At 70.3% G+C, this 110595-nt stretch carries 118 protein-coding genes and 3 tRNA genes (1 of these 121 only partly in view); 27 read left to right on the top strand and 94 right to left on the bottom strand.

The genetic code is table 11. The annotated features are described in order from the left end of the window. From AC4OXY_RS29715 to AC4OXY_RS29705, 3 genes are all read right to left on the bottom strand, one after another. Positions 1–727: the start of a serine/threonine kinase C-terminal domain-containing protein gene (locus AC4OXY_RS29715; RefSeq protein WP_491991359.1), read on the bottom strand. 2276 nt of this gene lie to the left of the window's left edge; the window shows 727 of its 3003 coding nt (coding positions 1–727); its start codon is at positions 725–727; its stop codon lies beyond the left edge, outside the window. A gap of 163 nt (positions 728–890) precedes the next feature. Further along, positions 891–2996, bottom strand: a complete 2106-nt coding sequence (locus AC4OXY_RS29710; RefSeq protein ID WP_491994660.1) for a serine/threonine-protein kinase — start codon at positions 2994–2996, stop codon at positions 891–893. Positions 2997–3161: 165 nt separating this feature from the next. Then, positions 3162–4868 (bottom strand): glycerol-3-phosphate dehydrogenase/oxidase, encoded by a 1707-nt coding sequence (locus AC4OXY_RS29705; protein WP_356033461.1) that lies wholly within the window; start codon positions 4866–4868, stop codon positions 3162–3164. Between the two features lie 280 nt (positions 4869–5148). Between AC4OXY_RS29705 and AC4OXY_RS29700 the strand changes: the two genes are divergently transcribed. The 3 genes from AC4OXY_RS29700 to AC4OXY_RS29690 all read left to right on the top strand — a co-directional run bounded on the left by AC4OXY_RS29700 (position 5149) and on the right by AC4OXY_RS29690 (position 8035). Beyond that, the gene (locus AC4OXY_RS29700; protein WP_376291044.1) at positions 5149–6357 is read left to right on the top strand and encodes a nucleotide sugar dehydrogenase; all 1209 of its coding nucleotides are present in this window, start codon (positions 5149–5151) and stop codon (positions 6355–6357) included. 116 nt (positions 6358–6473) lie between these two features. Next, positions 6474–6893, top strand: a complete 420-nt coding sequence (locus tag AC4OXY_RS29695) for a YciI family protein (RefSeq protein WP_356033465.1) — start codon at positions 6474–6476, stop codon at positions 6891–6893. Continuing rightward, complete coding sequence (locus tag AC4OXY_RS29690; protein ID WP_491994659.1) at positions 6890–8035, top strand: RNA polymerase sigma factor; 1146 nt, start codon at positions 6890–6892, stop codon at positions 8033–8035. Before AC4OXY_RS29695 ends, AC4OXY_RS29690 begins: the two co-directional genes overlap by 4 nt. Before the next feature lie 57 nt (positions 8036–8092). Here the strand turns inward: AC4OXY_RS29690 and AC4OXY_RS29685 are convergent, their stop codons facing one another. From AC4OXY_RS29685 to AC4OXY_RS29670, 4 genes are all read right to left on the bottom strand, one after another. Next, positions 8093–9217 (bottom strand): GuaB3 family IMP dehydrogenase-related protein, encoded by a 1125-nt coding sequence (locus tag AC4OXY_RS29685; RefSeq protein WP_356033467.1) that lies wholly within the window; start codon positions 9215–9217, stop codon positions 8093–8095. A 116-nt stretch (positions 9218–9333) separates the two neighbouring features. Then, the gene (guaB, locus tag AC4OXY_RS29680; RefSeq protein ID WP_362818167.1) at positions 9334–10839 is read right to left on the bottom strand and encodes an IMP dehydrogenase; all 1506 of its coding nucleotides are present in this window, start codon (positions 10837–10839) and stop codon (positions 9334–9336) included. 163 nt (positions 10840–11002) lie between these two features. Continuing rightward, the gene (locus AC4OXY_RS29675) at positions 11003–11590 is read right to left on the bottom strand and encodes a sigma-70 family RNA polymerase sigma factor (protein ID WP_356033471.1); all 588 of its coding nucleotides are present in this window, start codon (positions 11588–11590) and stop codon (positions 11003–11005) included. Positions 11591–12255: 665 nt separating this feature from the next. Then, positions 12256–12867, bottom strand: a complete 612-nt coding sequence (locus AC4OXY_RS29670) for a response regulator transcription factor (RefSeq protein WP_003948568.1) — start codon at positions 12865–12867, stop codon at positions 12256–12258. A gap of 381 nt (positions 12868–13248) precedes the next feature. Here AC4OXY_RS29670 and AC4OXY_RS29665 point away from each other — a divergent pair, with 381 nt between their 5' ends. After that, a complete protein-coding gene (locus tag AC4OXY_RS29665; RefSeq protein WP_071370108.1) occupies positions 13249–13578 on the top strand; it encodes a WhiB family transcriptional regulator in 330 nt (109 codons plus the stop codon). 65 nt (positions 13579–13643) lie between these two features. Here the strand turns inward: AC4OXY_RS29665 and AC4OXY_RS29660 are convergent, their stop codons facing one another. Beyond that, positions 13644–14585: a LysR family transcriptional regulator gene (locus tag AC4OXY_RS29660; protein WP_356033473.1), complete on the bottom strand. Its 942-nt coding sequence runs from the start codon at positions 14583–14585 to the stop codon at positions 13644–13646. Positions 14586–14665: 80 nt separating this feature from the next. On the opposite strand from AC4OXY_RS29660, the gene AC4OXY_RS29655 reads away from it, so the two are divergent. From AC4OXY_RS29655 to AC4OXY_RS29645, 3 genes are all read left to right on the top strand, one after another. Then, a complete protein-coding gene (locus AC4OXY_RS29655) occupies positions 14666–15334 on the top strand; it encodes an MOSC domain-containing protein (protein ID WP_356033475.1) in 669 nt (222 codons plus the stop codon). A gap of 74 nt (positions 15335–15408) precedes the next feature. Then, complete coding sequence (locus tag AC4OXY_RS29650; protein WP_491991358.1) at positions 15409–16182, top strand: SDR family NAD(P)-dependent oxidoreductase; 774 nt, start codon at positions 15409–15411, stop codon at positions 16180–16182. 98 nt (positions 16183–16280) lie between these two features. Further along, positions 16281–16988 carry an ester cyclase gene (locus AC4OXY_RS29645; protein ID WP_356033479.1) on the top strand — a complete coding sequence of 236 codons (708 nt, stop codon included), beginning with the start codon at positions 16281–16283 and terminating at the stop codon, positions 16986–16988. Positions 16989–17064: 76 nt separating this feature from the next. Here AC4OXY_RS29645 and groL read toward each other — a convergent pair whose 3' ends face one another. From groL to AC4OXY_RS29625, 4 genes are all read right to left on the bottom strand, one after another. Beyond that, the gene (gene groL, locus AC4OXY_RS29640; RefSeq protein ID WP_356033481.1) at positions 17065–18693 is read right to left on the bottom strand and encodes a chaperonin GroEL; all 1629 of its coding nucleotides are present in this window, start codon (positions 18691–18693) and stop codon (positions 17065–17067) included. 119 nt (positions 18694–18812) lie between these two features. Beyond that, positions 18813–19121: a co-chaperone GroES gene (gene groES, locus AC4OXY_RS29635; RefSeq protein ID WP_057584642.1), complete on the bottom strand. Its 309-nt coding sequence runs from the start codon at positions 19119–19121 to the stop codon at positions 18813–18815. 236 nt (positions 19122–19357) lie between these two features. Further along, positions 19358–20170: a polysaccharide deacetylase family protein gene (locus tag AC4OXY_RS29630; RefSeq protein WP_491994658.1), complete on the bottom strand. Its 813-nt coding sequence runs from the start codon at positions 20168–20170 to the stop codon at positions 19358–19360. A gap of 107 nt (positions 20171–20277) precedes the next feature. Then, positions 20278–21222, bottom strand: a complete 945-nt coding sequence (locus AC4OXY_RS29625) for a polysaccharide deacetylase family protein (protein WP_356033485.1) — start codon at positions 21220–21222, stop codon at positions 20278–20280. A gap of 90 nt (positions 21223–21312) precedes the next feature. On the opposite strand from AC4OXY_RS29625, the gene AC4OXY_RS29620 reads away from it, so the two are divergent. Continuing rightward, complete coding sequence (locus AC4OXY_RS29620; protein ID WP_491991357.1) at positions 21313–22476, top strand: THUMP-like domain-containing protein; 1164 nt, start codon at positions 21313–21315, stop codon at positions 22474–22476. A 54-nt stretch (positions 22477–22530) separates the two neighbouring features. Here the strand turns inward: AC4OXY_RS29620 and AC4OXY_RS29615 are convergent, their stop codons facing one another. From AC4OXY_RS29615 to AC4OXY_RS29600, 4 genes are all read right to left on the bottom strand, one after another. Further along, positions 22531–23808: an RNA polymerase sigma factor gene (locus AC4OXY_RS29615; protein ID WP_356033489.1), complete on the bottom strand. Its 1278-nt coding sequence runs from the start codon at positions 23806–23808 to the stop codon at positions 22531–22533. Between the two features lie 45 nt (positions 23809–23853). After that, positions 23854–24207, bottom strand: a complete 354-nt coding sequence (locus AC4OXY_RS29610; protein ID WP_362818154.1) for a YciI family protein — start codon at positions 24205–24207, stop codon at positions 23854–23856. Positions 24208–24307: 100 nt separating this feature from the next. After that, a complete protein-coding gene (locus tag AC4OXY_RS29605) occupies positions 24308–25366 on the bottom strand; it encodes an LCP family protein (RefSeq protein WP_491991356.1) in 1059 nt (352 codons plus the stop codon). A gap of 126 nt (positions 25367–25492) precedes the next feature. Further along, positions 25493–26524: a LacI family DNA-binding transcriptional regulator gene (locus AC4OXY_RS29600; RefSeq protein ID WP_356033495.1), complete on the bottom strand. Its 1032-nt coding sequence runs from the start codon at positions 26522–26524 to the stop codon at positions 25493–25495. 196 nt (positions 26525–26720) lie between these two features. On the opposite strand from AC4OXY_RS29600, the gene AC4OXY_RS29595 reads away from it, so the two are divergent. Beyond that, entirely contained in the window at positions 26721–27599 is an 879-nt protein-coding gene (locus AC4OXY_RS29595; protein WP_356033497.1) for a COG4705 family protein, read from the top strand. 198 nt (positions 27600–27797) lie between these two features. Here AC4OXY_RS29595 and AC4OXY_RS29590 read toward each other — a convergent pair whose 3' ends face one another. Genes AC4OXY_RS29590 through tsaB form a run of 4 tightly spaced genes read right to left on the bottom strand, consistent with a single transcriptional unit; the run spans position 27798 to position 30319 of the window. Then, positions 27798–28055, bottom strand: a complete 258-nt coding sequence (locus AC4OXY_RS29590; protein ID WP_356033499.1) for a hypothetical protein — start codon at positions 28053–28055, stop codon at positions 27798–27800. Further along, positions 28052–29176 carry a tRNA (adenosine(37)-N6)-threonylcarbamoyltransferase complex transferase subunit TsaD gene (gene tsaD / locus AC4OXY_RS29585; protein WP_402064044.1) on the bottom strand — a complete coding sequence of 375 codons (1125 nt, stop codon included), beginning with the start codon at positions 29174–29176 and terminating at the stop codon, positions 28052–28054. Before tsaD ends, AC4OXY_RS29590 begins: the two co-directional genes overlap by 4 nt. Beyond that, a complete protein-coding gene (gene rimI / locus AC4OXY_RS29580) occupies positions 29169–29636 on the bottom strand; it encodes a ribosomal protein S18-alanine N-acetyltransferase (RefSeq protein WP_491994657.1) in 468 nt (155 codons plus the stop codon). Before rimI ends, tsaD begins: the two co-directional genes overlap by 8 nt. A 26-nt stretch (positions 29637–29662) precedes the next feature. Then, a complete protein-coding gene (tsaB, locus tag AC4OXY_RS29575) occupies positions 29663–30319 on the bottom strand; it encodes a tRNA (adenosine(37)-N6)-threonylcarbamoyltransferase complex dimerization subunit type 1 TsaB (protein WP_356033503.1) in 657 nt (218 codons plus the stop codon). A 123-nt stretch (positions 30320–30442) separates the two neighbouring features. Between tsaB and AC4OXY_RS29570 the strand changes: the two genes are divergently transcribed. Beyond that, positions 30443–30997 (top strand): hypothetical protein, encoded by a 555-nt coding sequence (locus AC4OXY_RS29570; RefSeq protein WP_362818143.1) that lies wholly within the window; start codon positions 30443–30445, stop codon positions 30995–30997. On the opposite strand, the gene AC4OXY_RS29565 is transcribed toward AC4OXY_RS29570, so the two are convergent. From AC4OXY_RS29565 to AC4OXY_RS29535, 7 genes are all read right to left on the bottom strand, one after another. Next, complete coding sequence (locus AC4OXY_RS29565) at positions 30994–31191, bottom strand: hypothetical protein (RefSeq protein WP_376291023.1); 198 nt, start codon at positions 31189–31191, stop codon at positions 30994–30996. The genes AC4OXY_RS29570 and AC4OXY_RS29565 overlap by 4 nt on opposite strands. A gap of 140 nt (positions 31192–31331) precedes the next feature. Continuing rightward, positions 31332–31853: a tRNA (adenosine(37)-N6)-threonylcarbamoyltransferase complex ATPase subunit type 1 TsaE gene (tsaE, locus tag AC4OXY_RS29560; RefSeq protein ID WP_356033509.1), complete on the bottom strand. Its 522-nt coding sequence runs from the start codon at positions 31851–31853 to the stop codon at positions 31332–31334. Beyond that, positions 31810–33075 carry an alpha/beta fold hydrolase gene (locus AC4OXY_RS29555; protein WP_356033511.1) on the bottom strand — a complete coding sequence of 422 codons (1266 nt, stop codon included), beginning with the start codon at positions 33073–33075 and terminating at the stop codon, positions 31810–31812. The genes tsaE and AC4OXY_RS29555 overlap by 44 nt, the downstream gene beginning before the upstream one ends. 150 nt (positions 33076–33225) lie before the next feature. Further along, entirely contained in the window at positions 33226–34389 is a 1164-nt protein-coding gene (alr, locus tag AC4OXY_RS29550; protein WP_376291020.1) for an alanine racemase, read from the bottom strand. 54 nt (positions 34390–34443) lie between these two features. Beyond that, positions 34444–35358: a L,D-transpeptidase family protein gene (locus AC4OXY_RS29545; RefSeq protein ID WP_356033516.1), complete on the bottom strand. Its 915-nt coding sequence runs from the start codon at positions 35356–35358 to the stop codon at positions 34444–34446. 117 nt (positions 35359–35475) lie between these two features. Continuing rightward, positions 35476–36912 (bottom strand): NAD(P)H-hydrate dehydratase, encoded by a 1437-nt coding sequence (locus tag AC4OXY_RS29540; RefSeq protein ID WP_491991355.1) that lies wholly within the window; start codon positions 36910–36912, stop codon positions 35476–35478. A 247-nt stretch (positions 36913–37159) separates the two neighbouring features. Then, the gene (locus tag AC4OXY_RS29535; protein ID WP_071381104.1) at positions 37160–37531 is read right to left on the bottom strand and encodes a holo-ACP synthase; all 372 of its coding nucleotides are present in this window, start codon (positions 37529–37531) and stop codon (positions 37160–37162) included. A gap of 44 nt (positions 37532–37575) precedes the next feature. On the opposite strand from AC4OXY_RS29535, the gene AC4OXY_RS29530 reads away from it, so the two are divergent. Continuing rightward, positions 37576–38355, top strand: a complete 780-nt coding sequence (locus AC4OXY_RS29530; protein ID WP_491991354.1) for an SDR family NAD(P)-dependent oxidoreductase — start codon at positions 37576–37578, stop codon at positions 38353–38355. A gap of 6 nt (positions 38356–38361) precedes the next feature. Here AC4OXY_RS29530 and glmS read toward each other — a convergent pair whose 3' ends face one another. Continuing rightward, positions 38362–40209 (bottom strand): glutamine--fructose-6-phosphate transaminase (isomerizing), encoded by a 1848-nt coding sequence (glmS, locus tag AC4OXY_RS29525; RefSeq protein ID WP_356033523.1) that lies wholly within the window; start codon positions 40207–40209, stop codon positions 38362–38364. A 167-nt stretch (positions 40210–40376) separates the two neighbouring features. Here glmS and coaA point away from each other — a divergent pair, with 167 nt between their 5' ends. After that, complete coding sequence (gene coaA / locus AC4OXY_RS29520; RefSeq protein ID WP_356033526.1) at positions 40377–41363, top strand: type I pantothenate kinase; 987 nt, start codon at positions 40377–40379, stop codon at positions 41361–41363. Positions 41364–41428: 65 nt separating this feature from the next. On the opposite strand, the gene glmM is transcribed toward coaA, so the two are convergent. From glmM to rplM, 3 genes are all read right to left on the bottom strand, one after another. Next, entirely contained in the window at positions 41429–42787 is a 1359-nt protein-coding gene (gene glmM, locus AC4OXY_RS29515; RefSeq protein ID WP_356033528.1) for a phosphoglucosamine mutase, read from the bottom strand. A gap of 173 nt (positions 42788–42960) precedes the next feature. Beyond that, on the bottom strand, positions 42961–43482 hold the full coding sequence (rpsI, locus tag AC4OXY_RS29510) for a 30S ribosomal protein S9 (RefSeq protein ID WP_356033531.1): 522 nt from the start codon (positions 43480–43482) through the stop codon (positions 42961–42963). A gap of 42 nt (positions 43483–43524) precedes the next feature. Next, positions 43525–43968 carry a 50S ribosomal protein L13 gene (rplM, locus tag AC4OXY_RS29505; protein WP_356033533.1) on the bottom strand — a complete coding sequence of 148 codons (444 nt, stop codon included), beginning with the start codon at positions 43966–43968 and terminating at the stop codon, positions 43525–43527. A gap of 298 nt (positions 43969–44266) precedes the next feature. On the opposite strand from rplM, the gene AC4OXY_RS29500 reads away from it, so the two are divergent. Then, on the top strand, positions 44267–45139 hold the full coding sequence (locus AC4OXY_RS29500; protein WP_356033536.1) for a hypothetical protein: 873 nt from the start codon (positions 44267–44269) through the stop codon (positions 45137–45139). 1 nt (position 45140) lies between these two features. On the opposite strand, the gene truA is transcribed toward AC4OXY_RS29500, so the two are convergent. The 37 genes from truA to AC4OXY_RS29315 form a co-directional block, all read right to left on the bottom strand. Then, positions 45141–45995: a tRNA pseudouridine(38-40) synthase TruA gene (gene truA / locus AC4OXY_RS29495; protein ID WP_356033539.1), complete on the bottom strand. Its 855-nt coding sequence runs from the start codon at positions 45993–45995 to the stop codon at positions 45141–45143. Between the two features lie 91 nt (positions 45996–46086). Continuing rightward, complete coding sequence (gene rplQ / locus AC4OXY_RS29490; RefSeq protein ID WP_356033541.1) at positions 46087–46581, bottom strand: 50S ribosomal protein L17; 495 nt, start codon at positions 46579–46581, stop codon at positions 46087–46089. 85 nt (positions 46582–46666) lie between these two features. Beyond that, a complete protein-coding gene (locus AC4OXY_RS29485; RefSeq protein ID WP_024755423.1) occupies positions 46667–47689 on the bottom strand; it encodes a DNA-directed RNA polymerase subunit alpha in 1023 nt (340 codons plus the stop codon). Positions 47690–47817: 128 nt separating this feature from the next. Continuing rightward, positions 47818–48222 carry a 30S ribosomal protein S11 gene (gene rpsK / locus AC4OXY_RS29480; protein WP_003956432.1) on the bottom strand — a complete coding sequence of 135 codons (405 nt, stop codon included), beginning with the start codon at positions 48220–48222 and terminating at the stop codon, positions 47818–47820. Positions 48223–48288: 66 nt separating this feature from the next. Continuing rightward, the gene (rpsM, locus tag AC4OXY_RS29475; RefSeq protein ID WP_491991353.1) at positions 48289–48669 is read right to left on the bottom strand and encodes a 30S ribosomal protein S13; all 381 of its coding nucleotides are present in this window, start codon (positions 48667–48669) and stop codon (positions 48289–48291) included. 191 nt (positions 48670–48860) lie between these two features. Next, positions 48861–48974 carry a 50S ribosomal protein L36 gene (gene rpmJ, locus AC4OXY_RS29470; protein ID WP_003998809.1) on the bottom strand — a complete coding sequence of 38 codons (114 nt, stop codon included), beginning with the start codon at positions 48972–48974 and terminating at the stop codon, positions 48861–48863. Positions 48975–49032: 58 nt separating this feature from the next. Then, positions 49033–49254 (bottom strand): translation initiation factor IF-1, encoded by a 222-nt coding sequence (gene infA, locus AC4OXY_RS29465; protein ID WP_003948620.1) that lies wholly within the window; start codon positions 49252–49254, stop codon positions 49033–49035. Between the two features lie 304 nt (positions 49255–49558). Beyond that, positions 49559–50395 (bottom strand): type I methionyl aminopeptidase, encoded by an 837-nt coding sequence (gene map / locus AC4OXY_RS29460; RefSeq protein WP_362823165.1) that lies wholly within the window; start codon positions 50393–50395, stop codon positions 49559–49561. A 106-nt stretch (positions 50396–50501) separates the two neighbouring features. Then, positions 50502–51164 carry an adenylate kinase gene (locus AC4OXY_RS29455; RefSeq protein ID WP_356027337.1) on the bottom strand — a complete coding sequence of 221 codons (663 nt, stop codon included), beginning with the start codon at positions 51162–51164 and terminating at the stop codon, positions 50502–50504. After that, complete coding sequence (secY, locus tag AC4OXY_RS29450) at positions 51164–52477, bottom strand: preprotein translocase subunit SecY (protein ID WP_356027340.1); 1314 nt, start codon at positions 52475–52477, stop codon at positions 51164–51166. The genes AC4OXY_RS29455 and secY overlap by 1 nt, the downstream gene beginning before the upstream one ends. Positions 52478–52721: 244 nt before the next feature. Continuing rightward, positions 52722–53177, bottom strand: a complete 456-nt coding sequence (gene rplO / locus AC4OXY_RS29445; RefSeq protein WP_023547373.1) for a 50S ribosomal protein L15 — start codon at positions 53175–53177, stop codon at positions 52722–52724. A 2-nt stretch (positions 53178–53179) separates the two neighbouring features. Next, a complete protein-coding gene (rpmD, locus tag AC4OXY_RS29440; protein WP_003974250.1) occupies positions 53180–53362 on the bottom strand; it encodes a 50S ribosomal protein L30 in 183 nt (60 codons plus the stop codon). Then, a complete protein-coding gene (gene rpsE / locus AC4OXY_RS29435) occupies positions 53362–53967 on the bottom strand; it encodes a 30S ribosomal protein S5 (protein WP_015658456.1) in 606 nt (201 codons plus the stop codon). The genes rpmD and rpsE overlap by 1 nt, the downstream gene beginning before the upstream one ends. A gap of 36 nt (positions 53968–54003) precedes the next feature. Next, positions 54004–54387 (bottom strand): 50S ribosomal protein L18, encoded by a 384-nt coding sequence (gene rplR / locus AC4OXY_RS29430; RefSeq protein ID WP_053661883.1) that lies wholly within the window; start codon positions 54385–54387, stop codon positions 54004–54006. Positions 54388–54390: 3 nt separating this feature from the next. Then, entirely contained in the window at positions 54391–54930 is a 540-nt protein-coding gene (gene rplF, locus AC4OXY_RS29425; RefSeq protein ID WP_067299853.1) for a 50S ribosomal protein L6, read from the bottom strand. 24 nt (positions 54931–54954) lie between these two features. After that, positions 54955–55353 carry a 30S ribosomal protein S8 gene (rpsH, locus tag AC4OXY_RS29420; RefSeq protein WP_007384075.1) on the bottom strand — a complete coding sequence of 133 codons (399 nt, stop codon included), beginning with the start codon at positions 55351–55353 and terminating at the stop codon, positions 54955–54957. A 212-nt stretch (positions 55354–55565) separates the two neighbouring features. Then, positions 55566–55751, bottom strand: a complete 186-nt coding sequence (locus AC4OXY_RS29415; RefSeq protein ID WP_003948630.1) for a type Z 30S ribosomal protein S14 — start codon at positions 55749–55751, stop codon at positions 55566–55568. A 5-nt stretch (positions 55752–55756) separates the two neighbouring features. Continuing rightward, positions 55757–56314, bottom strand: coding sequence for a 50S ribosomal protein L5 (rplE, locus tag AC4OXY_RS29410; protein WP_015658460.1), 558 nt, complete (start codon positions 56312–56314; stop codon positions 55757–55759). Next, on the bottom strand, positions 56314–56637 hold the full coding sequence (rplX, locus tag AC4OXY_RS29405; RefSeq protein WP_030930498.1) for a 50S ribosomal protein L24: 324 nt from the start codon (positions 56635–56637) through the stop codon (positions 56314–56316). Before rplX ends, rplE begins: the two co-directional genes overlap by 1 nt. Positions 56638–56639: 2 nt before the next feature. After that, positions 56640–57008, bottom strand: coding sequence for a 50S ribosomal protein L14 (rplN, locus tag AC4OXY_RS29400; RefSeq protein ID WP_003998823.1), 369 nt, complete (start codon positions 57006–57008; stop codon positions 56640–56642). Between the two features lie 100 nt (positions 57009–57108). Then, positions 57109–57393, bottom strand: a complete 285-nt coding sequence (gene rpsQ, locus AC4OXY_RS29395) for a 30S ribosomal protein S17 (protein WP_018543912.1) — start codon at positions 57391–57393, stop codon at positions 57109–57111. After that, positions 57393–57617 (bottom strand): 50S ribosomal protein L29, encoded by a 225-nt coding sequence (gene rpmC / locus AC4OXY_RS29390; protein ID WP_055632347.1) that lies wholly within the window; start codon positions 57615–57617, stop codon positions 57393–57395. Before rpmC ends, rpsQ begins: the two co-directional genes overlap by 1 nt. Beyond that, positions 57617–58036, bottom strand: a complete 420-nt coding sequence (gene rplP, locus AC4OXY_RS29385) for a 50S ribosomal protein L16 (protein WP_030788270.1) — start codon at positions 58034–58036, stop codon at positions 57617–57619. Before rplP ends, rpmC begins: the two co-directional genes overlap by 1 nt. 5 nt (positions 58037–58041) lie before the next feature. Next, complete coding sequence (gene rpsC / locus AC4OXY_RS29380) at positions 58042–58860, bottom strand: 30S ribosomal protein S3 (RefSeq protein WP_055706471.1); 819 nt, start codon at positions 58858–58860, stop codon at positions 58042–58044. Next, positions 58860–59207: a 50S ribosomal protein L22 gene (rplV, locus tag AC4OXY_RS29375; protein ID WP_019329637.1), complete on the bottom strand. Its 348-nt coding sequence runs from the start codon at positions 59205–59207 to the stop codon at positions 58860–58862. The genes rpsC and rplV overlap by 1 nt, the downstream gene beginning before the upstream one ends. 43 nt (positions 59208–59250) lie before the next feature. Further along, positions 59251–59532 (bottom strand): 30S ribosomal protein S19, encoded by a 282-nt coding sequence (rpsS, locus tag AC4OXY_RS29370; protein WP_023547380.1) that lies wholly within the window; start codon positions 59530–59532, stop codon positions 59251–59253. A 12-nt stretch (positions 59533–59544) separates the two neighbouring features. Then, on the bottom strand, positions 59545–60381 hold the full coding sequence (rplB, locus tag AC4OXY_RS29365; RefSeq protein WP_020941674.1) for a 50S ribosomal protein L2: 837 nt from the start codon (positions 60379–60381) through the stop codon (positions 59545–59547). Between the two features lie 40 nt (positions 60382–60421). After that, positions 60422–60841 carry a 50S ribosomal protein L23 gene (gene rplW, locus AC4OXY_RS29360; RefSeq protein WP_356027348.1) on the bottom strand — a complete coding sequence of 140 codons (420 nt, stop codon included), beginning with the start codon at positions 60839–60841 and terminating at the stop codon, positions 60422–60424. Further along, positions 60841–61497 (bottom strand): 50S ribosomal protein L4, encoded by a 657-nt coding sequence (gene rplD, locus AC4OXY_RS29355; RefSeq protein ID WP_071385019.1) that lies wholly within the window; start codon positions 61495–61497, stop codon positions 60841–60843. Before rplD ends, rplW begins: the two co-directional genes overlap by 1 nt. Positions 61498–61505: 8 nt before the next feature. Continuing rightward, positions 61506–62150 (bottom strand): 50S ribosomal protein L3, encoded by a 645-nt coding sequence (gene rplC, locus AC4OXY_RS29350; RefSeq protein WP_062706771.1) that lies wholly within the window; start codon positions 62148–62150, stop codon positions 61506–61508. 16 nt (positions 62151–62166) lie between these two features. After that, positions 62167–62475, bottom strand: coding sequence for a 30S ribosomal protein S10 (gene rpsJ, locus AC4OXY_RS29345; protein WP_003948644.1), 309 nt, complete (start codon positions 62473–62475; stop codon positions 62167–62169). Positions 62476–62924: 449 nt separating this feature from the next. Further along, on the bottom strand, positions 62925–63929 hold the full coding sequence (locus AC4OXY_RS29340) for a hypothetical protein (protein ID WP_491991352.1): 1005 nt from the start codon (positions 63927–63929) through the stop codon (positions 62925–62927). 32 nt (positions 63930–63961) lie between these two features. Further along, positions 63962–66256, bottom strand: a complete 2295-nt coding sequence (locus AC4OXY_RS29335; RefSeq protein WP_491991351.1) for a hypothetical protein — start codon at positions 66254–66256, stop codon at positions 63962–63964. A gap of 46 nt (positions 66257–66302) precedes the next feature. Next, positions 66303–66707: a hypothetical protein gene (locus AC4OXY_RS29330; RefSeq protein ID WP_491991350.1), complete on the bottom strand. Its 405-nt coding sequence runs from the start codon at positions 66705–66707 to the stop codon at positions 66303–66305. A 174-nt stretch (positions 66708–66881) separates the two neighbouring features. Beyond that, positions 66882–68123, bottom strand: a complete 1242-nt coding sequence (locus AC4OXY_RS29325) for a hypothetical protein (protein WP_491991349.1) — start codon at positions 68121–68123, stop codon at positions 66882–66884. A gap of 119 nt (positions 68124–68242) precedes the next feature. After that, positions 68243–68422, bottom strand: coding sequence for a DUF397 domain-containing protein (locus tag AC4OXY_RS29320; protein WP_376293339.1), 180 nt, complete (start codon positions 68420–68422; stop codon positions 68243–68245). Further along, the gene (locus AC4OXY_RS29315) at positions 68419–69267 is read right to left on the bottom strand and encodes a helix-turn-helix domain-containing protein (RefSeq protein ID WP_491991348.1); all 849 of its coding nucleotides are present in this window, start codon (positions 69265–69267) and stop codon (positions 68419–68421) included. The genes AC4OXY_RS29320 and AC4OXY_RS29315 overlap by 4 nt, the downstream gene beginning before the upstream one ends. 138 nt (positions 69268–69405) lie before the next feature. On the opposite strand from AC4OXY_RS29315, the gene AC4OXY_RS29310 reads away from it, so the two are divergent. From AC4OXY_RS29310 to AC4OXY_RS29300, 3 genes are all read left to right on the top strand, one after another. Beyond that, positions 69406–69927, top strand: a complete 522-nt coding sequence (locus tag AC4OXY_RS29310) for an ATP-binding protein (RefSeq protein WP_491991347.1) — start codon at positions 69406–69408, stop codon at positions 69925–69927. Positions 69928–70067: 140 nt separating this feature from the next. Beyond that, complete coding sequence (locus tag AC4OXY_RS29305) at positions 70068–70982, top strand: helix-turn-helix domain-containing protein (RefSeq protein WP_491991346.1); 915 nt, start codon at positions 70068–70070, stop codon at positions 70980–70982. Continuing rightward, positions 70936–71511: a Uma2 family endonuclease gene (locus tag AC4OXY_RS29300; RefSeq protein ID WP_356027372.1), complete on the top strand. Its 576-nt coding sequence runs from the start codon at positions 70936–70938 to the stop codon at positions 71509–71511. The genes AC4OXY_RS29305 and AC4OXY_RS29300 overlap by 47 nt, the downstream gene beginning before the upstream one ends. 142 nt (positions 71512–71653) lie before the next feature. On the opposite strand, the gene tuf is transcribed toward AC4OXY_RS29300, so the two are convergent. The 4 genes from tuf to rpsL form a co-directional block, all read right to left on the bottom strand. Further along, on the bottom strand, positions 71654–72847 hold the full coding sequence (gene tuf / locus AC4OXY_RS29295; protein ID WP_356027374.1) for an elongation factor Tu: 1194 nt from the start codon (positions 72845–72847) through the stop codon (positions 71654–71656). A gap of 154 nt (positions 72848–73001) precedes the next feature. After that, a complete protein-coding gene (fusA, locus tag AC4OXY_RS29290) occupies positions 73002–75128 on the bottom strand; it encodes an elongation factor G (protein ID WP_356027376.1) in 2127 nt (708 codons plus the stop codon). A 39-nt stretch (positions 75129–75167) separates the two neighbouring features. Then, positions 75168–75638 (bottom strand): 30S ribosomal protein S7, encoded by a 471-nt coding sequence (gene rpsG / locus AC4OXY_RS29285; protein WP_003992340.1) that lies wholly within the window; start codon positions 75636–75638, stop codon positions 75168–75170. A 2-nt stretch (positions 75639–75640) separates the two neighbouring features. After that, positions 75641–76012: a 30S ribosomal protein S12 gene (gene rpsL, locus AC4OXY_RS29280; protein WP_003948652.1), complete on the bottom strand. Its 372-nt coding sequence runs from the start codon at positions 76010–76012 to the stop codon at positions 75641–75643. A gap of 454 nt (positions 76013–76466) precedes the next feature. Between rpsL and AC4OXY_RS29275 the strand changes: the two genes are divergently transcribed. The 6 genes from AC4OXY_RS29275 to AC4OXY_RS29250 all read left to right on the top strand — a co-directional run bounded on the left by AC4OXY_RS29275 (position 76467) and on the right by AC4OXY_RS29250 (position 83883). Beyond that, positions 76467–77234 carry a Crp/Fnr family transcriptional regulator gene (locus tag AC4OXY_RS29275; RefSeq protein ID WP_356027379.1) on the top strand — a complete coding sequence of 256 codons (768 nt, stop codon included), beginning with the start codon at positions 76467–76469 and terminating at the stop codon, positions 77232–77234. A gap of 123 nt (positions 77235–77357) precedes the next feature. Then, the gene (locus AC4OXY_RS29270) at positions 77358–78260 is read left to right on the top strand and encodes a hypothetical protein (protein WP_491991345.1); all 903 of its coding nucleotides are present in this window, start codon (positions 77358–77360) and stop codon (positions 78258–78260) included. Further along, the gene (locus AC4OXY_RS29265; RefSeq protein ID WP_356027382.1) at positions 78257–80509 is read left to right on the top strand and encodes a hypothetical protein; all 2253 of its coding nucleotides are present in this window, start codon (positions 78257–78259) and stop codon (positions 80507–80509) included. Before AC4OXY_RS29270 ends, AC4OXY_RS29265 begins: the two co-directional genes overlap by 4 nt. Before the next feature lie 52 nt (positions 80510–80561). Continuing rightward, positions 80562–82052, top strand: coding sequence for a hypothetical protein (locus AC4OXY_RS29260; protein ID WP_376293355.1), 1491 nt, complete (start codon positions 80562–80564; stop codon positions 82050–82052). Continuing rightward, complete coding sequence (locus AC4OXY_RS29255; protein WP_356027387.1) at positions 82049–82582, top strand: Pycsar system effector family protein; 534 nt, start codon at positions 82049–82051, stop codon at positions 82580–82582. The genes AC4OXY_RS29260 and AC4OXY_RS29255 overlap by 4 nt, the downstream gene beginning before the upstream one ends. A gap of 50 nt (positions 82583–82632) precedes the next feature. Then, positions 82633–83883: a M48 family metalloprotease gene (locus AC4OXY_RS29250; RefSeq protein WP_402064083.1), complete on the top strand. Its 1251-nt coding sequence runs from the start codon at positions 82633–82635 to the stop codon at positions 83881–83883. Between the two features lie 56 nt (positions 83884–83939). On the opposite strand, the gene AC4OXY_RS29245 is transcribed toward AC4OXY_RS29250, so the two are convergent. The 10 genes from AC4OXY_RS29245 to AC4OXY_RS29200 all read right to left on the bottom strand — a co-directional run bounded on the left by AC4OXY_RS29245 (position 83940) and on the right by AC4OXY_RS29200 (position 97315). Then, on the bottom strand, positions 83940–87839 hold the full coding sequence (locus AC4OXY_RS29245) for a DNA-directed RNA polymerase subunit beta' (RefSeq protein WP_356027392.1): 3900 nt from the start codon (positions 87837–87839) through the stop codon (positions 83940–83942). A gap of 102 nt (positions 87840–87941) precedes the next feature. Continuing rightward, positions 87942–91430, bottom strand: a complete 3489-nt coding sequence (rpoB, locus tag AC4OXY_RS29240; RefSeq protein ID WP_356027394.1) for a DNA-directed RNA polymerase subunit beta — start codon at positions 91428–91430, stop codon at positions 87942–87944. 612 nt (positions 91431–92042) lie between these two features. After that, a complete protein-coding gene (rplL, locus tag AC4OXY_RS29235) occupies positions 92043–92426 on the bottom strand; it encodes a 50S ribosomal protein L7/L12 (RefSeq protein ID WP_107471362.1) in 384 nt (127 codons plus the stop codon). 107 nt (positions 92427–92533) lie between these two features. Beyond that, the gene (gene rplJ, locus AC4OXY_RS29230) at positions 92534–93064 is read right to left on the bottom strand and encodes a 50S ribosomal protein L10 (RefSeq protein ID WP_071385035.1); all 531 of its coding nucleotides are present in this window, start codon (positions 93062–93064) and stop codon (positions 92534–92536) included. A 302-nt stretch (positions 93065–93366) separates the two neighbouring features. Then, a complete protein-coding gene (locus AC4OXY_RS29225) occupies positions 93367–94302 on the bottom strand; it encodes an SCO4651 family lipoprotein (protein ID WP_362823181.1) in 936 nt (311 codons plus the stop codon). Positions 94303–94466: 164 nt separating this feature from the next. Further along, positions 94467–95192: a 50S ribosomal protein L1 gene (rplA, locus tag AC4OXY_RS29220; protein ID WP_071385037.1), complete on the bottom strand. Its 726-nt coding sequence runs from the start codon at positions 95190–95192 to the stop codon at positions 94467–94469. Positions 95193–95292: 100 nt separating this feature from the next. Continuing rightward, positions 95293–95727, bottom strand: a complete 435-nt coding sequence (gene rplK, locus AC4OXY_RS29215) for a 50S ribosomal protein L11 (RefSeq protein ID WP_018543896.1) — start codon at positions 95725–95727, stop codon at positions 95293–95295. 169 nt (positions 95728–95896) lie between these two features. Then, positions 95897–96766 (bottom strand): transcription termination/antitermination protein NusG, encoded by an 870-nt coding sequence (gene nusG / locus AC4OXY_RS29210; RefSeq protein WP_356027400.1) that lies wholly within the window; start codon positions 96764–96766, stop codon positions 95897–95899. An 80-nt stretch (positions 96767–96846) separates the two neighbouring features. Then, a complete protein-coding gene (gene secE, locus AC4OXY_RS29205; protein ID WP_356027402.1) occupies positions 96847–97134 on the bottom strand; it encodes a preprotein translocase subunit SecE in 288 nt (95 codons plus the stop codon). A gap of 108 nt (positions 97135–97242) precedes the next feature. Beyond that, positions 97243–97315: transfer RNA gene (locus AC4OXY_RS29200), tRNA-Trp, on the bottom strand. Between the two features lie 274 nt (positions 97316–97589). Here AC4OXY_RS29200 and AC4OXY_RS29195 point away from each other — a divergent pair. After that, positions 97590–98816 (top strand): pyridoxal phosphate-dependent aminotransferase, encoded by a 1227-nt coding sequence (locus AC4OXY_RS29195; protein ID WP_356027405.1) that lies wholly within the window; start codon positions 97590–97592, stop codon positions 98814–98816. Positions 98817–98943: 127 nt separating this feature from the next. Continuing rightward, positions 98944–99984, top strand: coding sequence for an adenosine deaminase (locus AC4OXY_RS29190; protein ID WP_362823183.1), 1041 nt, complete (start codon positions 98944–98946; stop codon positions 99982–99984). Here the strand turns inward: AC4OXY_RS29190 and AC4OXY_RS29185 are convergent. Both AC4OXY_RS29185 and AC4OXY_RS29180 read right to left on the bottom strand, forming a co-directional pair. After that, positions 99929–100405 carry a hypothetical protein gene (locus AC4OXY_RS29185; protein WP_491991344.1) on the bottom strand — a complete coding sequence of 159 codons (477 nt, stop codon included), beginning with the start codon at positions 100403–100405 and terminating at the stop codon, positions 99929–99931. The genes AC4OXY_RS29190 and AC4OXY_RS29185 overlap by 56 nt on opposite strands. 98 nt (positions 100406–100503) lie before the next feature. Further along, positions 100504–101121, bottom strand: a complete 618-nt coding sequence (locus AC4OXY_RS29180) for a TetR/AcrR family transcriptional regulator (RefSeq protein ID WP_356027409.1) — start codon at positions 101119–101121, stop codon at positions 100504–100506. A 106-nt stretch (positions 101122–101227) separates the two neighbouring features. Between AC4OXY_RS29180 and AC4OXY_RS29175 the strand changes: the two genes are divergently transcribed. Then, positions 101228–101869, top strand: coding sequence for an NAD(P)-dependent oxidoreductase (locus tag AC4OXY_RS29175; protein WP_491991343.1), 642 nt, complete (start codon positions 101228–101230; stop codon positions 101867–101869). A 9-nt stretch (positions 101870–101878) separates the two neighbouring features. Here the strand turns inward: AC4OXY_RS29175 and AC4OXY_RS29170 are convergent, their stop codons facing one another. The 8 genes from AC4OXY_RS29170 to AC4OXY_RS29135 form a co-directional block, all read right to left on the bottom strand. Continuing rightward, positions 101879–102934 (bottom strand): UDP-N-acetylmuramate dehydrogenase, encoded by a 1056-nt coding sequence (locus AC4OXY_RS29170; RefSeq protein ID WP_491991342.1) that lies wholly within the window; start codon positions 102932–102934, stop codon positions 101879–101881. A 290-nt stretch (positions 102935–103224) separates the two neighbouring features. Then, positions 103225–104706, bottom strand: coding sequence for a DHA2 family efflux MFS transporter permease subunit (locus tag AC4OXY_RS29165; RefSeq protein WP_491991341.1), 1482 nt, complete (start codon positions 104704–104706; stop codon positions 103225–103227). 88 nt (positions 104707–104794) lie between these two features. Then, positions 104795–105364 carry a TetR/AcrR family transcriptional regulator gene (locus AC4OXY_RS29160; protein ID WP_362823185.1) on the bottom strand — a complete coding sequence of 190 codons (570 nt, stop codon included), beginning with the start codon at positions 105362–105364 and terminating at the stop codon, positions 104795–104797. A 148-nt stretch (positions 105365–105512) separates the two neighbouring features. Continuing rightward, positions 105513–105941 carry a MaoC family dehydratase gene (locus tag AC4OXY_RS29155; protein ID WP_356027418.1) on the bottom strand — a complete coding sequence of 143 codons (429 nt, stop codon included), beginning with the start codon at positions 105939–105941 and terminating at the stop codon, positions 105513–105515. A 7-nt stretch (positions 105942–105948) separates the two neighbouring features. Further along, positions 105949–106401, bottom strand: coding sequence for a MaoC family dehydratase N-terminal domain-containing protein (locus AC4OXY_RS29150; protein ID WP_071373380.1), 453 nt, complete (start codon positions 106399–106401; stop codon positions 105949–105951). Between the two features lie 192 nt (positions 106402–106593). Beyond that, positions 106594–106758, bottom strand: coding sequence for a 50S ribosomal protein L33 (gene rpmG / locus AC4OXY_RS29145; RefSeq protein WP_003948671.1), 165 nt, complete (start codon positions 106756–106758; stop codon positions 106594–106596). 90 nt (positions 106759–106848) lie between these two features. Further along, positions 106849–106921, bottom strand: a tRNA-Met gene (locus AC4OXY_RS29140). Between the two features lie 46 nt (positions 106922–106967). Beyond that, positions 106968–107040: transfer RNA gene (locus AC4OXY_RS29135), tRNA-Thr, on the bottom strand. Between the two features lie 688 nt (positions 107041–107728). Between AC4OXY_RS29135 and AC4OXY_RS29130 the strand changes: the two genes are divergently transcribed. Then, on the top strand, positions 107729–108994 hold the full coding sequence (locus tag AC4OXY_RS29130; RefSeq protein ID WP_356027420.1) for an amidohydrolase family protein: 1266 nt from the start codon (positions 107729–107731) through the stop codon (positions 108992–108994). Between the two features lie 213 nt (positions 108995–109207). After that, complete coding sequence (locus AC4OXY_RS29125; protein WP_491991340.1) at positions 109208–109864, top strand: SDR family oxidoreductase; 657 nt, start codon at positions 109208–109210, stop codon at positions 109862–109864. 99 nt (positions 109865–109963) lie between these two features. Here AC4OXY_RS29125 and AC4OXY_RS29120 read toward each other — a convergent pair whose 3' ends face one another. Together AC4OXY_RS29120 and AC4OXY_RS29115 are read right to left on the bottom strand one after the other, a co-directional pair. Continuing rightward, entirely contained in the window at positions 109964–110176 is a 213-nt protein-coding gene (locus AC4OXY_RS29120) for a hypothetical protein (protein ID WP_356027425.1), read from the bottom strand. Positions 110177–110218: 42 nt separating this feature from the next. After that, the gene (locus AC4OXY_RS29115; RefSeq protein WP_356027610.1) at positions 110219–110443 is read right to left on the bottom strand and encodes a hypothetical protein; all 225 of its coding nucleotides are present in this window, start codon (positions 110441–110443) and stop codon (positions 110219–110221) included. Between the last annotated feature and the right edge of the window lie 152 nt (positions 110444–110595).

Here is a 110595-nt window from a genome sequence, read left to right as displayed (position 1 = left end):
CCGGCTCGACCCGCTCCAGGCCCGCCGGACCCACCAGACCCACAGGTCCCGCCGTTCCCGTCCCGCCCGGCGTCCCGGGAATTCCCTCGTTCGGTGCGTCGTCAAGGCTCGGTACCGGGTCGTACCCGCTCAGCGCCTCCTCCGCCGCGCCGACCGCGAGGCCGGTCAGCATCACGCGGCCGTCGTCGCAGACGAGCACCGTACGGGCCGTGATGTTGCGATGCACCCAGCCGTGGGCGTGCAGCACCCGCAGCGCCATGAGCACGTCGGAGGCGACCTCGGCCGCCCGGTACGGCGACAGCGGCTGCTCGGCGAGGAACGCGGACAGCGGGCGCGCCGCGACCCACTCGCTGACGATCCACAGGGACCCGCCCTCGGCGAACACGTCGAAGACCTGGTCCAGCCGGGGATGGTCGGGGATGCGGGCGGCCGCCTGCGCGGCCTCGACGGCGCGCCGTACGGCCGGGTCGGCGGGCCGGCGGGTGGCCGTACGGGCGTCCGGCGCCGCCCGCCGGGACCCGCGCTCGCGCGCCGTGAACCCCTCGGGCAGTCCCTCCGCGTCGAGCACCTCGGCCTCGACGACCTCCGGCAACGGCACCTGCCGGACGAGGACTTCCTGCCCGCTGTAGGTGTCGAAGGCGCGGGTCTCGGTGAGTTCGTACTCGTCGGAGGGCGGCAGCGGCAGGCGGTAGCGGTCGGCGAGCACCCGACCCGCGTAGTCGTCCACGTTGCCTCCCCCGGCCGCCCGGTTGGTCACATCCGTTCGCCTCGCGCCCCGTTTCGCACACTCATACGGCTGCGTACGGTCCGCAACCATTCACGATACGTGCCGGAGGCAACCCGCATTGAGCGGATGCCGGATTGTGACGCCCCAAACCGCCGTACGGTGATTACGACTTGGGTGTGAAGGACGCCGTCAGCGTCTTCCAGGTGTCCTTGCGCAGCGCGCTGTCCCAGTCCGCGTCCTTCGCGGTGTACATCAGCCCGTAGCCGAGACTGCCGTTGACGACGAATCCCCGGTCGATGGTGTGGTACTTGGCGCCGTCGACGTACGTGAACTCCCAGTCGGCCGTGTTCCAGTCGCGGTAGTCCACCTTCTCTATACGGACCTTGTGGTACTGGGAACGCACCATGTAGCGCTCCTGGTTCTTCCAGTCCGCCACCGGGTCGCCCTTGGGCGTGGTCGTCCACGCGACGAGCAGCTTCTGCCCGTCGGGGCCGGTGTAGCGGTCGCCGGCGCTGTCGCTGGACCCGTACGACCAGCCCTTGGGCAGCCCGATCGAGTAGCCCTGGCCGCCCTTGCGGGTCGACACCGCCGGCGCGCTGCCGCCGCCCTTCGCGGCGGACGAGCCGGAGCCGGCGGCGGACGCGCTCGCGCCGCCGTCGGTCCGGTCGCCCGACGGCGTGCCGCCGGCGGACGACGGGCTCGACCCCTCCGCCCGCGCGGCGCCGCCCGTGCCGCGGTCCTCCTTGGTGGACGCGCTCGCGCTCGCCGCCGCCCTGGCCCCGCCGCCGTTGTCGTTCTTGTCGCCGCCGCTGAGGGCGAAGGCGAGCACGGTGCCGAGCACGGCGAGGGCGACCACCACGGCGATGATCACCAGCGTGCGCCGGGGCACCACGTCGGTCAGCGGCGCCCTCGGCACCGGCCGCGGCGGCAGGTCCAGGTCCGGCGGCGGCATCACCGGCCAGCCCGAACTCGGCTTGCTCGCACCGGAGTTCGGCCCGCCCGCGGCGGACGGGGCCGTACCGGTCTGCCGTGCGCCGCCCTCCGCAGGCCCACCGAGCCGTCCGGCGCCGGAGGCACCGGGTCGGTCGGCGCCGGTGACAGGACCGGCCGCGCCCGCGGAACCGGTCGTACGCGCGCCACCCCCCGACCCGCTCGCACCACGTGCACCGCTCGCACCACGCGTACCGCTCGAAGCGGCCGTGCCGCCCGCGGGGGGCGTGCTCGGGTTGCCGCCGCTCTTCGCCCGCGTCGCGGCCGCGGCCGAGGCGGCGCCCGCCGCCTTGCGGACCGAACGCAGCGCGCCGCGCAGCTTGTCCGCGGCCTCCTCGCTCCGTCTGCCCTCGGCGGGTGCGGGCTGCGGCGGCAGCGGAACCACCCGGGTGGCGTCCATCGGCTCCGGCTCGGGCGCGCGGATCACCTTGTTGAACTCGGAGCGGGCGCCCGCGTCGTCGAGCCGCTTGGCCGGGTCCTTGGTGAGCAGGCCGTAGATGACGTCCCGCAGCGGGCCCGCGTTCTTGGGCTCCTCCAGCGGCTCGGTCATCACCGCGGTGAGCGTGGCGATCGCCGAACCCTTGTCGTACGGCGGAGTGCCCTCCACCGCCGCGTACAGCAGGCCGCCGAGGGACCACAGGTCGGCCGCCGGGCCGGGCTTGTGGCCGCGGGCGCGCTCCGGGGAGATGTAGGAGGGGGCGCCGACGAGCATGCCGGTGGAGGTGATGGACGGGTCGCCCTCGACCTGGGCGATGCCGAAGTCGGTGAGCACGACCCGGCCGTCCTCGGCGATGAGCACGTTGGACGGCTTCACGTCCCGGTGCAGGATGCCCTCGCGGTGCGCCGAGCGCAGCACGTCGAGGACGGCGAGCCCGACCTCGGCGGCGCGCCTCGGCTCCAGCAGACCGTCCTCGCGGATGACCTCGGCGAGGGACTTGCCCTCCACCAACTCCATGACGATCCAGGGCCGGTCGTCCTCGTCGACGACGTCGAAGACCGTCACCGCGCTGTTGTTGCGGATCCGGGCGATCGCCTTGGCCTCGCGCAGCGTGCGCGTGATCAGGCGCCGCTTCTCCTCCTCGTCGATGTTCGACGGGAACCGCAGCTCCTTGACGGCCACCGTCCGGCCCAGGGTCTCGTCATCGGCCCGCCACACGGTGCCCATGCCGCCGCGGCCCAGCACGTCTCCCAGCCGGTACCGCCCGGCGAGGAGACGACGCTCGCTCTTGTCCTGACGAGTTTCCTGACGAGAAGTGCCCGCCCGCTCCGCCTCCGACATGCGTCCCCTCATGCAACCCGCCCTGACAGAGCCTCCATTCTCTCTCACCCGACAAGTGCCCGACGCCCAGGGGGCCTACCTGAAGCAGCCGTTCCGCTTATCGGGATGAGGGGTTGCAAGAGGGGAGGAACCGGGACCCTGACACCGCTTCAGGGTCTGACGCGGCTACAGCGGCACGATGTCCGGCGCCCCCAGCCGGGCCGCGTCCGCCGTCAGGTCGTCGGGCTGGAGCTGGGACTCGCGCTCGGCCTCCACCCGCTTCTCGTAGTGCTCGACCTCTCTCTCGACCTGGCCCTTGTCCCAGCCGAGGACCGGCGCCATCAGCTCGGCCGCCTCGCGGGCGCAGCGTGTGCCCCGGTCGAAGGTCTCGATGGAGATGCGGGTGCGGCGGGTGAGGACGTCGTCCAGGTGCCGGGCGCCCTCGTGGGAGGCGGCGTAGACCACCTCGGCGCGCAGATGGTCGTCGGCACCGGTCAGCGGCGCGCCCAGCGCGGGGTCGGCGGCGACGAGGTCCAGGACCTCCTCGGCCAGCGAGCCGTACCGGTTCAGCAGATGCTCGACGCGGGCCACGTGCACTCCGGTGCGGGCGGCGATGCGCGCGCGTGCGTTCCACAGCGCCTGGTACCCCTCGGCGCCCAGCAGCGGGGTCTCCTCGGTCACGCAGTCGGCGACGCGCATGTCCAGGCCGTGCACCGCCTCGTCGACGGCGTCCTTGGCCATCACGCGGTAGGTGGTGTACTTGCCGCCCGCGACGACCACGAGCCCCGGCGCCGGATGGGCGACCGTGTGCTCGCGGGACAGCTTGCTCGTGGCGTCCGACTCCCCGGCGAGCAGCGGGCGCAGGCCCGCGTACACACCCTGGACGTCGTCGCGGCCGAGCGGGACCGCCAGCACGGAGTTGACGTGCTCCAGCAGGTAGTCGATGTCGGCGCTGGACGCGGCCGGATGGGCCTTGTCGAGGTCCCAGTCGGTGTCGGTGGTGCCGATGATCCAGTGCCGGCCCCAGGGGATGACGAAGAGGACGGACTTCTCGGTGCGCAGGATCAGGCCGCTGGCGGAGTGGATGCGGTCCTTGGGCACGACGAGGTGGATGCCCTTGGAGGCGCGGACGTGGAACTGGCCGCGCTCGCCCACCATGGCCTGGGTGTCGTCGGTCCACACGCCCGTCGCGTTGACGATCTGTTTGGCGCGGATCTCGTACTCCCCGCCACCCTCGACGTCCCGCAGCCGCGCGCCGACGACCCGGTCGCCCTCGCGCAGGAACCCGGTCACGCGCGCGCGGTTGGCCACCTTCGCGCCGAAGGACGCGGCGGTGCGCACCAGGGTGGCCACGAAGCGGGCGTCGTCCACCTGGGCGTCGTAGTACTGCAGGGCGCCGACCAGCGCGTCCTTCTTCAGGCAGGGGGCGACGCGCAGGGCGTGACGGCGGGTCAGATGCCGGTGCAGCGGCAGGCCCCGGCCGTGTCCGCGCGCCATGGACATCGCGTCGTACAGGGCCACGCCCGAGCCGGCGTAGAGCCGCTCCCAGCCCTTGTGCTGCAACGGGTAGAGGAAGGGCACCGGCTTGACCAGGTGCGGGGCGAGCCGCTCCAGCAGCAGCCCGCGCTCCTTCAACGCCTCCCGTACGAGGGCGAAGTCGAGCATCTCCAGGTAGCGCAGGCCGCCGTGGATGAGCTTGCTGGACCGGCTGGAGGTGCCGGACGCCCAGTCGCGGGCCTCGACGAGACCGGTGGACAGACCGCGCGTGACCGCGTCCAGCGCCGTACCGGCACCGACGACTCCGGCGCCGACCACCAGCACGTCCAGCTCGCGCTCCGCCATCGCCGCCAGTGCCTCGGCGCGCTGCTCAGGGCCCAGAGTCGCTGTCCTCACCGCTGCCTCCCGCTGTCGCACTCGCTCGCGTCGGCCGCACCCGGTGGGCGAAGCCCGGTTCATCCCCTCCTCATGCCCAAATTCTGACCGGCTTGCCCGGCTTCAGCCACCACGGGCTTCCACGCTGTGGACAACTCACGCACAACCCTCGGAAGACACACGAACACAATCACACATAACGGTCATATCTCTACCTAGGCTGACATCGTGCCCGCTCAGGCTGTCCACAGCGGTTGCGCACCTGTCCCGCTTCGGCTACTGGGAAGGACGGCTCACGCCAATGCCCGCAGACCTCGCCGTCATCGGACTCGGTCCCTACGGCTTGCCGCTCGCCCAGGCCGCCGTCGCCGCCGGCATCTCCACCATCGGCTACGCCACGGGCCCCGAGGCGGGCTCGCTCAGCCCGGCCGAGCTGCGCCGGATGCACGCCGCGGGCTTCCGGCCCGGCACCGACGCCGCCCAGCTCGGCCGGGTGCGCACCGCCGTGATCTGCGCGCCGACCCCGCGCGACGCCGACGGCGGGCTCGACCTCGGCCAGGTGGAGGCGGCCGCCCGCACCCTGGCCGAACGGCTGCGCCCGCACACCACCGTCATCCTGGAGTCCCCCGTCCTGCCCGGCACGACGGAGAACTTCCTGCGGCCGCTGCTGGAGAAGGGCTCGGGGCTGCGCGCCGGACGCGACTTCCACCTCGCCTACGCGCCCAGCCGCGTCGACCCCGGCAACCGCGACCACACCCCCGCCGGCACCCCCAAGGTCATCGGCGGCCTCACCCCCGCCTGCACCGAGTCGGCCGCCGCCTTCTACGGCCGGCTCACCGACAAGGTCGTCCGCGCGCGCGGGCTGCGCGAGGCGGAGACCGTGCAACTGCTGGAGACCAACTTCCGGCACGTCAACATCGCGCTCGTCAACGAGATGGCCGTCCTCTGCTACGAGCTCGGCGTCGACCTGTGGGACGTCATCCGCTGCGCGGAGACCAAGCCCTTCGGCTTCCAGGCCTTCCGCCCCGGCCCCGGCGTCGGCGGGCACGGTGTCCCGCAGGACCTCACCGGCCACGCCACCCGCACGCTGCGCATCGTGGAACTGGCCCAGCAGGTCAACCACCGCATGCCGCGCTACGTCGTCCAGCGCGCCGCCACCCTCCTCAACGAGTACGGCAAGTCCGCCCGGGGCGCGCGCGTGCTGCTGCTCGGCGTCACCTACAAGGCCGACCTCGCCGACCTCCAGGGCACACCGGCCCAGGAGGTCGCGATCCGGCTGATGGAGATGGGCGCCTCGGTGAGCTACCACGACCCGTACGTGGCCGCGTGGAACGTCCTGGACCGCCCGGTCCCGCGCGCGGACTCGCTCTACGAGGCGGCCGCCGAAGCCGACCTGACGATCCTGCTCCAGCAGCACCGCACGTACGACCTGCAAGGCCTGTCGGTGAAGGCCCAGCTCCTCCTGGACACCCGCGGCGCCACGCCGACGGGGGCGGCGCACCGGCTCTGAGCGGGCGGAATCGCTCTCCGGAAAAATATCGGCCGCCGATGTCGAGAACCCGCGTCCGGCTCCGTCCCCGGGGTGAACGCGACCACAATGGGTCGCACCAGGCGAGGAGAGACACGATGGCCAAGTACCTGCTGCTGAAGCACTACCGCGGCGCCCCGGCCGCGGTCAACGACGTGCCGATGGACCGGTGGACGCCGGAGGAGATCTCGGCGCACGTGCAGTACATGAACGACTTCGCGGCCCGGCTGGAGAAGACCGGCGAGTTCGTCGACGGCCAGGCGCTCGCCCCCGAAGGGGCCTGGGTCCGGTACGACGGCGAGGGGCGCCCGCCGGTCACCGACGGCCCGTTCGCCGAGACCAAGGACCTGATCGCCGGCTGGATGGTGATCGACGTCGACAGCTACGAGCGCGCCGTCGAGCTGGCCGGGGAGCTGTCGGCCGCCCCGGGTGCGGGCGGGAAGCCGATCCACGAGTGGCTGGAGGTGCGCCCGTTCCTGACCGCGTCGCCCACCATCACGGAGTGCTTTCACTCGTGAACGAGGCCCTGCTGAGGAGCCTCACGCCGAGCGTGCTCGCCGTCCTCGTCCGCCGCGGAGCCGACTTCGCGGCGGCCGAGGACGCCGTACAGGACGCGCTGGTCGAGGCGGTCCGCGTCTGGCCGGCCGAGCCGCCGCGCGATCCGAAGGGCTGGCTGGTCACCGTGGCCTGGCGCCGGTTCCTCGACGCGACCCGCGCGGACACCGCGCGCCGCCGGCGTGAGGACCTCGTCGACGCGGAACCGGCCGCCGGTCCCGCGTCCGGGGCCGACGACACGCTCCAGCTCTACTTCCTCTGCGCCCACCCCTCGCTGACACCGTCGTCCGCGGTCGCGCTCACGCTGCGTGCCGTCGGCGGGCTGACCACCCGCCAGATCGCCCAGGCCTATCTGGTGCCCGAGGCGACCATGGCGCAGCGGATCAGCCGGGCCAAGCGCACCGTCTCCGGCGTACGCCTCGACGAGCCCGGTGACGTGGCCACCGTGCTGCGCGTCCTCTACCTGGTCTTCAACGAGGGCTACTCCGGCGACGTCGACCTCGCCGCCGAGGCCATCCGGCTCACCCGGCAGCTCGCGGCCCAGGTCGACCACCCCGAGGCGGCGGGGCTGCTGGCCCTGATGCTGCTCCACCACGCGCGGCGCGCCGCGCGGACCGCGCCCGACGGCAGCCTCGTACCGCTCGCGGAGCAGGACCGCGGCCGGTGGGACACCGCGCTGATCGCCGAGGGGGTCGAGATCCTGCAGACGGCCCTCGCCCGCGACCGGCTGGGCGAGTTCCAGGCCCAGGCCGCCGTCGCCGCACTCCACGCGGACGCGCCCACCGCGCAGGAGACCGACTGGGTGCAGATCGTCGAGTGGTACGACGAGCTCGCGCGCCTCACCGACAGCCCGGTCGTCCGGCTCAACCGCGCGGTCGCCGTCGGCGAGGCCGACGGACCGCGCGCCGGCCTCGCGGCGCTCGCGGAACTGGACGACTCACTGCCGCGCCACACCGCGGTGGCGGCGTACCTCCACGAGCGCGACGGCGACCTGGCGACGGCGGCACGGCTGTACGCCGAGGCGGCCCACAAGGCACCCCACCTCGCCGAGCGCGACCACCTGACACGCCGGGCCGCCCGGCTCAACGCCCGCCGGAGTCGCTGACGGGCCGTGCGGGACCCCCACCGCACCGGTGGACGGGGCCCCGCGGCGTCGTACGGGTCAGCGGCGGTGCTGGCTGTCCGCGACGGTGACCTCGACCCGCTGGAACTCCTTCAGCTCGCTGTAGCCGGTCGTGGCCATGGCGCGGCGCAGGGCGCCGAAGAAGTTCATCGAGCCGTCGGGGGTGTGGGACGGGCCGGTGAGGATCTCCTCGATCGTGCCGACCGTGCCGAGGTCGACCTTCTGGCCGCGGGGCAGCTCCTCGTTGACCGCCTCCATGCCCCAGTGGTGGCCCTTGCCCGGCGCGTCCGTGCCGCGCGCCAGCGGGGAGCCCATCATCACCGCGTCGGCGCCGCAGGCGATCGCCTTGGGCAGGTCGCCGGACCAGCCGACGCCGCCGTCCGCGATCACGTGCACGTACCGGCCGCCGGACTCGTCCATGTAGTCCCGGCGGGCCGCGGCCACGTCGGCGACGGCCGTGGCCATCGGGACCTGGATGCCCAGCACGTTGCGCGTGGTGTGCGCGGCGCCGCCGCCGAAGCCGACCAGCACACCGGCCGCGCCCGTGCGCATCAGGTGCAGGGCCGCGGTGTACGTGGCGCAGCCGCCGACGATCACCGGGACGTCCAGCTCGTAGATGAACTGCTTCAGGTTCAGCGGCTCGTGCGAGGACGAGACGTGCTCCGCCGAGACCGTCGTACCGCGGATCACGAAGATGTCCACGCCCGCGTCCACGACCGCCTTGGAGAACTGGGCCGTGCGCTGCGGGGAGAGCGCGGCCGCCGTGACCACGCCGGAGTCGCGCACCTCCTTGATGCGCGCGCCGATCAGCTCCTCCTTGATCGGCGCGGCGTAGATCTCCTGGAGGCGGCGGGTCGCCTGCTCGGCGGGCAGCTGGGCGATCTCGTCCAGCAGCGGCTGGGGGTCCTCGTGCCGCGTCCACAGACCTTCGAGGTTGAGGACACCCAGGCCGCCCAGCTCACCGATGCGGATCGCGGTGGCCGGGGAGACGACCGAGTCCATGGGGGCGGCCAGGAAGGGCAGCTCGAAGCGGTAGGCGTCGATCTGCCAGGCGATCGAGACCTCCTTCGGGTCCCGCGTACGGCGGCTGGGGACGACGGCGATGTCGTCGAAGGCGTACGCCCTGCGGCCCCGCTTGCCGCGCCCGATCTCGATCTCAGTCACGTCTTGGCCTTTCCCTGATGCGTTTCAGCGTCTCCCAGTATCGCCGACGGGTACGACAAGGGCGGCCCCGGATGCTCCGGGGCCGCCCTTTTCCTGCCGTCACGCGTACGCGTGCGTCACTTCCTGCTGTAGTTCGGCGCCTCGACCGTCATCTGGATGTCGTGCGGGTGGCTCTCCTTCAGGCCCGCCGAGGTGATCCGCACGAACCGGCCGCCCTCCTGGAGCTCGGGCACGGTCCTGCCGCCGACGTAGAACATCGACTGGCGCAGACCGCCGACCAGCTGGTGGACGACGGAGGCCAGCGGGCCGCGGTAGGGCACCTGGCCCTCGATGCCCTCGGGGATCAGCTGCTCGTCGGAGGCGACGCCCTCCTGGAAGTAGCGGTCCTTGGAGAACGACTTGCGGTCGCCGCGGGTCTGCATGGCACCGAGGGAGCCCATGCCGCGGTACGACTTGAACTGCTTGCCGTTGATGAACAGCAGCTCGCCCGGGGACTCCTCGCAGCCCGCGAGCAGCGAGCCGAGCATCACCGTGTCGGCGCCCGCGACCAGGGCCTTGGCGATGTCGCCGGAGTACTGCAGACCGCCGTCGCCGATGACCGGGACACCGGCCTCCTTGGCGGCGAGGGCGGCCTCGTAGATCGCGGTGACCTGCGGGACGCCGACACCGGCGACCACGCGCGTGGTGCAGATGGAGCCCGGTCCGACACCGACCTTGATGCCGTCGGCGCCCGCGTCGACCAGCGCCTGGGCACCGTCGCGGGTGGCGACGTTGCCGCCGATGACGTCGACGCCGGCGGCGTTCGACTTGATCTTGGCGATCATGTCGCCGACCAGCCGGGAGTGGCCGTGCGCGGTGTCCACGACGATGAAGTCGGCACCGGCCTCGACCAGGGCCTGGGCGCGCTCGTAGGAGTCACCGGCCACGCCGACCGCCGCGCCGACCAGCAGCCGGCCCTCGGAGTCCTTCGCGGCGTTCGGGTACTGCTCGGCCTTGACGAAGTCCTTGACGGTGATCAGGCCCTTGAGGACGCCCTCGTCGTCGACCAGCGGCAGCTTCTCGATCTTGTGCTTGCGCAGCAGCTCCATCGCCTCGGCGCCGGAGATGCCGACCTTGCCGGTGACCAGCGGCATCGGGGTCATGACCTCGTGCACGCGGCGGCTGCGGTCGCTCTCGAAGGCCATGTCACGGTTGGTGACGATGCCGAGGAGCTTCTTGTCGCCGTGCGTCACCGGGACGCCGCTGATGCGGAACCTGGCGCACAGCGCGTCGGCCTCGGCGAGCGTGGCCTCCGGGTGGATGGTGATGGGGTCGGTGACCATGCCGGACTCGGAGCGCTTCACCAGGTCGACCTGGTTGGCCTGGTCCTCGATGGAGAGGTTGCGGTGCAGCACGCCCACGCCGCCCTGGCGGGCCATCGCGATCGCCATGCGGGACTCGGTCACCTTGTCCATGGCGGCGGACAGCAGCGGGATGTTGACCCGGACGTTCTTGGAGACGTACGAGGCGGTGTCGATGTCGTCGGGCGCCATGTCCGACGCGCCCGGCAGCAGCAGCACGTCGTCGTAGGTCAGCCCGAGTGTCGCGAATTTTCCGGGCACTCCGTCGACGTTGGCAGTCATGACACCTTCCCCAAATGGCCTTGATCGGTGCGGATGTCCATGCTAACGGGAAGCGCCGCTAGCAAATTCCACGGTACGGGGTGGCTTCAGGCTTCGTATGTTCGTACGGAAGCGGAAGCGTGACTGTTCAACAACGGGCGCCGCAGGGGCTCCGCTCACGGTGTCACTGCTCGGCGAGCGCCCTCAGGCGGCTCAGCGCGCGGTGCTGGGCGACCCGGACCGCGCCGGGTGACATTCCCAACATCTGTCCCGTCTCCTCCGCGGTCAAGCCCACGGCGATGCGCAGCAGGAGCAGTTCGCGCTGGTTCTCGGGGAGGTTGGCCAGCAGTTTCTTGGCCCACGCGGCGTCGCTGTTGAGCAGGGCGCGCTCCTCGGGACCGAGGGAGTCGTCGGGGCGCTCCGGCATCTCGTCCGAGGGGACGACCGTGGAGCCCGGGTGGCGCATCGCCGCACGCTGGAGGTCGGCCACCTTGTGCGAGGCGATGGCGAAGACGAACGCCTCGAAGGGGCGGCCGGTGTCGCGGTAGCGCGGCAGGGCCAACAGGACCGCGACGCAGACCTCCTGGGCGAGGTCCTCGACGAAGTGACGCGCGTCGCCCGGCAGCCGGGACAGCCGGGTGCGGCAATAGCGCAGCGCGAGGGGGTGGACATGGGCGAGCAGATCGTGCGTGGCCTGCTCGTCCCCGTCGACGGCACGATGCACGAGCGCACCGATCGCCCCCTGGGCCGTGCCCGCATCGTCGTCGCGCATCGGTCCATGGTGCCTTGCGGCCGTCCGGTCCGTCGCATTGTGCTCGTGGTTGTGCACCGAAGCGTTATGAGCAGGTGCGCCGGCACTCATCTCCTGCGCCCTCCCCTTCCGCTCGACCGACTCGTCCCCGAGAGACTCCACATCTCAAGGATGCGGCATCCGCGCCGAAACGAGCGTCGCGCGTACGGCGTGCTGCCTTGCGCGCCACTCGCAGAGATGTCCGGTGGGGTCGTACGCCCGGCGCACGCCACCCACGCGCCCGCACCCCGAACCACCCCGCACGGCACCGTCCGTGGCCGCTCCGCTCCGGGCCGACGAACGCCGCCGACCTGGGCCTTGCCGGACGACACCGCTCCTGCGGACCGGCGTGTGACGGCACCCGGCGCACGGCGCGCGATCACGGTCCCGCACACGGGGGAACACTGTGCCGACGAGTCGACGCAGATGCCCCCGAATGTGACCGGGTCCACCCCGTGACGGCACCTCACAGCAACTCCCCCGGGCGGCCGGGACGCGCGTCCGGGGCGTTCACGAGCGCTCCCGGGGCGCGAGCCAAGTCCCGGGGCGCGCGCGGCGACTGCCCGGGGCGGCGGGGCCGTCGCCGGCCTCGGGCGAACCGCCCGGGGCCGACCGGTCCCGCCCGGCCCCGTGGGGCCGGACACCGGCTACCGGACCAGTCCCCAGCGGAAGCCGAGCGCCACGGCGTGGGCCCGGTCCGAGGCGCCGAGCTTCTTGAACAGGCGGCGCGCGTGCGTCTTGACCGTGTCCTCGGAGAGGAACAGCTCGCGCCCGATCTCCGCGTTGGAGCGGCCGTGGCTCATGCCCTCCAGGACCTGGATCTCGCGCGCGGTGAGCGTGGGCGCGGCGCCCATCTCGGCGGAGCGGAGCCGGCGCGGGGCCAGCCGCCAGGTCGGGTCGGCCAGCGCCTGCGTCACCGTGGCGCGCAGCTCCGCGCGCGAGGCGTCCTTGTGCAGATACCCGCGGGCGCCGGCGGCGACCGCGAGGGCCACGCCGTCGAGATCCTCGGCGACGGTGAGCATGATGATGCGCGCGCCCGGGTCCGCCGACAGCAGCCGGCGCACGGTTTCCACACCGCCCAGGCCGGGCATGCGGACATCCATCAGGATGAGATCGGAGCGGTCGGCGCCCCAGCGGCGGAGGACTTCCTCGCCGTTGGCCGCCGTCGTCACGCGCTCGACACCGGGCACGGTCGCGACCGCGCGGCGCAGTGCTTCTCGGGCAAGCGGGGAGTCGTCGCAGACGAGGACGGAAGTCATGACCGCCCTCCGCAGCTGATGCGCGTCACCTTGAGCCTCCAGGCTGGTACGGAATCGTCACCTGTGCGGTCGACCGCCCCGGACGCCTGCCCGAGTGCCGGTGTTCTCAACCGCCTCCGCACTCTCAACGACGGTCACTCGAAAGAGTTACGGGGCTGCATACCGTCATCGGCACTCTACGTGAGGGTCTCAACACGGTGCAGACACGACCAACAGACCCTCAACTTTTCATCACAACCCATGCCCCATTCGGCCGCTTTTCTTCCCGTTTCGGGATGTCCGAGGCTAGATTCGCAATGAGTCATATTTTCATCTCCTTAGACCGGAGATGTACGGTCGTTGGCACCGTATCCGCCCAGAACGGCTACAAGGGGTCACGTAATGGCAGATTTCTCCCGCCTTCCCGGACCGAACGCTGACCTGTGGGACTGGCAGCTGCTGGCTGCCTGCCGCGGGGTGGACAGCTCGCTCTTCTTCCACCCGGAGGGTGAGCGCGGGGCGGCTCGGAGCGCTCGCGAGAACTCGGCCAAGGAGGTCTGCATGAGGTGCCCTGTCCGTGCGGAGTGCGCGGCGCATGCGCTTGCGGTGCGTGAGCCGTACGGCGTGTGGGGCGGCCTGACCGAGGACGAGCGTGAAGAGTTGATGGGGCGGGCTCGCAACCGCCTGGTGTCGGCGTCGACCACCAGCGGGAACACCGCCCCGAGTCATTGAAGGAACGTTTCTTCAACTATTCCGGGCACCCACGCGTGTGCCCGTGACCGGTGCCGTCGCGCCGCTTACGCGCGCGCGGGCGTGCCCTCGTGCCCCTGCGTGTGTCCCTGTGCGCGCAGGGACACACGGGCCAGTTGCTCCAGGGTCGCCGCCACGGCCGGCACCTGGGCCAGGTCGGGCAGTGTGAGGGCGACGATCTCGCGCCGTACCGCCGGCTCCAGCCGGACCGTGCGCACGCCCCTCGGCCGGACCGACTCCACCGCGAGCTGCGGCAGTACGGCCACGCCGAGGCCCGCGCCGACCAGACCGACCACCGCCGGGTAGTCGTCGGTGGCGAAGTCGATGCGCGGGGTGAAGCCGGCCCCCTCGCACACCTCGACCAGCTGGCCCCGGCAGCGCGGGCAGCCCGCGATCCAGGGTTCCTGGGCCAGCTCGCCGATGGCGACGCTCTCCGCGCGCGCGAGGCGGTGCCGCTCGGGCACGAGCGCGACCAGCCGGTCCGTCAGCAGGGGCCGTACGACGAGGTCGTCCCAGTCCTCGGCGGCGGCCGCGCCGGCGTAGCGGAAGGCCAGGGCCAGGTCGCAGTCGCCCTCGCGGAGCAGCTCGACCGACTTCGGGGGCTCGGCCTCCTCCAGGGAGACGCGGGTGCCGGGGTGGGCGGCGCGCAGGGCGGCCAGGGCGGTGGGGACCAGGGTGGAGCTGCCGCTCGGGAAGGAGACCAGCCGGACCCGGCCGGCGCGCAGGCCGGCGATGGCGGCGACCTCCTCCTCGGCGGCGGTGAGCCCGGCGAGGATGCCGGAGGCGTGCCGGACGAGGGCCTCGCCGGCCTGGGTCAGGCGCATCTCGCGGCCGGTGCGGACCAGGAGCGGGGTGCCGACCGAGGTCTCCAGGGCCTTCATCTGCTGGCTGACGGCGGGCTGGGTGCAGCCCAGTTCGCGCCCCGCCGCCGAGAAGGAACCGGTGGCGGCGACGGCGCGCAGGACACGGAGATGGCGGGCCTCTATCACCCTTCGAGTATAAGCCCCGCTTGGAGATCGCGCCCGATATTCGCTCGACGCTTTGAGATGACCTCCCGTACCGTATGTGCATGAAAGTCCTCACGGTCAATCTGGGCCGCCCGCAGCCGGTGCCGTACACGGACCAGGCGCAGGGCGTGACGGGCATCGACAAGAAGCCGGCCGACGGTCCGGTTCGGGTGGCGGCGCCGGGCCCCAAGGGGACCGGCGCGAGCGGGCTCGCCGGGGACGCGGTGTGCGACCTGCGCCATCACGGCGGGGATGAGCAGGCGGTGTACGCGTTCGCCCGCGAGGACCTCGACGACTGGGAGCGCGAACTCGGCAGATCTTTGGCCAACGGTTGCTTCGGGGAGAACCTGACGACGCGCGGGCTGGACGTCTCCGGGGCGCTGATCGGCGAGCGCTGGCGGGTCGGCGCCGAGCTGGTCCTGGAGGTGACCTCGGGCCGGATTCCGTGCCGTACGTTCCAGGGCCATCTGGGCGAGCGCAGCTGGGTCAGGAGATTCACCCGGAAGGCCGTGACGGGGGCCTACCTCCGGGTGATCGAACCGGGTGAGATCCGCTCGGGCGATCCGGTCGAGATCGTGCACCGCCCGGACCACGGGGTGACGGCGGCGATGGAGTTCCGCGCGACCACCACCGAGCGGGAGCTGCTGCCGCGGCTGCTCGCGGCGGGCGGCGCGCTGCACTCGGAGGCCCTGGCGCAGGCGCGCAAGTACGTGGCGCAGCAGCGGGGCTGAGCGGCGGTCACCCCGGTTCCCGCACGGGGCCCGCGGCAGCGGAGGCTGTCGGTCCGGGTCACTACCCTTGGGCCATGACAACGGCTCTGATTACGGGATCGACCGCGGGGATCGGCGCCGCGTTCGCGCGGCGGCTGGCGGCGGAAGGGCATGACCTCGTCCTGGTGGCGCGGGACGCCAAGCGGCTGCGCGAGCAGGCCACCGAGTTGCACGACCGGCACGGCATCGAGGTCGAGGTGCTGAGCGCCGACCTGTCCGAGGACAAGGGCATCGAGTCGGTGGCGGACCGGCTGGGCGACCGGAAGCACCCGGTCGACCTGCTGGTCAACAACGCCGGCTTCGGCAACAAGGGACGCTACCTCGACGTGTCCATGGCCGACGAGCTGAAGATGCTCAAGGTGCACTGCGAGGCGGTGCTCCGGCTGACGTCGGCGGCGGCCGAGGCGATGCGCGAGCGGCACCGGGGCGGCATCGTCAACGTCGCCTCCGTGGCCGCCTTCGTGCCGCGCGGCACCTACGGCGCCTCCAAGGCCTGGGTCGTGCAGTTCACCCAGGGGGCGGCCAGGGACCTGGCCGGCAGCGGGGTGCGGCTGATGGCCCTGTGCCCCGGCTTCGTGCGCACCGAGTTCCACGAGCGGGCCGGGATGGGCACGGACAGCATCCCGGGCTGGATGTGGCTGGACGCCGACAAGCTGGTCGCGGCGGCCCTGGCCGATCTGGCGCGCGGCAGGTCGCTGTCGATCCCCGACCCGAGGTACAAGGCGCTGATGGGCCTGGTGAAGGTCACGCCCCGGGCGCTGCTGGGCGGGATCACCTCGAAGACGGGGCGCAAGTACGGACCGCAGTAGCCCCCGGGCGAGCACGGACGACGCCGTCGCCCCGGTGTGAGAACGGGGCGAAAATGGGCGTGACGGAAACCGGGCCAGGGGGGCCGGGAGGCGGCGTCATGACCTTCGTACAACTCATCGAGTGCAGGACGAGCCGGCTGGACGAGATGAACCGGCTCATGGACGACTGGGTCGCGCAGACCAAGGGACGGCGGACGGCGACGCACGCGCTGGTCGGCAAGGACCGCTCGGACGCGTCGCACGTCGTGGAGTTCGTGGAGTTCCCGTCGTACGAGGAGGCGATGCGGAACTCGAACCTCCCGGAGACCGACCGGGTCTTCCAGGGGATCCTCGCCCTGTGCGACGGGATGCCGACGTTCACGGACCTGGACGTCGTGCGGGACGACCGGCCGGCCGAGGAGACCGTGCGGCGGTTCTTCGCGGCGCTGACGGCTCCGGGTGAACTGCCGCCGCTCAACGACCTGTTGGACGAGGACATCCACAGCCACGACCCGATCAACCCGCAGGATACCCTGGGGCTGGACAACTTCCGCACCGAGGTCCGGATGTGGCGCACGGGCTTCGACCTCACGTTCACGATCGAGGACCTGCTCGTGCAGGACGAGCGGGCCTGCGCGCGCTGGACCGGGAACGCCACGCACAAGGGCGAGTTCCTGGGGATCGCGCCGACCGGGCGGCAGGTCGTCATGAGCGGGACGACGGTGTTCCGGTTCGGCGCCGACGGCAAGATCGCCGAGACCTGGTGGCAGCACGACACACTGGGGCTGATGCAGCAGCTGGGCGCGCTGGACGAGTTGGAGCAGTAGCCCCGCGCGGGGGCGGACGGGGCGAAGGCCCGGCTCCCCTTCCGGGGTGCCGGGCCTTCGCTGACGGGTGCTTGCCTCAGTGGGCGTGGCCGTGGCTGTGACCGTGGCCCGCGGCCTCCGGCTCCTCTTCCTTCTTCTCGACGACCAGGGTCTCGGTCGTGAGCAGCAGGGAGGCGATGGAGGCGGCGTTCTCCAGGGCGGAGCGGGTGACCTTCACCGGGTCGATGACGCCGGCCTTGACCAGGTCGCCGTACTCGCCGGTGGCGGCGTTGTAGCCCTGCCCCTTCTCCAGGTCCTTGACCTTGGAGACGATGACGTAGCCCTCCTGGCCGGCGTTCTCGCCGATCCAGCGCAGCGGCTCGACCACGGCGTTGCGGACGACCGCGACACCGGTGGCCTCGTCGCCGGTCTTGTCGAGGTTGCCCTCCAGGACCTTGGAGGCGTGGACCAGGGCGGAGCCACCACCGGAGACGATGCCCTCCTCGACCGCGGCGCGGGTCGCGGAGATGGCGTCCTCCAGACGGTGCTTCTTCTCCTTCAGCTCCACCTCGGTGGCGGCGCCGACCTTGATCACGCACACGCCGCCGGCCAGCTTCGCGAGGCGCTCCTGGAGCTTCTCGCGGTCCCAGTCGGAGTCGGTGTTCTCGATCTCGGCCTTGATCTGGGCGACGCGGCCGTGGACGTCCTCGGTCTTGCCGGAGCCGTCGACGATGGTGGTGTCGTCCTTGGTGACCGTCACGCGGCGGGCGGAGCCCAGCACGTCCAGGCCAGCCTGGTCGAGCTTGAGGCCGACCTCCTCGGAGATGACGGTGGCGCCCGTGAGGACGGCCATGTCCTGGAGCATCGCCTTGCGGCGGTCGCCGAAGCCGGGGGCCTTGACCGCGACCGCGTTGAAGGTGCCGCGGATCTTGTTGACGACCAGGGTCGACAGGGCCTCGCCCTCGACGTCCTCGGCGATGATCAGCAGCGGCTTCGAGGCGCCGGCCTGGATGACCTTCTCCAGCAGCGGCAGCATGTCCTGGATGGAGGAGATCTTGCCCTGGTTGATGAGGATGTAGGGGTCCTCCAGGACGGCCTCCATGCGCTCCTGGTCCGTCACGAAGTACGGCGACAGGTAGCCCTTGTCGAAGGCCATGCCCTCGGTGAAGTCCAGCTCCAGACCGAAGGTGTTGGACTCCTCGACGGTGATGACACCGTCCTTGCCGACCTTGTCCATCGCCTCGGCGATCAGCTCGCCGACCTGCTGGTCCTGGGCGGACAGCGCGGCGACGGCCGCGATGTCGGACTTCTCGTCGATCGGGCGGGCCGTGGCCAGCAGCTCGTCGGAGACGGCCTTGACGGCGGCGTCGATGCCCTTCTTCAGGGAGGCCGGGGAGGCGCCGGCGGCGACGTTCTTCAGGCCCTCGCGCACCAGCGCCTGGGCGAGCACGGTGGCGGTGGTGGTGCCGTCACCCGCGATGTCGTTGGTCTTGGTCGCCACCTCCTTCACCAGCTGCGCGCCGAGGTTCTCGTACGGGTCCTCGATCTCGACCTCGCGGGCGATCGTGACACCGTCGTTGGTGATGGTGGGGGCGCCGAACTTCTTGTCGATGACGACGTTGCGGCCCTTGGGGCCGATCGTCACCTTCACCGTGTCGGCCAGCTTGTTGACGCCGCGCTCAAGGGCGCGACGGGCGTCCTCGTCGAACTTCAGAATCTTCGCCATGACAGCGGAAGCCCTCTCGGAAATCTGTGGGTGAAAAAAGCTGCGCCCCGGGCGCCCGGCTTCTTATCGGTCGCGGGGGCCAGGGGCGCAGCTCAGGAGCAAAGGAATGCTCGAAGTGATTACTTCTCGATGATCGCGAGCACGTCGCGAGCCGAGAGGACGAGGAACTCCTCGCCGTTGTACTTCACCTCGGTGCCGCCGTACTTGCTGTACAGGACGACGTCGCCGACCTTGACGTCGAGCGGAAGACGCTCGCCGTTCTCGAAGCGGCCCGGACCCACGGCGAGGACGGCGCCCTCCTGGGGCTTCTCCTTCGCGGTGTCCGGGATGACCAGGCCAGAGGCGGTGGTCTGCTCGGCGTCGAGCGGCTGGACCACGATGCGGTCCTCAAGCGGCTTGATGGCAACCTTGGAGCTGGTGGTCGTCACGATCCGACCTCCCCCTTCGGAGATCTCACGGGGTTAACTGTCTGAGGTGGCGACCAGGTGGATCCGTCGTCGCGGGTGCCGGACCTGCCCGTCGCGTGTTTGGCACTCTCACGCGTCGAGTGCCAGAGCCGAGACTATGACCGCGATTAGCACTCGGTCAAGCGGACTGCTAATCCGTGCGGCGCGTCGGCCGGACGAAGGTCCCGGACGGCCCCCGCGACCGCTTCCGGGAGCGGCTACAGGTAGTCCTCCAGCCGCCCCACCGTCAGCCCCCGCTGCTGGGCCCTGCGCAGCACCCTGATCGTGCGGTCCCGCAGGGTCCGGCCCGTCGTCTCGTCCGGCCCGACCAGGACGATGTCACCGGGGCGAAGGCGGTGCTCGCCCCGGCTGTAGGCCAGGTCGGCCGGGGTCATGGCGGCGCGCCACAGGACGAACGCGGAGATGCCGCAGTCGGTGGCGGCGCGCAGGGTGGTCGTGTCGTAGGAGCCGTAGGGCGGGCGGAAGAGGCGGGGGCGCAGGCCGAGCCGGGACTGGAGGCGGTCCTGCTGGCCGCAGATCTCGGCGCGCTGGCTCGCGTACGGCAGTCCGGCCAGGACGCGGTGGTCGAGGGTGTGGTTCTGGATGCCGGCGCCCAGCGCGCGCAGCCGGGCGAAGTGGTCGTACCGGGGGCCGGCCACGCTGTCGGTGAGGAACATGCTGACCGGCAGCCGCAGTTCGCGGACCATGTCGACGAAGCGGGGGTCCTTGTCGGCGCCGTCGTCGTAGGTGAGGAAGACGACCGGGTCACGGGTGGGGACGTGGTCCATGACCCGGGGCAGGGAGCGGCCGGCGCTGTGCGGGCTCAGGGCGAGGGTGCGGGCGTCCGGCCGGGGCGGGCGGGCGAGGGGCTCGGTGAGGCCCCAGTGGCGGTAGCGCCGGTCCGTGGCGGGGCCGTGCGGGGCGTGCGGCCGGACCTCTTCGGCGGCCTTGCGGCCGAGGCGTTCGATGGGGTCGACGGACTGCGCGCAGCCCGCGAGGAGGAGCGCGGGGAGGAGGAGCGCGGCGCTCAGCGCCCGGCGCGCGCGGCGGGCGGGGGCACTGCCGGGCACAGGGCCGGACACGGGGCCGGGCACGGGAGTTCGCCGGTGGGGCGGGGCCCAGGGGCTCCTCCCGCGCGTCACAGGTAGTCCTCCAGGCGGGCCACGGCGTAGCCCTCGCGGGTGACCTTGTTCAGGAAGCGGCGCATGTCGTCGACCATCGTGCCGTTCCACTCGGAGCGGCCGCGGAAGTGGGTGAGGACGATGTCGCCGCGGCGCAGCTTCTGGTCGTCCTCGCGGTACTCCCAGTGGTCGACGTACACCTCCTCGTTCCAGATCGGCGCGTACCTGATGCCGCAGGCCTTGGCGGCGCGCAGGCTGTCCTGGTTGTAGTTGCCGTACGGGAAGCGCATGACGGTGGGCGCCTTGCCGAACTGCTTCTTCATGATCTCCTGCATGCCGCAGATCTCGGCCTTCTGGTCCTCGTAGGACAGGCCCGGCAGGTAGGGGTGGTGCAGGGTGTGGTTGTCGAGGGTGTGGCCCTCGGCCTGCATGGTGCGGAAGTAGCCGTAGTCGTCCTTCACCAGGTAGTTGCTGAGGAAGGCGGTGTACGGGATCTTCAGGTCCCGCATCATGCGCAGGAAGCGGGGGTCCTTCTCCGAGCCGTCGTCGATCGTGAGGAAGACGATCTTCCGGTCGGTGGGGATCGTGGTGAAGACCGGGGGCAGGTCCCAGTCCACCTGGTGTTTCACCTCGAAGCCGGCCCGGGCCCTGATCTCCGGCTTCACCCTGGGCGGTGGCGGGGGCGCCAGCGGGACCCCGTTCAGGCCCCAGCGCTTGGCGGCGGCGACGAGGCGGGCGTGCTCGGCGGCCTGCCGGGCCCGGGCGCCCAGGGCCTGTTCGGGGCCGCCCCGGCCGCTGGGGGCGGGGCGGGTCACGGCGGGGCGAATCTCGACGGGACGGGTCTCGGCGGGGCCGGCGCAGCCGGAGAGGAGGGCGGCGCAGGCCAGGGCGGCGGCTCCGCAGCCGAGTCCGGGACGTCCGCAGTGCGACCAATTCTTATCGTTTTGTACGACTGCTCGCATGACGCCGGATCCTCCCAGGACCGCCCCCGGATCCCCGGCCGACACCGCCGCCGCAGGCGCGCCGTCCACCGACTGGCCCACAATGACCCGGTGAACGACCTCGCTCTCCTGCTCACCCCCGAAGGCCGTGCCCTCCTCGACGAGGTGCGCGACACCGCACCGGCGGACGAACTCGCCGTCGCCACCCGGCTGCGCCGCGACCACCCGGCCGAGCTGGTGTCGGCCGCGCTCGGCCAGGCCCGGCTGCGGCAGCGGGCGGCGGCGAAGTTCGGGGCGGCGGACGCGGGGCGGATGTTCTTCACGCCGAACGGGGTCGAGCAGTCGACGCGGGCCGGCGTGGCGGCGTACCGCGCCGAGCGGTTCACGGCGCTCGGCGTGACCTGCGTCGCCGACCTGTGCTGCGGGATCGGCGGGGACGCGATCGCGCTGGCCCGGGCCGGGATCCGGGTGCTCGCCGTGGACCGGGACCCGGTGACGGCGGCCACGGCCCGCGCGAACGCCGAGGCGCTGGGCCTCGCCGAGCTGATCGAGGTCCGCGAGGCCGACGTCACGGAGGTGGACACGAGCGGGTACGACGCGGTGTTCGTGGACCCGGCGAGGCGGGGCGGCCGCGGCCGCATCTTCGACCCGGAGGCGTACTCGCCGCCCCTGTCCTGGGCGGTCGGCGCGGCCCGTACGGCTCCCCGCGCCGCTCTGAAGATCGCCCCGGGCATCCCGCACGAGGCGGTTCCCGCCGAGGCGGAGGCCGAGTGGATCTCCGACGGCGGGGACGTGAAGGAGGCGGTGCTGTGGTTCGGCACCGGCGCGCCGGGCGCCGTACGGGCCACCCTGCTGCCCGGCCCGCGCACGCTGCTGGGCCGCGGGCTGCCCGACCCGGACGTCCGGCCGGTGGGGCGGTACCTGTACGAGCCCGACGGCGCCGTGATCCGCGCGCATCTGGTCGCCGAGGTCGCGCAGGACCTGGCCGGAGGTCTGCTCGACCCCACCATCGCGTACGTCACCGCCGACGAGCGGTGCCCGACCCCGTACGCCACCGCCTACGAGATCACCGACCAACTCCCCTTCAACGTCAAGAAGTTGAAGGCCCTGCTGCGTGAACGCGAGGTCGGCACGCTGACCGTGAAGAAGCGCGGGTCGGCGGTCGAGCCGGAGGAACTGCGCAAGAAGGTGAAGCCGCAGGGGCCGAACGCGGCGACGGTGTTCCTGACCCGGGTGGCGGGCGCACCGACGATGCTCGTGGGGCACCCCGCCTGAGCGCTCCGCCGGAAGTGCCGGGATGCGCCGTCGATCGTCTGCGGGCCCGCTCCGTCACGGCAGTTCGGCGGCCCGGCGCAGCAGCAGTTCCCGTTCCTTCTCGTTGCGTGCCAGGGCCGCCGCCCGGGTGAACTCCTCGCGGGCCTCCGTCGTGCGGCCGAGGCGGGCCAGGAGGTCGGCGCGGACGCTGGGGAGCAGGTGGTAGTCGCGCAGGGCGGGGTCGGCGGTCAGGGCGTCGACCAGCCGCAGTCCCTCCGCCGGGCCGTCGGCCATCGACACGGCGACCGCGCGGTTCAGTTCGACCACGGGGGACGGGGCACGGGCCGCCAGCAGCGCGTACAGGGTGGCGATGGCGCGCCAGTCGGTGTCCTCGTAGCGGTACGCGTGCGCGTGGCACGCGGCGATGGCCGCCTGGAGGGCGTACGGGCCCGGGGCGCCCGACGCGGTGGCGCGGTCGAGGGCGTGGATGCCGCGGGCGATGAGGCGCCGGTTCCAGCGGCGGCGGTTCTGCTGCGCCAGCAGGACCGGTTCGCCCTCCGGGCCGGTGCGGGCGGCCGTGCGGGACGCCTGGAACTCCAGCAGCGCGGTCAGGCCGTGCACCTCCGGTTCCTTGGGCATCAGGGCGGACAGGACGCGGGCCAGGCGCAGCGCGTCCTCGCACAGGCCGGGGCGCAGCCAGTCGTCGCCGACGGTCGCCGCGTACCCCTCGTTGAAGATCAGGTAGATGACGTCCAGGACCGAGCCGAGGCGGGCCTCGCGGTCGGGGCCGTACGGCAGCTCGAAGGCGACGTTCTTCGTGGCGAGCGTCCGCTTGGCGCGGACGACGCGCTGGGCGATCGTCGGTTCCGGCACCAGGTAGGCGCGGGCGATCTCGGCCGTGGTCAGGCCGCCGACGAGGCGCAGGGTGAGCGCGGTGCGGGCCTGCGGGGACAGCACCGGGTGGCAGGTTGTGAAGACGAGCCGGAGCAGGTCGTCGTCGATGTCGTCCGGGTCGGCCGGCTCCTCGGGCGGCACCGTCGTCGCCAGGTCCCGGCCGATCTCGGCGAGCTTGCGGGCGTAGGTCTCGCGGCGCCGGATCAGGTCGACGGCGCGGTGCCGGGCGGTGGCCATGAGCCAGGCGCCCGGGTTGTCGGGCACACCGTCGCGGGACCACCGCTCCAGGGCTGCGACCAGGGCGTCCTGGGTCAGCTCCTCGGCGATGCCGACGTCCCGGACGATCCGGGCCACGCCCGCGACGACACGCGGGGACTCCAGCCGGAAGACGGTCTCGATGGCGTGCGCCGCGGCGGGGTCCGGGGTGCCGTGCCGTGCCGGGGTGGGCTGTGCTTCCACAGCCCACCATGCAACACCCCTCGATGCCGCAGGGCCAGCGAACACTCAGCCCTCGGCGATCTCCCGCACCTCGCACGAGACGGTCCAGTAGTCCTCGTGCACCTTCAGGAACCGCTTGGTCCACTCGACGGCCTCGGCCTTGTCCTTGCACTGCATGATCGCGTAGCCGCCGACGACCTCCTTGGACTCGGTGAACGGCCCGTCGGTGACAGACAGCTTCCCGCCCTGCCAGCGCACGGTGGTGCCCTGGGCGGCGGGGGTCAGCCCGGCGGTCTCCAGCATCACGCCGGCCTTGGTGATCTCCTCGATCAGCTCGCCCATCCGTCCCATCAGCTCCTCGCTGGGGCCGGCGGGAGCGGTGGACTCGTCGATGTGCACGATCGACAGATAGCGGGGCATGGTGACTCCTTCGGTCCGGGTGGTGGGGTCCGTCCCCGCCACTCACCCATGCGTCGAACGGCGGGACCCGGGATCGACACACCTCCGGAAATATTTTTCTTCAGCGCAGGGACGCCCACAGCGCGCTCGCCGCCGGTTCCTTCGCGATCACCCGGTTGGGGTCGGAGGGGGCCGTGACGACCGGCATCATCACCGTCGTCACATGGCCGGCGGTCAGGGCCTTCAGGCTCTCGCCGAGGCTCATCAGCGCGTTCAGGGAGCCGAGGCCGGTGTCCGTGGTGAGGCCGGCGGTGGCCGCGTCGGCGACCCGGTAGAGCCGGGCCGGGTCGGTGAGCAGGCTGGTGCTCGCCATCTGCTGCAGCAGGGCCTTGACCAGCTTCTGCTGGAGCCCTATCCGGCCGAGATCGCTGCCGTCGCCTATGCCGTGCCGGGTGCGGGCGAGGGCCAGGGCCTGCGTGCCGTCGAGGTGGTGGGCGCCGGCGGCGAGGTCGAGGTGGCTGTCGGCGTCGTGGATGTCCTGGCCGGTGGTGACGTCGACCCCGCCGAGGGCGTCCACCAGCTTGGCGAAGCCGGAGAAGTCGGCCTCCATGAAGTGGTCCATGCGGACGCCGGTGATCGACTCGACGGTCTTCACGGCGCACACCGGCCCGCCCACCTCGTAGGCGGTGTTGAACATCGCGCCGTACGCCACCGCCGTGGACCGGCCCGCGGACAGCGGGCAGGACGGGCGGGTGACGAGGGTGTCGCGCGGGATGCTGACCACGGTGGCCCGGGTCCGGCCCGCGTCGATGTGCACGACCATCGCCGTGTCCGAGCGGGCGCCCGAGCTGTCGCCGCCGCCCAGCTTCCGGTTGGCGCTGCCGCTGCGCGAGTCCGAGCCGAGGACCAGGATGTTCAGGGAGCCGGACGGCAGCGGGGAGGCGGAGGCCGAGGGGGACGGGATGGTCATCGGCCTGGCGGGGCGGTCGTCGCCCAGCGCGCCGTTGATGTCGACGCTCCTGATGTTGTGGTCGAGACGCCAGTACGCCCAGCCGACGGTCCCCCCGCCCAGCACCAGCACCCCCGCCAGAGCGAGGCCGACGATCTTCGGCACCCTCGGCCGCCGGCCACCTCGTCCGCCCGTGTCGTCCTGCTCGCCGTGCCCCTCGTGTCGCGTCACGGCACAGGAACATAAGTCCGAATTATTAGGGGACTGTTAGCAGAAGCGGTGGGAGTCGGTTTTCTTCGGAAATTCTCATCCCGCATGTTTTGGCCACATGACCGACTCAATTCGGAGCAGGCGGCGCTAGACCGCCGCAGGCGCATCCGTGCTCGACCGCACCACCAGGCTCGTCGCCAGCTCCACCCGTGTCGCCGTCCGCTCCTGCTGCTCGCGCCCCAGCTCCAGCACCAGCCGGGCGGCCGCCTCGGCCATCTCGGTCAGCGGCTGCCGTACGGTCGTCAGCGGCGGTCCCACCCAGCGGGCCACCGGCAGATCGTCGAAGCCGACCACGCTGAGGTCCTCCGGGATGCGCAGCCCCAGCTCGCGGGCGGCCTCGTACAGGCCGAGCGCCTGGAGGTCGTTGCCCGCGAAGACGGCGGTGGGCCGGTCGGGGCGGCGCAGCAGCTCCAGGCCGAGCCGGTAGCCGGCGTCGTGGTGGAAGTCGCCGCCCACGATCAGCGAGGGATCGACGGGCAGGCCGGCCGTCTCCAGCGCGGCCCGGTAGCCGTCGACCCGGGCGCGGCTGCACATCATCCGGGACGGGCCGCTGATCGCGCCGATCCGGGTGTGGCCGAGTTCGACCAGGTGGCGGGTGGCGGCGAGGCCGCCCTGCCAGTTGGTGGCGCCGATGGAGGGCACGTCGGGGCCCGGGTCGCCGGCCGGATCCATCACCACGAACGGGATGGACCGGCTGGTCAGCAGCGCCCGCTGGGACTCGTCGAGCCCGGACAGCACGAGGACCACGCCGTGCGGGCGGCGCGCGGCGACCTGGTCGGCCCAGGTCCGGCCCGGGGTGAGGCGCCCGGCCGACTCCGACAGCACGACGCTCAGCCCGGCGTCCCGGGCCACGTTCTCCACGCCCCGGATGACCTCCATCGCCCAGGCGCTCTCCAGCTCGTGGAAGACCAGGTCGATCAGCGGGGAGCGGGACGCCTCGGCGCGCCGGCGCCGGTAGCCGTGGGCACGCAGCAGTTCCTCGACGCGAGTGCGGGTCGCCGGGGCGACATCGGCGCGGCCGTTGAGGACCTTCGAAACAGTCGGGGCGGACACCCCGGCCTCACGGGCGATTTCGGCGAGGGTCGCCGTCTGGCTCTCTGCGGGCTTCGAAGGTTTCATGCCCGGGATCGTATGAGCCCAGCAGAGCCGGACGGGAGTCCCATGCCGTGAGGTCCTGTGCGACGGGGCGTGAGCGAACAGCGCGAACATTGGCAAAAAGCAAGCCCTGTGCCGCGCGTGTTCAGGAAGCGTTCATGTTGCCCCTGGGAGGGTCGGGCCGCACTCGACTCCCCCCACAGGAGCACCCTTGACAACGATGCCTTCGACGACGCCTTCGACGGCGAAGTCCGTCATGAAGAAGCTGCCCGAGGTCACCCTCGCGTTCTGGATCATGAAGATCGCGGCGACGACCCTGGGCGAGACCGCGGGCGACCTGTTCGCCCAGACCCTGAAGCTCGGCTACTTCCTCACCACGATCGCCCTGTTCGCGGTCTTCGTGGTGACGCTGGTGATCCAGCTCCGCTCGACGCGCTACAACCCGTTCTTCTACTGGACCGTGATCCTGTCGACCTCCATGGCCGGCACCACCATGTCCGACTTCATGAACCGGGACGACAGCGCCAAGTACCTTTCCGGCGGCGCCACGTCGCTCGGCTGGGGCCCACAGGGCCTCGGCCTCGGCTACCCGGAGGGCGCCGCGATCCTGATCTCCCTCCTGCTGCTGATCTTCCTCGGCTGGAAGCTGAGCGGGATGACCTTCCAGATCACCGAGATCGTCACGTTCCGCGGCGAGGCCCTGTTCTGGTCGGCGATCCTGGTCTCCAACACGCTCGGCACCTCGATGGGCGACTTCCTGTCCGACAGCTCGGGCCTCGGCTACCTGGGCGGTGCCTCGCTGGTGACCGGCCTCCTGCTGCTCCTCGTCGCCCTGATGAAGGTCCCGGCGGTGCCGAACGTCCTGCTCTTCTGGATCGCGTTCGTCCTGACCCGCCCGCTCGGCGCCACGGCCGGCGACCTGCTGACCAAGCCGGTCGCCAAGGGCGGGCTCGACCTGGGGACGGCCGGTTCCTCGGCGGTGCTGCTGGCCGTGCTGTTCGGCCTGATGGCGTACGCGCATCTGAAGGAACGGCGGGCTGCGGTTCCGGCGACCCCTGAGGCGCAGGCGTCGCGGCCGCAGCGGGCCGGGCACCGGTAACGCCGAAGTCCCGCCTCGGAACCCGAGGCGGGACTTCGTGTGGAGCGCCGGGCAGGCCTTGCACCTGCATCTCCCCGCAGGAAGCGGGACGTCTTTCCTTGGACCACCAACGCACTGCGTCCGGGTCGGTTTCCGTTTCCGGTTCCCGGCCGTTCGCTGTGTGATGATCATAGCGCATTCCGGCCGGGCCTCTCAACCTCAGCCCCCGGCCACCGCTTCGAACCGCCAGCGGTGCACGCCCCGGGTCACCAACTCCGTGTCCGGCTCCGGCAGTTCGGGCAGCTCGGCGGCGTACGGCGCGTCCCACCACGTGATGACCAGCACCCGGTCCTGCGGCGCCCGGAGGGTCTCCCGGCGCAACGGCTCGGCGGCGAGCGGCTGTTCACGTACCCAGGCCAGCAGCTCCTCGCCCCGGCCGGCGACGGCCCGGGCCTCCCACATCAGCGCGACCGTCACGAGTACAGGTTCTCCTTGCTGACCTCGTGCACATGATCGTGGCCATGCCCGTGGTCATGGCCGTGCTCCTGACCGGGCACGTGCGGGTCGGTCACCGGCAGGGAGGAGTCGGCCGACAGGTCCCAGCCGGAGGCGGCACGGCCCCGCGCGACCATCTCGGCGCCGAGGGCCGCCACCATCGCGCCGTTGTCCGTGCACAGCTTGGGACGCGGGACGCGCAGCCGGATCCCGGCGGCCTCGCAGCGCTCCTGGGCGAGGGCGCGCAGCCGGGAGTTGGCCGCGACACCGCCGCCGATCATCAGGTGGTCGACGCCCTCGTCCTTGCAGGCGCGGACCGCCTTGCGGGTGAGGACGTCCACGACGGCCTCCTGGAAGGAGGCGGCCACGTCGCGGACCGGGACCTCCTCGCCGGCCGCGCGCCTGGCCTCGATCCAGCGGGCCACGGCCGTCTTCAGGCCGGAGAAGGAGAAGTCGTAGGCCGGGTCGCGCGAGCCGGTCAGGCCGCGCGGGAAGGCGATCGCCGTCGGGTCGCCCTCGCGCGCGTACCGGTCGATGACCGGGCCGCCGGGGAAGCCCAGGTTCAGCACGCGGGCGATCTTGTCGAAGGCCTCGCCCGCCGCGTCGTCGATGGTCGCGCCCATGGGCCGTACGTCGGAGGTGATGTCCGACGACAGCAGCAGCGAGGAGTGGCCGCCGGAGACCAGCAGGGCCATGGTCGGCTCGGGCAGCGGGCCGTGCTCCAGCTGGTCGACGCAGATGTGCGAGGCGAGGTGGTTGACGCCGTACAGGGGCTTGCCCAGGGCGTAGGCGTACGCCTTGGCCGCCGAGACGCCGACGAGGAGGGCGCCCGCGAGGCCGGGGCCCGCGGTCACGGAGATGCCGTCGAGGTCCTTCGCCGAGACGCCCGCCTCCTTCAGCGCGCGGTCGATGGTGGGGACCATCGCCTCCAGGTGGGCGCGGGAGGCCACTTCCGGGACGACACCGCCGAAGCGGGCGTGCTCGTCGACGCTGGAGGCGACGGCGTCCGCCAGCAGGGTGGTGCCCCGGACGATGCCGACGCCGGTCTCGTCGCAGGAGGTCTCGATGCCGAGTACGAGAGGCTCGTCGCGTGAGTCAGCCATGGTTCTTCTCTTCGGTCGCTTGGTCGGTGATCAGGCGCATCACGAGCGCGTCCACGTTGCCCGGCTGGTAGTAGCCGCGCCGGAAGCCGATGGGCTCGAAGCCGTAGCGCTCGTAGAGCTTCTGGGCGCGGACGTTGTCGACCCGGCACTCCAGCATCACCTCGTGGCACTCGAACGCGGTCGCCGCGCGCAGCAGTTCGGCCAGCAGCCGCCCGCCGAGGCCGGTGCCCTGCAGCTCGCGGGCGACGGCGATGGTCTGCACGTCGGCCTGGTCGCCGGACGAGGCGAGGCCCGCGTACCCGACGATCCCGCCCTCCCCCTGAGCGACCAGATAGCGGCGGGTCGCCTCGGCGCCCCGGGAGTGGGCCAGCTCGGACCAGAACATGCCCCGGGACCAGGCGTCCTCGGGGAACAGGTCCTTCTCCAGCTCCAGGACCCGGTCGATGTCCCACCAGCGCATCTCGCGCAGTCGCACGCTCACGTCGGTCACTTCGGGGTGACCACCTTGTAGTTCTTGGGCACCTGCGCGTCCGGGCGGCGCAGGTACAGCGGCCGGGGGGCGGGCAGTTCCTCGCCCGCGGCGAGCCTCTCGGCGGCCAGCGCGGCGAGCGCCGCGGCGGAGACGTGCTCGGGTTCGAGGGCGTGCGGGAAGGTGTCCGGGTAGAGCAGCGCGCCCGCGCCGACCGCGGGCAGCCCCGCGACCCGCTCGGCGATGTCGGCCGGCCGGTCCACGGCCGGGCCGGTGAGCCGGGTGCGCGAGTCGGCGTACGTGGCCCAGTAGACCTCCTTGCGCCGGGCGTCGGTCGCCACGACGAAGGGGCCCTTCTCGATGTCGGCGGCGTAGGCGAGGCCGTCCAGCGTGCACACGCCGTGCACCGGGACGCCGAGCGCGAGGCCGAAGGTGTCGGCGGTCATCAGACCGACGCGCAGCCCGGTGTAGGGGCCGGGCCCGACGCCGACGACGATGCCGGTGACGGCGTCCAGTCCCAGTCCGGCCTCGGCGAGCACACGGTCCACGGCAGGCAGCAGCAGCTCTCCGTGCCGGCGCGCGTCCACCTGGCTCGACGAGGCGACGACGTCCGTGCCGTCGTGCAGCGCGACGGTGACGGCGGGTGTTGCGGTATCCAGAGCGAGCAAGAGCACGCGAACAGCCTACGGCGCCGACGGCTCGGGCATCGCCGTCCCGGTCGAACGGTCACTGACTGCTACGGTCTGTACGAAGTACGACATATCGCATGAGGGCAGAACGAGGCAGAGGTGGGGCACGTGGCAGGGACCAGCTCGGGGATCGTGGTCGGCCTCACCGCGCTGGCCGTCGGCGCCGTCGGCTTCCTCGCCCACCAGGCCCACACGGCCGGACCGGTGGGCCCGGCCGGCCGCCCCGGGGCGACGGCCTCGCCCGCGGCCCGCGCCGGCAAGGCGCCCCGGGACCCCCGGCACCCGACGGCCCTGCCGAGCGGCTCCGGCAGGGGTGAACGGGTCGTGTACTCGCTGGACGACGACCGGGTCTGGCTGGTCGGCCGCACGGACCGGGTGGAGCGCACCTTCACGGTGAGCCCCGGCACCGTCGATCCGCCGCCCGGCTCGTACTGGATCACCTCCCGCTCCAGCGCGGTCATCGGCACCGACGGCACGCCGGTCGAGCACGTCGTGCGGTTCACCAGCGTCGACGGGCTGGCGATCGGCTTCAGCGCGGCGGTGGGCACGCAGCCTCCGGCCGGGCCCGGTGTGCGGACCGGAGGGGTCCGGGAGAACCGGGTGGACGGCGAGGAGATGTGGAAGTTCGCGACGATCGGGGTGCCGGTCGTCGTGATCCGCTAGGCGGCGCTGCGCCCCGCGGTGCGCTCCGCGGGGGATCGGGGGAGGTCGTCGGGCGGCTGCGGCGCCGTGGCGGCTGGTCGCGCGGTTCCCCGCGCCCCTTCGGGGCGCTCCGGCGGTCTGGAGATCGCGTCCGCCGCCGCGCACGACGCCAGCAGTTCGTGCATCGAGACCCGGGTGGGGCTGGTCGCGGTCATGGACGCCTCCTGAGGTGCGGGGGCGGGCGAAGTTAGGTACGCCTAACTTCGGGTTGGCTACCATATGACCACGCCCGGGACGTCCTGCGCAATATCTTGCCGACGGCCTGTCGGAATCCTGATGTTCCCCAGGCGGAGGTTCAGGCGGCCAGCGTCTCCAGGCCGGCCTCCGCCCAGCGCTCCCCCAGTCCGGTCACGGTCACGTGCCGTACCTCGTCGTCGGTGTCACCGACGGCGCGGTGGACGAGGACCTGGAGCCGGTCCTCGGTCAGCTCCTCGACCTTGCCCTCGCCCCACTCCACGACGATCACCGAGTCGGGCAGCGAGACGTCGAGGTCCAGGTCCTCCATCTCGTCCAGGCCGCCGCCGAGCCGGTAGGCGTCGACGTGGACCAGGGGCGGGCCGTCGCCGAGAGAGGGGTGGACGCGGGCGATCACGAAGGTCGGCGAGGTGACCGCGCCGCGCACGCCCAGGCCTTCGCCGAGCCCGCGGGTCAGCGTGGTCTTGCCCGCGCCCAGCTCCCCGCTGAGCATCACCAGGTCGCCCGCGCGCAGCAGTTTCGCCAGCCGGCGGCCCAGCTCCCGCATCTGCTCGGGCGAGGTGATCGTCAGCCGCGTCTCAACGGGGCCCTGCGGTGCTGCTGGTGCTGCCGGTCGTTCCATAGCCACTAACCGTAGCCCCTGCCGGCACGGCACCGGCGCGGGTGAGCAGATCGGCGAGACGGTCGGTGACCGCTTCCGGGTGCTCCAGCATCACCAGGTGCCCGGCGTCCGGCACGAGCACCAGCTCGCACTCGGGCAGCAGGTCGGCGATGACCTCGCTGTGCTCGCTGGGCGTGACCAGGTCCTGCACTCCGGCCAGCACCAGCACGGGCATGTCCTGGAAGGAGGCGAGGGCCTCGGTCTTGTCGTGGTCGGTGAAGGCCGGGTAGAACTCGGCGACCACGTCGATCGGCGTCGACTCGATCATCCGCTCGGCGAACCGCTCGACGGCCGGATCGACGTCCCGCCCGGCGAACGAGTACCGCTTGATGATCCCGGCGAACAGCTCGGCGGTGGCCCGGCGGCCCTTCTCCACCAGCTCCGCCTGCTGCCCGAGCGCCTTCAGCACGCCCGGCAGGATGCGGCGCACCGCGTTGACACCGGCGATCGGCAGCCCGAAGTTCACCTCGCCGAGCCGTCCGGACGACGTGCCGACGAAGGCGGTGGCGACGACCCGGTCCCGGATCAGCTCCGGGTACTGGGCGGCGAGGGCCATCGTCGTCATCCCGCCCATCGAGTGCCCGACCAGCACGATCGGCCCCTCCGGCACGGCGGCGTCGAGCACGGCCTTCAGATCGCGGCCGAGCTGGTCGATGGTGACCGGCACCCGGTCCCGGGTCTGGGCCACCCCCCGGCCGGAGCGGCCGTGGCTGCGCTGGTCCCAGTGCACGGTGCGCACGACCCCGCGCAGGGCCGCCCGCTGGAAGTGCCAGGAGTCCTGGTTGAGGCAGTAGCCGTGGCTGAAGACGACGGTGACGGGAGCGGGCGCCTTGCGGCCGAAGAGCCTTCGCCGGCGCGGCGAGACGTGCGGGCCGGTGTCCGGCTCTATCTCCTCGACCTCGTAGTACAGCTCGGTGCCGTCGTCGGCGATCGCCTTGCCCGGGGTCCCGCGCAGGGTGCCGTAGGGGCCCGCGGAGTCCAGGGCCAGCCGGGCCTTGCGGCGCATGCCGCGGCCGACCGTCATCCGCTCGACCGCCACGCCGGCCGCCGCGCCCGCCGCGAGGACGCCTATCGCGGCACCGGCGATGCCGGTCGCCCGGCGCCAGCCGCCGGCCGCTCCCGCGGAGGCGGCGGCCGCCGAGGCGATGACGCCCGCCACGGCCTCCGCGCTGCTCTCGCTCACTACCGCTCCTCTTCGCCGGATGCGATTTCGCTGGGTGCGATCGATGGTGCCGTTGTCGCCGCCGTAACAGGTATGACCGGTGTTACACGTGATACGGGTCGCGTTCCGCCCGACGGACTACCGGAGTCTTCCCCGTTCCCGGGGAGTCGTTCACATGTCCGCGTTCACATAGACGCGGGGAACGCGGGTTCCGATGCGCGTCACGATCTCGTACGCGATCGTGCCGCAGGCCTGCGCCCAGTCCTCGGCGGTGGGCTCGCCGCGGTCGCCGGGCCCGAACAGCACGGCCTCGCTGCCGACCGCGGGCTCGTCGCCGCCGAGGTCCACCACGAACTGGTCCATGGCGACCCGCCCGGCGATCGTGCGCCACTTGCCGTCGACCAGCACCGGACCGGCGCCGGAGGCGTGCCGCGGGATGCCGTCCGCGTAGCCGACCGGGACCAGGCCGAGGGTCGTCTCGCCGGGTGTGACGTAGTGGTGGCCGTAGCTGACGCCGTGTCCGCCGGGGACGTGCTTGACCAGGGCCAGCGAGGCGCTGAGCGTCATCACCGGGCGCAGTCCGAAGTCGGCCGGCGTGCCCAGTTCGGGGCTCGGCGAGATGCCGTACATGGCGATGCCCGTGCGGACCAGGTCGAAGTGGGTCTCGGGAAGGGTCAGTGCGGCGGGCGAGTTGGCGATGTGCCGCACCTCGGGGCGCACACCCTGCTCCTCGGCGTACGCCACCATCTCCCGGAAGCGGTCGAGCTGGGCGGCGATGGACGGATGCCCGGGCTCGTCCGCGCAGGCGAAGTGCGACCACAGTCCGGTGACCCGCACCAGTCCCTCGGCCTCGGCGGCGAGGGCCGCGCCCACCAGCTCGGCCCAGTCGGCCCCGGGCGGGCAGCCGTTGCGGCCGAGCCCGGTGTCCGCCTTGAGCTGCACCCGCGCGGGCCGGCCGGCCTCGCGGGCCGCCAGCACGGCCTCGCGCAGCGCCCACATCCCGCTCAGGGACACGTCGATGCCGGCCTCGACCGCCTGCCGCCAGGGCCCGCCGGGCACCCACAGCCAGCACAGGATCCGGCCGGGCAGCCCGGCCGCGCGCAGCGCGAGGGCCTCCTCGGGCGTGGCCGTGCCGAGCCAGGTCGCGCCCGCCGCGAGGGCCGCGCGGGCGCACGGCAGCGCCCCGTGGCCGTACCCGTCGGACTTGACGACGGCCATCACGGCGGCGCCCTTCGCCCGGGCGCGCAGGGTCCGCACATTGGCACGCAGGGCACCCAGATCGATCTCGGCGCGGGCGCGCAGGGGGGCGGTCGGCTCAGCTGCTGTCTCACTCATGGCGCCCCCAGTGTCTCAGAGGACCTCGCGGGCCCCGGTCGCAGTCTCGGCTCCTCAGGTGCCGGGCCTGCGCCCCCACACGTAGACGTGGTCGCCCTTCTTCAGCACACCCCACAGTGTCTTCGCGTCGCCGAGCCTCAGATTGACGCAGCCCCAGGAGCCGACGGTGGTGTAGAGGGTGCCGTAGACGGCGTGGAAGGCCTCGCCGCCGTCGAAGAACTGGGCGTAGGGCATGGGCTGGTGGTAGAGGGTCGACACGTGGTTCTTGTGCCGCCAGTAGACCGTGTGCCAGCCCTTGCGGGTGACGTGCCCCGCGCGTCCGCTGCGCATCGGCACCGGCCCGAACACCACCCTGGAGCCCCGCTGCACCCAGGTGAGCTGCCGGTCCAGGTCGACACAGGCGACGGTGTACGACCGGACGGGGCACTTGCGGTCCGCGTTCGGATCCTTCCGTGCCGAGACGAGCATCATGGTCGCCCAGGTGACGGGCCCGGCGAAGCCGCTCGCGGGCTTGATCTCGTACTTCAGCTGGAAGGCGCGGACGGCCCTGCAGTCGGCGGCGGACTGCTTGCCGTCCACCCTCAGCCCCAGCCAGCGCTCCACCTGCCGCTGGTACGGCCCGGTCTGCTTGCTGCACGACACCCGGGCGACGGCGTCGGAGAGCGGCACGTACTCGATGAGGTCGTACGCCCCGGCCGCCGCCTGCCCGGGCTCGATGCGGTCCTCGCGGGGCGTCGGCACGTACACGTCCGGCGCCAGCACCTGGTCGGGCGTGTCGATCTGTGCGGGCTGGCCGACCGGGGCCACACCGGGGACGAGATCGGGTTCGGGTTCGGTGCGGGGGGCGGGAGGCGCCGGCCGGGCCACCCGGGCGGGCGCGGCGCCCGCGGCGAGGGTGCCGGCCGGCAGCGCCGTCACGATGGCGAGCAGCACCGCGACAGCCCGGGACGCGATTCGTCTGCTGATCATGCGATCAGCCAAACGTGCGGCCCCATCGGATCGGCGATGCCGCGCGGAGGGGTCACCCGAGCGGTTGAGGGCCCCGTCCGCGGCACGTCATCCGCGACCCGGCCGTCGCGGGGCGGCTCAGTACCGCACGTCCCGCCACGCCTCCGGGATCTGCTCGGAGACCTCGTGCGCCCCCGCCGGCGCCCCCTGTGCCGCGAACCGCCCGGCGAGCCCGTGCAGATACGCGGCCGTGCTCCCCGCGTCCAGCGCCCGGAGCCCGGCCGCCAGCAACGACCCGGCGAGCCCCGACAGCACATCGCCGCTGCCCGCCGTGGCCAGCCAGGACGTGCCCGTGGGGTTCACCCGCACCGCGCCGCCCCCGGCGTCGGCGACCAGCGTGGTGGACCCCTTCAGCAGCACGGTCGCCCGGTACACCGCCGCCAGCTCCCGCGCGGCCGCCAGCCGGCGCCCCTCGACCTCTTCGCGCCGCACCCCCAGCAGCGCGGCCGCCTCCCCGGCATGAGGGGTCATCAGCGTCGGCGCCGTACGCCCCCGCACCGTGTCCCGATCGGCCAGCCGCAGCCCGTCCGCGTCGAGCAGCACCGGCACGTCGGTGCCGAGCACCTCGGCGACGGTCGCCGCGTCCTCCCCGGCGCCGGGCCCGGTCACCCAGGCCTGCACGCGGCCCGCCTTCGCCGGACCCCGGTCGGAGACCAGCGTCTCCGGGAAGCGCGCGATGACCGCGTCCCCGGCGGGACCGACGTACCGTACGGCCCCGGCCCCGCCCCGCAGCGCCCCGGACACGGCGAGCACGGCCGCCCCCGGATAGCGCGCGGACCCGGCCGCGATCCCGACGACGCCCCGCCGGTACTTGTCGCTCTCCGCCCCCGGCACCGGCAGCAGCCGTGCCACGTCGGCGTGCTGCAGGGCCTCCAGCTCGCCCTCGCCGGGCAGTTCGAGGCCGATGTCGACGAGCCGTACGACTCCGGCGTACTCCCGTGCCGGGTCGACCAGCAGGCCGGGCTTGTACGTGCCGAAGGTGACGGTCAGATCGGCCCGTACGGCGGCCCCGAGCACCTCCCCGGTGCCCGCCTCGACCCCGCTGGGCAGGTCCACGGCCACCACGGCGGCCCGGGACAGCTCGGCCGCCTCGGCGAGGGCCGCCGCCCCGGGCCGCAGCCCGCCCTTCCCGCCGATCCCGACGATCCCGTCCACGACCAGGTCGGCCCGCTCGACCAACTCCTCGGCCGTGGCGGCGGAGTCGGCCGCCACCGCGCCGCCCGCCCGCCGCAGCGCGGCCAGTCCCCCGGCGTGCGCCCGCTCGGGCGAGAGCAGTACGGCCGTGACGCCGGCTCCGCGCCGGGCCAGCCGGGCCCCCGCGTACAGGGCGTCCCCGCCGTTGTCCCCGCTGCCCACGAGCAGCACCACCCGGCTGCCGTACACCCGCCCGAGCAGTTCCGCGCAGGCCGCGGCCAGTCCCGCGGCGGCCCGCTGCATCAGCGCGCCCTCCGGCAGCCGTGCCATGAGGGCCCGTTCGGCCGCCCTTACCGTCTCCACGCTGTACGCAGTACGCATGGCACCGAGTCTGCCCCGCACCCCCCACCCGTCACACCCACACCGGCCCCGGACCCCGGCCCCCGCCTCCGAACCGACGGCGCGACGACACCTGGACGGCCCCCGGCGCTCCCTCCCCGGACCGACCGCGCCCGGAACCGACCTCGGGACCGCCCCGCCCCTGACCGGCCGCCCGCAGAACACCCACCGGGAACCAGCCGCCCCGGCCCGACCGTGTCCCGGCCGGCGTCGCGGGACCCGCGGCCGCTCAGCCCTCGGCGATCACCACCGCCGAGGCGACACCGGCGTCATGGCTGAGCGAGACGTGCCAGGACGTGACGCCCAGCTCCGCCGCCCTGGCCGCCACCGTCCCGCGCACCCGCAGCCGGGGCTGCCCGGTGTCCTCGACGTACACCTCGGCGTCGGTCCACTGCAGCCCGGGGGGCGCGCCCAGGGCCTTGGCCAGCGCCTCCTTGGCCGCGAACCGGGCCGCGAGCGAGGCGATCCCGCGCCGCTCCCCGCTGGGCAGCAGCAGCTCCGTCGCCACGAACAGCCGGTCGGCCATCTGGGGCGTGCGCTCCAGCGACGCCCGGAACCGGTCGATCTCGGCGACGTCGATCCCCACTCCGATGATGCTCATGCCGGGCAGCCTACGATCGCCCGGTGCCGTCTACGCTGCGCACCATGACGTCCCACGCCTATCTCTCCGACCTGTTCGCGCTGGACGACCGCACCGCCCTGGTGACCGGGGGCAGTTCCGGCATCGGCCGGGCCATCGCCGGGGCGCTGGCGCGGGCCGGCGCCCGGGTGGTGGTCGTGGCCCGAGGCAAGGACCAACTCATCGGCACCGTCGATGAGTTGAGGTCGACAGGAGCCCAGGCGGCGTGGGTCGCGGGCGACTTGGCCACGCGCGCCGGGGTGCGGGCCGTGGCCGAGGAGGCGGCGGAGGTCTTCGGGGAGCCGGACATCCTCGTCAACTCCGCCGGGATCAACCTCAGGCCGCCCCTGGGCGAGCTGGGCGAGGACGTGTGGGACACCACCATGGCCGTGAACCTGGAGGCGCCCTTCCTGCTGGGGCAGCGCTTCGGCCCCGGCATGGCGGAGCGCGGCTTCGGCCGGATCGTCCACGTCACCTCGCAGCAGGCCCACCGCGCCTTCGTGCAGAGCGGTGCCTACGGCGTCTCCAAGGGCGGGCTGGAGTCGCTGGCCCGCTCACAGGCCGAGGCCTGGTCGCCGTACGGCGTCACGGTGAACACGCTGGTGCCGGGCTTCGTGATGACGCCGCTGAACGAGCGGCTCGCCGCCGACCCCGAGCAGTCGGCCGCCCTGGCCGCGCGCACGATGATCGGCCGCAACGGCCTGGCCGAGGACTTCGAAGGCGCGGCCGTCTTTCTCGCGAGCCGCGCCTCCGCCTACGTCACCGGCCAGTCGCTCTTCGTGGACGGCGGGCTGTCCGTCCACTGAGCGGGCCTACTCGACCGTGACCGACTTCGCCAGGTTCCGCGGCTGGTCCACCTCGTTGCCCCGCGCGGTGGCCAGCTCGCAGGCGAAGACCTGCAGCGGCACGGTCGCGACCAGCGGCTGGAGCAGGGTCGGCGTGGCCGGGATGCGGATCAGGTGGTCGGCGTACGGCACGACCGCCTCGTCGCCCTCCTCGGCGATCACGATCGTGCGGGCGCCCCGGGCCCGGATCTCCTGGATGTTGGAGACGATCTTGTCGTGCAGGACCGAGCGGCCGCGCGGGGACGGGACGACCACGACCACCGGCACGTCCTCCTCGATCAGCGCGATCGGACCGTGCTTCAGCTCGCCCGCCGCGAAGCCCTCGGCGTGCATGTAGGCCAGCTCCTTGAGCTTCAGCGCGCCTTCGAGGGCCACCGGGTATCCGACGTGCCGGCCCAGGAACAGCACCGTGTCCTTCTCCGCCAGCGTCCGGGCCAGGGCCCGTACCGGCTCCATGGTCTCCAGGACCCGCTCGACCTCCTCGGAGATCCGGGAGAGGTCCTTGATCACGGCCTGGATCTCGTCGCCCCACTTGGTGCCGCGCACCTGGCCCAGGTACAGCGCGACCAGGTAGCAGGCCACCAGCTGGGTCAGGAAGCACTTGGTGGAGGCGACGGCGACCTCGGGGCCGGCGTGCGTGTACAGCACCGCGTCCGACTCGCGCGGGATGGTCGAGCCGTTGGTGTTGCAGATGGCCAGCACCTTGGAGCCCTGCTCACGGGCGTGCCGCAGCGCCATGAGGGTGTCCATGGTCTCGCCGGACTGGGAGATGGCGATGACCAGGGAACGGCTGTCCAGGATCGGGTCCCGGTAGCGGAACTCGCTGGCCAGCTCCACCTCGCACGGGATGCGCGTCCAGTGCTCGATGGCGTACTTGGCGATCAGGCCCGCGTGGAAGGCCGTACCGCAGGCGACGATGACGACCTTGTCGATCTCGCGCAGCTCGGACGGCGCGATGCGCACCTCGTCCAGGGTGAGGGAGCCGGACGGGTCGATCCGGCCCAGCAGCGTGTCGGCGACCGCCTTCGGCTGCTCGGCGATCTCCTTGAGCATGAAGTAGTCGTAGCCGCCCTTCTCGGCGGCGGAGGCATCCCAGTCCACGTGGTAGCTGCGGACCTCGGCCGGGCGGCCGTCGAAACCGGTGACCGTGACGCCGTCGCGGCGCAGCTCCACCACCTGGTCCTGGCCCAGCTCGACCGCGGAGCGGGTGTGGGCGATGAACGCGGCGACGTCGGAGGCCAGGAACGCCTCGCCCTCGCCGACGCCGACGACGAGCGGTGAGTTCCGGCGGGCGCCCACGACCACGTCCGGCTCGTCGGCATGCACCGCGACCAGCGTGAACGCGCCCTCCAGCCGCCGGCACACCAGCCGCATGGCCTCCGCCAGGTCGGCGGTCTGCGAGAACTCCTCGGCGAGCAGATGGGCGACCACCTCGGTGTCCGTCTCGGAGGTGAGCTCATGGCCGCGCTCGGCCAGTTCGGCGCGCAGGACGGCGAAGTTCTCGATGATGCCGTTGTGCACGACGGCGACGCGGCCGGCGTTGTCGAGGTGCGGATGGGCGTTGCCGTCGGTCGGTCCGCCGTGCGTGGCCCAGCGGGTGTGGCCGATGCCCGTCGCGCCGGTCGGCAGCGGCCGCTCGACCAGCTCCTTCTCCAGGTTGACCAGCTTCCCGGCCTTCTTCGCCGCGGCCAGCCCGCCGTCCGCGAGCACGGCGACGCCCGCCGAGTCGTACCCCCGGTACTCCAGCCGCTTCAGTCCGGCCATCACGACATCGAGCGCCGACTGCGCCCCTACGTATCCCACGATTCCGCACATGCGCCGCAGCCTACGACCGCGGAGCGGCCCGAACAGGCCGCCGCCTGCCCGAATTCGGAAATTCCCACCGTCGTACGAAGGCCTCGGGAGGGCCTTTTGCGATGCGGTGACCGTATGCGTGACGGAGCCCACCCACCGCCTCGTTCAAACTCCGTTAACAATGGAATGTGATCTCACCGGTCTCCTCGATCCGGAGCGCCCACCGGCACAAGCCGGAGGCGACTCCCTACGTCGACCTCACCCGCGCCGAGTGGAGCGCGCTGCGCGAGAAGACGCCGCTGCCGCTCACCGCCGAGGAGGTGGAGAAGCTGCGCGGCCTGGGCGACGTCATCGACCTCGACGAGGTCCGCGACGTCTACCTCCCGCTCTCCCGGCTCCTCAACCTCTACGTCGGTGCCACGGACGGACTCAGAGGCGCGCTGAACACGTTCCTCGGCGAGCAGGGCTCCCAGTCCGGCACCCCGTTCGTCATAGGCGTCGCCGGCTCCGTGGCCTGCGGCAAGTCCACCGTCTCCCGGCTCCTGCAAGCCCTGCTCTCCCGCTGGCCCGAACACCCGCGGGTCGAACTGGTCACCACGGACGGCTTCCTCCTGCCCACCCGGGAGCTGGAGGCCCGCGGCCTGATGTCGCGGAAAGGTTTCCCCGAGTCCTACGACCGCCGGGCCCTGACCCGCTTCGTCGCCGACATCAAGGCCGGCAAGGACGAGGTGACGGCCCCCGTCTACTCCCACCTGATCTACGACATCGTCCCCGACCAGCGGCTGACGGTCCGCCGCCCCGACATCCTGATCGTCGAGGGCCTGAACGTCCTCCAGCCCGCCCTGCCCGGCAGCGACGGCCGCACCCGCGTCGGCCTCGCGGACTACTTCGACTTCAGCGTGTACGTCGACGCGAGCGCCGAGGACATCGAGCGCTGGTACCTGAACCGCTTCAGGAAGCTGCGCCAGACGGCGTTCCAGAACCCCAACTCGTACTTCCGCAAGTACACCCAGGTCTCCGAGGAGGAGGCCCTCGACTACGCCCGCACCCTGTGGCGCACGATCAACAAGCCCAACCTGGTCGAGAACATCGCCCCCACCCGCGGCCGGGCCACCCTCGTGGTCCGCAAGGGCCCGGACCACAAGGTGCAGCGGCTGAGGCTGCGGAAGCTGTAGACGCGCCGAAGGGGCGGAGCCGCGCATCGAGCACAGCCCCGCCCCCTCGAACCCGGAACCGTCGACTAGCCGAGCGCCGACTTCACGGCATCGGCCAACCGCCCGGCCACCGACCGCGCCTGCTCGATGTCCGCGGCCTCGACCATCACGCGCACCAGCGGCTCGGTGCCCGACGGACGGAGCAACACCCGCCCGGTCTCGCCGAGTTCGCGCTCCGCCTCGGCGACGGCGGCAGCCAGGTCACCGGACGTCTTCACGCGGGACTTGTCCACGTCGGGCACGTTGACGAGGACCTGCGGCAGCCGCTCCATCACCGAGGCCAGCTCCCGCAGCGACCGCCCGGTCTCCGCGACCCGCGCGGCGAGCAGCAGCCCGGTCAGCGTGCCGTCACCGGTGGTCGCGTGGTCGAGGATGATCACGTGCCCGGACTGCTCGCCGCCGAGGGCGTACCCGTGCTCCTTCATCTCCTCCAGCACGTACCGGTCGCCGACGCCGGTCTGCACGAGCCGGATCCCGGCCCGCTCCATCGCCAGCTTGAAGCCGAGGTTCGACATCACGGTCGCGACCACGGTGTCGGCCCGCAGCGCGGAGCGCTCCCGCAGGGCCAGCGCCAGCACGGACAGGATCTGGTCGCCGTCGATCTCCTCGCCGGTGTGGTCCACGGCCAGGCAGCGGTCGGCGTCGCCGTCGTGCGCGACGCCGAAGTCCGCGCCGTGCTCCACGACGGCGGCCTTCAGCTTGTCGAGGTGGGTCGAGCCGCAGCCGTCGTTGATGTTGAGCCCGTCCGGCTGCGCGCCGATCGTGACGATCTCCGCGCCCGCCCGGGAGAACGCCTCCGGCGAGACCCCCGAGGCCGCGCCGTGCGCTTCGTCCAGGACGATCTTCAGGCCGTCGAGCCGGTTCGGCAGCACGGCGAGGAGATGGCCGACGTACTGCTCGAAGCCCTCCTCGTACGCGCGCACGCGGCCCACACCCGCACCCGTCGGCCGCTCCCAGGGCTCGCCGTGCCGGTGGGACTCGTAGACCGCCTCGATCCTGTCCTCCAGCTCGTCGGCGAGCTTGTGGCCGCCGCGGGCGAAGAACTTGATGCCGTTGTCCGGCATGGCGTTGTGGCTGGCGGAGAGCATCACGCCCAGGTCGGCGCCGAGCACGCCGGTCAGGTGGGCCACGGCGGGCGTCGGCAGCACGCCGACGGTCAGCACGTCCACGCCCGCGCTCGCGAGACCGGCGACCACGGCCGCCTCCAGGAACTCCCCGGACGCGCGCGGGTCCCGCCCGACCACCGCCTTCGGCCGGTGGCCCGCGAAGGTGCCCGCCTCGGCCAGCACGTGCGCCGCGGCGACGGAGAGGCCGAGCGCCATCTCGGCGGTCAGATCCGCGTTGGCGACACCGCGCACGCCGTCCGTACCGAAGAGTCGTCCCACTTGTCCTCCCGAGGAAACTTCCGATCACACAAGCCTTCGAGCGTCTTGTGTCGTTATACGCCCTTGACTGGGATAAACGAACGCCCCGACAGCACATGTGGCGTGCCGCCGGGGCGTTCGGAGTACGTGCGGGCCAGTACGTACCCGTATACGTACGAGCAGGCAGCTGGCGATTAACGCTTGCTGTACTGCGGGGCCTTGCGGGCCTTCTTCAGACCGGCCTTCTTGCGCTCGACCGCACGGTCGTCGCGCTTGAGGAAGCCGGCCTTCTTCAGCGGGCCGCGGTTGTTGTCGACGTCGGCCTCGTTCAGCGCACGGGCGACACCGAGACGGAGCGCACCGGCCTGGCCGGAGACACCGCCACCCGCGATGCGGGCGATGACGTCGTAACGGCCTTCGAGCTCCAGCACCTTGAAGGGCTCGTTGACTTCCTGCTGGTGCACCTTGTTCGGGAAGTAGTCCTCAAGGGTGCGACCGTTGATCTTCCACTTGCCGGTGCCCGGGACGATCCGGACGCGGGCGATGGCGTTCTTGCGGCGACCCAGGCCGGCGGCCGGCTGGGGCTCACCGAAGCGCGAGGCGAGGGACTCGGAGGTGTACTCACCCTCCAGCGGAACCTCGGACTCGGTGGTGTAGCTGTCGATGTCGACGAGCTCAGTCTCTTCGACCGGCTGCTCAACGGTGGTCTCGGCCACGATTCTCCTCAGATTCTCTTCAGTCTTAGGGGGTGGCCGGACTTACTGCGCGACCTGGGTGATCTCGTACGGCTGCGGCTGCTGCGCGCCGTGCGGGTGCTGGTCACCCTTGTAGACCTTCAGCTTCGAGAGCATCTGACGGCCCAGCGTGTTCTTGGGGAGCATGCCCTTGACGGCCTTCTCGATGGCCTTCTCGGGGTTCTTGTCGAGGAGCTCGTCGTAACGGACGGAGCGCAGACCACCCGGGTAGCCGGAGTGGCGGTACGCCATCTTCTGGGTCCGCTTGTTGCCGGACAGGTGCACCTTGTCGGCGTTGATGATGACGACGAAGTCACCGGCGTCGACGTGGGGGGCGTAGATCGGCTTGTGCTTGCCCCGGAGGAGGGTCGCTGCGGTGGTGGCGAGACGGCCCAGGACGACGTCCTGAGCGTCGATGACGTGCCACTGGCGCGTCACATCGCCGGGCTTGGGGCTGTACGTACGCACGGTTCGTAGCCTTCGCTTCGAGTGAATGGTCCTGAACAGGTCACCGAAACGATCACGACAGCCTTGACCGCACTGCGGTGACGCAAACCGCGTGCTGGTCGCTGGTCATCGGCCCGGCGGACCGGTGTAAGGGCCCGTCCCGTGAGAATGAGCAAGCCAATACACAACGAAGAAGCAGGTTACCTGCCGGGGCCCCGCAGGGTCAAAACGACCCTGATTCCCACCCTGCCGGCGGACAAACGTGGCATGCCGCCGCACGCGCTCCGCGCGCCCGGGGAGCCCGTCTAAGATGCGCCCCATGAGTTACGGGCAGGGGGGACCCCAGTCTCAGTGGGATCCCTGGAAACCGAATTCCCAGCAGCCCTGGGCAAGCAGCGGTGACGACGGGACCCCGGACTGGGCGGCACTCGCCGAGGCGTCCGAGACCCGCACCAAGCGCCGCAAGCTGCTGTTCATCGGCGGCGGCGCGGTGGCCACGATCGCCGTCGGCACCGCCGTGGCCATGGCCGTGGTGTCCGCGAACGGCAAGAACAGCGCCTCGGGCAACCCGACCAACCTGCCCGCCAGCGCCTCGGCGAGCGGGTCGGTCACCCCGTCCTTCGCGCCCACCAGCGCCCCGCCGCCACTGGACCCGAAGGAGTTCATAGCCAGCGCCGCGAAGGACAAGGCCCCGATCAGCGCCGACAGCCTCTTCCCCGGCACCCAGCTGACCACGGGAAACAGCGTCTACAAGAAGGGCGCCACGGCCGACACCACGAGCTGCGCCTCCGCCGCCGGCGGCAAGCTGCCGCAGATCCTCACCGCCAACGGCTGCACCCGGCTGATCCGCGTGACCTACGCCAAGGACGGCATCGCGGCCACCGTCGGCGTCGCCCTCTTCGACACCCAGGCCGAGGCCACGAAGGTCAAGGCCCAGGCCGCCAAGAACGCCATGGTGCGCTCCCTGCCCGGCAAGGGCGTCAAGGACTTCTGCAACGCCGCGGTCTGCCTGACCACAGCGAACTCCGTCGGCCGCTACGCCTACTTCACGACGGTCGGCTTCACCGACGGCAAGAACGTCACCAACAAGGACTCCAAGGTCTTCAACACCGGCAACGACCTCCAGGAGTTCACCTTCAACCAGATCTACCGCCGCGGCCAGGCCCAGGCATCCGCGGCGACGAACGGCTAGGTCAGCAGCACCCCGCCGACGGGAGCGAGCGCTTGTTGCGGGCTTCCCTGCTGCGTGCGGCCAGCAGCTCGTCGGCGGGGTAGCCGACCTCCTCCAGCGTCAGCCCGTGCGGTCGTACGACGTGCACGGCTGAGTCCCGCACCCCCGCGGCCAGCACCTTCCCGGGCCACTGCGGTCCGCGGTGCCCGTCCCCGACGAAGAGCAGCGCGCCGATCAGCGAACGCACCATGTTGTGGCAGAAGGCGTCGGCGCGCACGGTGGCGGTGATGATCCCGTCGGACCCGCGCACGAGGCTCAGCTCCTGCAGGGTCCGGATCGTCGTGGCCCCCTCCCGCTTCTTGCAGTAGGCGGCGAAGTCGTGCTCGCCCAGCAGCTGCCGGGCCGCCTCGTTCATGGCGTCCACGTCGAGCGGCCAGTCGTGCCAGAGCACATGGCCGCGCAGCAGGGGGTCCACACCCCCGGGGTTGTCGGTCACCCGGTACGCATAGCGCCGCCAGACCGCCGAGAACCGCGCGTTGAAGCCCGCCGGGGCCGGCCTGAGCGCCCACACCCGCACGTCCTTCGGCAGCCGCCCGGCGAGCCGCTTGAGGAGCTTCTCGTGATGCTCCCGCCAGACCCCCTCGGGCAGGTCCACGTGCGCCACCTGGCCCCGCGCGTGCACCCCGGCGTCGGTGCGTCCGGCGACGGTCAGCTCGTACGTCTCCCGGGACCGGGTGACGGTCCGCAGCGCGTCCTCGATCTCCCCCTGCACGGTCCGCCTGCCGCCGGCCTGCTTGGCCCAGCCGTGGAAGTCGGTCCCGTCGTAGGACAGATCGAGGCGGACACGGACGCAACCGGGCTGTACTTCGTCACTCACGGGGAAATCCTCTCAAGCTCCAGCTCCTCTCCGGTACGCGAAAGCGGGCCCGCCCCGAAGGGCGGACCCGCTTCCCGCGTCAGGCAGAGCCTCAGGCGTCCTTCGACTCCTCGGCAGCGGCCTCCTCGGCCGGCGCCTCGGTGGTCTCGGCAGCCTTGGCCTCCTCGGCCTCCTTGACCGCACGCTTGGTGGCGGCCTCGGCCTCGCCGGTCGCCTGCTGGGCGACCGTCAGCGCCTCGACCAGCTCGATGACGGCCATGGGCGCGTTGTCGCCACGGCGGTTACCGATCTTGGTGATGCGGGTGTAGCCACCGGGACGGTTCTCGTACCGCGGGCCGATCTCGGTGAAGAGCGTGTGGACGACGCTCTTGTCCGTGATGACCTGGAGCACCTGACGGCGGTTGTGAAGGTCGCCCTTCTTCGCCTTGGTGACCAGACGCTCGGCGTACGGGCGCAGGCGGCGGGCCTTCGCCTCGGTGGTGGTGATACGGCCGTGCTCGAAGAGGCTCTTCGCCAGGTTCGCGAGGAGCAGCTTCTCGTGCGCGGCGCTGCCGCCCAGACGGGCACCCTTGGTGGGCTTCGGCATTTTTCTTCTCCTGTGTGTCTGCCCCGGCCGTGTCAGGTACCGGGGTCAGGAACCCGATGAGCGGATGCTCACCGGCAACGACCGATCAGTACTGCTCGGTCTCCACGAAACCCGCGTCCGCGTCGTCGTCGGCGCCGAAGGCGTCGGCAGCGGCCGTGGGGTCGAATCCGGGCGGGCTGTCCTTGAGGGCCAGGCCCATGCCGGCCAGCTTCGCCTTGACCTCGTCGATCGACTTCGCACCGAAGTTGCGGATGTCGAGGAGGTCGGCCTCGGAGCGGGCGACGAGCTCACCCACGGAGTGGATGCCCTCACGCTTGAGGCAGTTGTAGGAGCGGACCGTGAGCTCCAGCTCCTCGATCGGCAGCGCGAGGTCGGCGGCCAGGGCGGCGTCCGTGGGGGACGGGCCCATGTCGATGCCCTCGGCGTCGATGTTCAGCTCGCGGGCGAGACCGAACAGCTCGACCAGGGTCTTGCCGGCCGACGCCATGGCGTCACGCGGACGCATGGCCTGCTTCGTCTCGACGTCGACGATCAGCTTGTCGAAGTCGGTCCGCTGCTCGACACGCGTGGCCTCGACCTTGTACGTGACCTTCAGAACCGGCGAGTAGATCGAGTCGACCGGGATACGGCCGATCTCCTGGCCCGCCTGCTTGTTCTGCACGGCCGAGACGTAGCCGCGACCGCGCTCGACGGTCAGCTCCATCTCCAGCTTGCCCTTGCCGTTGAGGGTGGCGAGGACGAGGTCGGGGTTGTGCACCTCGACACCGGCCGGGGGCGCGATGTCGGCGGCGGTGACCAGACCCGGACCCTGCTTGCGCAGGTACATCACGACCGGCTCGTCGTGCTCCGAGGAGACGACCAGCTGCTTGATGTTGAGGATCAGGTCGGTGACGTCCTCCTTGACGCCCGGCACGGTGGTGAACTCGTGCAGGACACCGTCGATGCGGATGCTGGTGACAGCAGCGCCGGGGATCGACGACAGGAGGGTACGGCGCAGGGAGTTGCCGAGGGTGTAGCCGAAGCCCGGCTCCAGCGGCTCGATCACGAACCGGGAGCGGAACTCGTCGACGACCTCTTCGGTCAACGAGGGACGCTGAGCGATCAGCATGGATGAATCCTTCAGTCAGGGGCGCCCGCTATTTGACGCCCGACTCTGTACTGCAAGGGTACGGGCGGTACGGCTTCCTCACAGAGGCCGTACCGCCCGAAACCCCGAAACCTGCGGAGCGCTGTGCGTCAGACGCGGCGGCGCTTCGGCGGGCGGCAGCCGTTGTGCGGGGTCGGGGTGACGTCCTGGATGGAGCCGACCTCGAGGCCCGTGGCCTGCAGGGAGCGGATCGCGGTCTCACGACCGGAACCCGGGCCCTTCACGAACACGTCGACCTTGCGCATGCCGTGCTCCTGGGCGCGGCGGGCAGCCGACTCGGCGGCCATCTGCGCGGCGAACGGCGTGGACTTCCGGGAGCCCTTGAAGCCGACGTGGCCGGCGGAGGCCCAGGAGATCACGTTGCCGGACGGGTCCGTGATGGAGACGATCGTGTTGTTGAACGTGCTCTTGATGTGCGCGTGGCCGTGAGCGACGTTCTTCTTTTCCTTGCGGCGCACCTTCTTGGCAGCGCCCTGACGACCCTTGGGGGGCATCTATAACTCCTACGGGAGGTGGTCGGTCCTACAGCGAAGACCGCTGGACGGCGAGTCCGCTGCGGACTACTTCTTGCCCGGCTTCTTCTTACCGGCGATGGCGCGACGCGGGCCCTTGCGGGTGCGGGCGTTGGTGCTGGTGCGCTGACCGCGGACGGGCAGACCGCGACGGTGACGGAGACCCTGGTAGCAGCCGATCTCGACCTTGCGGCGGATGTCGGCCTGGATCTCGCGACGGAGGTCACCCTCGGTCTTGATGTTGTTGTCGACGTACTCACGAATCGCGACGAGCTGCTCTTCGCTCAGGTCACGAACGCGGGTGTTCGGGTCGATACCGGTCTCGGTCAGCGTCTGCTGCGAGAGCGTCCGGCCGATGCCGAACACGTAGGTGAGGGCGACCTCCACGCGCTTTTCGCGCGGGATGTCAACACCGGAAACGCGTGCCATTCAATGGCTCCTGGTGATCTTTCGGAGGTCTTCCGCAGAACCGGCTCCCGGCCGCCGTACCAGGTACGAACCGGGTCCTCGGCCTCCGAACCGAGGGTGTCGAGCCGACTGGCTCGGGTTCTGCGTATGAACAATTCAGCTCGCGTCGCGCGAATCTCTGCGATAGAGGTGCAGAGGGAGATGGTCGTGCGTCAGCCCTGGCGCTGCTTGTGGCGCGGGTTCTCGCAGATGACCATGACCCGACCGTGACGGCGGATCACCCTGCACTTGTCGCAGATCTTCTTGACGCTCGGCTTGACCTTCATGGTGAGGTTCTCCGGGTCAGTGCCATCACCCCGAGGAGATCCGGGGTGCGGGCAAGATCTACTTGTAGCGGTAGACGATCCGGCCACGCGTCAGGTCGTACGGAGACAGCTCCACCACGACCCGGTCGTCAGGGAGGATGCGGATGTAGTGCATACGCATCTTGCCGCTGATGTGTGCCAGGACCTGGTGGCCGTTCTGGAGCTCGACCTTGAACATGGCGTTCGGCAGAGACTCGACGACAGTGCCCTCGATCTCGATGGCACCTTGCTTCTTGGCCACGCTTCGCCCTTCGAATCGACTACCTTGATCGACCCTCTTGCACGCATGCGGACATGCGGGTGCACGAGAGCCGACGAGTCAGTCTACGTCGGCGCACCCTGAAAGGCGAATCGAGGAAGTCTGCCCTACTCGGGAGATCACTAAGCGAGCGGATCAGGAGCGGCCTGAATGCCGTACTCCGCCAGCTTCGCCCCGCCGCCGACCCGTCCTTGACGCCGCTCTCGCGGGCTCGGCGCCGGGGGCGCCTCACAAGCTTCGAGCGGCTGCGCCGGCCTCCGACCGGCGGTCGTGGCCAGGTCGGTCGTCAGGCGAGCGGATCCGGTGCTGCCGTGATCCCGTACTCCGCCAGCTTCTCCTTGCCGCCGTCGGGGGCCGTCAGGACCAGTGGGCCCTCTGCCGTCAGAGCCACCGAGTGCTCCCAGTGGGAGGACCAGGTGCCGTCCGTCGTGATGACCGTCCAGTCGTCCGACAGGACCTCCGTGCGCGGGGTGCCGAGGGAGACCATCGGCTCGATCGCGAGGCAGAAGCCGGGGACCAGCTTGGGGCCCTTGCCGCGGCGGCGGTCGACGTAGTTCAGCAGGTGCGGGTCCATGTGCATCTCGGTGCCGATGCCGTGGCCGCCGTAGTCCTCGATGATCCCGTACTTGCCGCCGCCCGGCTTCGGCTGGCGGCGGATGTACGTCTCGATCGCCCTGGAGACGTCGACCAGGCGGTTGCCCTGCTTCATCGCCGCGATGCCGGCCCACATGGACTCTTCCGTCACCCGGGACAGCTCGACCAGCTCCGGAGCGTGACCGGAGCCCACGAAGGCCGTGTACGCCGCGTCGCCGTGCCAGCCATCGATGATCGCGCCGCAGTCGATGGAGATGATGTCGCCGGACTTGAGGACGACGTCGTCGGAGGGGATGCCGTGCACGACGACGTCGTTCACGGAGGTGCAGATGGTCGCGGGGAAGCCGCCGTAGCCGAGGAAGTTCGACTTCGCGCCGTGCTCGGCGAGAACCTTGCGGGCGACCTCGTCCAGGTCCTTGGTGGAGGCGCCGGGCACCGCGGCCTCGCGGGTGGCCGCGTGGATGGCGGCGACGACCAGGCCCGCCGCACGCATCTTGGCGATCTGCTCGGGCGTCTTGATCTGCACCATGGGGGCCTGCGCTCTCCGTCACTCACATCGGCTGGGTTATCTGTACAACACTACGGCCGCGGCGCCCCGGCAGGGCACCGCGGCCGGAAGGCCGGAAACCTTGAGACTACTGCTCGGCCTTCTCGCGCTTGAGAGCCTCCAGCGCCCGCTGCGTGATCTCGTCCACCGGACCCAGGGCGGAGATCGTCACGACCAGACCCTGCGCCTTGTAGTAGTCGATGATCGGCTCGGTCTGCGTGTGGTAGACCTCCAGCCGCGTGCGGACGGTCTCCTCGCTGTCGTCGTCGCGCTGGTACAGCTCACCGCCGCAGACGTCGCACACGCCCTCCTTCTTCGGCGGGCTGTACGTCACGTGGAAGACGTGGGAGGAGTCGTTGCGGCAGATGCGGCGGCCGGCGATGCGCTTGACGACCTCGTCCTCCGGGACCTCCAGGTCCAGGACGGCGTCCAGCTTGAAGTCCTCGGTCTCCAGCAGCCCGTCCAGCGCCTCGGCCTGGTCCACGTTCCGCGGGAAGCCGTCGAGCAGGAAGCCGTCCTCGGCGTCCTGCTGCTCCATGCGGTCCTTGGCCATGTCGATGGTGACGGAGTCCGGCACCAGCTCGCCGCGGTCCATGTAGGACTTCGCGAGCTTGCCCAGCTCCGTCTGCTGGCTGATGTTGGCCCGGAACAGGTCGCCCGTGGAGATGTGCGGAATCTTCAGCTCTGCGGCAAGGCGGACGGCTTGCGTTCCCTTACCGGCACCCGGCGGCCCGACGAGGACGATACGCATCAGCGGAGGAACCCTTCGTAATTGCGCTGCTGGAGCTGGCTCTCGATCTGCTTCACCGTCTCGAGACCGACACCCACGATGATCAGGATGCTGGTACCGCCGAACGGGAAGTTGTTCGTCGCCCCGAACCCGACCAACGCCATTGTTGGCACGAGAGCAATCAGACCCAGATACAGCGAACCCGGCCAGGTGATCCGGTTGAGCACGTAGCTGAGGTACTCAGCGGTCGGTCGGCCAGCCCGGATGCCCGGGATGAAGCCACCATACTTCTTCATGTTGTCGGCGACTTCCTCGGGGTTGAAGGAGATCGCCACGTAGAAGAACGCGAAGAAAACGATGAGCAAGAAGTACAAGGTGATGTAAATCGGGTGGTCGCCCTTGGTCAGGTTCTGCTCGACCCAGGTCTTCCAGCCCGACTTGCCCCCCGCGAACTGCGCCACGAGCGCCGGAATGTAGAGCAGCGAGGAGGCGAAGATGACAGGAATCACACCCGCCTGGTTCACCTTGAGCGGGATGTACGTGGACGTACCGCCGTAGGACCGGCGGCCGATCATGCGCTTCGCGTACTGCACGGGGATGCGGCGCTGGGCCTGCTCGACGAAGACGACGAGCGCGACCATCACCAGACCCACCAGGATCACGGTGCCGAACTCGATCCAGCCGTCGGCCAGGGTGCCCTGCTTCTTGATGGCCCACAGGGCGGACGGGAAGGTCGCGGCGATCGAGATGAACATCAGGATCGACATGCCGTTGCCGATGCCACGGTCGGTGATCAGCTCACCCAGCCACATCACGACACACGTGCCGGCGGTCATGCAGACCACCATCGTGATCGTCGTGAAGATCGCCTGGTCCGGGACGATGCTCGACGCGACCGAGCAGCCGTTGAAGAGCGCGCCGCTGCGGGCGGTGGCGACGAGGCCGGTGCCCTGCAGGATGGCGAGCGCCACGGTCAGGTAACGGGTGTACTGCGTGATCTTCGCCGTGCCGGCCTGGCCCTCCTTCTTCAGGGCCTCCAGGCGCGGGATGACCACGGTCAGCAGCTGAAGGATGATGCTGGCCGTGATGTACGGCATGATGCCGAGCGCGAAGACCGTGATCTGGAGCAGCGCGCCGCCACTGAACATGTTCACGAGGCCGAACAGGCCCTGGTTGGCCCCCGCCTCGCTCACACACTGCTGGACGGCCTTGTAGTTGACGCCGGGGATCGGGATGTGGGTACCGACGCGGTAGACCACGATGATGGCCAGCGTGAAGAGCAGCTTCTTGCGCAGGTCGGGCGTCTTGAACGCCCGGGCGAACGCGGTGAGCACGGTGCCTCCTGCGACCCCCGCGCAACTGCGTCAAGGGTGACGGTCTTGAGGTTCGACGGATACAGACGAATTACTAACGGTCAACTGCCGCTCAGGGTGCCCCATGGGGAGCGCCCAATGAAAGTAGGCAGTGCTGGCCACCTTACCGGCGAGAGCACTTCCCTAGGAACGACCGACCGGGGATACCCCATATGTGGGGTATCCCCGGTCGGGATCGTTCATGTCATCGAGGGACCTGAGGGACTCAGACCAGCTCGGTGACCGTACCGCCGGCGGCGGTGATCTTCTCCTTGGCGGAGCCGGAGACGGCGTCGACCGTCACCTGCAGCGCCACGGAGATCTCGCCCTGGCCGAGGACCTTGACGAGGCTGTTCTTGCGAACCGCACCCTTGGCCACCAGACCCTCGACCGTGACCTCGCCACCCTCGGGGTAGAGCGCGGCCAGCTTGTCGAGGTTCACGACCTGGAACTCGGTCTTGAACGGGTTCTTGAAGCCCTTCAGCTTCGGGAGGCGCATGTGGAGCGGCATCTGGCCACCCTCGAAGCGCTCCGGAACCTGGTAGCGGGCCTTCGTGCCCTTGGTACCACGACCGGCCGTCTTACCCTTCGACGCCTCACCACGACCGACACGGGTCTTGGCGGTCTTGGCGCCCGGGGCGGGACGGAGGTTGTGGATCTTCAGCGGGTTCTGCTCCGCCATGATCAGTCGACCTCCTCGACCGTCACGAGGTGGCGGACGGTGTGCACCATGCCGCGGAACTCGGGGCGGTCCTCCTTGACGACCTGCGTGTTGATGCCCTTGAGACCAAGGGACCGCAGGGTGTCGCGGTGGTTCTGCTTGCTGCCGATGTACGACTTAACCTGCGTGATCTTGAGCTGTGCCATTACGCACCAGCCCCGGCACGCGCACGGAGAAGAGCCGCGGGAGCGACGTCCTCAAGAGGCAGACCGCGGCGGGCCGCGACCTCCTCCGGACGCTGCAGGCCCTTCAGGGCCTCCACGGTCGCGTGCACGATGTTGATCGCGTTGTCGGAGCCGAGCGACTTCGACAGGATGTCGTGGATACCGGCGCACTCCAGCACGGCGCGCACCGGACCACCGGCGATAACACCGGTACCCGGGGACGCGGGCTTGAGCAGCACGACGCCGGCAGCCTTCTCACCCTGGATCGGGTGCGGGATGGTGCCCTGGATACGGGGGACCTTGAAGAAGTGCTTCTTGGCCTCCTCAACACCCTTGGCGATGGCGGCCGGCACCTCCTTGGCCTTGCCGTAACCGACACCCACGGTGCCGTCACCGTCGCCCACCACGACCAGCGCGGTGAAGCTGAAGCGACGACCACCCTTCACAACCTTGGCGACGCGGTTGATCGCGACAACGCGCTCAACGTACGCGGTCTTCTCGGCGGCAGCAGCGCCGCCGTCACGGCCCTTCCGGTCCCGCCGCTCGCCGCCACCGGCACCGCCACCGCGGCGCTGGGGTCCAGCCATTGGATTACCTCTCTCTTTCCGCTAGCTACAAGCGGCTCAGAACTTGAGCCCGGCCTCGCGGGCGGCGTCCGCCAGAGCCGCGATGCGGCCGGCGTACTGGTTACCACCACGGTCGAACACCACGGCCTCGACGCCGGCGGCCTTGGCACGCTCGGCGACCAGGGCGCCGACCTGCTTGGCCTGCGCGGACTTGTCGCCCTCGCCACCACGGACCGACGCGTCAAGCGTGGACGCGGAAGCCAGGGTGTGGCCCTTGAGGTCGTCGATCACCTGCGCCACGATGTGGCGGTTGGAGCGGGTCACGACCAGACGGGGACGCTCCGCCGTACCGGAAAGGTTCTTGCGAATCCGGATGTGACGGCGCTTGATCGCGGCGCGCTTGTAGGCGTCGCCCTTGAGGATCTTCTGCCCGTATGCCATGGCTTACTTACCCGCCTTTCCGACCTTGCGGCGGATGACTTCGCCCTCGTACTTGACGCCCTTGGCCTTGTACGGGTCGGGCTTGCGCAGCTTGCGGATGTTGGCCGCAACCTCGCCGACCTTCTGCTTGTCGATGCCCTCGACCTGGAAGCGGGTCGGGGTCTCCACCTTGAAGGTGATGCCCTCGGGCGCCTCGACGACGATCGGGTGGCTGTAGCCGAGCGCGAACTCGAGGTTCGAGCCCTTGGCCGTGACGCGGTAACCGACACCGCTGATCTCGAGCTTCTTCACGTAACCCTGGGTCACGCCGGTGATCATGTTCGCCACCAGCGTGCGGGACAGGCCGTGCAGGGCCTTGTTCTGACGCTCGTCGTTCGGACGGGTGACGTTCAGAACGCCGTCCTCACCCTTGACGATGTCGATCGGCGCGACGACGGTGTGGGTCAGCGTGCCCTTGGGGCCCTTGACCGAGACCGTACGGCCGTCGATGGTGACGTCCACGCCGGCGGGAACCGTGATGGGGAGCTTGCCAATACGCGACATAGCTGTTTCCTCCGTTCCCTTCCGCTACCAGACGTAGGCGAGGACTTCCCCACCCACGCCCTTCTTGCCGGCCTGCTTGTCGGTGAGGAGCCCGTGCGACGTGGAGATGATCGCCACGCCGAGGCCGCCAAGCACCTTCGGCAGGTTGGTGGACTTCGCGTACACCCGGAGACCGGGCTTGGAGATCCGCTTGATGCCCGCGATGGAGCGCTCACGGTTCGGGCCGAACTTCAGCTCGAGAACGAGGTTCTTGCCGACCTCGGCGTCCTCGACCTTCCAGCCCGTGATGAAGCCCTCCTGCTGGAGGATCTCCGCGATGTGCGACTTGATCTTCGATGCCGGCATCGTCACGGAGTCGTGGTATGCCGAGTTCGCGTTCCGCAGACGCGTAAGCATGTCTGCGATCGGATCAGTCATGGTCATGAATTGGCCTTCGGCCTCTCTCGCCGGGGTTTCCTGGTGCGCCATCCCTCTCCCCGATCCGAGACGGGGCGGGTGCGGCGCGGTGGACCTACGGCGTAGTAAGTCGTACGGGCGCGACAGGCGCCCAACCCCGCAAGCCTACGGCATGCGGAGAAGGGCCCCTGCCGACCCAGATGCTTACCGAGAGCTTCCGGAATCCCCTATTACAGGGATTACCAGGAGCTCTTGGTCACGCCCGGCAGCTCGCCACGGTGAGCCATCTCACGAAGGCACACGCGGCAGAGGCCGAACTTGCGGTACACGGAGTGCGGACGGCCGCAGCGCTGGCAGCGGGTGTAGCCACGCACACCGAACTTGGGCTTGCGAGCAGCCTTGGCAATCAGAGCCTTCTTCGCCATCTCGCTCACGCCTCCTTGAACGGGAAGCCGAGGTGACGAAGGAGCGCGCGGCCCTCAGCGTCGTTGGTCGCCGTGGTGACCACGGTGATGTCCATGCCCCGGGTACGGTCGATCTTGTCCTGGTCGATCTCGTGGAACATGACCTGCTCCGTGAGACCGAAGGTGTAGTTGCCACGGCCGTCGAACTGCTTGGGGGACAGGCCGCGGAAGTCGCGGATGCGCGGCAGCGCGAGCGACAGGGTGCGGTCCAGGAACTCCCACATGCGGTCGCCACGGAGCGTGACGTGGGCACCGATCGGCTGGCCCTCGCGCAGCTTGAACTGCGCGATGGACTTGCGGGCCTTGGTGACGGCCGGCTTCTGACCGGTGATGGTGGTCAGGTCGCGGATCGCGCCCTCGATCAGCTTCGAGTCACGGGCGGCGTCGCCGACACCCATGTTGACCACGATCTTGACGAGGCCGGGAACCTGCATGACGTTCTCGTACTTGAACTCGTCACGCAGCTTGCCCGCGATCTCCTCGCGGTACTTCGTCTTCAGACGCGGAGTGGTGGTGGTAGCCATCAGATGTCCTCACCCGTCCGCTTGGCAACGCGGATCTTGTTGCCTTCGTCGTCGAAGCGGTAGCCGACACGCGTGACGACCTTGTTGCCGTCCTTCTCAACGACCAGCTGGACGTTGGAGACGTGGATCGGCGCCTCGGTCGTGACGATGCCGCCGGCCTGCGAACCGCTGGCGGTCGGACCGGCCTTGGTGTGCTTCTTGACCCGGTTGACACCCTCGACCAGGACGCGCTCCTCGCGCGGGTAAGCGGCAATGACCTTGCCCTGCTTGCCCTTGTCCTTGCCGGTGATGACCTGGACCAGGTCGCCCTTCTTGATCTTCATGCTTACAGCACCTCCGGCGCGAGCGAGATGATCTTCATGAACTTCTTCTCGCGCAGCTCACGGCCGACCGGGCCGAAGATACGGGTGCCGCGAGGGTCGCCGTCGTTCTTCAGAATGACGGCGGCGTTCTCGTCGAAGCGGATGTACGAGCCGTCCGGACGGCGGCGCTCCTTGACGGTGCGAACGATGACCGCCTTGACGACGTCACCCTTCTTCACGTTGCCACCGGGGATCGCGTCCTTGACGGTGGCGACGATGACGTCACCGATGCCCGCGTAGCGGCGACCGGAGCCACCGAGCACACGGATGCAAAGGATTTCCTTCGCACCAGTGTTGTCGGCGACGCGCAGTCGCGACTCCTGCTGGATCACGTCTATCTCCTGTTTGTCTGCCGGTTCCCCGGGAGCCGCTCAGCGGAGCGGCTCCCGGAGCCTGGCGGAACTGTCCTGCGAGGGATGCCCCGCAGGAGAATTACTTGGCCTTCTCGAGGATCTCGACGACGCGCCAGCGCTTCGTCGCGGACAGCGGCCGGGTCTCCATGAGGAGGACGCGGTCGCCGACACCCGCGGCGTTCTGCTCGTCGTGCGCCTTGAGCTTGTTCGTACGGCGGATGACCTTGCCGTACAGCGCGTGCTTGACGCGGTCCTCGACGGCGACGACGACGGTCTTGTCCATCTTGTCGCTGACGACGAGACCCTCACGGGTCTTGCGGAAGCCGCGGGCCTCTGCGTTCTCAGTCACGTTCTTCTCGCTCATCAGGCGTTCTCCACCGTTTCGATGCCCAGCTCACGCTCGCGCATCAGGGTGTAGATCCGCGCGATGTCCTTGCGGACCGCCTTCAGACGGCCGTGGTTCTCGAGCTGACCGGTCGCCGCCTGGAAGCGGAGGTTGAACAGCTCTTCCTTGGCCTCGCGGAGCTTGCCCAGAAGCTCCTCGTTGCCCAGCTCGCGCAGCTCGGACGCCTTGGTACCGACCGACATCACGCTTCACCTGCCTCGCGCTTGACGATGCGGCACTTCATCGGCAGCTTGTGAGCCGCACGAGTGAGAGCCTCACGCGCAATCTTCTCGTTCGGGTAGGACAGCTCGAACATGACCCGTCCCGGGTGCACGTTCGCGATCCACCACTCCGGCGAACCCTTACCGGAACCCATGCGGGTCTCGGCCGGCTTCTTCGTGAGCGGGCGGTCCGGGTAGATGTTGATCCAGACCTTGCCGCCACGCTTGATGTGGCGGGTCATCGCGATACGGGCCGCCTCGATCTGGCGGTTGGTCACGTACGCCGGCGTGAGGGCCTGGATGCCGTACTCGCCGAACGCGACCGTCGTACCGCCCTTGGCCTCACCGCGACGCTTCGGGTGGTGCTGCTTGCGGTGCTTGACCCTACGGGGGATCAGCATGTCGGTCAGGCCTCCGTTCCGGTGCTCTCAGCCGGAGCGGCGGGGGCCTCGGCCTTGGGGGCCTCGGCGCCGGCAGCCTGCTGCGGCTTGCGACCGCGCCGCTCGCCACCACGGCCACCACGGGCCGGGCGGTCGGCACCACCACGGGCCGGGCGGTTACCCGCACGGGCCGCAGCGTTCTCGGCGCGGACCTCGGCGATGTTCTTGACGTCGCCCTTGTAGATCCAGACCTTCACGCCGATACGGCCGAAGGTCGTCTTGGCCTCGAAGAAGCCGTAGTCCACGTTCGCGCGGAGCGTGTGCAGGGGCACGCGGCCCTCGCGGTAGAACTCCGAGCGGGACATCTCGGCGCCGCCGAGGCGGCCACCGCACTGGATCTTGATGCCCTTGGCGCCGGCCTTCATCGCCGACTGCATGCTCTTGCGCATGGCACGGCGGAAGGAGACGCGGGAGGAGAGCTGCTCGGCAACGGCCTGGGCCACCAGCTGAGCGTCGGTCTCGGGGTTCTTGACCTCGAGGATGTTCAGCTGGACCTGCTTGCCCGTGAGCTTCTCGAGGTCGCCGCGGATGCGGTCGGCCTCGGCGCCACGGCGGCCGATGACGATGCCGGGACGGGCGGTGTGGATGTCCACACGCACGCGGTCACGGGTGCGCTCGATCTCAACCTTCGAGATACCGGCGCGCTCCATGCCGGACGTCATCATCCGACGGATGGCGACGTCTTCCTTGACGTAGTCCTTGTACAGCTTGTCGGCGTACCAACGCGACTTGAAGTCGGTCGTGACACCGAGCCGGAACCCATGCGGGTTTACCTTCTGGCCCATTACCGGGTTCCTTCCTTGCTGCTGACGACCACGGTGATGTGGCTGGTCCGCTTGCGGATCCGGTAGGCACGGCCCTGGGCACGCGGCCGGAACCGCTTCAGGGTCGGACCCTCGTCGACGTACGCCTCGGAGATGTAGAGGCTGTCGGCGTCGGTGTGGTCGTAGTTGTGCGCGGCGTTGGCGATGGCGCTGTCGAGCACCTTGCCGACCGGCACGGAGGCTGCCTGCGGAGCGAATCGCAGAACAGCCTGGGCCTCCGTGGCGTCCATGCCACGGATGAGGTCCACCACGCGGCGGGCCTTCATGGGCGTGACGCGGATGTACCGCGCCTGGGCCCTGGCTTCCATGGTTGTCCCTTCAGTTACTTACGTGTCTGAATGCGATCCGCTACTAGCGGCGCTTCGACTTCCGGTCTTCCTTGACGTGACCCCGGAAGGTGCGCGTCGGCGAGAACTCGCCGAGCTTGTGGCCGACCATCGACTCGGTGACGAACACCGGGATGTGGGTCTTGCCGTTGTGCACCGCGAGCGTGTGGCCCAGCATGGCCGGGACGATCATGGAGCGACGGGACCAGGTCTTGATGACGTTCTTGGTGCCGGCTTCGTTCTGGGCGTCCACCTTCTTGATCAGGTGGTCGTCGACGAAGGGCCCCTTCTTCAGGCTACGAGGCATCTCAACCCGTCCTTAGCGCTTCTTGTTCGTCTTGCGGCGGCGGACGATGTACTTGTTCGACGCCTTCTTGGGCGAACGAGTACGGCCTTCCTTCTTGCCCCACGGGGACACAGGGTGGCGACCACCGGAGGTCCGGCCCTCACCACCACCGTGCGGGTGGTCAACCGGGTTCATCACGACACCACGGACGGTCGGGCGAACGCCCAGCCACCGCTTACGGCCGGCCTTACCCCAGTTGATGTTGGACTGCTCGGCGTTGCCGACCTCGCCGATGGTGGCGCGGCAGCGGACGTCGACCAGACGGATCTCACCGGACGGCATGCGCAGGTGGGCGTAGGCGCCCTCCTTCGCGAGCAGCTGCACGGAGGCACCGGCGGAGCGGGCGAACTTGGCACCGCCACCGGGACGGAGCTCGATCGCGTGGATCGTGGTACCGACCGGGATGTTGCGGAGGGCCAGGTTGTTGCCCGGCTTGATGTCGGCCCCGGGACCGTTCTCGACGCGGTCACCCTGCTGCAGGTTGCGCGGGGCGAGGATGTAGCGCTTCTCGCCGTCGGCGTAGTGCAGCAGCGCGATGCGCGCGGTGCGGTTGGGGTCGTACTCGATGTGCGCGACCTTCGCCGGCACGCCGTCCTTGTCGTGACGACGGAAGTCGATCACTCGGTAGGCGCGCTTGTGTCCGCCACCCTGGTGGCGAACGGTCACACGACCGGCGTTGTTACGGCCGCCCTTGCTGTGCAGGGGGCGGACCAGCGACTTCTCCGGCGTGGACCGCGTGACCTCGACGAAGTCGGCGACGCTGGCGCCACGACGGCCCGGCGTAGTCGGCTTGTACTTGCGGATTCCCATTTCTCAGTCCTCGTCCGATATCGGACGATCCGGACCGCCCTCAGGCGGTCGGACCGCCGAAGATGTCGATACGGTCGCCCTCGGCGAGGGTCACGATCGCGCGCTTGGAGCCCGCGCGCTGACCGAAACCGGTCTTGGTGCGCTTGCGCTTGCCCTGGCGGTTGAGGGTGTTGACCCCGGTGACCTTGACCGAGAAGACCGCCTGGACGGCCTGCTTGATCTGGGTCTTGTTGGCGTCCGGGGCGACGACGAACGTGTACTTGTTCTCGTCCAGGAGCGCGTAGCTCTTCTCCGAGACGACCGGCTTCAGCAGGACGTCACGGGGGTCCGTGTACGACTTGCTCAGCGGGGTCTCGACGGTGTTCTTGCCCTCGGTGGCGTGGCGCTTCGCCTTGGCGAGGCGCGCGGCCTTGGCGGCCTTGGCCGCCTTCGAGGCGATGCTCGGGTGACGGGTAGCCATCAGACCTCGGTCCCTTCGGTGTCGTTGGCCTTCGGGCCGGCGACGAAGGACTCGAAAGCGGCCTGGGTGAAGACCACGTCGTCCGAGACGAGAACGTCGTACGTGTTCAGCTGGCCCGGCTCCAGGATGTGGACCTGGGGCAGGTTGCGGGCGGACAGCCACGCGGCCTCGTCGGCGCGGTCGACGACCAGGAGCAGGTTCTTGCGCTCCGAGATCTTGCCGAACAGCGACCTGGCGGCCTTGGTGCTGGGGTTCTCGCCCTCGACCACGCCGGAGACGACGTGGATGCGGTTGTGACGCGCCCGGTCGGTGAGGGCGTGGCGCAGGGCCGCGGCCTTCATCTTCTTCGGGGTGCGCTGCGAGTAGTCACGCGGCACGGGACCGTGCACGACGCCACCACCGGCGAACTGCGGCGCGCGGGTCGAGCCCTGACGGGCGCGGCCGGTGCCCTTCTGGCGGTACGGCTTCTTGCCACCACCACGGACTTCGCCACGGGTCTTGGTCTTGTGCGTGCCCTGACGGGCCGCGGCCAGCTGCGCGACGACGACCTGGTGGATCAGCGGGATGCTGATCTTCTCCACGTCGAAGATCTCCGCGGGGAGCTCGACGGAACCGGCCTTCTCGCCCGCCGGCGAAAGGATGTCAACAGTGCTCATCGGTTACCTCAGGCCCCCTTGGCCGCGGTGCGGACCAGGACGAGGCCGCCGTTCGGACCGGGAACCGCGCCCTTGATGAGCAGCAGACCCTTCTCCGCGTCAACGGCGTGGACGGTCAGGTTCTGGGTGGTGACCCGCTCGTTGCCCATGCGACCCGCCATGCGGAGGCCCTTGAACACGCGGCCCGGGGTGGCGCAGCCACCGATGGAACCGGGAGAGCGGTGCTTGCGCTGGGTGCCGTGTCCGGCGCCGAGGCCCTTGAAGTTGTGACGCTTCATGACACCGGCGAAGCCCTTGCCCTTGCTCTTGCCGGTGACGTCGACCTTCACGCCGGCCTCGAAGACCTCGGCGGTGACTTCCTGGCCGAGGGTGTACTCGGAGGCGTCCGCCGTACGGATCTCGACAAGGTGGCGACGGGGGGTGACGTCGGCCTTCGCGAAGTGGCCCTTGAGGGGCTTGTTCACCTTGCGCGGGTCGATCTCGCCGAAGGCGATCTGGACCGACTCGTAGCCGTCGACGTCGTTCGTACGAACCTGGGTCACGACATTGGGGCCGGCCTTGACGACGGTGACCGGAACAACACGGTTGTTCTCGTCCCACACCTGCGTCATGCCGAGCTTCTCGCCCAGGATGCCCTTGATCTGCTTAGCCATTCTCAGCCCACCAGCCTCAGAGCTTGATCTCGATGTCGACACCGGCCGGGAGGTCGAGTCGCATCAGAGAGTCAACGGTCTTGGGGGTCGGGTCGAGAATGTCGATCAGGCGCTTGTGCGTGCGCATCTCGAAGTGCTCGCGCGAGTCCTTGTACTTGTGCGGCGACTTGATGACGCAGTACACGTTCTTCTCAGTGGGCAGCGGCACCGGGCCCGCGACCGACGCACCAGTGCGGGTCACCGTCTCGACGATCTTCTTCGCCGAGGAGTCGATGACCTCGTGGTCGTAGGCCTTGAGCCGGATGCGGATCTTCTGTCCCGCCATGGCTACTCAGTAGTCCTGTCTCTTCTTACGCTCTGGAACCCGGCGGATTCCTTCTGCTGCCTGCTCGCCTCCGACCCACGCGGTCGGGCGTGTCGCGCTCTCGCTGACACGGATGTCCCTTGTTCGAACATCCCTGCAGGGAATGCGACGGCCCTTCCGGAACCGCGGACCGGGGGCCTCAGGCCCACCGGGTGCCTGGTCGGTACCGCACCGCACTTCCCGGAAGATTCCCGTACGTCCGCCCCAGCGCTGCCCGCAGGCAGTTAGGGCGACGAGTACTGTGGGACTCGCTTCCGGTCCTCCCGGCGGGAGGCGCGCAGCATCAACACTCGACCGAGCAACTCGGACAGTCTGCCATACGGGGCGGGGGCTCCGCCAATCGAGCCGGAGAGAATACCCCGAAGGTGACGGAGGTCAAACCGGGGCGCCGGGCTCCTCGGCCGCCGCGGTCACCGGAGCTTGTCGAGAGCATCGCCGCGGGCCGCGAGGGCACTGTCCCGGGAACCGTACGCCAGAGCGTCCTGGATCCCGCTGTCGGCGCCGAGCGCCTTGCCCCACACACGGCTCATGTCCATGCTCTGGGTCTCCAGCCGCGCGAGCGCGTCCGTGGCGTCGGCACCCTTCAGCTCCTGCTTCCACGAGTCGATCAGATGGCCGGCGGCGTCCTGGCCGTAGGCGGGCGGGGCGGACGCCTGTGCCGACAGGCGGGCGGCGACGTCCCCGCCCCACTTCCGCGCCCCGGTCCGTCCCATGCTCCCCGTCACCTTTTCCGCCACCCCGTCCAGCGAGCCGAGGACCCGCCCGCAGAGCTTCGCCCGCAGAGTGAGCGTCTCCTTCCCGGCCGTGGCGGGGGTGGCGGCGAGATCGGCGGCGGCCCGCCGGGTGGCGGCGTCACGGACCGTGGCGTAGGCCTCGGGGCTGTCCGACACCGCCCGTACGACATGGAGCACGGTGTCCACCGACACGGACATGTGGACGCCGGTCCGGTCCTGCCAGGGCGAGGTGGACGACGTGTCCGCGCGGATGTAGTCCACGTTCACCGAGGTGAGGATCTGGTCCGTGTCATCCGCGTAGTCGGCCAGCGTCTGGGCGAAGGGAACGGCGAAGGCGGGATCCACCGTCCGGTCGCCGGCCGCGACCGTGTCGTCCACGGCCGTCAGGAGGTTCTGCATGGCTCGTGCCTGCCGGAGGGTGTGCTTGCCCCGCGTCGCTCCCATGGCGGCGTGCTTGACGGCCGCGCCCAGTGCAGGGCAGCTGAGATCGCTCCGGTACTCCGCTCCCAGAGCCGACCGCACCCTCTGGTCCGCCAGGAGCTGCTTCTGGCAGGCGCCGGAGTCGTCGGCGGAGCCGGTCCACAGCCAGGCCCCGATCCCTCCGGCCACGGCCAGACAGACCGCGGTGACGGTGAGCTTCAGGCGGAACCGGCGGGTGCGCGGTGCCGAGAGTGACGACATGTACGTCTGCTTCCTGTGGGGCCCGGTGCGTGTCAGTTCGTGGTGTCGACCAGGTAGTTTCTCGCGTTCGTGATACCGCGGGTCTGGCCGTCGAGCGCCGCCGTGGTCAGGTCCGCGATCCGGGTCTGGGCCTTGGGATCGTTCATGTCGATGTCCGACCGCCCCTCCGCCCAGCCGTTGACCATCAGCGGCAGATCCTTGTTCGCGGACAGGAAGGTGTCGGCGACCTTGGCGTTGGCCTCGTTGTCCGCTTGCGCCTTCCACTGGTTGTCCATGTCCCAGGTCACCGTGTCCACGCCGCGCTGCAGGGCGTCGCCGTAGGCGATGCTGGGGCCCTCCGCGCCGGCCGTGAAGTACAAGGGGGTCAGCGCACCGCCGATCACGTGGTAGGCGACCTTGGCCTTCCAGTCGGCGGCCGCGTACTTGGTCATGCGGTCGTCGTTGATGATGTCTTCCTGGATGACGCTGTAGGTTCCGCGCACCGCTCCGAAGTTCTCGAACTTCGCGTTGATGTCCTGGTGGAGGGCGCCCTTCGGCAACTGGTCCATCTCGTAGTTGATGTGCCGGTCCTCGGCCTTCTGGAGCGTCGCGTAGGCGGAGGGGTCGTCGGAGAGCCCGCGCATGACCTGGGTGAGGGTCTTCGGGTCGACGGACAGGTGGACGCCGTGCCCGTCGGTGAAGTAGCCGTGCCCGTCGCTGACCGAGCCGTCGATGGTGCCGCTCGTGATGTAGTGGGAGTCCACTCCGGCCAGGATGTTGTGCGTGTCCGAGGCGTACTCGCCAAGCGCGTCGGCGACCGGCTGCCGCAGATTCGCGGGAACGGGCGCGTTCGTACCGGAGCTCGGCTTGAGCTGGTCGAGGACGTCGGCCATGACACGGGTCTGGGCCTCGTCATGGTGTGCCTCGGGCCACGGATCCTGGCCCGAGGTGAGCGGCGGATGCCCCGTCGCCGCGGCCTCCAGGGCCGCGCCGAAGCCCGTGCGGCTGTCGCCGTCCTCCGCCATGACCGGCATGCCGACCGTGGTGCCGCCGGGCGGGGTCGCGAAGTGGTCGACGACGGTGTTCCAGTCCCGCCCGTTCATCAGGTAGTTCAGATTGTCGCTGTGCGCCGGGTCCAGGTAGGACGTGCAGGTCTTCGGGTCCTGGGACATGATCCCGAGCACGCCGTCGAGGGGATCGTTGGCGAACCAGCCCCGGTCCTTGCCGCTGAACTTGTCCCGCAGCGCCCAGACGGACTGCAGGTTGCCCTTGGCCGCGTACGACTCCTCCGCGTGCCGGATGTCGTCGGCGGTGTCCGCCAGGAACTGCCCGTTGTAGCCATGGCCCTGCTGCATCAGCGTGACGAGGCTCTGGTAGCCGCGGACCTTCTCGTCCGGGATGGGGCTGAGGCCGTCGACCTTGAACTGCTCGGTGCCGGCCTTCTGCATGTCGGCGCGGAAGTTCTTGTAGAAGTCCGAGTGCGGGTCCTGCGTCGCGGTCGCCAGCGTCATGGCGAGGCTCTTCTGGATGTCCAGGTACTGCCCGCTGTGCTGCTTGTCGCTGTGGTAGGCGAGGCCGTCGAGGCTGTTGGAAAGGTCCAGGGTGCCCTTGGCGCCCAGGTCGTCCAGCACGGTCTGGCTGAGCACCTTGTCGCCGGCGCTGTCGCGGAAGACACGCTGCAGTTCCTGGTAGTCGGCCGGCGAGGCCGTACCGGAGTTGACGCGCTGGGCGATGTCCTTGGTCTCGTCCGCCTCGTACTTCTCGATGCTCCCCTGCGCCTTGCCGTTGAAGTCGGGGACCTGGCCGAAGCCCAGGTCGGGGCCCTTCACCACGGCGGTGAAGGCGACCTCCACGCCCTTGTCGGCATCGTTCACGTCCTGCACGCACTGGTCGATGCGGCCCTGCCAGGAGGCGACGGACTTGCGGACGCTGTCCTGGTAGTCGGGGTCGTGCGCCAGCTCCTGCTTGTCCCCCTGGCTGAGCTTCCCGGTGTCGTACGAGACCAGGCCCTGGTCCGACACCTTCATGCCGGCGGCGATCGCCTCGTCCCGCGCCGACTCCAGCTTCTTGCGCAGGGCCACGAACTGGGTGTTCGCTTCACGCAGCAGCGCGGCGACGGCCTTGGCCTCGGTCTGGGCGTTCTGGTACTCGGTGAGCCTGATGCCGAAGCGCCCGTTGGCCGCCTGCTGGCTCTCCCCCACGAACAGGGGGCTCAGAGTGATCCCGTGCACGTCCCGCTGGTACGCGGTCTCCTGCTTGTGGAGTTCCCCGGCCATGCCGTCCCAGCGGTCGGCGGCCGTGGTGAGTGTGGACAGGTCGGTCGTCAGGATCTCGTGATACGTCGGCATGGGTCCCCGTTGGTTTTGATGGCGTGCGAAAGGGCTCGGCTGTCTGTCACTGCCCCGGCGGCAGTGAGTACCCGTCGAACACCGACACCTTGCGCGTCGTGTCACCCACTCCGAAGTCCGTGCCGGTCAGAAACGTGTTGTTGGCCCGGAGGGCCGACTCGTCTCCCGACAGTTGGTTCATGAGGTGCTGGACCTGCTCGCCCCAGGTCGTGTGCATCGTGCCGACGGCACCCGAGGTGAGCCAGCCGTGCCCGTCCTTCGCGTCGAACGCCTTCACCACAGCACCCGTCTCGTCGTCCGCCCAGGCCCCCGCCGTCCGGGTGGCGGGCTCGATGTCGTTGTGCAGGGTGTTCGCCGCGTTCGTCTTCTGGGCGGGTGAGGACGCGAGGTTCGGCCGCCCGCCACCTTCCGGTCCCCCACCACCCGGGTCCGCCACCTGATTGAGCCGCATTCCCACGGCGCCTTCGCCGTCACTTCCCGTCATGCCGCCTACCCCCGTCCGCCGCTCTGGCGTGCCGCGCCAAGCTAACAAACAGCCTGATTCCACAGGACAGTTGAGCGGCGCCCTTGATATTTCCTTTGCTTCGGGGAGTGGCGGGCAGATCCAGGGCCAGGACTACGTCGATCAGGTACGGGTGACCGTCCCGCACCCCTTGCTGTGGTCGTCCGACACGGACTTGCTGCGGTCGTACGGGTCCGTGGCCGGGCCCGTCGCCGGGGCGCCCGTGGGGGCGGTGTCCGGGAAGACGGGGTGGAAGTAGCCGTCGTGGACGCCGCACTCGGTGTTGTAGAACTCGCTGTCGGACGACCGGACCGTGAGCTTGCCCCCGGTCGCGATCCATGTGCGCGGGTCGAGCAGGTCGAAGGTCAGGTCGCGGCGGATGATCGTCCGTGCCACGGCGGCGTCGGCTCCGCCGGACTTTCCGCCGGCCCGGACCAGCGGGTAGACGAAGGTGTAGTCCGCGTGCACCCGCACCTCGCCCGCAGCGCCCGCGGAGAACGTCGTACGACCGCGCACCTTGACCACGTCACCGGCGAGGACCACCTGTGCCGGGTCGAACCGGGTCACCAGTTGCAGGGGGTCGTACCGGCGGTCCGGGGTGCGCAGCGAGCGCCGCAGGTCGGACAGTTCATCGGGGTGCTTCTGCTCCGGGTCGAGCAGGGCCAGCACCGAGGTGGGCTGCCCGCCGCGCAGCACCGCCGGGTCCAGGTTGGCGCCGACCAGGAACTCCTTGACGCGGCGCAGGGCGACAGCCATGTCCGCCTGGCCCATCCAGCCCACGGCCTTCGCGCTCGGCACCTCGATGGCGTCCGCCCCGTCGGCCCACCGCTGCGCGGGCGAACCGAGGAACGGGTCCTTGCGGGTGGGCGGTCCGGCCTGGTCGACCGCGCCCGGGGCGCTGGTCGGCGGTGCCGTCTCGGCGGGCAGCGTCGAGGCCGAGGTCCGGGATCCGTGGTCGCGGCCGGGCAGCCGGTCCAGCAGCAGCGACGGCCGTACGGCCACGAGGGCCAGCGCCGCTGCCAGCACCACACCGATCACCGAGCCCACGGTACGGCGCCGGCGGCTCCGCCCGTTCATCTCCCGCCAGGCCGGACCGGTGCGCCATCCCGGCGGCAGCGACGGCTGCGGCTTCGCTGCCCGCTTCCGCCAGCGCCGCCGGCCGTTGCCCTCGGTCGCCTGTTCCCGGACCGCCTCGTCCTGCTCCCGCAGCCGACGGGTCACCATCCGCGCCCGCGCGGACGGCTCCTTCGGCGCGTTCCTGCCACCGTCCTCCGCGGCTTCCCGTAGGAACGCCTCCCACTGCTCGTCGGGTATGGAGGACTCGTCGGGGTGTTCGGGCTGTTCGGGAGGCTGGACGGCGGTCACGGGTTCACTTTCGGTCGTGCAAGATCACTGGCGGGGGCAGTGTTCTTCGCCGACACGGGTATTGCACAGAGGGTGTGTCAGATTTTGTGAAAGCCGTGATCCAACCGGTATGGATCCCGTCAGAGCGTGCGCACGAACTCCGACCAGGCCTCCGGCGCGAGGGTGAGGCGGGGGCCGGTGGGGGTCTTGGAGTCGCGGATGTGGATGGTGGTGGGGGCTTCGGCTACTTCGACGCAGTCGCCGGGTTCGTTGGTGCTGCTGTAGCTGCTCTTGAACCAATGGAGTTCGGCGGTGCTCATAGTCTCCCCAGCGCTCGCTCGATGAAGGCCTGCGACTCCCTCGGTGTGAGGGCTTGCGCCCGGATCATTCCATAGCGCAGTTCAAGGATCAGGAGGTCCTTGGGGCTTGAGACCGGGCGGCCGTTGAATGCGCCGTCGGAACGTCCGATCGCGGTGCCGTCAGCGAATTTCAGTACCTCGACCAGGCCTGCCGCACCGGCATGCTCCTCCCGGTCGGTTGGCATGACCTGGAGCGTTACGTTCCTCAACTGGGCCACCTCCAAGAGGTGTTCGAGTTGTCGAAGCAGCACCATCTTCCCACCGTAGGGACGTTCGAGCGTCACCTGTTCCTGGACGAAACTGAGCGTCGGAGCCGGATCTCGTCGCTCGAAGACGGCCTTACGAGCCATACGCGCGGCGGTTTCCCGCTCAACGACGTCCTCGGCGAGTGCGGGCTGTCTCATCTCGTACATCGCTCGCGCGTATTCCGGCGTCTGCAACAACCCATGGATGTTGTGATTGCTGTACAGCAGCATCTCCACCGACCTCCCCTCCAGCTCGGCCAGCTCCCGCACCTTCTTCGGATACCGCGCCTTCCGCATGTCCTCCATGAACGCCCTCAGATGCCCCTGCGCCTTCAGGATCTGGTCCGCTCTGTCCAGGGCCTCCGGCCGAGGAATCCGTGCCCCGCGCTCGATCTTGCGGATCATGTCCTCGCCGTACCCGAGGGCGGCCGCCAGATCCGGCACGCTCACCCCGGCCGCCTCCCGGCACACCTTGAGCAGGCGCCCCACCGCCTGCACCACCGGCTCGATCTCGTCCCCCGGCTCGACGTCCCAACCGGCCACGTCCACACCGTCGTTCATGACTCCTCCTCCGACGCGCACCCTGTACCCGTACAACGCCTGAGACAGCCGAGACAGCCGAGACAAAGCGGGGACAGTCACCGTACGTAAGGGCGTTGACACTCACCCATGGAAGCAAGTCCGGCCACTCTGAGTGACGTGATCCAAGAATCCGTCATCCCCGACTTCACGGTGCTGCTGTCCCCCACCCCGCGCGGCGCCCGCCTCGCCAGACTCCTCGCCGTACAGCAACTCCGCGACTGGCAGCTCCCGTTGGACGCCGCGGAGCACATCGTGGCCGAGCTGGCCGCCAACGCCGTGACCCACGGCAAGGTACCCGGACGGGACTTCCGGCTCACGCTCTACGTCGTCGGCGCCATGCTCCGCATCGAGGTGACCGACACGCGCGGTGACCGCCTGCCCCACGCCCAGCCCCGCACCGCCGACGCCGAGTCGGGTCGCGGACTCGTCCTGGTGGCCGCACTCGCCGACCGCTGGGGAGTGGCCGAGGGCCCCACCCCGCGCAAGACCGTCTGGGCCGAGATCTCCATTCCGGCACCGGAGCACGGGCGCCCGTGCTCCGGCGTGACGGGCGGTCTTTCCCAAGGACGTACGAGGGTGAAAGAACCCAACCAAGCCCCACCCCTCCCGCCCACGGCGCAAACTCACCCGCGAGGGTGAACATCGCCAACTCAGCTGGATTCGGGGCCTATTGCCTGCCTTACGCTCGGCGCAACACAGCCGCAGACATGCGACGGCCCTCGCCGGGACGGCAATCCCGTTGCGAGGGCCTGACCACCGAGGAAGGTAAGGACTTCCCGATGGACACCCAGCACCTTAGCGCGCCCCCGCACGCCCAGTCCCGCGTTGCAGGCAACAAGCACCCGAACCGGGGCCCTCGTTCCGGCGTCGGGGGGCTCATCCACGAGCACACCCGCCACACCTCCCGCTTCACGGTGATCGGCAACCACCTCGCCCAGCACCCAGAACTGTCGGGGCTCGCCATCGGGCTCGGCGTGCACATCCAGTCGCTGCCGCCGGGCGCCCAGGTCGACATCAAGACCCTCGCCGCCCGGTTCCCCGAGGGCGCGACCCGCGTCGCCGCAGCCCTGCGTGAGCTGGAGACTCACGGCTATCTGCGCCGCGAACGCATCCGCGTGCCCGGCGGTCGTATCGTCACCCGCACGGTCTCCTGCAACCAGCCCGGGTCCCGGAAGGACGCCCACCAGCCCAGGGGCGTCGCACCCGGTACGAAACACAAGAAGCAGGAACGCCGCCGCGCGCTGCCCCCGGTGCCCCGGTCGGCCTGTCCCTCACCCACGCTCCTCCAGCAGGCCACGGACCTGCTCGCAGGCCTGCGTCGCCACGATCCGCGCCTGCTCCTCTCCGAGTGCGACACCACGCACCTGGCCCCGGGCGTCGCGGCCTGGCTGGAACGCGACGTCGGCCCCACCGCCGTACGCCAGGCCCTGACCACCGACCTGCCACCGGAGGCACTACGCCGCCCCGCAGCCCTGCTGGCCCACCGCCTCACCAGCCAACTGCCACCCCCGCCCCCGTTCGCACCGGCCGCCCCACCGCCCGTACGGCACCCCCTGCAGACCTGCGACGTCTGCGACCGGGCCTTCCGCGCACCCCACCCCGGCCACTGCCGCGACTGCCGAACCGATCTCCCGGAGGCCGCCCAGCATGAAAGCGACGATGCTCCGTGCCCCTCGGTACCGGGCCATGCGTGACTTCGTTCAATCCACGGATGACGCGCTCCCAGGCAAGTTTGAGGTCACCCGGGAAGGGGTCGTCCACGACATGATGTCGCCCAACGGGCGGCACGAGCTGACGGTGGTGCGGCTCCGCAAGCTCCTGGAGAAGGTGATGCCGGAAGCGATCGTGGCCCATACCGGGAAGCCCGACGTGGAGTGCGAGCCCGAGCGAATCATGCGCCGCCCTGACGTCATGGTGATTACCTGGGCGGACATGGAGGTTCCTGATTCCTTCGATCCCCGCACCCTCATCGCCGCCATCGAGATCGTCTCCCGCTCCAACCCTGACAACGACTGGGTGGGCAAGGTCCGCGACTACCCCCTGATGGGCATCCCCGTCTACGCGATCTTCGACCCCCGCACCGGCACCGGCGCCGTCTTCACCGACATCCACCCCACCCCGGACGGCCCCCGCTATGCCACCCGCAAGGACTTCGTCTACGGCGAGGACGTCACGATCGCCGACTGGACGATCTCGACCGAGGGTCTGCCGCTCTACGGGTGACCCTTGAGGACACCATGAGCACTCCCGAGATCGCCCGTCGGCCTGCGCCCGGACAACAGAAAAGGCCCGCACGACCGAAGTCGTACGGGCCTCCCCTCAGGTCGGAAGACCTCAGGTCAGGTGACCTTCAAGCAAGCGGAACTTACTTGTTGATCTTGGTGACCTGGCCGGCGCCCACCGTGCGGCCACCCTCACGGATGGCGAACTTCAGGCCCTCTTCCATGGCGATGGGCTGGATGAGCTGCACCGACATCTCGGTGTTGTCACCCGGCATGACCATCTCGGTGCCCTCGGGGAGGGTCACGACGCCGGTCACGTCCGTCGTACGGAAGTAGAACTGCGGGCGGTAGTTGTTGAAGAACGGCGTGTGGCGGCCACCCTCGTCCTTGGACAGGATGTAGGCCTGCGCCTCGAACTCGGTGTGCGGGGTGACCGAGCCCGGCTTGATGATGACCTGGCCGCGCTCGACGTCCTCGCGCTTGATGCCGCGGAGCAGCAGACCGACGTTCTCACCGGCCTGGCCCTCGTCGAGCAGCTTGCGGAACATCTCGATACCGGTGACCGTGGTGGTGGTCTTCTCGGTCTTGATGCCGATGATGTCGACGGTCTCGTTGACCTTCAGGACACCACGCTCGATACGGCCGGTGACGACCGTACCGCGACCGGTGATCGTGAAGACGTCCTCGATGGGCATGAGGAACGGCTTGTCGACGTCGCGCTCCGGCTCCGGGATGGCGGCGTCGACGGCGTCCATGAGGTCCAGGACGGACTGGCCCCACGTCGCGTCGCCCTCAAGCGCCTTGAGCGCCGAGACCTTGACGACCGGGACGTCGTCGCCCGGGAACTCGTACTCGGAGAGGAGCTCGCGCACCTCAAGCTCGACGAGCTCCAGGATCTCCTCGTCGTCCACCATGTCGGCCTTGTTCAGGGCGACGACGATGTACGGAACGCCGACCTGGCGGGCCAGGAGCACGTGCTCCTTGGTCTGCGGCATCGGGCCGTCGGTGGCGGCGACCACGAGGATGGCGCCGTCCATCTGCGCGGCACCGGTGATCATGTTCTTGATGTAGTCCGCGTGACCCGGGCAGTCGACGTGGGCGTAGTGACGCGCCTCGGTCTGGTACTCGACGTGCGCGATGGAGATGGTGATACCGCGCTGGCGCTCCTCAGGAGCCTTGTCGATCTGGTCGAAGGCCGAGGCCTCGTTCAGGTCCGGGTACTTGTCGTGCAGCACCTTGGTAATGGCGGCCGTGAGGGTCGTCTTACCGTGGTCGATGTGACCGATGGTGCCGATGTTGACGTGGGGCTTAGTCCGCTCGAACTTCGCCTTCGCCACGGGGTCCTCCTGTGGAGTGGTTCTGAACGCCTTGCTTCATCGGCGCCAGGTGATCTTTGCTGGAAAGCCCGGGGCCGGGGGCATTCCCCCACGAATGCGGGTGAATGCCCCTGGCGGCTCCGGAGTCAAGCCTAAAGCGTGTGAACGCGGAGCGTTACTCGCCCTTGGCCTTCGCGATGATCTCCTCGGCGACGTTCCGCGGAACCTCGGCGTAGGAGTCGAACTGCATCGAGTAGCTTGCGCGACCCGACGTCTTGCTGCGGAGGTCGCCGACGTAGCCGAACATCTCCGACAGGGGCACGAGGCCCTTCACGACGCGAGCGCCGGCACGCTCCTCCATGGCCTGGATCTGGCCACGGCGGGAGTTGATGTCGCCGATGACCTCACCCATGTAGTCCTCGGGCGTGGTGACCTCGACGGCCATCATCGGCTCAAGGAGCACGGGGGACGCCTTGCGCGCGGCCTCCTTGAAGGCCTGCGAACCGGCGATCTTGAAGGCGAGCTCGGAGGAGTCGACCTCGTGGTAGGCACCGTCGTGCAGGATCACGCGGACACCGGTCATCTCGTAACCGGCGAGGATGCCGAACTGCATGGCCTCCTGCGCACCGGCGTCCACCGAAGGGATGTACTCCTTCGGGATACGGCCACCGGTCACCTTGTTCACGAACTCGTACGAGGTGTCGCCACCCTCAAGCGGCTCGATGCCGATCTGCACCTTCGCGAACTGACCGGTACCACCGGTCTGCTTCTTGTGGGTGAAGTCGACGCGCTCGACGGCCTTGCGGATCGTCTCGCGGTAGGCCACCTGCGGCTTGCCGACGTTGGCCTCGACCTTGAACTCACGGCGCATACGGTCGACCAGCACCTCAAGGTGCAGCTCGCCCATGCCACCGATGATGGTCTGGCCGGTCTCCTCGTCCGAGTGGACCTGGAAGGACGGGTCCTCCTCGGCCAGGCGCTGGATCGCGACGCCCAGCTTCTCCTGGTCGCCCTTCGACTTGGGCTCGATGGCGACCTGGATGACCGGCGCCGGGAAGTCCATGGACTCCAGGATGACCGGGTTCTTGTCGTCGGACAGCGTCTCACCGGTGGTGGTCTGCTTCAGGCCCATGACGGCGACGATGTCACCGGCGCCCACCGACTCGATCTCCTCACGCTTGTTGGCGTGCATGCGGTAGATCTTGCCGATGCGCTCCTTCTTGCCCTTGACGGAGTTCAGCACCGAAGAGCCGGACTCCAGGCGGCCCGAGTACACCCGGACGAAGGTGAGCTTGCCGAGGTGCGGGTCGCTCATGATCTTGAACGCCAGCGCCGACAGCGGCTCGTCGTCGGACGGCTTGCGCTTGACGACGACCTCGGGGTCCTTGACGTCGTGGCCCTCGATGGCCTCGATGTCGACCGGGGACGGCAGGTAGCGCACGACCGCGTCGAGCAGGGGCTGAACGCCCTTGTTCTTGAACGCGGTGCCGCAGAACACCGGGGTGATCGTCTTGCCGTCGGACTTGCCGGACGCGATGGTGATACGACGGATCGCGGCGTACAGCTGCTCCTCGGAAGGCTCCTCGCCCTCCAGGTACAGCTCCATGATCTCTTCGTCGTTCTCGGCGACGGCCTCGACCAGCTTGCCGCGCCACTCCTCGGCGGCCTCGGTGTGCGTGGCCGGGATGTCGACGACGTCGTACATCTCGCCCTTGGTGGCCTCGGCGGACCAGACCAGGGCCTTCATGCGGACGAGGTCCACGACACCCTGGAAGTCGGCCTCGGCACCGATCGGGAGCTGCATGACGATCGGCTGCGCGCCCAGGCGGTCGACGATCATGTCGACACAGCGGTGGAACTCCGCGCCCGTGCGGTCGAGCTTGTTGACGAAGCAGATACGCGGAACGCCGTAGCGGTCCGCCTGGCGCCACACCGTCTCGGACTGGGGCTCGACGCCGGCGACGCCGTCGAACACCGTCACGGCACCGTCGAGCACACGCAGGGAGCGCTCCACCTCGACGGTGAAGTCGACGTGACCCGGGGTGTCGATGATGTTGATGGTGTGGTCGACGTCTTCCAGCGGCCAGTGGCAGGTGGTGGCAGCAGAGGTGATCGTGATGCCACGCTCCTGCTCCTGCTCCATCCAGTCCATGGTGGCAGCGCCGTCGTGGACCTCACCGATCTTGTACGACACACCGGTGTAGAACAGGATCCGCTCGGTGGTGGTCGTCTTGCCCGCGTCGATGTGGGCCATGATCCCGATGTTGCGGACCTTGGCCAGGTCAAGTGAAGTGGTAGCCATAAGGCTTCAGTCTTCTCTCGGTCTCGATGTGGGTAGCGACTACCAGCGGTAGTGCGCGAAGGCCTTGTTGGACTCGGCCATCTTGTGCGTGTCCTCGCGCTTCTTGACGGCCGCACCGAGGCCGTTCGAAGCGTCGAGAAGCTCGTTGAGCAGACGCTCGGTCATGGTCTTCTCGCGACGGGCGCGGGAGTAACCGACCAGCCAGCGCAGCGCGAGTGTGTTGGCGCGACCGGGCTTGACCTCGATCGGAACCTGGTACGTCGCACCACCGACACGGCGGGACTTGACCTCAAGGGTCGGCTTGATGTTCTCCAGCGCGCGCTTCAGCGTGATGATCGGGTCGTTGCCCGTCTTCTCACGCAGACCCTCCATGGCGCCGTAGACGATGCGCTCGGCGGTGGAGCGCTTGCCGTTCAGCAGCACCTTGTTGATGAGCGACGTGACCAGAGGAGAACCGTAGACCGGGTCGATGATGACCGGGCGCTTCGGGGCGGGGCCCTTACGAGGCATTCTTACTTCTCCTTCTTGGCGCCGTAGCGGGAACGGGCCTGCTTGCGGTTCTTGACACCCTGGGTGTCGAGGGAGCCACGGATGATCTTGTAGCGAACACCCGGCAGGTCCTTCACACGGCCGCCGCGCACGAGCACGATGGAGTGCTCCTGCAGGTTGTGTCCCTCACCCGGAATGTAAGCGGTGACCTCGATCCCGCTGGTCAGACGCACACGCGCGACCTTACGCAGGGCCGAGTTCGGCTTCTTCGGGGTGGTCGTGAACACACGCGTGCAGACGCCACGACGCTGAGGGGAACCCTCAAGTGCGGGCGTCTTGTTCTTCTCGACCTTGTCCTGCCGGCCCTTGCGGACCAGCTGCTGGATCGTAGGCACTACTTCTCCGGTTTCTGTGTGCCGAATGGTGAAGCTAACCTGGTACGTCGCCGACCCACGCGGTCGGGTGTGTCGAATCCCGCAGACCTTGCCGCAAGGGCAAAAGGGCGCAGAGTACGGTGGCCATGTGCGGCTCGCTGTGCGGTTGAAGGCACGCACGAGAGCCAGGGCACACCCCAGGCACAAGGTCTGAGCGTACCTACCTCACGGACTTCGGTCAAAACAAATGGAGCGGGCCCCGACACGCCGGACTTCTCACCTCGTAAGCGAGGTTTCGTCCCACTTGTCCGGCAGCCGCCGGAGGGCCGTCCCGGCACCGCATCGTCCCTGGTCGGAGCGGCCACCGGCGACCTTCGGACATTTATGGCCGATTTACGGTCTTGCCGGGGGTACGGCCGATGCGCTTTCAGTACGTTGATCCGTCCGCTGCGGGTGAACAATTCGGGGGACCGGCATGACGAGCGCGTGGACCACCACCTCGGTACGGGACGACGGCGGCCTGGACGACCGGGTGCCCTTCCTGGCCCGGCTGGAGACGGAGGACCGGGCGGCACTGCTCGCCCTCGGCCGGGAGCTGACGTTCCCCGCCCGCACGGTGCTGATCCGGCAGAGCGAGCCGTCCTCGTACGTGCTCTTCCTCGTGCAGGGCTGGACGAAGGTGACCGCGGCGGCCACCAACGGCTACGAGGCGCTGCTCGCGCTGCGCGGCCCCGGTGACATCGTCGGCGAGTCGTCGGCGATCACCGGACGGCCGCGGTCGGCGACGGTGACCGCGCTGGAGCCGGTGCGCTCGCTGGCCGTGGAGCACGAGCGGTTCCGCGGCTTCCTCCAGCACTCCCCCGCCACGTCCTTCGCACTGCTGGGCCTGACCGCCGACCGCACCCGCGCCGCCGACCGCCGCCGCCTGGAGTTCGCCTCCCTGAACGTGCGCGAGCGCCTCGCCGTCCTCCTCCTGGAGCTGGCCCGCACCCACGGCCGCCGCACCGAGGAGGGCATCGAGCTCTCCGTCCCGCTGAGCAAACAGGAGCTGGCGGGCTCGGTGGGCGCCTCGCGCGAGATGGTCCAGCGCCTGCTGAAGGAGCTCCGCGACAAGCAGGCGGTCACCACGGGCCGCCGCACCCTGCTGATCCGCCGCCCCGACGTGCTCCGGCAGATAGCGGCGGCGACCGTGACGGAGGGAGCACCGGCGATTCCCTCGCCGCCGCGGTCGCCCGAGGGATGACACCGGCCCCCGGATTCACTCTGTGCACACGGTCACACTTCGACTGCGTCATCCGCCCTCACGGTCGGCACCGGCGCGCGGTCACTCTGCTGCTCTGCACGGCGGAACCTCCGAGAGGCGACCATGACCGACCCCGTGAGCCGGACGATCCTGCTGCTGGACATCGAGCGGTTCAGCGACCGAGACGATGTGGAGCAGGCCTATCTGCGGCGCATGCTGTACGACCTCACCGACCGCGCGCTGGAACGCGCGGGCATCGACGAGACCCGGCGCCTGCGCGCCGACCGCGGGGACGCGGTGATGGAGCTGATCGACGCGAACGCGTCGGTCACCGCGCTGCTGCGGGTCCTGCTCAGCGAGGTCCCGGCCGAGCTGCGGGCCGTCAACCGCATGGCGTCCCGCTCCGCGCAGATGCGGCTGCGCGGCGTCCTCGCCACCGGCTACGTCGCCGTGGACGAGCACGACGGCTGGGTCGGCTCCGATCTGAACCACGCCTGCCGGCTGCTGGACGCCGCCCTGCTGCGCCGGGCCCTGCGCGAGCGGCCCGACGACTTCGCGCTGTGCGTCTCGGACGCCCTGTACGCCGGGGTGGTGCGCCACGACCACCCGGGCATCCCCGCCGGCGACTTCCGCCCGGTGACGTTGGACAGCAAGAACGGCTCGCTGAAGGCCTGGCTGCACGGGCCGCTGCCGGTCGGCCCGGACGGCCGCGCCGACCGGGATCAGGACCACGGTGACACGGGGGAGGTGCCGGGCGGATCGGGGGACCGCCCGGCACCGCGGCCGCCCGCCGCGCCGGACGGACCGGGGCAGGCCCCGGCGCCGGGCGCGCACACCACCGGGACGTCCATCACCGTCCAGGGCGGCACCTTCAGCGGCGGCGTGCTCGGCGGCAACCAGTACGGCGGCATCAGCGGCGGCCACTTCAGCGGCGACGTCTCCTTCGGCGAACACCGTGGTGAGGGCCGTGGCGACCGCGGCAGGAGAGACGGCCGTGACGGCCGCGGACGGGGTACGGACGCATGAGCACGCCCGAGCCACAGGAACCGCCCCGCCCGGCCGCAGGCCCACCGGCACCCGAGCCGCCGGCCGCGGACGAGCCCCGGCCGGCCGACGCCGCCGCGGACCCGGACGCGGCCGAGGAACGGGACCAGCCGCAGGACGCCTGGTCGGCCCGGCGCGACCTGGTCGACCACAGCCCGCGCTCCATGAACGTCGGCGCCCGGGCCCGCTTCAGCGGCGGCCTGCTCGGCGGCGACCAGCACGGCGGCATCAGCGGCGGCCACTTCAGCGGCGACGTGTTCCTCGGCGGCAAGACGGAGGTCTACCGGTTCGGCGGACCGGGCACCGCGACCCCGGCCTCCGGCGAGGTGCCCGAGGCCACGCTGGCGGAGCTGGAGCGCGGCTTCGCGGCCGACGAGCAGCTGATGGACCGCCTGCTGCGGCGGCTGCGCGAGGACCGGGTCCTGGTGCTGTCCGGCGGCCGCTTCACCGGCCGGCGCACCGCCGCGCTGATGCTGCTGCGCCGCCTCGGCGCCCACCCCGTGCGCACCCTGGCCCGCGACACCACCGCCGGCGGCCTCGCCGACCGGTTCGGCGACGAGCAGGCCGCACCGGACGCGCCGGGCCGGGACAAGGCCCGCGGCCATGTGCTGTGCGACCTCACCCCGCGCCGCGACCAGCCGCTGCGCTGGACCCACCTGCTCGCCGTCCGCGAGCGCCTCGCCGAGCGGGACGCCTACCTCGTCGTCACCCTCGATCCCGGCGCCGCGCTGGACGACGTGACCGCCGAGGAATGGCGGGCGCCGGCCGCCGCCGAGGTGCTCGCCGCCCGGCTGCGTGCCCGCACCGACGAGGAGACGGCCGGCCGGCTGCTCGCCCTGCCGGAGGTCGCCGACTTCCTGCGGCGCAGCCACCAGCCGCGCGAGACGGCCGAGTTCGCCGGGCTGCTCGTCCGGTACGCGTCCGGCGAGGCCGACGCGGCCGACGTGGCACGGTTCTCGCTGGCGTCCCTGGAGAGCCAGGTCCAGGAGTGGTTCGAGGCCCCGGAGTCCGAACTGCACCTGCGCGACAAGGCCTTCCTCGTCGCCCTCGCCGCCTTCGACGGCGGGCCGTACGCGCTCACCGCCGAGCTGAGCGACCTGCTCTACCGCCACCTCCAGGAGACCGAGAACCGCGCCCGGGTCCCCGAGGTCCCCGTCTTCGGCACGCACGTCGGCAAGCGGCTGCACCTGGCCCGCGCGGAGATGAAGTGGGAGCCCGAGCAGACCGAGTGGGGCCCGGTCGACCAGCAGAAGGCCGTGTTCCGCGACGACCGCGCCTCGCTGGTGCTGCTGCGCGAGGTGTGGACGGGCCACCCCTCCGCCCGGCCCGCGCTGATCCGCTGGCTGCGCCAACTGGCCGACGACGGGCGCCCGTTGGTGCGCACCCGGGCCGCCTCCACGGTGGCGGTCCTGGCCCGCACCGATCTGCCGTCCGCGATGGCGCTGGTCATCGAGCCGTGGGGCACCTCCAAGCGGTACCGGCACCGGCTCGTGGCGGTCAACGCGCTCGCCCTGGCCCACCTGGTCGGCACGCCCAACATCCCGCGCATCCTCGACACCTGGTGCGAGGACGGCCCCGCGTCGCTGCGCTGGGTGGCCGTACGGGCGTACGGGCTGATCGGGGCGGAGCGCCCGGCGCAGGCCATGGCCGCCCTGCGCCGCGCCGTACGGCGGCTGTACGAGGACCAGCCCGACGACATCGACGGCGAACTGGGCGAGGAACTGGCCGAGTCCGTCGCGCTGTTGCTGCTGTCGGCCGCGAGCGACAGCGTCCTCGGCGAGCTGTGCGCCCACCTCGACGACGACCGTGCCGTACACGACCTGACGCTGGCCGGCTTCATCGGGGCGTGCGCGCACACCGAGGGCGACGAACGGTACGGCACTCCGCTCGTCCTCGACTGGTTCACCCGCGCGGCCACCGGCCACCCCACCGCCGCCCCCGTGACCGGCGACCGTATGACCGCCGCGCAGGGCGTGCCGTTCCTCTGGCGGGCCGCGCTGGCCGATCTGGGCACCACGCGGCAGGCACTGAAGGTGCTGAGCAACTGGGTGCTGACCGCCGACCGGTCGACGCCCGTCGAGTGGGCCCTGGCCGCGCTGCTGCCGAGGCTCGTCACCACCACCACCGAGTACGAGCGGCTGAGCCACCTGCTGCGCACCATGCCGGGCGAGGACGGCACTCCCCCGCCCGAGGTCGCGGCCCGCCTGCTGACCGTGCTGTCCGCCCACTGACCCACCCGTCCCGCAGACCGACCCATCCGAGACCGACCCGGGAAGACACACCATGCCCTCCTTCCGGCAACCCGAGTGGCAGCAGCCCGCCGACCGGCACACCCAGCTGGTCGACCCGGTGCTCACCGTGCGGCAGCTGTCGCGCTTCGAGTTCAACTTCCGATCCCTGGTCCGCATCGACCACGCGCTCGTCTTCTCCACGCCGAAGGGCTCCTACGAGGCCTACCTGCCGCCCCAGCGGCCCACGCGCGCCGAGATCACGGCCAGGCGCTACTCCGCCGTCTACGAGGTGGACATGGGCGTCCACCCGTACACCTCCACCCTGACGCTGCCGAGCGACAACGACGCCTTCGAGTTCACCGCCGAGATCGACCTGTCCTGGCAGGTGCTGGACCCGGCCCGGTTCGTGGCGAGCGGGCACCGGGACGTGCCCGCGCTGGTGCTCGGCGAGCTCCAGCAGGCGGCCCGGCCGGTCACCCGGCGCTTCCCGGTCGCGCGGAGCGCCTCGGCCGAGCAGGAACTGCTCCAGGCGGTGACCGTGCTGGGGCCGCTCGGGGCGACCGCGGGACTCCAGGTCACCTGGACCCTCCGGGTGCGGCGCGACCAGGCCGACATCGAGCACCAGCAACGGCTGCGGGCCATCGACCACTCCGCCACCGAGCAGTCCTTCGCGGCCCAGCGGGGCATGCAGGTCGACGTGGACATGGACCGCCGACTGCGCCAGCAGGACGCGCTCCAGATCGAGCGGGCCGTCACGTACGGCACACAGCAGCAGGAACTGCTGCTCCAGCAGCAGCGCTGGCAGCACGAGCAGGCCATGCTCGCGAGCGGGCAGCACCATGAGCTCGCCCTCCAACAGGGGCGCCAGCAGGTGGAGTTGCAGCAGATCGAGGCCCAGAAGATCGAGTTCTACCAGTACCACCTCCAGCAGGGCGGCGTGCACTCCTGGGCCCTCCATCTCGCCCAGCACCCCGAGGACTCCCAGCTGGTGATGAGCAGCATGCGCGAGGACCAACTGCGCATGATCCAGGCCCAGATGGACCTGGTGAAGCAGCTGCTGAGCGGCGACACGGCCGAGAACTACGAGCTGGAGGGCCCCAAGCAGCTGGCCCTGCGCACGGTCAGCGACATCCTCAACCAGCGCCTGCCCGGCGTACCGCAGAACCCGCCCCTGCTGCCGCCGGGCCCGCCGCAAGCGGTACCGGCGGATGCGATGCCGGCGGATGCGATGCCGGCGCAGCCCGCGAGCCCTCCGCCGCCCATCGCCCCGGCCGCCCCGCCGGCACCACCAGTACCATCGGCCGCGCCCTACAGCCCGCCGGGGATGCCCGGCCCGTACGCCGCCCCCGGCTTCCCGGCCCCGCCGCCCCCGCCCGCCTACGCCCCGCAGGCACCTGCCTGGCAGCCGCCTCCCGGGTACGGCACGACGCCGACGGTGCCGGATCCGGGTACGGGTGCGGGTGCGGGTACGGGTGCGGCGGCGCAACCGGAGGACACCAAGCCCCCGGCCGCAGCCGACGACAGCGAAGCGAGCGGTACGTGACGACCGCGGACCCCGCCGCGCCGGGGGACCCGGACAGCGCCACCGCCGCCCGGCTCTGCGCACGGCTGCTCGCCGAGACGCGCGGCGAGATCGCCCACGCCGACAACAAGGCCTCCGTCCTCGTCGCCGCGCTCGGGATGACCGCCGGGGTGTTCAGCGCGCTGCTCGCGGGACGGAAGTGGAGCCCGTCCGCGCTCTCCGTGGCCGGCACCGTCGTGTGGTGGGCCGGGGCCCTGTCACTGCTGGTCTCGCTGCTCGCCCTGCTGCTCGCCGTACTGCCCCGCTACCGGCTGGGCGCCTGGACGCCCGGGGAGCCGCTGTCGTACTTCGGCGACATCCAACAGGCCGTCCGGCAGGGCCGCCTGGACGCCGCCCTCGCCGACACCGAGCGGCGTCCCACGGCCGGACTGACCCGCGCGCTCACCGAGAACAGCCGGATCGCCGCGCGCAAGCACCAGTGGATCCGCACCGGGCTCATCGCCTTCTGCGCCGGCACGGTCCTGCTGCCGGCCTCCCTGCTGATCGGCTGATCCGCCGCTCGGCAGCCGTCCCCACGCACCTGAAGGAACGAACGACCGCCATGACCTCACCACCGGACCACCCCGAGCCGTCCGCCCGTCCCCACCCCGAGCCGCCCCCGGCGCCGCCGGCCTACCCGACGGCCTCGCCTACGCCCCCGCCGTACCCGCAGGCAGCCGCCGCTCCCCCGTACCCGCACCCCGCACCCCAGTACCCCGGCCCCCCGCAGGCGGCGGCGCCCGTGCCGCCGCAGTACCCGGGAGCCGCTCCGCAGTACCCGGCGGCGCCGCCGGGTATGGCCCCGGTCGCGCCGCCGGTCCCGCCGGTCCCGCCGGTCCCGCCGCAGCACCCGCACCACATCGACACCGACCGGGGCCGCGTCTTCCTCACCGACAAGCAGCGCCAGACGGACGCCACGGCCTGGGGGAACCTGCTGCTGCACGTGCCCAACTTCCTGTGCAGCCTCTTCGTCGTCGGCCTGATCTCCGCGTTCTTCGGGGGCTTCGGCATCGTCGTCGTGCTCGCCTGGATCGCCAGCGGCGCGCTCGTGTTCCACCGGCCCACCGAGAGCGCCCTCGCGCGCCATGTGTTCCGGCTGCGCCACCCCACTCCGCAGGAACGCGCCACCCTCGAACCGGTCTGGCGGGAGGTCACGGCCCGCGCCGGGGTCGAGGGCCGGAACTACGAGCTGTGGGTGGAGGACAGCGACGCCCTGAACGCCGTCGCGGCCGCCGGGCACATCGTCGGCGTCACCCGCTTCGCCATGAACGGACTGCCCAACGGCGAGCTGGCCGCCGTCATGGCACACGAGCTGGGCCACCACGTCGGCGGCCACGCCTGGTCCTCGCTGCTCGGCTACTGGTACGCCCTGCCCGGCCGGACGGCCTGGCGGGTGCTGAAGGCCGGCTCGGGCTTCATGTTCAAGATCTCGCGCGCCTTCGGCTGCTTCGGCATCGGCTTCCTCTTCCTGGTCGTCGGCAGCATCGGACTCGCCACGATCAGCACGTTCTACGGCCTGCCGCTGCTGCTCCTGGCCGTGCCGTACGCCCTGGCCGCCGTCGGCCGCCGCGCCGAACTGCGGGCCGACGAACACGCCGCCGGGCTGGGCTTCGCCCCCATGCTGGCGGCCGTCCTCGACAAGATGCACCGGCAGGAGCAGTGGCAGCAGGCCCAGCTGGCCGCGCGGAACGGCGGACGGCACGTCGAGGAGAGCGCACTCGCCCGGCTGCTGTCCTCCCACCCCGACCACCACACCCGGCTGCACCACCTCCAGCCCTACCTGCAGCCGCAGGGCCCGGCACAACAGAGGTGAACAACGCCGAAGGGCGGCCACCCCGAAACGGGGTGGCCGCCCTTCATGCTGCTCGCTTACTGGTTGTACGGACCGTAGTCGTAGTCCTCCAGCGGAACGGCCTGGCCGGAGCCGGTGCCGAACGGCGAGTAGTCGATGTCGTCGTAGCCAACGGCCGAGTACATCGCGGCCTTGGCCTCCTCGGTCGGCTCGACCCGGATGTTGCGGTAGCGGGACAGACCCGTACCGGCCGGGATGAGCTTACCGATGATGACGTTCTCCTTGAGGCCGATGAGGCTGTCGGACTTGGCGTTGATCGCCGCGTCCGTCAGGACTCGGGTCGTCTCCTGGAAGGAGGCGGCCGACAGCCAGGACTCCGTCGCCAGCGAGGCCTTGGTGATACCCATCAGCTGCGGACGACCGGAGGCCGGGTGACCGCCCTCCTGGACCACACGACGGTTCTCGGTCTCGAACTTCGAGCGCTCGACCAGCTCGCCGGGCAGCAGCTCGGCGTCGCCGGACTCGATGATCGTCACGCGGCGGAGCATCTGCCGGATGATGATCTCGATGTGCTTGTCGTGGATCGACACACCCTGCGAGTTGTAGACCTTCTGGACCTCGCCGACCAGGTGGACCTGGACGGCACGCTGACCCAGGATGCGCAGCACGTCGTGCGGGTTGGTGGCACCCACGGTGAGCTGCTGGCCCACCTCGACGTGGTCGCCCTCGCGGACCAGGACCTTGGCACGCTTCGAGATCGGGAACGCCGTCTCGTCGCTGCCGTCGTCCGGGGTGACGATGATCTTCTTGGTCTTCTCGGTCTCCTCGATCCGGACGCGGCCGGAGGCCTCGGAGATCGGGGCGACACCCTTCGGGGTACGGGCCTCGAAGAGCTCGACGACACGCGGCAGACCCTGGGTGATGTCGTCACCGGCCACACCACCGGTGTGGAAGGTACGCATCGTCAGCTGGGTACCGGGCTCACCGATGGACTGGGCGGCGATGATGCCGACCGCCTCGCCGATGTCCACCAGCTTGCCGGTGGCCAGCGAACGGCCATAGCACATCGCGCAGGTGCCGACGGCGGACTCGCAGGTCAGGACCGAGCGGGTCTTGACCTCCTCGACGCCACGGGCGACCAGCTCGTCCATGAGGACGTCACCGAGGTCGGTGCCGGCCGGGGCCAGGACCTGACCGTCGACCACGATGTCCTCGGCGAGGCAGCGCGCGTACACGGACGTCTCGACGTCGTCCGCCTTGCGCAGCACGCCGTCCGCGCCCCGCTCCGCGATCCGGAGCTTGAGACCGCGCTCGGTGCCGCAGTCCTCCTCGCGGATGATGACGTCCTGCGAGACGTCGACCAGACGACGGGTGAGGTAACCCGAGTCGGCGGTACGCAGGGCGGTGTCCGCCAGACCCTTACGGGCACCGTGCGTGGAGATGAAGTACTCCAGCACGGACAGACCCTCACGGAACGAGGCCTTGATCGGACGCGGGATGGTCTCGTTCTTCGCGTTCGACACCAGACCACGCATACCGGCGATCTGCCGCATCTGCATCATGTTTCCTCGGGCACCCGAGTCAACCATCATGAAGATGGGGTTGGTCTTGGGGAAGTTCTCGTTCATCGCCTCGGCGACCTCGTTGGTCGCCTTGGTCCAGATCGCGATGAGCTCCTGAGTGCGCTCTTCCTTGGTGATCAGACCGCGCTCGTACTGCTTCTGGACCTTCTCGTCCTGCGCCTCGTAGCCCGCGACGATGGCCTTCTTCGCCTCGGGGACGACGACGTCGGAGATGGCCACGGTGACACCGGAACGGGTGCCCCAGTAGAAGCCGGCCGACTTCAGGTTGTCGAGCGTCGCCGCCACGATGACCTTGGGGTAGCGCTCGGCCAGGTCGTTGACGATCTCGCCGAGCTGCTTCTTGCCCACCGAGTAGTCGACGAACGGGTAGTCCTCGGGCAGCAGCTCGTTGAAGAGCGCGCGGCCCAGCGTGGTGCGCAGGCGGAACGAGTCACCCTGCTGCCACTCGGGCTCGCCCTCCTCGCGAGCCGGCGGGGTCCAGCCGCGCGGCGGGATGGTGCCCACCGGGAAGCGGATGTCCACGGCCGACTGGAGCGCCAGCTCGCCGGCGTCGAACGCCATGATCGCCTCGGCCGTGGAGCCGAACGCGCGGCCCTCGCCCTTGACGTCACGCAGCTCGCCGTCGGTGGTGAGGAAGAACAGACCGAGGACCATGTCCTGGGTCGGCATCGTCACCGGGCGGCCGTCGGCCGGCTTGAGGATGTTGTTCGAGGACAGCATCAGGATGCGGGCCTCGGCCTGCGCCTCCGCGGACAGCGGCAGGTGCACGGCCATCTGGTCACCGTCGAAGTCCGCGTTGAACGCGGTGCAGACGAGCGGGTGGATCTGGATGGCCTTGCCCTCGACCAGCTGCGGCTCGAAGGCCTGGATGCCGAGGCGGTGCAGGGTGGGCGCACGGTTCAGCAGCACCGGGTGCTCGGCGATGACCTCTTCGAGGACGTCGTACACGACGGTGCGGCCGCGCTCGACCATGCGCTTGGCCGACTTGATGTTCTGCGCGTGGTTCAGGTCCACCAGGCGCTTCATCACGAACGGCTTGAACAGCTCCAGCGCCATGGCCTTCGGCAGACCGCACTGGTGCAGCTTGAGCTGCGGGCCGACGACGATGACGGAACGCGCCGAGTAGTCGACTCGCTTGCCGAGCAGGTTCTGACGGAAGCGACCCTGCTTGCCCTTGAGCATGTCGGACAGCGACTTCAGCGGACGGTTGCCGGGGCCCGTGACCGGGCGACCACGACGGCCGTTGTCGAAGAGCGCGTCGACGGCCTCCTGGAGCATGCGCTTCTCGTTGTTCACGATGATCTCGGGCGCACCGAGGTCGAGAAGGCGCTTCAGGCGGTTGTTGCGGTTGATGACACGGCGGTACAGGTCGTTCAGGTCGGAGGTCGCGAAGCGGCCACCGTCCAGCTGCACCATCGGACGCAGGTCCGGCGGGATGACCGGGACGCAGTCCAGGACCATGCCCTTGGGGCTGTTGGACGTCTGCAGGAACGCGGAGACGACCTTCAGCCGCTTCAGGGCGCGGGTCTTCTTCTGGCCCTTGCCGGTGCGGATGATCTCGCGGAGCCGCTCGGCCTCCTCCTCCAGGTCGAAGGACTCCAGGCGCTTCTGCAGCGCCGCGGCACCCATCGAGCCGTCGAAGTACGTGCCGAAGCGGTCACGCAGCTCGCGGTAGAGCAGCTCGTCGCCCTCCAGGTCCTGGACCTTGAGGTTCTTGAACCGGGCCCACACCTCGTCGAGGCGGTCGATCTCGCGCTGCGCACGGTCGCGCAGCTGCTTCATCTCGCGCTCGGCACCCTCGCGCACCTTGCGGCGCACGTCGGCCTTGGCACCCTCGGCCTCCAGCTCGGCCAGGTCGGCCTCAAGCTTCTTGGCGCGGGCCTCCAGGTCGGAGTCGCGGCGGTTCTCGATCTGCTGGCGCTCGACCGAGACGTGCGCCTCCAGGGAGGGCAGGTCGCGGGTACGGCGCTCCTCGTCGACGTACGTGATCATGTACGCCGCGAAGTAGATGACCTTCTCCAGGTCCTTCGGGGCGAGGTCCAGCAGGTAGCCCAGCCGGGACGGGACGCCCTTGAAGTACCAGATGTGGGTGACGGGGGCGGCCAGCTCGATGTGGCCCATCCGCTCACGGCGCACCTTGGCGCGCGTGACCTCGACGCCACAGCGCTCGCAGATGATGCCCTTGAAGCGGACGCGCTTGTACTTGCCGCAGTAGCACTCCCAGTCCCGGGTCGGACCGAAGATCTTCTCGCAGAAGAGTCCGTCCTTTTCGGGCTTCAGGGTGCGGTAGTTGATGGTCTCGGGCTTCTTGACCTCGCCGTGGCTCCACTGACGGATGTCGTCAGCGGTGGCCAGGCCGATCCGGAGCTCGTCGAAGAAGTTGACGTCGAGCACTATGCGTCAATCCCTCTCAGGGTCGTAAGTCTGTGGTCTGAAACGGGGGCCTGGGGGTCGGCGGGGGCCTCACTCATCGGCGAGGCCCCTGCCGGACTCCCGTCAGACCTCTTCGACGCTGCTCGGCTCGCGCCGGGACAGGTCGATACCGAGCTCCTCCGCAGCGCGGAAGACGTCCTCATCGGTGTCGCGCATCTCGATGGACATACCGTCGCTGGACAGCACCTCCACGTTCAGGCAGAGCGACTGCATCTCCTTGATGAGCACCTTGAAGGACTCGGGGATGCCGGGCTCGGGGATGTTCTCACCCTTGACGATGGCCTCGTAGACCTTCACGCGGCCGGTGACGTCGTCGGACTTGATGGTCAGCAGCTCCTGGAGGGCGTACGCGGCGCCGTAAGCCTCCAGCGCCCACACCTCCATCTCACCGAAGCGCTGGCCGCCGAACTGCGCCTTACCACCCAGCGGCTGCTGGGTGATCATCGAGTACGGGCCGGTCGAGCGGGCGTGCAGCTTGTCGTCGACCAGGTGGTGCAGCTTGAGGATGTACATGTAGCCGACCGAGATCGGGTCCGGGAACGGCTCACCGCTACGGCCGTCGAACAGCCGCGCCTTGCCGGACGGGAGCACCATGCGCTCGCCGTCGCGGTTCGGGATGGTGTGCTGCAGCAGACCCGCCAGCTCGTCCTCGCGGGCACCGTCGAAGACCGGGGTCGCGACGTTGGTGCGCGGGGCGACCTGGTCGGCGCCGATGGCCTGGAGGCGCTGGGCCCACTCGTCCGCGAGGCCGGAGACGTCCCAGCCGCGGCTGGCGAGCCAGCCGAGGTGGATCTCCAGGACCTGTCCCGGGTTCATTCGGGACGGGACACCGAGCGGGTTCAGGATGATGTCGACCGGGGTGCCGTCCTCCAGGAACGGCATGTCCTCGATCGGCAGGATCTTGGAGATGACACCCTTGTTGCCGTGCCGGCCGGCGAGCTTGTCACCGTCCGTGATCTTGCGCTTCTGCGCGACGTAGACGCGGACCAGCTGGTTCACGCCCGGCGGCAGCTCGTCGCCCTCCTCGCGGTCGAAGACGCGCACGCCGATGACCTTGCCGGTCTCGCCGTGCGGCACCTTCAGCGAGGTGTCACGGACCTCACGGGCCTTCTCACCGAAGATCGCGCGCAGCAGGCGCTCCTCGGGGGTCAGCTCGGTCTCACCCTTCGGGGTCACCTTGCCGACGAGGATGTCGCCGGCGATGACCTCGGCACCGATGCGGATGATGCCGCGCTCGTCGAGGTCGGCGAGGACCTCCTCGGAGACGTTCGGGATGTCCCGGGTGATCTCCTCGGGGCCGAGCTTGGTGTCACGGGCGTCGACCTCGTGCTCCTCGATGTGGATCGAGGAGAGGACGTCGTCCTGCACGAGGCGCTGCGACAGGATGATCGCGTCCTCGTAGTTGTGACCCTCCCACGGCATGAACGCCACGAGCAGGTTCTTGCCGAGGGCCATCTCGCCGTTCTGGGTGGCCGGACCGTCGGCGAGGACCTGGCCCTCGATGACGCGGTCGCCCTCGTTGACGATGACCTTCTGGTTGACCGAGGTGCCCTGGTTGGACCGGGAGAACTTGGCCAGGCGGTACGTGATGTACGTGCCGTCGTCGTTGGCGGTGGTGATGTAGTCCGCGGAGACCTCCTGGACCACACCGTCCTTCTCGGCCTTGACCACGTCGCCGGCGTCGACGGCGGAGCGGTACTCCATGCCGGTGCCGACGAGCGGGGACTCGGACTTGATCAGCGGTACGGCCTGACGCATCATGTTCGCGCCCATGAGGGCACGGTTGGCGTCGTCGTGCTCCAGGAAGGGGATCATGGCGGTCGCGACCGACACCATCTGGCGCGGCGAGACGTCCATGTAGTCCACGTCCTCGGGGGCGACGTAGTCGACCTCGCCGCCGCGGCGGCGGACCAGGACACGGGCCTCGGCGAACCGCATCTCCTCGTTCAGCGGCGCGTTGGCCTGCGCGATGACGAAGCGGTCCTCCTCGTCGGCGGTCAGGTAGTCCACCTCGTCGGTGACCACACCGTGCTCGTCGACCTTGCGGTACGGGGTCTCGACGAAACCGAACGCGTTGACGCGGCCGTAGGAGGCGAGCGAGCCGATCAGACCGATGTTCGGGCCTTCGGGCGTCTCGATCGGGCACATGCGGCCGTAGTGCGACGGGTGCACGTCACGGACCTCGAAGCCGGCCCGCTCACGGGAGAGACCACCCGGGCCGAGGGCGTTCAGACGACGCTTGTGCGTCAGCCCCGACAGCGGGTTGTTCTGGTCCATGAACTGGGACAGCTGCGACGTACCGAAGAACTCCTTGATCGACGCCACCACCGGGCGGATGTTGATCAGGGTCTGCGGCGTGATCGCCTCGACGTCCTGGGTGGTCATGCGCTCGCGCACGACGCGCTCCATACGGGCGAGACCCGTACGGACCTGGTTCTGGATGAGCTCGCCGACGCTGCGGATACGACGGTTGCCGAAGTGGTCGATGTCGTCGGTCTCGACCATGATCGTGCGGCCGGACTCGCCGGTCGTCTCGGTCTCACCGGCGTGCAGCTTCACCAGGTACTTGATGGTGGCGATGACGTCGTCGGTGGTGAGCACGCCGGCGTCCAGCGGCTCGTCCGCGCCGAGCTTCTTGTTCACCTTGTAGCGGCCGACCTTGGCGAGGTCGTAGCGCTTCGGGTTGAAGTAGAGGTTCTCCAGCAGCGTCTGCGCGGCCTCGCGCGTGGGGGGCTCGCCCGGACGCAGCTTGCGGTAGATGTCGAGCAGCGCGTCGTCCTGGCCCTGGGTGTGGTCCTTCTCCAGGGTGGCGCGCATGGACTCGTACTCGCCGAACTCCTCCAGGATCTGCTCGGTCGTCCAGCCGAGAGCCTTCAGCAGCACGGTGACCGACTGCTTGCGCTTGCGGTCGATACGGACACCGACCATGTCGCGCTTGTCGATCTCCATCTCCAGCCAGGCACCCCGGGACGGGATGATCTTGGCGGAGAAGATGTCCTTGTCGGACGTCTTGTCGATGGAGGAGTCGAAGTAGACACCGGGGGAACGGACCAGCTGGGACACCACGACACGCTCGGTGCCGTTGATGACGAAGGTGCCCTTGTTCGTCATGAGCGGGAAGTCGCCCATGAAGACCGTCTGGGACTTGATCTCACCGGTCTCGTTGTTGGTGAACTCGGCGGTGACGAAGAGCGGGGCGGCGTACGTGAAGTCGCGCTCCTTGCACTCGTCGATGGAGTTCTTCGGCGGCTCGAAGCGGTGGTCCCGGAACGTCAGGGACATCGACCCGGAGAAGTCCTCAATCGGGGAGATCTCCTCGAAGATCTCCTCCAGACCGGACTTGGTGGGGACGTCCTGACCGTTCTCCAGAGCCTCCTCGACCCGACTCTGCCAGGCGGTGTTGCCGAGCAGCCAGTCAAAGCTCTCGGTCTGCAGCGCGAGCAGGTTCGGAACCTCAAGAGGCTCCTTGATCTTTGCAAAGGAGATGCGCAGCGGGGCGGTGCTGGCGCCGTTGTTCGTATTCGCGGTCGAGGCATTGCGCGAGGCGGCCAAGAGGGGGTCCTTCCGAGGGCTCGGACTCACTACGCGCGTGCCGGCCCCTCTCCCACGCACAGAGACAGAAACCCCAGGTCAAGGGTGCTTTTGTCGTCGATGCTCGATTGAGGGCAGACCCCTGGTGACGGGCAGGGGACAGCTAACAGGCAGCGCAAAGGGTCAGTGTAGCCACTTGGCACACTGATGTCCAGTCCCGGGTTGCTGAGACCCTTGCGACTCTCGTTGTTCTCAACGCCTTCGTCAACGCCCTCGGCATGCTGCCCTCAACGCACGTTGATACTGCCCTCTTCGTCGTCGATCCATGCCTCGGATTCGGATCCTTGTGACGACGCGTCCTGAGAATTGCGCGCTGCGTGCGGTTCGTCAAGGCCCCCCGGTCCGAAGCGGGCGGTCCGCGGACGGTCCGGAGACACGACGAAGATCACCATACCCCTCGCCGTCGCGAGTGCAAGGCAACCGTGGTCGGGCCCGCCGGGAACGCCGAAGAGCGACCACCCGGATGGATGATCGCTCTTCGGTGCGTTCGCGTTACAGCCCCAGGGGGCGCTTTTTACGGCGCCACAGGGCTGCGGTCAGCGCGCGTTCGAGTCCTTGAGGACCCGGAAGGTCTTACTTGACCTCGACGGAGGCACCGGCGCCCTTGAGGGCCTCGGCGGCCTTGTCAGCGGCCTCCTTGTTGACCTTCTCGAGGACCGGCTTCGGGGTGCCGTCGACCAGGTCCTTGGCCTCCTTGAGGCCCAGGGAGGTGAGCTCGCGCACGACCTTGATGACCTGGATCTTCTTCTCGCCGGCGCCCGTGAGGATGACGTCGAACTCGTCCTTCTCCTCAGCGGCCTCGGCGGGGGCGGCCGGGCCGGCCGGGCCCGCGACGGCGACCGCGGCGGCGGCGGTGACGTCGAACTTCTCCTCGAACGCCTTCACGAACTCGGAGAGCTGGATGAGGGTCATGCCCTCGAACTCGGCGAGCAGTTCGTCCTGGGTGAGAGCCATGATGGCTTTCCTTCCACTCAATCGGCAGGTGCCGGATGTACATGAATGGCGGGCGTACGTTCGGCCCGCTACGACCGCTGCCTCAGGCGGCGGTCATGATGCGAGCCGAATTACTCGGCACCGCCCTGCTCGTCCTGCTTGGCGCGAAGAGCGTCCACGGTGCGGACGAGCTTCGAGGGAAGCGCCTGGAAGAGCTGAGCAGCCTGGGACTGCTTGCCCTTGAAGGCACCCGCCAGCTTGGAGAGCAGAACCTCGCGGGACTCAAGGTCCGCAAGCTTCTTGATCTCGTCGGCGGACATCGCCTTGCCGTCAAGGACACCGCCCTTGATGACGAGATTCGGGTTGTCCTTGGCGAAGTCACGGAGACCCTTCGCCGACTCCACCGGGTCACCGGTGACGAAGGCGACAGCCGTCGGACCAGCGAAGAGCTGGTCGTCCAGCGTGATCCCGGCCTCGTTGGCCGCAATCTTGGTCAGCGTGTTCTTCACCACGGCGTACTGGGCGTTCTCACCGAGCGACCGGCGCAGCGTCTTGAGCTGCGCCACGGTGAGACCGCGGTACTCGGTCAGCACGGCGGCGTTGGAGCTGCGGAACTTGTCCGTCAGCTCGGCAACCGCGGCAGCCTTGTCGGGCCTCGCCATAGAGCCTCGGCCTCCTTCCGGGTGATTCTGACCGCGCGGACCCGAAGGAGGACTGGGTAAACGAAACGCCCCGGCGCAGGCGCTCGGGGCGGACTCGACCGGCCGCATACGCGCGGGGCGCACACTCCGGGAGTTCTTCCACTGACACCTGCGCGGGTCGTCCACTTTTCAGCGGATCCTTCGGCCACCGCGCCCTCGTGGGAGCGCACGGCAACGACCAGCGGTCTTTGGCTTCGGGAAGAGAGTACGGGAACGGGCCGCACGGGAGCAAATCCGGCGGCCCGCCCGTCCGGTCAGAGGGTTCAGGAGGCGCCGGCGGAGCCGCTCGCCACGTTCCCCGTGCCGGAGGTGCCGAGGGACTTCAGCAGGTCCTTGAAGTCCTTGGTGTCGCCGGCCGGGGGCGCCTCGGCGGAGACCTGCACGCCGTAGTCGCTGTAGTAGGCGGTGTTGGTCAGCGCGCCCTTGGCCGTGTGCGCCTTCTCGGTCTTCTTCACCAGCAGGTTCTGGTCGTTGATCCAGATGTCGATGGTCTCGGTGGTGATCCCCGCCGTGTTGAGCTGGGCCTTCAGGCCCGCCATCTGGTCCGCGGTGAGGTTGCTGCTCCTGCCCGCGAGGTCGGCGACGTTCACCGTGCCCGAGTAGTGCGTGGCGTGGGTGCCGGAGACCGACTCCTCGCCCACCTTCTTCACATCGCCGGAGGCCAGCAGCATCTGCACGGAGGAGTTCGGCGTGGAGGTCCGGATCTGGTCCTTCATGTACGCCCCGGAGGCGCCGCCGAACTTGGCGAGGTCGTCGTACGAGTACCTGAGCCAGTGCTTGCCGCCCATGCGCTGGGCTGACGCGTCGCCCATGTTCACGTAGTAGGCGTCCGGCAGATAGCGGGCCTGCATCGACGGGGCCGCGCCGCTCTTGCGCATGACCTCGGCCAGCTGTCCGCCGGTGTAGGTGATGGTCAGGTCGCCGCGGAGGCCGTCGCCCCAGCGCAGGGACCCGGTCGACGACGCCGACATCACGTCGCCGATGGACATCGTGGAGCGCACCTTGGCCGAGCTCGCCTTGTCGGTGGACTGCTCGGCGGCGCGCAGCACGGCGGCGATGGGGCTGACGTGGATCGTGCCGCCGCCGGACGCCTTGTCGCTCTTGCCCGAGCCGGTGGAGGAGCCGCAGGCCGCCACGGACGTCAGTGCGGCGGCCGCCGCTACGGAAAGGGCCGTACGGCGGACGGTCGTGCTCTTCATCTGGTCCCACCCCTATGAGTCGTGTGCCCTGCACGGTAGCCAAGGGCACTGACAGCCGTGCGACAGGCTGCACAGAGAAAGGACGGGCCCCGCACCTGGAAGGTTGCGGGGCCCGCCCTCTGCTTCACGCGTCCCTGACGCGGCTACCGGGGTGAGCGCAAGGCTCAGACGGCGGCCGGGTCCTCCTCGACGAGGAGGTTGCGGGTGCGGTTCGGGTCGAGCTGGATGCCGGGGCCCATGGTGGTGCTGACCGCGGCCTTCTTGATGTAGCGACCCTTGGCGGCGGACGGCTTCAGACGGAGGATCTCCTCCAGCGCGGCGCCGTAGTTCTCCACCAGCTTGGCGTCGTCGAAGGACGCCTTGCCGATGATGAAGTGCAGGTTCGAGTGCTTGTCGACGCGGAACTCGATCTTGCCGCCCTTGATCTCGGTCACGGCCTTGGCGGTGTCCGGGGTCACGGTGCCGGTCTTCGGGTTCGGCATCAGACCACGCGGGCCGAGGACGCGGCCGAGGCGGCCGACCTTGCCCATGAGGTCCGGGGTGGCGACGACGGCGTCGAAGTCCAGACGGCCCTTCGCCACCTCGTCGATCAGCTCGTCGGCACCGACGATGTCGGCGCCCGCGGCACGCGCGGCCTCGGCACGGTCACCGGTCGCGAAGACCAGGACCCGGGCGGTCTTACCGGTGCCGTGCGGAAGGTTCACGGTGCCACGGACCATCTGGTCGGCCTTGCGCGGGTCGACACCCAGACGGAAGGCGACCTCGACGGTGGCGTCGAACTTGGTCGTGGAGGTCTCCTTGGCGAGACGGACGGCCTCGAGCGGGGCGTACAGCTTCTCCCGGTCGACCTTGGCGTCCGCAGCGCGGAGAGCCTTGCTGCGCTTGCTCACAACTTGCTCCTGTGTGTTCTGAAAGGAGTCGTGGTCCCTGGGCCGAGCAGGCCCTGCCACGTGCGACCGGCTACGGCCGCATGACTGCTGGGGGGTGAGGTCAGCCCTCGACCGTGATGCCCATGGAACGGGCGGTGCCGGCGATGATCTTCGACGCGGCGTCCAGGTCGTTGGCGTTGAGGTCGGGCATCTTGGTCGTGGCGATCTCGCGGACCTGCGCCTCGGTGATCTTGGCGACCTTGGTCTTGTGCGGCTCGCCGGAGCCCTTCTCGACACCAGCGGCCTTGAGGATCATCTTCGCGGCCGGCGGCGTCTTGGTGACGAAGGTGAAGGAGCGGTCCTCGTAGACCGTGATCTCCACCGGGATCACCCAGCCACGCTGCGACTCGGTCGCGGCGTTGTACGCCTTGCAGAACTCCATGATGTTGACGCCGTGCTGACCGAGCGCGGGGCCGACCGGCGGGGCCGGGTTCGCCGCACCGGCGTTGATCTGGAGCTTGATGAGCCCCGTGACCTTCTTCTTCTTGGGAGGCATTACTCTCCGGGTCCTTTCGATTCGGGTCCATGCCCGCGCGCGGACCGAGTCCTGACGCAGGCATACCGCACAACGATAACGGGTATAGATGCGCGGCTTAAAACCGAGCAGGTCAGACGGGCTGAGACAGCCTGCCTGACCTGTTCGGAAGCGGTGGCTCCAGAGGGAACTAGTTCTTCTGGATCTGGTCGAAGGACAGCTCGACCGGCGTCTCGCGACCGAAGATCTCCACCAGACCCTTGACCTTCTTGGAGTCGGGGTTGATCTCGTTGATGGTCGCCTGGAGCGTGGCGAACGGGCCGTCGGTGACGGTGACCGAGTCGCCGACCTCGAAGTCCAGCACCTGGACCTCGACCTTGCGCTGCGGGGCGGGCTTGCCCTCGGCCTCGGCGGCCTCGCGGGCGGCCTTCTCCTCGGCCTCCGGGGCGAGCATCTTGACGATCTCGTCCAGGGTCAGCGGGTACGGGTCGTAGGCGTTGCCGACGAAGCCGGTGACGCCCGGGGTGTTGCGGACGACGCCCCAGGACTCGTTGGTCAGGTCCATGCGGACCAGGACGTAACCCGGCAGCTTGTTCTGCTTGATCGTCTTGCGGTCGCCGTTCTTGATCTGGACGACCTCTTCCTGCGGCACCTCGGCCTGGAAGATGTAGTCCTCGACGTTCAGCGAGACGGCGCGCTGCTCCAGGTTGGTCTTCACGCGGTTCTCGTAACCGGCGTAGGTGTGGATGACGTACCACTCACCGGGCAGGGTGCGCAGCTCCTCGCGCAGGGCCTCGACGGGGTCGACCGGCGCGGCCGGCTCCTCCTCGGCGGCCTCCGCGACAGCCTCTTCGGCGTCCTCCGCCGCTTCGGCGTCCTCGCCGTCCTCGTCCTCGACGTGCAGCGCGGCCTCCTCGGCCGGCTCGCCCGCCTCGTCGTCGGCAGCCTCGACCTCGTCCAGGTCCTCGTCCGCACCTTCGACGATGTCGAGCTCGTCTTCCACGGACTCGGCTTCCTGCCCGTGCGACTCGATGGCGTCGTTCAGGTTCTGGTCAGACACGGTGGCTGCTTCTTCCTGGATACATAGGGGTGGAACATGCGAAAACGGGCGCCGGTACCACGGCGCCCTTCGCTCTTGGCTCAGCCGAAGACGTACTTGGCCGCGTGGTTGAGCCCATAGTCAATCACGGTCACCAGGGCGATCATGATGGCGACGAAGAAGATCACCACAGTGGTGTACGACGTCAGCTGGTTGCGAGTCGGCCAGACGACCTTGCGGAGTTCCGCGACGATCTGGCGGTAGAAGGTGGCGAGGCGCTTCAGCGGGCCCTTCTTGGCGCGCTTGCCGCCCTTGCGGGCCTTCTTCTTGGACTCGGACACCTCGTCCTGGGCGTCAGGCATGTCGATGGAGCCCACGGCGTCCGTCATGCGTCCTCACCTGGTCCCGGGTCATGGCCGTGCCGCACCCGGTTTCTGGAGCCGCACGGCGGTGCATTACTGAACGTACATGCGCACACATCCTGGCGGTGTGTGTAGCAGGGCCGGAGGGACTTGAACCCCCAACCGCCGGTTTTGGAGACCGGTGCTCTACCAATTGAGCTACGACCCTTTGTGTGTCCCCCAACGTACCGCATCCGACCGGGTGCTCGGTGTGCACCGGTGCCGACGGCGGCTGCTGAAGGCCAACGAGGAGAGAGTGTACGTGGTCAACGGCCCGGCGTCGAACAGAAAGTGCCCGTCCGGGGCGGTGCGGCCGAAGATCGTCCTGGCCGGAGAGCGGACAGGCCCCGGATTCGGATCCGTGTTCACCTGCCGCCCCCCTGGCTGTTCAGTCTGTGAAACCCGTGTGCCGGGGACATTTCCGGTCTGGAACGATGGGCCGCATGAGCGCTGCAACCCCTCCCACCGAGCGCCGGGTCTCCGCCCGAGTCGGCGCGATCTCCGAGTCCGCCACCCTCGCCGTGGACGCCAAGGCCAAGGCCCTGAAGGCCGCCGGGCGTCCGGTGATCGGCTTCGGCGCCGGCGAGCCCGACTTCCCGACCCCGGACTACATCGTCGAGGCGGCCGTCGAGGCCTGCAAGAACCCCAAGTACCACCGCTACACGCCGGCCGGCGGCCTGCCCGAGCTGAAGGCCGCCATCGCCGCGAAGACGCTGCGCGACTCCGGCTACGAGCCCGAGGTCTCCGAGATCCTGGTGACCAACGGCGGCAAGCAGGCCATCTACGAGGCGTTCGCGGCGATCCTCGACCCGGGCGACGAGGTCATCGTCCCGGCCCCGTACTGGACGACGTACCCCGAGTCGATCCGCCTCGCGGGCGGTGTCCCGGTCGAGGTCGTGGCCGACGAGACCACCGGCTACCGCGTCGGCGTGGAGCAGCTGGAGGCGGCGCGCACGGAGAAGACCAAGGTCGTCCTCTTCGTCTCGCCGTCCAACCCGACCGGCGCGGTCTACAGCCGCGAGCAGGCCGAGGCGATCGGCCGCTGGGCCCACGAGCACGGCCTGTGGGTGCTCACCGACGAGATCTACGAGCACCTCGTCTACGGCGACGCGGAGTTCACCTCCCTGCCGGCGCTCCTGCCCGAGCTGCGCGACAAGTGCATCGTGGTCAACGGCGTCGCGAAGACGTACGCCATGACCGGCTGGCGCGTGGGCTGGGTCATCGGCCCGAAGGACGTCGTCAAGGCCGCGACGAACCTCCAGTCGCACGCCACCTCGAACGTCTCCAACGTGGCCCAGGTCGCCGCGCTGGCCGCCGTCTCCGGTGACCTCACGGCCGTCGCGAAGATGCGCGAGGCCTTCGACCGGCGCCGCAGGACGATCGTGCGGATGCTCAACGAGATCGACGGCGTGCTCTGCCCCGAGCCCGAGGGCGCCTTCTACGCGTACCCGTCGGTCAAGGCCCTCCTCGGCAAGGAGATCCGCGGCAAGCGCCCGCAGAACACGGTCGAGCTGGCCGCGCTGATCCTGGAGGAGGCCGAGGTCGCGGTCGTCCCGGGCGAGGCCTTCGGCACGCCGGGCTACCTGCGGCTGTCGTACGCACTCGGTGACGAGGACCTCGTCGAGGGCGTGAGCCGGCTGCAGAAGCTGCTGGCGGAGGCCCGGGACTAGTTCCTGGTCACTACGCGCGCGTGCGGGCCGTTTCCCTGCGGGGAGACGGCCCGCTTCTGTGTGCGAGCAAGACCACGTTCAGGGAAACGACTTCCGGGAGTTCGGGGACGTACGGCAGGATCCTGGAATGGAGCGTGTACGTGATCTCTCTGAGCTGCCGAAAGCCCATCTGCACCTGCACTTCACCGGCTCGATGCGACCGGCCACCGTGCTGGAACTGGCCGACAAGCACGGCGTCCGTCTGCCCGACGCCCTGACGGGCGCGCTGACCAGCGGCGAGCCGCCGAGACTGCGGGCCACGGACGAGCGCGGCTGGTTCCGTTTCCAGCGGCTGTACGACGCGGCGCGCTCCTGCCTGCGCGAGCCGGAGGACATCCAGCGCCTCGTCCGCGAGGCCGCCGAGGAGGACCTGAAGGACGGCTCGGGCTGGCTGGAGATCCAGGTGGACCCGACGTCGTACGCGCCCCGGATGGGCGGCCTGATCCCGACGCTGGAGATCATCCTGGACGCGGTGGACACCACCGCCCGGGAGACCGGACTCGGCATGCGCGTCCTGGTCGCCGCCAACCGCATGAAGCATCCGCTGGACGCGCGCACCCTGGCCCGGCTGGCGGTGCGGTACGCGGACCGGGGCGTGGTCGGCTTCGGGCTCTCCAACGACGAGCGGCGCGGCATGGCGCGCGACTTCGACCGGGCCTTCCACATCGCGCGCGAGGGCGGCCTGCTGTCGGCCCCGCACGGCGGCGAGCTGACCGGCCCGGCCTCGGTGCGCGACTGCCTGGACGACCTGCACGCCCACCGGATCGGGCACGGCGTCCGTGCGGCGGAGGACCCGCGGCTGCTGAAGCGGCTGGCGGACCGGCAGGTGACCTGCGAGGTGTGCCCGGCGTCCAACGTGGCGCTCGGCGTGTACGAGAAGCCCGAGGACGTGCCGCTGCGCACGTTCTTCGAGGCGGGCGTCCCGATGGCGCTCGGCGCCGACGACCCGCTGCTGTTCGGCTCGCGGCTGGCCGCCCAGTACGAGATCGCCCGGCACGTCCACGGCTTCTCGGACGCCGAACTCGCCGAGCTGGCGCGTCAGTCGGTGCGCGGTTCGGCCGCCCCGAAGGACGTCAAGGCGCGGCTGCTGGCCGGCGTGGACGACTGGCTGGTGCGCCCGGCCGCCTGAAGCGGGCGTAGGGCGGATGGGGCTTGAAGCAGACGAGCACGTCGACGCAGTGTCCGCCGCCGGGCGGCTGGACCGGCGCCGGGGCGGCACCCGTCTGGTGCGGCCCGTTGCCCGCCGCGTGGGCGAACCAGACGGCCGTCCCGGCGAACACGTCCCTGCCGAAGTGGAAGAACGTACGCGCGTGCGTGGCGTGCCGCAGTTCGTCCCGGAAGCCGGCGCGGTCCGGACGCGCGCGCCAGGCGGCGGTGTCCCGCGCGGTGCGGGGCTCGTCGGTGCGGACGGCCGGCGGGGTGCCTCCGCGCAGCTTGCCGCGCGGTTCGGGCCACCGGCTGGGGCGCAGGCCGAGCGTGTGGTGGACCAGGACGAGGTCGACCAGTTCCCGGGCGCCCTCGTCGGGCGGGACGCCGTCGCGCAGCGGCACGTGGACGACGGTGTGCCGGGAGGTGGCGGAGGCGCCCGATGGGCTCGGGGGCGCGCAGCGAGGTGTGGCGCAGGGGGCGGAGGGCCCCGGCGTGCGGCTCACGCGGAGAGCGGCGCGACGGAGATTCCGCCCAGCAGGGTCTTCGCGAGCCGCGCGGCGAAGGCGTCGACCGGCGGCCGCTTCCCGGTGTCGGTGGCGTCGTAGGCGAAGGCGCGCTGCGCGCAGGCGCCCAGCAGCAGGGAGGCGGCCGCGAAGGTGTCGGCGTCGGCGCGGACGCGGCCCGCGGCCTGCTCGGCGCGCAGGTAGGCGTCCAGGTCCCGGATCGGCCGGTGCGGGCCCGAGCCGAGCTCGCGCAGCGCCTCGAAATGGCGCTCCTTGAGCTGCGGTTCGGCGTACAGGGAGGCGGCGATCGGGAAGCTCTGCTCGTAGAAGAGGGCGGCCTGGCGCGCGATCTCGGTGAGGTTGGCCTCCAGGGTGCCCTGTCCCGGTGCGGCGGCGAGGCCGCCGAGCAGCGGCGTGAGACGGGGCAGCCGCTCCTTGAGCACCTGGACGAACAGCTCTTCCTTGCTGTCGAAGTACTTGTAGAGAGCCGCTTCCGAGCAGCCGGCCGCGCGCGCGATCTCCTTGGTGGTGGCGCGGGCGAGCCCGACGGTGAGCATCAGCTCGTGTGCGGCGTCGAGGATGCGCACGCGCGCGGGCTTCGGCTCTGACTCCATGAGACGTCCAATCGGGCTTGACGGGTGGGTGAGTGTTTACCCACTCTAGAGGGAGCAGGGGTGAGTGAACACTCACCCACCCATCCCGAGTACGGGGGCAGCACTCATGGACCTCACCGTTTTCGGCGCCACCGGAGGCATCGGCCGGGAGATCGTCCGCCAGGCGCTCGACGCCGGCCACCGGGTCACCGCCGTCGTCCGCGATCCGTCCCGGTTCGACGTCACAGCCGTCAGGAGTGGCGCGCTGGACGTGTTCCAGGCCGACCTGAGCGACCCGGAGGACGTGCGTGCCGCCGTCGCGGGCCGGGACGCCGTCCTGTCCGGCCTGGGCGCGCGCAGCCGCAAGGACGCCGGGGTGGCCACCCGGCTGACCCGCACGGTGCTGCGCGCCATGGAGGCCGAGGGCGTACGGCGGCTGCTGGTGGTCAGCGCCGGTCCGGTCGGCCCCGCGCCCGAGGGCGACGGCGCCCTGGACCGGACCGTGCGCGGGGTGGTGAAGGCCGTCCTCAAGGACGTCTACGCCGACCTCACCGAGATGGAGGCCGAGCTGGCCCGCAGCGGCACGGACTGGACCTCCGTGCGGCCCCCGCGCCTCCAGGACAAGCCGCTCACCGGCCGCTACCGCACGGTCGTCCACGGCTTCCCGCGGGCCGGCCGCTTCATCGCGCGCGCGGACGTCGCGCACGCGATGCTGTCGATGATCGACGACGAGCGGACGGTGAAGCAGGGAGTCGGCGTGGCCTACTGAACCGCCGTGCTAGAGGCTGACGCCCACGGTCACCGGTTCGTTGACGAGGGTGATCCCGAAGGCCTCGCGGACACCGGCGACGACCTCGCGGGCCAGCGCCAGCAGGTCCTCGGTGGTGGCCGCGCCCCGGTTGGTGAGGGCCAGGGTGTGCTTGGTGGAGATGCGGGCGGGCCCGGTGCCGTAGCCCTTGGTGAAGCCCGCCTTGTCGATCAGCCAGGCCGCGGAGGTCTTCGTGCGGCCCTCACCCGCCGGATAGGCGGGCGGCTCGACGCCCTCCCCCAGCCGCTCGCACGCGCACGCGTGGAACGCGGCGAACTGCTCGTCGGTGAGGATCGGGTTGGTGAAGAAGGACCCGGCCGACCAGGTGTCGTGGTCCTCGGGGTCGAGCACCATGCCCTTGCCGGCGCGCAGCTTCAGCACGGTCTCGCGGGCGTCGGCCAGCGGCACCCGGTCACCGGGCGCCACGCCGAGCGCCCGCGCCGCCTCCGCGTACTTGACCGGCGCCGACAGCCCGCCCGCGTCCTCCAGCCCGAAGCGGACGCGCAGGACGACGTAACGCGCGGGGTCGGCCTTGAAACGGCTGTGGCGGTACGAGAAGCCGCACTCCTCGTTCGTCAGCGTGACCGTCTGGCCCGCGCGCCGGTCGTAGGCGATCACCTCGGTGATGGTGGAGGACACCTCCTGGCCGTAGGCGCCCACGTTCTGGATCGGCGTGGCGCCCGCGGAGCCCGGGATGCCGGCCAGGCACTCGATCCCGGCGAGCCCGGCCTCGACCGTGCGGGCCACGGCGTCCGTCCACACCTCGCCGGCGGCCAGCTCCAGCGTCGTACCGCGCAGTTCGGCGCCGCGCGTGGCGATGCGCAGGGCGGTGCCGTCGAAGCCCTTGTCGCCGATGACCAGGTTCGAGCCGCCGCCGACGATCAGCAGCGGGGTCCCGCTGTCGTCCGCCTCGCGGACGGCGTCGATCACCTCGGCGTCGGTCTCGGCGGTCACCAGCCGCGTCGCGGGACCGCCCAGCCGGAACGTGGTCAGCGGGGCAAGGGGGGCGTCGTGGAGTACCTGCACGGCCCCAAGACTACGAGACGCCTCGGACAGCCCGTCACGCGCGCGGTCCCCCGGCCCGCCTCACCGGACTCCGCCCCCGTCCGGCACACGGTGGCCCCGCGGATCCGGCCACGGCGCGCGCAGGCAACGCGTGCGTGGCCCTCGTCCGGCTGCGCCACGCCCGGCCGTCGGCCACGCTCGGCGACCGGCACGCACACACACGCACACGCGCGTGCCCGCGGCGGAGCGGTCGCCGGGGTCCGGGGAAGAACGGGCACCACGAGCCGGGCTCCTGTCGGTGAGTTCCCTGATCAGCGGGCGGTGGTCTCCAACGCGGCGGCTTCGCCGGAGGCGGGCCCCTGGGTGCGGTCGAGCGCCCGCTCGTCCTCCGGGCCGGCCGGGACGGCACCGCGGCGCGCCGGGATCACCAGGGCCGCCAGCGCGGCGACGGCGACCACCGCCGAGCCGGTGACCAGGGCGGGCCGCAGGCCGTCCACGAAGCTCTGCGCACTCCCGTAACCGCCCCGCGCGGAGAAGATCGACGACATCACGGCGATGCCGAGCGCGCCGCCCACCTCGCGCAGCGCGTTGTTCGCGCCGGAGGCGATGCCCTGCTCCTGCGGGCGGACGCCGGACATCACGAGGTTGGCGGCCGGAGCGAAGTACAGGGCCATGCCGACCCCGCTGACGATCAGGGCGGGCAGCTGGACGGAGTAGGAGGCGTCCGCGGTGGCCACGACGGCCATGTAGCCGAGCCCGACGGCCTGGAGGAAGAGGCCGGCGGCGACGACCGGGCGGCCGCCGATGCGGTCGGACAGGATTCCGGCGACCGGCGCGACGAGCATCGGCATACCGGTCCACGGCAGCATCCGCAGGCCCGCCTCGGTGGGCGAGCAGCCGAGCACGCCCTGCATGTACTGGCTGAGCAGGAAGATCGAGCCGAACATCCCGACGAACATCAGCAGGCTGGCCGCGTTGATCCCGGCGAAGGCGCGGGAGCGGAACAGCCGCATGGGGAGCATCGGGTGCTCCGCGCGAGAGCTGTAGATCACGAAGCCGGCCAGCAGGGCGGCGCCGGAGAACAGCGCGGTGAGCACCACGACGTCGCTCCAGCCGTCGGCCGGCCCGCGGACCAGGCCGTAGACGACCCCGAAGAGCCCGCCGCTGGCCAGCAGCGTGCCGGGGACGTCGAGCGGGGATCCGGTGCCGTAGGACTCGGCGAGCCGCAGCCGGGCGAGCGGCAGCACGGCGAGACCCAGCGGCACGTTCAGCCAGAAGATCCAGTGCCAGGAGACGTGTTCGGTGAGGCTGCCGCCGATGAGCGGCCCGGAGGCGACGGCGAGGCCGTTGACGGCGCCCCAGATGCCGTACATCGTCCCGCGCCGGGCGGCGGGCACGGCCGCGGTCAGCAGGGTCAGCGTGAGCGGCATCATCACGGCCGCGCCGACACCCTGGACCGCGCGGGCGGCGATCAACGAGCCGATGCCGGGCGCCATGGCCGCGGCGGCGGACGCGCCGGTGAACACGGTGAGTCCGGCGATGAAGAGCCGTCGGCGCCCGAAGCGGTCACCGAGTGCGGCGCCGAACATCAGCAGGACGGCGAAGGTGAGCGTGTAGGCGCTCACGGTCCATTCGAGGTCGTCCAGCGCCCCACCGAGATCCTTGCGGATGGAGGGCAGGGCGGTGGTGACGACGAGGTTGTCGAGGGCCGCCATGAATCCGGCGACACTGGTGATCACGAGGGCCCAGACGGCTCCCCCGCGGCCTGTGCTCGGTGCGTTCTGCTGTGACATCTCTCCCCCAGAGAGCGATTCGGTTAGTTATTGATGACTAACTTTCGTGGTCATGAAAAAGCGCCGGTCCTCCCGGTCCACGACGCCCCTACTCCTCCAGGCAGCCCTTGGACTCGCCCGACGCGTAGATCCCCTCCCACACCCGGTGCCCGCCCGGGAAGCCCATGGCCACCAGGCAGTTGATGAGCATCCCGTGCGCCATGAAGGCGGTCGTCCCGTCGGCGTCCGCGCCGAGCGCCGCGCGCACGGTGTCCCACAGGCGCATCCAGCCGGCCCGCACCCCCTCGCCGAACTCGCGGTCACCCTCCGCCTCGGCCGCCGCCACGGCGACGTACATCTGCATCTGCATCATCAGCCGCTCGGGCCGCTCCGCGATGACCCTGGTGTACGCGTTCGCCATGGCACTCTGGGCCTCCTGGCCCTCCAGCCCCTTCGCGGCCTCCTCGAAGGTGCGGATGGTGTCCTCCACACAGCGGTCGGCCGCCGCGAGGAAGATCGCCTTCTTGCCCGGGAAGAGCCGGAAGAGATACGGCTGCGAGACCCCGACCCGCCGGGCGATCGCCTCCGTGGTCGCGCCGTGGTAGCCACCGCGCGCGAACTCGGCGGTCGCCGCGCGAATGACGCTCTCGCGCCGCTCCTCCGCACTCATCCTGGGCATGGCGGCTAAGTTAGTACTCAATCACTAACTTGGCAATCGCGACCCGCTCGGAATGCACGGAGCGGAACGTACGTAAGGGGCGCCCTCCCGGAGGGCGCCCCTTACCTCAGCACTGCGCGCCGGCCGGCTCAGCGCGTCACGTATGCCGTCAGGCCAGTCGTACGACGGCCCGGGACATCCCCAGCACCTTCTGGCCGCCGCTGGTCGCCGTCAGGTCCACGCGGACGGTGTTGTCGTCCAGCTTGGCCGCGACCTTGCCGCTGACCTCGATCAGGGCGCCCTTGTCGTCGTTCGGCACGACGACCGGCTTGGTGAAGCGGACGCCGTACTCCACGACCGCGCCCGGGTCCCCGGTCCAGTCGGTGACCACGCGGACCGCCTCGGCCATCGTGAACATGCCGTGCGCGATGACGTCCGGCAGCCCGACCTCCTTGGCGAACTTCTCGTTCCAGTGGATCGGGTTGAAGTCCCCGGAGGCGCCCGCGTAACGCACGAGGGTGGCACGGGTCACGGGGAAGGTCTGCGCCGGAAGCTCGGTGCCGACCTCGACGTCGTCGTACGCGATCTTCGCCGTCATCAGGTCCTCACGCCTCCTCGGCCGCGCGGGCCACGAGCTTGGTCCAGGCGGTCACGACGTGCTCGCCCGCCTCGTCGTGCACCTCACCGCGGATGTCCAGGATGTCGTTGCCCGCGAGGGACTTGATCGCCTCGATGGTGGAGGTGACCGTGAGCCGGTCGCCGGCACGCACCGGGCGGCTGTAGGCGAACTTCTGGTCGCCGTGCACCACGCGGCTGTAGTCGAGGCCGAGCTGCGGGTCCTCGATCACCTGGCCCGCGGCCCGGAACGTGATCGAGAACACGAACGTGGGCGGGGCGATCACATCGGAATACCCGAACGCCTTCGCGGCCTCCGGATCCGTGAACGCCGGGTTGGCTTCTCCCACCGCCTCGGCGAACTCGCGGATCTTCTCCCGGCCCACCTCGTAGGGCGCGGTGGGCGGGTAGGTCCGTCCCACGAAGGACTGGTCGAGCGCCATGGCCCGGCACCTCCTGAAGTCTGCTGTGATGGCCCCAAAACTAGCCGTAACCGGCCAGGGAATACGCGGGGGACGACGTGGGCCCGGCCAGCTGGACGCGGCAAGCCGGATTCCGGATCTTCCGGTCGGCGATCCGGTGAAACGACGCGAGGCCGCCCCCTCGAAAGGGGACGGCCTCGCATACGAGCCTGATCAGCGCGTTTCGCGGTGCGCAGTGTGCGCGTTGCAACGCGGGCAGTGCTTCTTCATCTCCAGACGATCCGGGTTGTTACGCCGGTTCTTCTTGGTGATGTAGTTCCGCTCCTTGCACTCCACGCAGGCCAGCGTGATCTTCGGGCGGACGTCGGTGGCAGCCACGTGAGTGCTCCTAAGACGAACGGATGGACTGATTCAACGCAAGAAAGAGTAGCCGATCGAAGGACCGACCCCGCAATCGGCTACTGTCAGTAGCGGTGACCGGACTTGAACCGGTGACACAGCGATTATGAGCCGCTTGCTCTACCGACTGAGCTACACCGCTGTGATGCGATCGGACCCCGCCTTTCGACGGGAACCTCTCACACCAGAGCCCCAAAACGGAATCGAACCGTTGACCTTCTCCTTACCATGGAGACGCTCTGCCGACTGAGCTATTGGGGCGAGCGATGAAGACATTACACGGTCCGCCGCCGTTCACCCAAATCCGTATCCGGCAGCCCTTCCCAGCCCTCATCTCAGCCCGCGCAGCCGCCTCCTGAGCCGCAGAAGAGGCGCGGCCGCGGACCCGTGCGGGGCCTTTCCACCCCGCGCTTCTCGCGCCTCGGGAGGTGGCGACGGAGGGTGCTCGGGGTCGGAGTCACACGCACGCTTGCGCCCGCCTTCGCGGGCTCGGGTTCGTCGGCCCCGGCCCGCAGGCCCGGGTGTGCCGGCCCAGGTGCGCTGGTTCGAGGTCCCTGCGGCGGACGCTCGGCGGGGCACGCGCGCGGGCGCCACCCAGTTGACGGGTGCGGGTGGCGGTGACGAGGAGGGTCCGGCACACGCGCGTGGGCGTCATCAGCCCGCCGGCGTCTCCGGACGCCTCGCCGTCGGGATGCGGCACGCGCGCGTGGGTGTCGTCGCGCTTGGGCGTCGTCGCGCTTTGCGTCGTCGGGAGAGGCGGGGGGCCACGCGGGCGGGCGACATCTGTACTGCCATGGGCGGACCACACCGGTACGACTATTGCGCTCCTACGCATCCCGCGCGGCTCGCCACCCTAGGCTCGACTCGCTCTGCGTGATCTTGGGGGCAAAGCGCCCCGCAGCCCTCACGCGAGCCCGCCCCGAGCCCCCGGCCCCGACCCTGGAGCGCGATGCCCGACAGTCAGCCGCAGCCCCACCAGCCGTCGAACTTCCCGGGTTCCTCCGGGCCGTCCGACCCTGCCGCCCTGCTGCTGTGCGGGGCGCGGCTCACCGACGGCCGGACCGTGGACGTACGGCTGGGCGGCGGGCGCATCGAGGCGGTGGGCACGACCGGCAGTCTCGCGCCGGGACCGGCCCGTACGGGCGCCACACGCCTGGATCTCAGCGGCTATCTGCTCCTGCCGGCCCCGGCCGAACCGCACGCCCACGGCGACACCGCCCTGTCCGCCGAGCGCCCCGGGCCGGTGTCGTACGCCCCGGACGACGTCCAGCGCCGGGCGACGGAGGCGGCCCTGCTGCAGCTCGGGCACGGGGCGACGGCGGTACGCGCGCACGTGCGCGTGGGTGACGTCCAGGGCCTCGGCGCGTTGGGCGCCGTCCTCCAGGCGCGGCGGTCGCTGCGGGGGCTCGCGGAGCTGACGACGGTGGCGACGCCGCGCCTGCTGACCGGCGCGGCCGGGGCAGACGGGCTCGCGATGCTGCGCGACGCGCTGAAGATGGGCGCCGCCGTGGTGGGCGGCTGCCCCGACCTGGACCCCGACCCCGCCGGCTACGTCGAGGCGGTCCTGGAGATGGCCTCCGAGCACGGCTGCCCGGTGGACCTGCACACGGACGCCGCCGACCCGGCCCGCCTGTCCCGGCTCGCGGCCATGGCGGGGGGCCTGCGCCCCGGCGTGGCGATCGGGCCGTGCGCCGGGCTTTCGCGCCTGCCCTCCGAGGTCGCCTCCCGCGCCGCCGACCAGCTCGCGGCGGCCGGGGTCACCGTGGTGTGCCTGCCTCAGGGCGGCTGCTGCGCCACCGACCGCCGGGGCACGCCTCCCGTACGGATGCTGCGCTCGGCCGGGGTGCGGGTGGCGGCCGGCAGCGGCGCCCTGCGCGACGTCTCCAACCCGGTCGGCCGCGGCGACCCCCTGGAGGCCGCCTACCTGCTCGCCTCCGCCCACGGCCTGCGCCCGGAGGCGGCCTACGACGCCGTGAGCACCTCGGCCCGCGCGGTCCTGGGTCTGCCGGAGGTGCGCGTGGAGGCGGGCTTCCCCGCCGACCTCCTGGCCGTGCGCGGCGAGCGCCTCCCCGGTGCCCTCTCCCTGGCCTACAGCCGGATCGTGATCCACCGGGGGCGCGTGGTCGCCCGCACGAGCGCGGTCCGCGAGTACTGCAACTCGGCGGCGGCAGCGGAGCTGGGGCTGCCCCGGCAGGGGCGCGGCGAACTGTCGTAGGCGGGCGCACGGCGCTGCCGCCGGGGGGTGGGCGCGAACGGCCCCAGTGCGCGCGGGGCGCCGTACGCGCCCGCCAGGCGCATGGCTCCGGACGCGCGCCCCATGCCTCCTGTGCACGCCCGGCGCAGGGCCGGGCGCGCGATCCCGGCGCGCTCCGGCCATGCCGGTTGACCCGTGCGGCGGATGCGCCTCTTCGGGCGTACGGTCGGATTCATGCGCATTGTCATCGCTGGTGGTCATGGTCAGATCGCGCTGCGGCTGGAGCGTCTGCTCTCCGCGCGCAGGGAAGAGGTCGCGGGGATCATCCGCAAGTCCGAGCAGGGCAACGCTCTGCGGACGGCCGGCGCCGAGCCGGTCCTGCTCGACCTGGAGTCCGCCTCGGTGGAGGAGGTCGCGGCACATCTCCAGGGAGCCGACGCGGCGGTCTTCGCGGCCGGCGCGGGCCCGGGCAGCGGCACGGCCCGCAAGGAGACGGTGGACAAGGGCGCGGCGATGCTGTTCGCGGACGCGGCGGTCCGCGCGGGCGTACGGCGCTTCCTGGTCGTGTCCTCGATGGGCGCGGATCCCGCGCACCAGGGCGACGACGTCTTCGACGCGTACCTGCGGGCCAAGGGCGAGGCCGACGCGTACGTGACCCGCCAGAAGGCCCTGGACTGGACGATCCTGCGCCCCGGCTCGCTGACGAACGACGCCGGTACCGGCCAGGTCCGCCTGGAGGCGCACACCGGGCGCGGGATGATCCCGCGGGACGACGTGGCAGCCGTCCTCGCGGAGTTGGTGGACACTCCGGCGACGACCGGCCTGACGCTGGAGCTGATCAGCGGATCGCAGCCGGTGTCGGTCGCGGTGAAGTCGGTGGCCGGGAACTGAGGCGGGCCACCGGCCGTTGAACGGTCGGAGCCACCACCGACCACCACCTCACCGACCGCTGCCCCGCCGCCCGCTGTCACTCCGTCAGATGTCTCCAGGTCAGAACAGGGGCAGTTGCCCGGGAAACTCCGGTACGGCGTATCCGTCCAACGCCGGCTGGACCGCCCCGAGTTGCGCCTGCCGACGCGACCCGGCGCAGGAGACGAGTTCGCCGTTCTCCCGCGCCCCGGGCGGGTCGTGCCGCGCGAAACGACCCGCGACGACGGCGATGTCGCGGCGGCAGACGGGGCAGGTTCTGCGTCGGGAGGGCATGCCGCCAGTGTGCCCGTACGCGTGCGCGTACGACAGCGCCGGTCAGGTGCGGGTCTCGGCCTCCCAGCGGTCGGGCCCCACCCCGCGCCAGTCGATCAGAGGCGAGTCGGCCACCTGCTCCGGCTCCATCTCCAGCCCCGCGCGGCGCAGGAACTCCACCAGGTCCCGCAGGCTGTGCGCCAGGCCGAGGATCTCGCCGTCCACGCGGACGCGACGACCACCGGTCGGGGACGGCAGGTGCACGATGATGGGTCGCTTCCCGGCCATGGCTCCAGCATCGTCCGCGCCGCCGAGCCCCGCACCCTGACCGGTCATCCCGAACTCCCCTTTATCGCTCACACGTTCGATTCTAGTGAAGGAGGCCCAGGACGCTCTCCATCAAGCCCCCTGGGTCGCGTTCCGGCACCCGGCCTGGCCTG

It is taken from the genome of Streptomyces sp. HUAS MG56 (assembly GCF_058673395.1).
This window is presented reverse-complemented; position numbering and strand designations above follow the sequence as displayed.

Bases quoted from the DNA above. Each gene is read 5' to 3' on its own strand.
- rplQ (WP_356033541.1), bottom strand. From the start codon at position 46,581: ATGCCGAAGCCCACCAAGGGTGCCCGTCTGGGCGGCAGCGCCGCGCAC.
- AC4OXY_RS29195 (WP_356027405.1), top strand. From the start codon at position 97,590: ATGAGCGCTGCAACCCCTCCCACCGAGCGCCGGGTCTCCGCCCGAGTC.
- guaB (WP_362818167.1), bottom strand. From the start codon at position 10,839: ATGACTGCCAACGTCGACGGAGTGCCCGGAAAATTCGCGACACTCGGG.
- rplP (WP_030788270.1), bottom strand. From the start codon at position 58,036: ATGCTGATCCCCCGTAGGGTCAAGCACCGCAAGCAGCACCACCCGAAG.
- AC4OXY_RS29270 (WP_491991345.1), top strand. From the start codon at position 77,358: ATGACCGACCCCGTGAGCCGGACGATCCTGCTGCTGGACATCGAGCGG.
- AC4OXY_RS29160 (WP_362823185.1), bottom strand. From the start codon at position 105,364: ATGCCCAGGATGAGTGCGGAGGAGCGGCGCGAGAGCGTCATTCGCGCG.
- rplJ (WP_071385035.1), bottom strand. From the start codon at position 93,064: ATGGCGAGGCCCGACAAGGCTGCCGCGGTTGCCGAGCTGACGGACAAG.
- AC4OXY_RS29600 (WP_356033495.1), bottom strand. From the start codon at position 26,524: ATGAAACCTTCGAAGCCCGCAGAGAGCCAGACGGCGACCCTCGCCGAA.
- rplK (WP_018543896.1), bottom strand. From the start codon at position 95,727: ATGCCTCCCAAGAAGAAGAAGGTCACGGGGCTCATCAAGCTCCAGATC.
- AC4OXY_RS29330 (WP_491991350.1), bottom strand. From the start codon at position 66,707: ATGCGGCTCAATCAGGTGGCGGACCCGGGTGGTGGGGGACCGGAAGGT.
- rplF (WP_067299853.1), bottom strand. From the start codon at position 54,930: ATGTCGCGTATTGGCAAGCTCCCCATCACGGTTCCCGCCGGCGTGGAC.
- AC4OXY_RS29665 (WP_071370108.1), top strand. From the start codon at position 13,249: ATGGCAGATTTCTCCCGCCTTCCCGGACCGAACGCTGACCTGTGGGAC.
- rplV (WP_019329637.1), bottom strand. From the start codon at position 59,207: ATGGAAGCCAGGGCCCAGGCGCGGTACATCCGCGTCACGCCCATGAAG.
- rpsM (WP_491991353.1), bottom strand. From the start codon at position 48,669: ATGGCACGCGTTTCCGGTGTTGACATCCCGCGCGAAAAGCGCGTGGAG.
- tsaE (WP_356033509.1), bottom strand. From the start codon at position 31,853: ATGGAACGACCGGCAGCACCAGCAGCACCGCAGGGCCCCGTTGAGACG.
- rplW (WP_356027348.1), bottom strand. From the start codon at position 60,841: ATGGCTACCCGTCACCCGAGCATCGCCTCGAAGGCGGCCAAGGCCGCC.
- AC4OXY_RS29225 (WP_362823181.1), bottom strand. From the start codon at position 94,302: ATGAAGAGCACGACCGTCCGCCGTACGGCCCTTTCCGTAGCGGCGGCC.
- secE (WP_356027402.1), bottom strand. From the start codon at position 97,134: ATGACGGACGCCGTGGGCTCCATCGACATGCCTGACGCCCAGGACGAG.
- alr (WP_376291020.1), bottom strand. From the start codon at position 34,389: ATGAGTGAGACAGCAGCTGAGCCGACCGCCCCCCTGCGCGCCCGCGCC.
- AC4OXY_RS29530 (WP_491991354.1), top strand. From the start codon at position 37,576: ATGACGTCCCACGCCTATCTCTCCGACCTGTTCGCGCTGGACGACCGC.
- rpsE (WP_015658456.1), bottom strand. From the start codon at position 53,967: ATGGCTGGACCCCAGCGCCGCGGTGGCGGTGCCGGTGGCGGCGAGCGG.
- AC4OXY_RS29535 (WP_071381104.1), bottom strand. From the start codon at position 37,531: ATGAGCATCATCGGAGTGGGGATCGACGTCGCCGAGATCGACCGGTTC.
- AC4OXY_RS29455 (WP_356027337.1), bottom strand. From the start codon at position 51,164: ATGCGTATCGTCCTCGTCGGGCCGCCGGGTGCCGGTAAGGGAACGCAA.
- fusA (WP_356027376.1), bottom strand. From the start codon at position 75,128: ATGGCTACCACTTCACTTGACCTGGCCAAGGTCCGCAACATCGGGATC.
- AC4OXY_RS29595 (WP_356033497.1), top strand. From the start codon at position 26,721: ATGCCTTCGACGACGCCTTCGACGGCGAAGTCCGTCATGAAGAAGCTG.
- AC4OXY_RS29115 (WP_356027610.1), bottom strand. From the start codon at position 110,443: ATGGCCGGGAAGCGACCCATCATCGTGCACCTGCCGTCCCCGACCGGT.
- AC4OXY_RS29260 (WP_376293355.1), top strand. From the start codon at position 80,562: ATGCCCTCCTTCCGGCAACCCGAGTGGCAGCAGCCCGCCGACCGGCAC.
- AC4OXY_RS29610 (WP_362818154.1), bottom strand. From the start codon at position 24,207: ATGCCCCGCTATCTGTCGATCGTGCACATCGACGAGTCCACCGCTCCC.
- rplE (WP_015658460.1), bottom strand. From the start codon at position 56,314: ATGGCTACCACCACCACTCCGCGTCTGAAGACGAAGTACCGCGAGGAG.
- rpsJ (WP_003948644.1), bottom strand. From the start codon at position 62,475: ATGGCGGGACAGAAGATCCGCATCCGGCTCAAGGCCTACGACCACGAG.
- AC4OXY_RS29190 (WP_362823183.1), top strand. From the start codon at position 98,944: ATGGAGCGTGTACGTGATCTCTCTGAGCTGCCGAAAGCCCATCTGCAC.
- AC4OXY_RS29180 (WP_356027409.1), bottom strand. From the start codon at position 101,121: ATGGAGTCAGAGCCGAAGCCCGCGCGCGTGCGCATCCTCGACGCCGCA.
- AC4OXY_RS29335 (WP_491991351.1), bottom strand. From the start codon at position 66,256: ATGCCGACGTATCACGAGATCCTGACGACCGACCTGTCCACACTCACC.
- rpmJ (WP_003998809.1), bottom strand. From the start codon at position 48,974: ATGAAGGTCAAGCCGAGCGTCAAGAAGATCTGCGACAAGTGCAGGGTG.
- AC4OXY_RS29315 (WP_491991348.1), bottom strand. From the start codon at position 69,267: ATGAACGACGGTGTGGACGTGGCCGGTTGGGACGTCGAGCCGGGGGAC.
- AC4OXY_RS29155 (WP_356027418.1), bottom strand. From the start codon at position 105,941: ATGACGGCGAAGATCGCGTACGACGACGTCGAGGTCGGCACCGAGCTT.
- AC4OXY_RS29650 (WP_491991358.1), top strand. From the start codon at position 15,409: ATGACAACGGCTCTGATTACGGGATCGACCGCGGGGATCGGCGCCGCG.
- AC4OXY_RS29175 (WP_491991343.1), top strand. From the start codon at position 101,228: ATGGACCTCACCGTTTTCGGCGCCACCGGAGGCATCGGCCGGGAGATC.
- AC4OXY_RS29695 (WP_356033465.1), top strand. From the start codon at position 6,474: ATGGCCAAGTACCTGCTGCTGAAGCACTACCGCGGCGCCCCGGCCGCG.
- AC4OXY_RS29275 (WP_356027379.1), top strand. From the start codon at position 76,467: ATGACGAGCGCGTGGACCACCACCTCGGTACGGGACGACGGCGGCCTG.
- rpsH (WP_007384075.1), bottom strand. From the start codon at position 55,353: ATGACCATGACTGATCCGATCGCAGACATGCTTACGCGTCTGCGGAAC.
- rimI (WP_491994657.1), bottom strand. From the start codon at position 29,636: ATGCGCTGGTGGGACATCGACCGGGTCCTGGAGCTGGAGAAGGACCTG.
- AC4OXY_RS29415 (WP_003948630.1), bottom strand. From the start codon at position 55,751: ATGGCGAAGAAGGCTCTGATTGCCAAGGCTGCTCGCAAGCCCAAGTTC.
- AC4OXY_RS29655 (WP_356033475.1), top strand. From the start codon at position 14,666: ATGAAAGTCCTCACGGTCAATCTGGGCCGCCCGCAGCCGGTGCCGTAC.
- AC4OXY_RS29300 (WP_356027372.1), top strand. From the start codon at position 70,936: ATGAAAGCGACGATGCTCCGTGCCCCTCGGTACCGGGCCATGCGTGAC.
- map (WP_362823165.1), bottom strand. From the start codon at position 50,395: ATGGTGCAGATCAAGACGCCCGAGCAGATCGCCAAGATGCGTGCGGCG.
- AC4OXY_RS29540 (WP_491991355.1), bottom strand. From the start codon at position 36,912: ATGCGTACTGCGTACAGCGTGGAGACGGTAAGGGCGGCCGAACGGGCC.
- rplO (WP_023547373.1), bottom strand. From the start codon at position 53,177: ATGGCGGAGCAGAACCCGCTGAAGATCCACAACCTCCGTCCCGCCCCG.
- AC4OXY_RS29710 (WP_491994660.1), bottom strand. From the start codon at position 2,996: ATGTCGGAGGCGGAGCGGGCGGGCACTTCTCGTCAGGAAACTCGTCAG.
- AC4OXY_RS29545 (WP_356033516.1), bottom strand. From the start codon at position 35,358: ATGATCAGCAGACGAATCGCGTCCCGGGCTGTCGCGGTGCTGCTCGCC.
- rpmD (WP_003974250.1), bottom strand. From the start codon at position 53,362: ATGGCACAGCTCAAGATCACGCAGGTTAAGTCGTACATCGGCAGCAAG.
- rplC (WP_062706771.1), bottom strand. From the start codon at position 62,150: ATGGCTAAGCAGATCAAGGGCATCCTGGGCGAGAAGCTCGGCATGACG.
- rpmC (WP_055632347.1), bottom strand. From the start codon at position 57,617: ATGTCGGTCGGTACCAAGGCGTCCGAGCTGCGCGAGCTGGGCAACGAG.
- rpsS (WP_023547380.1), bottom strand. From the start codon at position 59,532: ATGCCTCGTAGCCTGAAGAAGGGGCCCTTCGTCGACGACCACCTGATC.
- AC4OXY_RS29645 (WP_356033479.1), top strand. From the start codon at position 16,281: ATGACCTTCGTACAACTCATCGAGTGCAGGACGAGCCGGCTGGACGAG.
- AC4OXY_RS29670 (WP_003948568.1), bottom strand. From the start codon at position 12,867: ATGACTTCCGTCCTCGTCTGCGACGACTCCCCGCTTGCCCGAGAAGCA.
- AC4OXY_RS29675 (WP_356033471.1), bottom strand. From the start codon at position 11,590: ATGCGCGACGACGATGCGGGCACGGCCCAGGGGGCGATCGGTGCGCTC.
- AC4OXY_RS29125 (WP_491991340.1), top strand. From the start codon at position 109,208: ATGCGCATTGTCATCGCTGGTGGTCATGGTCAGATCGCGCTGCGGCTG.
- rpsC (WP_055706471.1), bottom strand. From the start codon at position 58,860: ATGGGCCAGAAGGTAAACCCGCATGGGTTCCGGCTCGGTGTCACGACC.
- AC4OXY_RS29340 (WP_491991352.1), bottom strand. From the start codon at position 63,929: ATGTCGTCACTCTCGGCACCGCGCACCCGCCGGTTCCGCCTGAAGCTC.
- AC4OXY_RS29130 (WP_356027420.1), top strand. From the start codon at position 107,729: ATGCCCGACAGTCAGCCGCAGCCCCACCAGCCGTCGAACTTCCCGGGT.
- rplX (WP_030930498.1), bottom strand. From the start codon at position 56,637: ATGAAGATCAAGAAGGGCGACCTGGTCCAGGTCATCACCGGCAAGGAC.
- rplD (WP_071385019.1), bottom strand. From the start codon at position 61,497: ATGAGCACTGTTGACATCCTTTCGCCGGCGGGCGAGAAGGCCGGTTCC.
- rpsK (WP_003956432.1), bottom strand. From the start codon at position 48,222: ATGCCCCCCAAGGGTCGTCAGGGCGCTGCCAAGAAGGTGCGCCGCAAG.
- rplR (WP_053661883.1), bottom strand. From the start codon at position 54,387: ATGGCATACGGGCAGAAGATCCTCAAGGGCGACGCCTACAAGCGCGCC.
- AC4OXY_RS29265 (WP_356027382.1), top strand. From the start codon at position 78,257: ATGAGCACGCCCGAGCCACAGGAACCGCCCCGCCCGGCCGCAGGCCCA.
- AC4OXY_RS29150 (WP_071373380.1), bottom strand. From the start codon at position 106,401: ATGGCGCTCGACCAGTCCTTCGTGGGACGGACCTACCCGCCCACCGCG.
- AC4OXY_RS29250 (WP_402064083.1), top strand. From the start codon at position 82,633: ATGACCTCACCACCGGACCACCCCGAGCCGTCCGCCCGTCCCCACCCC.
- AC4OXY_RS29700 (WP_376291044.1), top strand. From the start codon at position 5,149: ATGCCCGCAGACCTCGCCGTCATCGGACTCGGTCCCTACGGCTTGCCG.
- rpsQ (WP_018543912.1), bottom strand. From the start codon at position 57,393: ATGAGCGAGAAGAACGTGACTGAGAACGCAGAGGCCCGCGGCTTCCGC.
- rpsG (WP_003992340.1), bottom strand. From the start codon at position 75,638: ATGCCTCGTAAGGGCCCCGCCCCGAAGCGCCCGGTCATCATCGACCCG.
- groL (WP_356033481.1), bottom strand. From the start codon at position 18,693: ATGGCGAAGATTCTGAAGTTCGACGAGGACGCCCGTCGCGCCCTTGAG.
- glmS (WP_356033523.1), bottom strand. From the start codon at position 40,209: ATGTGCGGAATCGTGGGATACGTAGGGGCGCAGTCGGCGCTCGATGTC.
- tsaD (WP_402064044.1), bottom strand. From the start codon at position 29,176: ATGGCTGACTCACGCGACGAGCCTCTCGTACTCGGCATCGAGACCTCC.
- AC4OXY_RS29625 (WP_356033485.1), bottom strand. From the start codon at position 21,222: ATGCGAGCAGTCGTACAAAACGATAAGAATTGGTCGCACTGCGGACGT.
- AC4OXY_RS29500 (WP_356033536.1), top strand. From the start codon at position 44,267: ATGAGTTACGGGCAGGGGGGACCCCAGTCTCAGTGGGATCCCTGGAAA.
- AC4OXY_RS29485 (WP_024755423.1), bottom strand. From the start codon at position 47,689: ATGCTGATCGCTCAGCGTCCCTCGTTGACCGAAGAGGTCGTCGACGAG.
- AC4OXY_RS29120 (WP_356027425.1), bottom strand. From the start codon at position 110,176: ATGCCCTCCCGACGCAGAACCTGCCCCGTCTGCCGCCGCGACATCGCC.
- AC4OXY_RS29305 (WP_491991346.1), top strand. From the start codon at position 70,068: ATGGACACCCAGCACCTTAGCGCGCCCCCGCACGCCCAGTCCCGCGTT.
- rplB (WP_020941674.1), bottom strand. From the start codon at position 60,381: ATGGGAATCCGCAAGTACAAGCCGACTACGCCGGGCCGTCGTGGCGCC.
- AC4OXY_RS29320 (WP_376293339.1), bottom strand. From the start codon at position 68,422: ATGAGCACCGCCGAACTCCATTGGTTCAAGAGCAGCTACAGCAGCACC.
- AC4OXY_RS29165 (WP_491991341.1), bottom strand. From the start codon at position 104,706: ATGTCACAGCAGAACGCACCGAGCACAGGCCGCGGGGGAGCCGTCTGG.
- AC4OXY_RS29565 (WP_376291023.1), bottom strand. From the start codon at position 31,191: ATGACCGCGACCAGCCCCACCCGGGTCTCGATGCACGAACTGCTGGCG.